Raw genomic sequence first — 115,343 nt, 5'->3', positions numbered from 1 at the left:
TTGCATTTCGTTGAACTTCTAAACGATCAGAGTACAGTTTTATATCGTCCTTTTTATTGAGAGTTTTTGCAATCTCCTTCGCCGATTCTAACATAAAGGCATAAACACAATTATTAAAATGCTCGGATTCTGGAGAATTACTCGACGTCCAAAAATTACCTCGTGGCGTACACCAATCACCTAAGCCTGGGAATTCCAACGTGCCACGTTCACCTATTTTCAAGGCATCTTGGGTATCAAAATTAGAATGTTCATATAACCAATGCATCCATTTTTTTAGCGTTGGATAATGATTTTCCAATAATTGCTTGTCGCCCAACATACGGTAGGTTTCCCAAATGGTTATTGGACTGTTTGCCATCCACATCAAAAACTCAAAATCGTCGCCATTAATTACAGCTCGCATTTTACCATCATCTGCCTGAGCATCTTGCATAAATTGCGCATATTGCATCATGTAGGCGCCACTTTCAAAATTAGGTAAGGCATCACCGTACATGGCGGCCACAGTTACTTCTCCCCAACCTCTGCGTTCGCGATGCGGACAGTCAACCAAAATACCATCTATCGTATTGGCGATGTAGGTATTCAAATTCACTTGGTAAATCTTATTTAACAACTCACTTGAGCTTTCAAACTGACTTATTTGTTTGCGATTATTGGTAATAACATAGCCTTTAATATCTTTTAATTCGGGTTTATAATTAATACCATAAATGGTTACAAAACGTCCTCCTGCCAAATTGAATCGATTGGTAAAATGGCCTTTGCCGGTTTCATCATAAATGTATTTACTGCGCTGTTCCCAAGATGTGGACACCTCTTTATGGTCGGCAATTTCAAAAGTAACGGTATCGCCCTCTTTACCGTTATACAGATTCATTTCGAAATATCCTGTGTAGTTTTCGCCCATATCAATCACATAATGTCCGTGTTCATTTTTAGCGACACCAATAGGTTTCACTTCCTTAAATTTCACTTGTGGTTCTACCATTTGTGCACTTAAGGTCGCTGTAATTTTACTTGTGGGCGGATTAGCATCGGTACTAGGTGCTCTTATGGCTCCTTTTGGACCCAAATTAACATCAGCAACACCAACATCCTGCATTTCTGCTTCATCAAACACAACAGCATTTGCCCAATTACTGTCATCATACTCAGTGGTATTCCAATCATCTTCACGTAAACGTTCGTCAATAATTTCACCACCAAAATCCAGTATATCCCAAGAACTATGATACGAACTGTAGCTTTTTTTACATTTCCATGACGCATCTGAGACTAAAGCGATAGTGTCTTCACCTAAATCAATATTACCCTGAGCTTTAAATACAAAAGGCGGATCGAAATAATCTTTTACGCGCCCCCACCTTGCCCAGCCAGCGGCATGCCAAATACCAATAACGTTATCGCCCTTTTTTAAATACTCTTTAATATCATATGTAAGATAAGGCAAACGTTTTTTCATAAAGGAACTTACGGGATTCATAACCTCATCGCCTACTTTCTTCCCATTAACGTACAATTCATGATACCCAAAAGATGCTATATGAATGAATGCTGATTTGGGTACTTTATCTAAAGAAACCTTCTTTCTGTACCAATTGTGGTCCTTTTTGTTTTGGTCTTTTTTGTAAATCCATGCTCCTTTCCAATCGCTTTCCTCTAACATGCCCATTGAAAAATGAGCAGGTTCACTCCAATTTGACACCCTATCATCTTTATCCCAAACTTTTACTTTCCAGAAGTATTGCTTCCCAGATTCTAGAGTACTTCCTGAAAACATATTATTAACGGATGCATTGGTTAACACCTTACCAGAATCCCATATATTACCAAAATCCTTTTTAAGATTATCAAAACTATTAGAAACTATAACTTGATATGCGGTTTGCTTTTGCCCTTTTGTATTGTTTGCATCTACAAGCTTCCAACTAAATCTTGGTAGTGTGTTGTCAATACCAAAAGGATTAGTTTTATACTCACATTTTAGTTCTGCTACAGAAACCGTAGCAACTTGTTCGCAAGAAATTATAAACAAGCTGAAAGCTGCAAAAACGACGCTGAAGAAATTGAGATACGCAGTGGTGTTACGCAAACGTTTCATGTTAATAAGGGTATTTATATTTAGTTAGTATACAAGCTATAAATGAAATAAAAACCTTGACAGTTGCATTATACAATTACCAAATAAGACTTTTCAATGATTTATCACTTTTTGTAAAATTCCTATAATTTATTCTGATTTACAATTAACAAATTGATATATTAGTTGCACAAAATGATATGAAAAATAGCTATAAAAAATATCTAATCACCACACAAACCGATGATTATTGGGGATTTTACATAAATAACTTAGGACGAAATGTTATTGAAAAAAATTCTGAATACCCATCAAAAGACCATCCAGATCAATATAATTTCACATGGAAAGAAGGCCGTGTTTTAAATGAGTTTCATTTAGTACTTATTACAAAAGGGCAGGGAGTTTTTCAAAGTAAAGCTACAGGGAAAATAAGCGTTAATGATGGGGATGTGTTCTTGTTATTCCCTAGGATATGGCATAGTTACAAGCCTAAAAAAAGTACAGGTTGGACAGAAAGATGGGTTGGCTTTTCTGGAGAAATAGCTTCTAAATTTCTTTTGAATGGTTTTTTTAATAGTGAAAACCCAATTATTTCGAAATGCAATAGACCCTCAGTTTTAAATCATTTTAACACCCTTTTTAAATTATTTGATGAAGAACCTTATGGCTATCAAAGACTAGCATCGGGTATTTGCCTACAACTCATGGCCGAACTTTATAATATTAAAACCGGTGGTAGCAATGCGAAGCACCTTAGTTCAATAGTATCTAGAGCAAAACAAGTTATGTATAAAAACATAAACAAAACTATAGATTTGGTTGCTTTGGCATCCCAATTAGGCATTAGCTACTCTAAATTTAGAATAGACTTTAAAAAGCAAACAGGCACTTCGCCTTTGCAATACTTTCTATTATTGAAAATTGAAAAGGCTAAAGAACTCCTTTTACAGACAGATAAATCTCAAAAAGAAATTGCTTTTGAATTAGGTTTTGAATCGGACTATTATTTTAACCGCTTGTTTAAACGTAAAACAGGGTTAGCACCTGGGAAATTTCGAAATTCATCCAATTTTAACTAACTACAATTGATATTTTTAGTTCCTTTTTATGTTCAAAAAAGATTTCAAAAGGCAAAGCTTCAACGCCAGGTACCATATTAAAGGTTCTTTTACCTTCGAGTGCTTTTATTTTAATAGGGGCATTAGCTTTCACAGTAACTAATCCTTCTGGCTTTTGAATAGTGATTTCGTTTTCGCTAATATTTGTAACTACCTCGCTTGCAGGTGAAACGATAGGCAAGACAAAAGTAGTTTGCGCTTTGATAGCTTGCTTTGTACTTACTGTAATTTCGGTTTTATCTACTGTACAATTATAAGCAATATTAAATGCAGACGCAGTTTCTGTAACTTCTTCTCTATCGACATTTTTTAATTTTACATCAGCTAGTAGTTCTATGGTTCCGTTTTGGTCTTTAGAAACCACTGTTGCTGGTAAATCGTATAAGTTTGTATACCAAACATCATCTTTAAACACCTCAACTCTCGGTGTTAAGCAAACATCTTTACCAGGTTGTATTTGTTGATTGTTTTTCTCAACCATTTCATATTTTGCCATACTTGCGGCGCATAACAAACCTACTTTATTATGGTATAAAACCCCTAAAGCACCACCTGATGCTTGACGATAATCATTTTTATAGTGATACTCTGCATCGTAAGCACTTACAGTACCTCTCCAATCGCCTCTTGCAAACAAATACACATCTAAATCCTTAAAATGTTTTACACCATCTGCCGCAGTTCTAGGTAACGCTGCATTTGCATTTATTTCTGGTAAATGATCCCAATGATCTAATAAGGCTGCTAAAGGTTTTGCATGTGTAAAAGTATGATGCACACAAGGTGGAATTCCTGCCTCAATAAACCCAGGTCCTCCGTGAATTAAGCCATCTGCTGTACATCGTTGCAACAATTCTGTATTTTTTACTGCTGCTGTTCCAAACGCAGGGTTAATATGAGACATCATTCCAAATGCCGGTTGGCTACCATCACAGGTTCTACTCCCCCAGTAGCTCCATTTATACATTCTATTGCCCCAACTGTTATCCCAGGCACCATCTGGTAACATAAATTCTAAATGACTATTCAGAGATTTAGTTAAGATTTGTAAAAGTTCTTCATCCTTTTCCTTAAGCGCATACATGACTAAGCTATTCAAGGTTTCCTCTACATTATATCCTAAATCTACGCCATGCAACCCTTTTTCGCTTAGTTTACTGGAACTCTTTTTGCACTCTCCGAATAGCAAGCCTTCGTTTGGTGTAAAATAAGCTTTTACTTCAGAAGCTAATGTTTTACTCTTGGCTTTAAAATCTTCTCTATTTAAAACATTGCCTATCAAATTAAGCCCGTAAACTGCTGTTCCTGGATAGTTAATATTTGTAAAATCTATAGTAAAGGTATCATAAATGTATTGTCCTGCCCGTTCCAAACGGTTTGTCCAAGCAGCATGTGTTTCATCGTCTAAAACATGACCATGGTAATGTAATGCTTCCGCCAAAGCGATGGCTCCAAACACTGTAATACCTTTCCATGATTTAGGATTTCTTATCACGGTCCAAGCACCACTTTCTTGAGAGACATTATTTTCGGCCCAAGTCATGACCAATTTAGCGCCTTCTACATACTTTTCATCACCAGTTTTATCTGCCATATACAAAAACGGGTACACCGCATCCATACACCGCCCATGAATATGCGAACATGATGGGCAACCTAAAGCTCCATGTTCTTCCAAATTTGACGGATTGTTAATTTGTACTTTTAACATACCATCACTCCAATCCTTTAACAAACCTGTGATTAAGTTTTTAAATTCGATTGAATGTTCTGGGTGATTTTCGCAAGCATTTAACAATCCTGCTATAGGTAATGACAAACCAACACCTGCTAGTGTTGATAGTTGAAGGAAGTTACGTCTTTTCATTTAGTAATTATTTAAACAGGTTGAATTTAAAAAAACAACCTTTATAAACCATCCTGTTTTGTCCTGTATTAAAGATAAAAAGCCAGAAACAAATATGTTCTGGCTTTGCTTTAATAGAGTTAATTTTAATTATTGTTATTTAATCACCAATTTGGTGTGATATACCTTATTATCATCAGTTAACGCTTTGACTAAATACATACCAGAAGGTAAACCATGAGCTTGTTTTACTTGAATAACACCATTACTAGTTGAGCTTTTGTATACAACTTTTCCCAAAAGGTCGTATATGTTCACTTCAGCGTTATTTATATTTTGAAAAGCAATAGTGAACTCATTAGAGGCTGGATTTGGATATACTTTTAAAGAAGATATTTCTAAATCACCTTTATTAATACTTAGTAATGGACCGCCAGTACCCACAACTTGCCATTTGCTTCTTGGATCACCATCAACAAAATCCGTACCCTTAAGAAGGTTATAACAATTTCCATCTGCGTGATGGTATAAAAATCTATTGTTCGTTTTAGCCTCAAAACTAAAGGTATTATCTGATGAATTATGATGTACCGTCCATATTTTATCAGTATGTCCAGTTGTTGCGGGAGGGCCTTTAGTTGTACTTACAACAAGATAAGGTCCTGCACCAAACCCTCCCCCAGTTGCTCGTAAAATACCGCTATCTTGACTATCGATATTATAAAAATCGACTTCTTCAAAATTTACTTTAATAAACTCCCATTTCTTATCTACGCCTTCCCCCGTATCATGCATAACCACAGGTTGAGAACTGGCTGCAGCCCCTAAAAACTTTCCTGTAGCTACATTTACTAGTTTATAAACACCTTCTTCTGTTCCGCCTTGACCATTAGTGATTTTCATTTTATCAAAATTAAACCCACCTATTTCGCCAACAACTCTAATATTTTTCACTCCTTTCTGTAGTGTAATTGTAGATTTTGTTCCCAAAAATCTTGTGAGATTTGGAGTTGTCCTTAGCGTGATAGATTTAAGTAGCGTTGAACCTTGCATAATCTTAAGCTTTTTCGAAGCCCCGGTAGAGGCCGCAAAAACCTCGATATCATAAAGACCATCCTCTGGCACATCGATGATATATTCGGCATAATCATTAGTATTCCATGAATTTAGATAAAAGATTGAGTTACTCCAACGGGTAACATTGACGCCATTCTTTAGCCTATAATGCTCTGCCTCAATTTCCGTTGGAATTTTATGAGTTTTAGGATTTACTGTAATTGTTTTTGAAGCTTGTGCAGATGTAAAGTAATCATTCCCTGTATCTGAAACTGTAACCGTTGCAGTACCTGCTCCTAAAACATGTCTTACTTGGTCACTCCAGACAATAGCGACCTGATTATTAGGACATACAAATCTTAAATTAGCGTCGGGGTTATTACTAGTTGCTATAAGACCAAAGGCTGGATCTCCAGAGGCCACCTCCGAAATATCCTGAAAAGTAATTATCTGCTCCCTTACAGGAACGGTATATTCATGACCTACTATTGGCGCTGCATTGTACGTATCATCACCGGGCTGTAAGGCCTTTATGGTAGTTGTTCCTGCTCGCTTTACTTGTATTTTTCCATCTACAATAATAGCGACGTCTGTATTTGTACTTTCATATTGTACTGGCAAACCGGAACTAGCGCTGGCATTTAACACTTGATCAGGGTTCCCCCATGTATATGTATTTGGAGATAAACTGAATGTAATTGTTTGATTCGACTTAGAGGCATTTGCGTTAACCACTAGAGCTTGTAACACCTCTGGCGCTTCATCATAAACACCATTGCCTTTTTGACTAGCAACAATATCACACGAGCCCACACCCATAATTTGAACTTCGTTTCCATTCACCACACGAGCAATATTGGTATTGGCAGACCTAAAAGTAACAGGTAACCCAGAACTTGCAGTGGCATTTAATAAAAAATCTGAATCTCCTTCCGTTTTTGCTACCAAGGCATCAAAAGTTACGGTCTGTGGTGTATATTCTTCCTTTGTTAACTGAAACACAAAACAATGGATAGGTACTTCAGCACTGTTTTTATGTTCGCTAAATACAACAGCAATAACACCATCTTCCATTATTGTAATACTCTTGTTTGCAGTTAAACCTGTACTTGTTCTAAAATCTTCTCGCCATGTATAGGTTCCTGCCAATGCACTAGTAACTACAAATTCCCCTCCAGATAAGTTAAATTTATACATGCGGTTACCATAAAACACGCCTAAAGAGCCTTTATTTCTCTCTTCTATAAAATCAGTTTCGCCTTGTCTTCTTAAATAATTGTATGCGTTTGTACCTTTTGGTTTTATGTACGCATAAATGTCATTTTTAGGAGAAATAGCCAACTGAGGTCCACCGGCCCAACCCTCATTATCGGGTATACTCCTCGGATCTGCAATAAAAAATGGTGCATGATCTATAACTGGTAAATCATAACTTTTTCCATCTAATGTTGTTGCTTTATCATCCATATGTTCCCCAAGTTCCATAACGTAAACCCCCTCATTTAATCGTGTAGGCGACTCAGCCCATCGGGGAGAGTATACATAGTAAAATTTACCATTTATATATTTTGCGCTTCCATAACAAAAATTGCGCTCTCCTTGGGTTACTTCGGCACCTCGTCCTTGTATAATTTTAACCTCATTAGACCAAGTATCCCCATTGTAATATGTCATAATAATATCACCACCAACCGCAGAACCCAGACGTCTTTCAAAATACATTTCTCCTAGATCGTTAGTAAATAAATCAGGATAGGTTACTCCAGTTACTTTTTTACCCGGAATTAAGTAATCTTGCTGAGGCAGAAAATTATCGGCTATAAAATCACTATCTGGACCGTAAGCTATGTTCTTCTTGGAGCGTATATAATTTAAATCTTCATTATGATGATCAAACATTAAATGCACCGTACCATCTATAGAGCAAATGCCTACATTAGTTGTTAAGTGCGTATCGCCTTTACCTCCTACTAAACTCATTTTGGCAGGAAGCGCTACATGCACCCAGTTACCTTCACCAATTTTTTTTCTAGAAATCATTAAAGTTCGATCTGACCAACCGCCACGATACCATGTATAAAATACATAACCGTTTGATACCTTCATACAATTACCATGAGGGTTTATACTTCTTCCATAATGAAATGGTTTTGGGTCGTCTGCCTTCCAAAAGTAAAGCGCTTTATCTGTTACTTGCGAACTTTCTAAAAACGTAACCTGTGACACGACTTTTAGAGGAAGAATAGTAGAAACCAGAAATAATACTAGCACAATTGCGCGTTTCTTAATCAAGCTTTTAGTTAATAGAAGTACCTTCATAACAATATCTCTTATATTTAGTTTTAGTGTAATTAGAACTATCTAAATATCTCACATATCGTTAAAAAGCGCATCCTGAACTATCCTGATTTTAAGACAAACGGGAGAATAATTCTACAAACCCTTAACTTATAAGCACATATAAACGGAGCCTGCCTTAACTACATAAAAATACTGCAAAACATAGCAAATGAGTTTCATAACAGAATTCGATCTGTTTATGATGCGCCAAACTCCAATTAAATAAAAACTATAGGATATTTTATTTTATCACAAGCTTGGTATGGAATACTTTATTATCTGCGGTAAGAGCTTTTACTAAATAAACACCTGATTTAAAATTAGCACTTTCAACCACCAAATTACTTCCACTTAACAAACTCTGATAAACGCGCTTTCCTAAAATATTATAAATTTCTACACCCTTAATATTGGCTATATTTTTAGATGTAATTGTAAACCTGTCTTTGGCAGGGTTAGGGTATACTTTTATCGCAGACGTGTTTAGTTCTGCTTCAGAAACACTTAAAACTTCTTCTTTCTGATATGTTGTATTAGTCCATCTAATTTGACCTCTACCGCCTTTAACTCGGTACGCACCATATCTAATACCAGATTCTAAACCTATCTCTGGCTCAGGAATATTCCAATCAAAAGGTTGGCCATCAATAACGGCATTACAATAATGGATTTTCTTGGTAGGATCGTTTGGATCTTCTGCAAAACCAACCTCTAACTCAAAGTCAATTTCCTCATCTTTATTTACAGTCAATAAGAATACTACTTCTCTGCCAGAGCCTTCTCCTCCACGACTTAAAATACGCTCTGCATAAATGCTGAACGCCACCTGCTTACCTGCGTTGATTCCAGTTCCCATAATAGGCTTAGCCAAATACAAACAAATTGCTGGATCTGGGGAACCAGCTGGATTCACACTCGTATCATGTTTTCCTTTGGCTTGAGCGATATATGTACCATCACTACTTTCACTATTGGTTTTTCCTGCCTCAAGAATTCTAAATGTTCCTGTAAATCTTGCAAAACTTCCAATACCTGTCCCTTTAGACCGGCTTAAAGAACGTTCCATTCTTGGTTGTAACGTGCCACCGAAATGATTTGAACCATCGGTTATATTATAAACACCCCAAGTTTTGTCATAAACAAAACTTTCACTATAATTTGAGTAGCATGTTCTGTCATCAATAGTTCCAACATTGGCAGGATTAGGTAAATCACAGCATGATCTTGTAGGGTTTCTAAATTCATCCGAGCAACTTAAGTCTGTACTCGTATCTTCATCTGGAGCTACCACTACAGGTGTTTGCACATAAGGAACAAGTTCCCAATTGCTTCTATCATCGGTTGCTTCAATTTCAATATGAGTTACAGTGCCATTCGCATCATGGTACATGTATCTTCCCAAATTAGATTTAAATCTATAAGTATCGTCTGTTTCGTTATGTTCTACGGTCCATATTTTATCGCTAGAACTTGTGGTTGTACCTGTACTTAAAACTACATAAGGACCTTCTGGGCCACCAGAACCTGGCGCTCGCAATATCCCATTAATCTCACTATCTATGTTGTAAAATGCCCCGTTTTCTACAAACGTCCATTGGGTACTTTGATCCTCTTCATTTAAATCTGTCATAGTCACTGGTTTTGCGCTTGCACCTGCATCGGTTAAAAATTGCCCTGTTGCCACATTCTTTAATCTGAAAATGTCATTAGAAGGAAGTACGCCTTGCGCTGTTATACCAATGGAGCTTAAGGTTAAAAATAAAAGTAAGACGGATTTAATTGTAACTTTTTTCATAGCGATAAAATAGGGTGTTCTGTTTTTTTTCAAAATTCTGAAATTTTAAAGACAATTGTATCCTGAACTGTCCTGAAATAAAAACGCCCAATACAAACCACTGAATAACAAGTAATTAAGCAAAATCTGACTAGCCTCTAAGAAAAACACATCAGCTAGTAATCAAGCTAGTAATCAATTTTGAGCCTTATAAACGAGCATCTATAATTTATGAAGATTCACTACCCTTCTTACATGTAAATTAAAACCATACTTAACTTAATCTTATAGATGGTTATTTTATAATTAGCTTGGAATGAAACACCTTATTGTTACCCGAAATAGCTTTCACTAAATAAACACCTGTTCTAAACCCTATATTTTTAACTTCTAAAACATTACTAGGTGATACATTTTGATAGACCCGTTTTCCTAAGATATTATAAATTTCAACACGCTCTATATTTGCAATATTCTGAAATGCGATAGTAAAAGTATCCTCCGCTGGATTTGGAAAAATCCTTAAAGAAGATAACAACTGTATGTTATCATTTACACCAAGAGTTTCACTTGTAGAAATAGCCTCCCACTTGCTTCTATTTAATGCATCTGTATCTGTTTCTATAATTGAAATATTGGTAACATTCCCATTTGGAGCATGATATAGATATCTGTCATTATCTTTAGATTCGAACCTAAAAGTATCATCTGATTCATCATAATGAACCGTCCAGACTTTATCGCCATCTGTAGCAGGTGCGGATTTCCCAGTACTAACAACAAGATGGGCTCCATCTTCAAATGTATCGCCTGTCGCTCTTAAAATACCAAAGGTTTCACTATCAATATTAAAATACGCTCCGCTTTCAACAAAGGTCCAATGGGTGTTTTTAGCATCGCCAGAATCACTCATACTAACAGCTGTTGCACTTGCTCCCGCATCGGTTAAAAATTTTCCTGTGGCTACATTTCTCAACCTATACACATCACCTGTTAAATCTGAATGATCTACTTCTGTTACTTCAATCGTAACTATAGAAGAGGCTATAGATTCTCCTGTCTCTTTATGCGCTATAGCCTGAATAGTATGGCTTCCTACACCTAGAGCTTTCCAATCGAACAAATAAGGTTTTGTTGTGTCCTCATTTACTAATGCACCATCCACCCAAAAAGCCACTTTTTCTAACGCCCCTGTATCGGAAGTCGCCTTAGCGTATAATTGTATAGATTCATCTTCTTCAAAGGAGTCATTATTACTCGGTGTTAACAGCTCGACAGCAAATGGCTGAGGGCCTGTAACAATATTTAAATCTATTATCTGTAAGTACGTCGGTTGTGTATCATCGTTATCAGAAGAATTATTCTCCAGTAGATAATAATACAGCTTACCATCATAAATATAAACTTGACCTTTTCTAAATCGTTTCCCTGAAGTAGCTTCGTATACCCTTGTAAATAAGTTTGTACCACCAGGGGCTTCTTCAATAAATGGCCTTCCAGATGAATTTAAACCTATTAAATATATGTTCTCACCTGCAGCGTATATGGCTTCTGCTCCCGAAAAATCTGTAGAAGTGATAAAATCTGTAGCTCCTGCCGGTTTGTAAGTATGCACATGTTTTGTTTGCCCTGCCGTACCACTTGTAGTGCTATTATCTTTAACTCGCCCTATAAAATGTACATCTTCGTTATCAGTAACTGTCCAGTCAAAACCAGACACCATGTACACCTTATCCTTTTCTGTGGTTTCTACCAAATCACCGGGCTCTGAAATTTTAATCAAATCTGAAACTGCCATTGGCCTTGAAAAACCAGTTCCTTCATGGTCTTTCCATTGTGTTAATCCACTAGGGTCATCGGAATAAGCATAATAAAAGCCATTTTGATATAAGTACTTATCGTTTTTAATATTGGCTCTTTGCTGAAAACCTATTCTTATTTTGCCATTTACGTACTTAATATCGCCATATAACCCCCAATTATAAGGACTTCCATGACTTGATGCTTGCGTTCTATTAAAGTCTATATATCCCTCCCAATCATTTCCATCATACTTCGCAAATAAAAACTTACCGTTTTCAGAAAAACCGAATCTATTTTTCATAAACAAGTCGCCTTGGTCGTTCGTAAAAAATGCAGGATAGGTTAGTAACTTTGTAGTATTTACATCGGTAATGCCCGGAAAGGCTAAATGTTTATAATTATTATTGGGCGATTGAACAAACAAATCAATTGTAAACTGCTCATCAGGTACCGTTGCCGCGTTAGCCGTTGTGTAAGAGTATCGTAAATAATCATTAGCAAATTCGGGCACGCGACCATTTCTATGCATATCGTAAACCATATGAATGGTTTCATCCTTTGGGCAAATACCCACAGCAATAGTATTGTGAGTTTCTCCTATCCACCACTTTCCGTTAAACCCCGTATGCTGGTGTGGGAACTCAATGGTTTTGATTACTTGGGTTTCTGTATTGTATCTGGAAAGCATAACATGCCTATCTCCTTTTCCTCCACGATACCACGTTAAAAACACAAACTTATCATATACCTTTACGCAATCGCCATGTGGTGTTAATGATCTTCCATAAGCATAATCGTAGGCAGTGTTTACATCTTTGTTCGTGCTATTAGAATTTTTAACCCCAGTAAAATACATGGCAAGATCTGTAATATAAACTTCCTTTTCAAGTGTTGGTTGCGCCATCAAAAAAACTGACAAGAGCAAAAAACATAATACGACTAATGATTTTGGGATATTCTTCATAGTAAATCTTATTATTATTGGCAATTTGCATTTTCCTAGTTGAATATGCATCCTGAACAGTCCTGACAACAAGACAAATAGAAGCATAGAACAACGGTTAAATCCTTTTCGCCGACAAAAAAATTAAATAAACTTAATAATTATTTAATAACTAGTTTTGAATAAGAAGCCTTACTATTTTCAGAAACGGTCTTAATAAGATAGACCCCTGTTTTAAAACTAGCATGGCTAATCTCTAAAACATTATTTATTGTTGAAGTTTGATAGACTTGTTTTCCTAAAATATTGTAAATACTAATAGCTTTTACACCAGTTATATTTTGAAAAGAAATTGTAAAGCTATCCACCGCGGGATTTGGATAAACCTTTGTTGAAGGCATAGCTACTTGATGCTTATTAATACTTAGCGGTTCGTTTACAGATCGGGCTCTCCACTTACTTCTGCTATCGGTTTCTGAAGCTAAAGAATGGGTTACACTGCCATCTGGATCATGATACAAGAATCTTCCACTACCGGATTCAAACCTGAATGTATCATCTGAGTCGTTGTAATGAATTATCCATATTTTATCATGTGTACTATCTGGGGAAGGCCATTCTGTACTTAAAATTACATATGCGCCTTTGGGGCCACCAGAACCTGGAGCACGCAGTATTCCTAATACTTCACTATCAATATTAAAAAAAGGTCCTGTTTTTACAAAAGTCCAATGTGTGCTTTGTGCTTCATCTGATTCACTCATAGAAACTTGAGTGGCTTCTACACCGGCATCGGTTAAAAATTTACCAGTAGCAACATTTTCTAAACTATAAACCCCTTCGGTTAAATCTGGATCATCATTTTCGATAGGTTCTGCTTCTACCTCCTGCATCTCGTAAGTTGTATTGGCCCATCTCATTTGAGCTCTCCCCCCTTTAACCCTATAAGCACCGTATCTAATGCCTGATTGTATACCTCTTTCTGGTTCTGGAATATTCCAATTAAAAACTTGCCCACCAATAACGGCATCGGCATAATGTATTTTTTTTGAAGGATTGTTTGGGTCTGCCCTAAAACCAACCTCTAGCTCAATATCGGTGGGTACATCTTTGGGGATATTGGTTAAATATGTATATTCTCTAAACCCTTCTCGGTTAACGATTTGCTCTCTATAAATATCGAAAGACACTTGTACATTACTGTTAGCCCCTGTACCATATATTGGTAACGCTAAATATAGACAAATAGCAGGATCTGGAGAACCACCACCTCCGGTATGCTTACCTTTAGCTTGCATGAAATAACTACCATCTTGACTTAGAACACCTCCTCCAAAAACATCACCCACTTCAAGTATTCTAACAGTTCCTGTAAATCTTGCATAACTTCCCACGCCTGTTGTCTGAGACCTGGTTAATGCGCGCTCCATTCTAGGTTGTAAAGATTCTGGAAAATGGTTTGAACCATCTGTTATGTTGTATACCCCCCAAGTATTATTATAAACATTACTTTCTGAATAATCTGCATAACAGGTTCTGTCATCAATAGTACCAACATTAACAGGATTTGGTAAATCTGATGACGTTCTCGTTTCATTTCTAAACTCATTTGAAGCTGGACAGCTAAGATCTGAATTGGTATCTTCATCAAGTGCCGTTTGTGCTACTAAACTAAGTGAAGAGAGCGTAAAACCTAAAAATAATAAGATCGTTAAAGTATTTTTTTTCATAGCTGTTTTAGGTTTTTTAATTTAATCAATTTTAAGGTACAAAACTAAAATTCTCGAATTTACTCTCACAAACCATCCTGAACAATCCTGATTTTAGAGTAAATAAAAACATAAAACTGCCATACGATCATTTCATCGAGAAAAGAGCTCAGTCACTATTTTTAAACCCTATAAGTTACTTAATAACCAGCTTAGCATGAAATACCTTATTATTTTCAGAAATAGCTTTAATTAGGTAGACACCTGACTTAAGATTTAAGCCATCAATTTCTATAACATTTGTATTATGCAATTTTTTATAAACTTGCTTTCCTAAAATATTAAAGATCTCAATATTCTTTTCACCTGCAATATTTTGAAATGATAATGTAAATTTATTATGAGTAGGATTTGGATATATTTTTAAACCGGTATCACCTAATAATTGGTCGCGAGCAGTTAATGCAATAGCTTCTGCCAACCATTTACTTCTGCTATCTGTTTTAGTAGAATGCGTCATACTATCATCTTCTGCATGATACAAATACCTGCCATGATTACGAGTTTCAAAACTAAAGCTACCATCTTCATTTGCTATAACGGTCCAAATTTTATCGACATTAGTATTTGGAGCTCCGAACGAGGTACTTACCAATTCTGGTGCAGAAGATCCTCCTTTAAACCTTATTGTTCCTTTTACTTCGCTATCTATGTTATAATAATCAAATCCTGGAACTTCTGCCTTAACGAATTGCCATTCTTTATCTGCTCCTGCTCCTATATCACTGGACATAATGCTAGACCCTGAAGACCATAAATATTTTCCTGTTGCTACATTTTTCAGTCTGTATACACTACCAGATAAATCGTTGTCTTGTCTTTCCTTAATGTTAATTGTAACTTCAGTTGAAGAAACCGTTTCATTAGTGCTATTATATGCAATAGCTTGAAGTGTATAAGCGCCCTCTATATTAGAGGACCAATCTACCATATAGGGAGCTGCTGTATCTGTATTATAAACTTCACCATCTACCCAAAATTCCACCTTAATAATTGAATCATTTTCATCTACAGCATCCGCTGAAATATCTATAGTTTCATTCAAATCATAAGTTTCGCCATCGTATGGAGATGTTATAGCCACTCTAAAAGGCTCCTGAACAATATCTAAATCTATAATCTGTAAGTATAATGGTTGTTGATCACCTGAGCCTCTTTCCATCATGTAATAGTATAGCTTGCCATCACTCACATAAGCTCTGCCATGTCTAAACCGTCTCCCTGAGGTGGCTTCATAAACCTTCCTAAAATTGTTAGTGCCTCCTTCAGATTTTTCGATAAAAACTCTACCTGACGAATTTAAACCGATCATGTAGATATTATTTCCAGAGGTGTACAAACGATCTCCTCCAGTAAAATCTGTGGATGTTGTAAACGCTGTTTCTCCAGATTTCATATATGTATGTACATTTTTAGTCACATTATTTTCGTTGTCCTTTACTTTTCCTATGATGTGTACATCGCCTCTGTCAGTTACGGTCCAATCAAAACCGCCAACCATGTATACCTGATCTTTTTTAGTTGTTTCTACCAAATCTCCTGGCTCGTAAACTAAAATCTTATCGGCATCTCTAATTGGTGTTGAAAAACCTTCTGCTTTATAATTCTTCCAATTGGTTTGTCCACTTTGGTCGTCAGAATAAGCATAGTAGAACCCATTTTGATATAGGTATTTATCATTGGTATTTTGAAGTCTTCTTTGGAATCCAATTCTTATCTTGCCCCCAACATATTGCAGCCTTCCATACATACCCCAGTTATAATCTTCCCCATGGCTTTTCGCATTTTTATCGGCAAACTTTATAAAATTAGACCATGTTGAAGTATTGGCATCGTACTTTGCAAAATGGTAACCGCCATTAGGACTAGCCCCTTTTCGCATGGAGAAGAACAAATCACCTTGGTCATTTGTGAAAAATTTAGGATAGGTATACTCTGAAAACACCTCATGATTTACTACACCATTTAAGCTTAAATGCGTGTAGTCCCCTGGATTATCCTCAACGAATTGTTCCAGTGTAAAATCTTCATCCGCTATATCTGCAACATTTTTTTTTGAATACGAATATCTGAAATAATCATTGGCCAAACTGCCATCGGAAGGTCTGCTTTTGGTGTAAGCATGCATATCAAAAAGGAGATGAATTGTTCCGTCCAACGGACTAACCCCTACACCAATAGTGTTATGCGATTCTCCAATATACCAAACATTACGCCAACCTGTATGACGGTGAGGAAATTCAATAGTTTTTATACTTCCAGTTTCGGTATTGTAACGGGTTAACATCATGTTTCTCTCCTGCTTACCGCCTTTATACCATGTCATAAACACATACTCTTTATAGGTTGCAATACAATCCCCGTGGGCAGAAATCTGAGGACCAAAGGCATAATCATAACCTGTAGCTGAGTTTGGCGCATCTTCTGAAGTCACTTTTTTACCATCAAAATGTAAAGCTATATTGGTTATGTTTATTTCTTTCTCAAGTGTTATTTGGGCTTGCAAGAAAAAAGATTGTAAAAGGAATAACAACAGACATATCGTCTTAAAAGTAGTTTTAATCATAATATTTTTTTTAACTGGTACATCATATAATATGTAACAAATTACATAGTTTTTTTTCTAAAAATTGTCATGAAGTGTCCTGATGAAGTGATTAATAAACTCGTAATCATCAAAATAAATAAACCCGATAACGAAAAAGTTAGTTAATTACCTTTAGAAGCACAGGTCCTATTAACCCAGCAATTTCCAACTCAGTTTCATTCTTTTTAGGCGGATTGGTGGTCCAAGTTCTCTTGTCTGCTTTTGGTCGAGAATTATCGAATATAAGCTGATTTCTCCATGTATTGGTTACTTTAACTTCAAAGGTATTATCACCTTTTTCAATAAAGCTACTAATATCAAATGTGTAAGGCGGCGCCCATTTTACACCTACTCTTTTACCATTACACCATAATTCGGCAATATTAGCAACTTCTCCTAAATCTAAAAGAGTATGCTTGCCTATCTCACCTAAATTGATTGTTTTTACATACGTAGTAGTTCCAGAATAATGTTTTACAGCGTCATTCTTAAGTTCTGTTAAGGATCTTAATTCTGAAACCTCTATAGTTCCTGGCGTATCCCAGCCTTCTTTAAAAGATAATTGCCAATCATTTTGAATCAATTTGTCTTTAACAGAAACTTCCTTTTTAGTTTCTTTTCCGTTTTGATGAAACACATACGGACCAGACATTGAGGCTATAAATTCGTCATCTTTCCAGGTTAATTGAGGAACAACTTCTTGCTTTAGAACTTTAAACCAACCTGTTTCTGAATTTAATAGCACTTCATCATTATGAGTTAATTTAGAGGCCACAGGTTTATCATTAGTTTTAGAAAATACGACAATCGTACTTCCATATGGTGCTAGTGACAGCGCGACATTAGTTCGGTTCTCTGTAGATTTCCAAATTTTGGCATCTTGTTGTTCACCTGTAAAAGCATTCCATAATTGAGGTGCAAGGTTATTCACTCTAAAACTCAAGGCTAAATTTACAGGATTTTCTTCCTTTGATGCCACGAAATAAAAATCGGCATCCTTTGTTTCACGATGAATCCAATTAACGTCTAATTCTTTTGGTGTAATAACATCAGGAGCAATACGTTCTTCTTCTAAAACAGCATCTAAAGTTTTACCCCAGTATACTTTTCCTTTACCAGTCTGTTTTACACCACTTTTGGTTGTTCCCCAGAGCTTATCAGAAATTGACTTAAGTACTTTTATGTCTTCATCATTATCCATCAAGCTTGGAGAATCTGTAGGCTTATTACCCAATATTATGGCACCTGCTTTGACTAAAGCTTCTAATTTCTTAAGTGTTGAAAGTAGCATGCTTTCTGAATCTCTAAGCATAATTACTCTGTAATCTCCTGCATTTTCAACATGTATTTTACCATTTTTCATGCTTAATTTATCATGTAAAATTTCTGCATTTAAATAATCAAAACGGTAGCCTTTTGGGAATTCATCTAGATCAAATGGTGGACGCTCATAATGGTCTCCATAATACCAAAGGACATCGGCCACATATTCACCTTGTTGTAATATATATTGATTTCTACTTAGGTAATCTATCCAATCTGGCATATATTGCCACCAGGTTTGTTGTCTCACCAAAGGGAACCCAATATTCCCACCAAAGCTTGAACCCGGATACACCTCTGTTTGTGGGGTGTGCGAAAAGGTGTGAAACACTAAATGATTGACGCCTTTTGCAAAATTATAATCAATTAAATATTTAACTGAGAACGGATGCTCATTCCACTGCACACCAACTTGCGTACAAGCCTCGGCCGCCAAAACAGGTTTATTGTATAAATGCGTCGCCGATGCAGCGTTATAAATTGGCTTAGCGTACTCGTTCTGTGCCGATGGCGCACTGGGATACCAAAACTCTGTCATAGGAATATCACTAACACCGTAATAACGCATGGGATCTATAGGTAAGACTTCTCCTCCTGCCCCTTCGGTATAAACCTCGGTACCCATATCATGAGCCACAGTTGCAAAATGTTTAAAGAAATTATCAATAAACAACTCATCCATAGTGTGTCTCAAATCTCTTAAAAACTTAGTGGTCACCTTAGGACTATCTACTATATATCCCATGGTAGCTGGCAGATAGGTTTTCATGCTATAACCTCTTCGTGTTTGGAATTCGGCAAACAGATCTTCAGAATTCATGGTCCAGGTTGGTACATGACTTTCCCAACTATCAATTAACAGACCATGTAGTTTTCCATCTCCAATGGGCCCACCATCTTTAATCAAATTACCAATCATGCCGTTTCGTAAATGATTTTCTATGGCCACTTTATCAAGCTTACTCGATTCCCAACCTGTGGCTTCGGGAACTGCAGGTTTGTTAGTTAAACGCATATTAATATGCCCAAAACGTACAACCGTCCAATTACCCTCTGGAGCATCCCAAGTTAATTTGCCTTCAGCAGTCATTTTATCTGTAAGGTTGATGATTTTTTCTGAATCTACAATTGTGTTTTTGGCATAATCATACTGTACCTCTTTTTCAAGTCGCCTTAATACTTTGGCTGCTTTGGCCTCATGATTATGCAATTTTGGAATTGAGCTTAACCTAATAAATTCAGGTGCTATGATATGGACGCCTCCAAAAGAAAACACAAATTCAGAAGATGTTGTTTCTGGTATAGTTAAGGTTAAGTGTTTTCGTCTATCATTCCAATTAGCATCTGGGAAGTTTATAGTTGTAATATCTGTTAACTCACCATCGATCTGAGCTTGCACCTTAATACTCACATCCATTACGGGATATTCCGTGCCCATAATAATATGACGGAGTTGTGGAAATTTGATGGTTCTTAAAGTTACTGGGGTTTCAAATGTTGTTTTAACCCAAGTCTCAGCTTCATTAACTTTAGATATGCCACTTGCTCTATATGCTTTTAGAGGTTTATCCAACCGTGTTGTTTTCCTAGTAACAATAATTTTTGAACTAGGATTGAAAATATCACTCCAAGGCACAACAGCATTATTGGTTTCTATTTTTAAAGGATTTAACGGCTCCGAATCATCGCCTTCAGGCGTTGGAAATGCCAAAACCTGGATATCTTTATAATCATAGTCTGGCGTATGGTATAACGCATCTAATTCTAATTTCTCTTCAAATAATTTTCCTCCAGAAACACGATATACCGTTTCGACAACTTCGCGTTGTGCTTCTTCAACTGGCACCCAAGGTCCACCAGTCATTGACCATCCTGGGCAATTTTGCATGGTAAACTTTAGTCCTAGGCGTTTACATTCATCAGCCGCATGACGAATCATGTCTTCCCATTCTGGAGATAAAATTTTTACAGGCTCCACATTTGGATATGGTCGTCCAGCTTTATTAAATAAATGAATACCCTGTAAACCCGCAGCTTTAATGGCTTCTAAATCTAATGTCAAACCTTCTTTTGAGATATTATTCCCGTTCAAGTGAAACCAGGTCTCTGGACGGTATTGCAATAAAGGTGAGTTAAAGTTTTCTGATAATTCGGCCAAACTTGGACTGTTGTCTTGTACAATTTGTTCATTTGACGAAATGCAACCAAAACAAAGTATTTGTAATACAAATACAACTAATAAACTAGATTTTTGAACACTCACTTATATAAATTTTAAAACTAACATTTTGCAAGTTACATAAATTAATAGGCTATTGTCATCCTGCAATGTCATGTCTCTTATGGAATTATTTTTAGATTATCAAATAGATTATTATCATAAGAACTACCCAACATGACATATCCGTTTTTCAATTTGTCACTAACTTTTGTAATTAAAACATCATCTACAAAAGCTTCTATAGTCTCGTCTTTAAATTTCAACTTTAGGTTATGCCAGATCTTTCCATCAAAATTATTAACAACACCTCCTTGCAATACCTTTTTATGAAATAACAATTGCCATGTACCGTTTTTCGTTAACATAAAACGGTAGCCTTTTATATAGCTACTGGTAACACGCCCACCTAATTCTACATTGCCATTTTCAATAAAAACATCCACACTACAGGTGTAATCTTTCCAGTTCACATCGCCGATAAGGGTATTCGGTTTTATGTTAGAGCGCCTGTATACACGCATCCAATCATAGCCTTGTTCTGGATTTAACTGCATTAAACAATTTGTACCATCTTCCTTTTTTGTAATAACAAAACTTCCTGTTTGATCGGAATGGTATTTAGGTAAATCGTTTTCCTTACAACCCTCATAATCTTCTGAGTAAGGAAAGGGAAAAGCGGTTTCTTCTGGTATATTATAACTTCCCTTTTGTTGCCCTGTTGTTGTGGTTAGCGAGTAAATACACTTTGGGTCTAATTTAATAGTAAATGCACCTTTTTTGGGTTTGATTGCTTCCTGTTGTATAAATTGATTGTTGGCATCAGATTTCCAGACCTGTACTATTTCGTTAGATAATCCTTTTTCAATTTTCACTTCAATGGTTTCAGTTTCTTCAGTACATACAATCATACTCCAGTGAGAACCATCTTTTTCTTTCAGTGTTACACAACTTCCTTTGTAAGTGCTTTTATCAAACAGTCCACATGCTCCATCTAAATACTGCCATGTAAGTGGCTCTGCAAATTGTGTAGTATGGGCTGTAGCCCAAATGGTTGGCCATACCTCGTAATAGCCACTCCAAGGACTATTAGCCTTCATGGCGCCTGCTTTATCCCAAGTAACCGATTCATAAATAGAACCAATAGGTGCCCAAATTAATGTTTTGGTAATTTTATCTCGAATGTAAAATTTATTATATAGACGTGCTAAATTTAGTGCCCCTGCACCACCCCAATCTTTACCTGTCCAACTCCAATCTTCACTAGCCCAAAGTGGTGTGCCAGTGGCTTTAGCTTTGGCTGTTGTAGGCCTGCCTCGCCCGTCCACCATATTCTCATTAAACTCACGACCTGTTACGTAGTGATAACCTACTGCTTTTATTATAGTATTAAACTCTGGGTCTTTTTCCAATTCTTCGAATATTTGCCAATCGCCACTATTATCATCTGGCCCCTGAATTTTTACATTTTTATACCCTCTTGCATCTAGTAAAGGGCGAACGTTATTTACCAACCAGTCTCTATCAGTATAATTTTCGTTTTCGGCAGCGGCTACCCAATCCAAATCTAAATCCCAGTCTCTTTTAGCGACATCTAAAAACGACACAAAATATTCGGCAGATTCTTTTGTGTAAATATTTTCTTTTAAATACCCAGGAAAACTCCATGGTAAATATTCTAATATTACATCAGGATTTCTGTTTTTGGCTTCTTTCATAAACCAAAATTCATACCCTCTTGACACTGGATTTTTTAGCTCTTCTCTGGTAATTGCATGCGAAGGTTCAGACCCACATGTTGAGTTTTCACCTCCACCTAATTCTACTTTTAAGTGTTGAAAAGCAGCACCAAACTTTGGTTTGAATAAAATATCTAAAATTTGACTACGATAGGGGTCTTTGTAATCGTAGAGTAAATCTGTAGAAGCACCTGCACTTACACCTCCAATACCCTCAAAAACACGACCTGTATCATTTTTATTGATATTAATTTTTACAATACCACCTTCTCTTTTTAATACTGGTGGTTCAAAAGTTTTTTCAGGATTTTTTATGTCGCCCATAGTAAACCAAGCAGGTTCGCTATGCTTTACTCCTCTATTATTACCCCAAACGGTTACTCGCCAGTACACTTTTTGTCCAGATTTTAAAGGTTCTCCAAGGTATTGATAGGGTCCTGTTTCCGATTTACTTGTTGGCCCTGTATCCCATAAATCTGGATACTTCAATTTTTCAATGGTGGTAGCCATCATAATACGAAAACCACCCTGTTGGGTACTTATACTATCACCAACAAAAGTCCAACTAAAACTTGGTCTAGCTTTTGTTATACCTTCTGGATTGGTTTGGGTTTCGCATTTTAAATCTTTAACATCTAGTGTTTGTGCTGTTAAGTTTAAACAAAAGAAAAAGAAAATTAATACTCTTGTAGTCATGTTATTTTTTGTTATGGATTAAAAAATATTATTTATCAAATCGTGTGGTATTGTTTACTATATTCTAGGTGTATACAAGCACCTATATGATAGTTATTTTGCTTTAAGATACGCTCAAAAGCATTCTGGGCTGATTCAAGCTTATCTAAACCTAAGCATCCTAAGCCTATTAAATAGTAGCAATAGTGTTCGTGGCGTATCTGTAAATCGTCCTCAAAAATTAACAAGTCTGGAAGCGACACCGCAAAATAATCCATTTTAAAAGGCACTTGTAATTGCTTTTCACCAAAACTTACTAACTTTTCAAAACGCTCAGTTGCCTCAGAATGACATCCCAACTTTTTCAGTGACAATCCTTGATAAAAAATCTTGTCGGGTTGTTGATCGTTATAATACATTGCGGCAGCTGGAGTAGACAGACCTTGAGATGCTTTTCCCCAATGTAATCTAGCTTTATCGGTATCTCCTAGACCTTCGTAGGCGCAGCCTAACCAATAATTGAAGTCGTTTTCTTGAGCACCATATATCTTACCTTCACCTAAATGATGCGGGTAATGAAATGTTTCGTTTAAATGTGTAATAGCATTTTTATAATCTCCTCTAAAAAGGGCTTTTTTACCTAAGGCAACGTGGCTATATAAATACTGTGCTGGCACTTTACCTTCGCCTCCTTCCCATGGGTGAAATTTGCGGGCATTGATTAAACGTAAAGCTTTCTCTTCTTTACCCGATAGATTTAATAGCGTAATGTATTCTAAATATAAATCATCTCTAAAATTAACCTGTTCGGGTGCTTTTTCTAGAATATCTAAACGAGTCGATATATCGATATTTAACTTTTTATATAACTGATCTAATTCCATAAGCACACGAGCATCAGATGGATTAAGTGCATATGCCTTTTCTAAAGCGTCTTTTGCCTTCTTGGGGTTGTTCTGCTTATTGTAATAACCTAATGCCAAATTTCTATGTACAGTTGGAAATGTACCGTCTATATCTCTTGATTTTTCCCAAGATACCATAGCCTCTTCATGTTGTCTTGCGCCATACCAAAAATTCCCTAGATAATACCAAGCTTTAGCATCTTTTGGGTTAATAGCAGTTGCTGTTTGAAGCACTGTTAATTCTTCAATACGATGCGGAAAACAATAATCTGGCGCTAATTGTGCTGCGGTTTTAAATAATGAGGCTGCTGTATTTTTATCACCTAATTGTAATGTGTAATAGGCTTTAAAATACTGTGCCATGGGATATACGTTTTCAGCAGTATGTAAATACAAATTTATAAACTCTAGGGCTTCCTGGTAAAAACCAGCAGCAGCATAATCTAAAGAAAACTCTATAAAGTTATGCTCGTAACCTCGCATCAAGGCTTTCAGCTGTTGCAAAATTTTGGTATCTTTTATTAAAAGATACTGTTCGAAAAGTATTCCAAAATTAAAACGGTCTAGTTCTAAAGAATCCTCTGCTAGTTTATTAGCGGCTTCAATAGCATTTGTTTTGCGTAACAAAATCACTTTTAAATGGCGTCCTTTTTGGTTATGCCAGTTTCGACACAAAGAACGGTCTATAATTTCAAGCGCTCTATGGTAGTCTTTACGTATGGCATCTAATTGCGCACAATGAAAAAAACCACTATCCTGCCATGCGCCATTCCATGTCGATTTAAAGAAGTAATCGTACGCTTCTTTTGTTTTATTTTGAAATTGGAGGCATAAACCCAAATTAAATAAAGGTTCTCCATCATAAGGATTAGGGTTTCGCTCTGTTAAGGTTTCTATAGCTTGTCTAAAATAAGGCTCGGCTTTGGTTAATTGTCCGCGTTTCATGTACCATAAACCCATAGCGTTATTATTGCGAACATCAGTGGGCTCTCTTCTTAAAGCTTCTAGGTAATAATCTGTGGGCGAATACGTGGCATGCCTGTATTGCTCTAAATGCAAACCTCTTAGATAAAGTTGTTCTGTAGAGTTGATGCCCTCGGGATCTTTTGCAGGTTTAGCAGCCTCGGGAATGGGTTTTTGTTCTTCCTTTTCACTATCCCAATCAACCAAAATAACACCAGTGTTATCTTCTAACTTAATGTATAAATCTTTTGTATTGATTGCATCCAAAACTTCTTTTTCGAAGCTCATTTCTGGTGAAAAATCTAAAGTCTCTTCTATAATAATTTTACCTTCAGATTCAAGAGTAATTGTTGCGTTTTTATAAACGGCAGTAGTGTAAGCCTTGAGCGTATAATTACCGTTTTCTTCTTCCAGATTTAGCATGGCTTCTTTAGTCGCATTTTTAACGATACCCAAATCACGGTAGGGCATGAAATACTGCTTAAAACTCTTTTCTTCGTAAGGCTGCAACCAGCTAAAATCAGGTTGATTGTCTGTGTAAACCCCACACATGAGTTCTATGTATGGACCATCATTATCTGTTAGATTTCTATCCCAGGCATATCCAAAATCGCCATTACCCCAGGTCCACTGTTTTTTTCCAGGCGATTGGTGATGGTCCGCCACATGTAGCAAACCACCTTTGGTGTCGTTTTCGTAACCACCAACAAAATTGTATTCCGACTTTATGGCCATATACGATGTAGGTACGGGAATGTTTTTATATTTAGAGATGTCTGTACCAGGGGCATAATCCACTTTATAATATTCGCCAGTAGCTACAGGAAAATCGGAAACATCTCGTTTACCGTGATCGAAAACCGCATTTACATCTGGTGGAAAGACTGATTGGTAATGGTCGTTCACAGCAACTGCAGGATTAGCCCACCATAAAAAGGTTTGTGGGTGCGGCGTTCTGTTGTATAATTTTACCTTAATTTCTAGATACGCTTTGTCTGGGTATAATGTAAAACCTGCCATCCCTTTTGTACGAAACATACGTTCTACCTCACTACACCAAACGGTGATACTGCCATCATTATTCTCTTCAATTAAAGCGTCTACAGGGGCGTACGTAGAAGGGCGGTGATGTTGCGGCCAGTTGAATTCTATACCTCCAGAAATCCAAGGTCCTGTTAAACCTACCAAAGCAGGTTTTATAACATGATTGTAATACACAAAGTGACGTCGTTTTACTTTATCGTATGCCATTTGTACACGACCTCCAAGTTCAGGTAGTAGCATGATTTTTATGTAGGCATTCTCAATAAAAATAGCATGCCATACTTTATCAATTTTCTTATCACTTATTTTTTCGATGACAGGATGAGGGTATACAGCACCACTACTCCCCTGGTACACCCGTTTTTCTAAAAAGATGGGGTTCTTTTCGGGCTCACCAATCTCATAAGTTGGTATTACAACATCTTCTTTCCAAGCTTTTACAGGATGTATCATTTTATAAAAAAAATTGCTATTTAATAATTTCTTGTTCTATCTCTTCTAAAGATTTCTCTTTGGTTTCTGGGAGCTTTCTATAGATAAATAGCCATCCAAAGAAACAAATACCCCCATAAAGCCAGAAGGTACCCGAAGCACCTAAAGCGGCATTTAATAATGGGAATGTATAGGTTAATGCAAAGCAAGCACCCCATAACGACAGTGTTGCTATTGCCATGGCCACACCTCTAATTCTGTTGGGGAATATTTCAGAAATGACCACCCAAACTACTGGAGCCAAAGACATGGCATAGGTTGCTATTGCCAATAGCACAAGGACTAATAAAATAGTGCCAGAAATATTAAAATAATATGCTGCGCCAATACAAACGTAGATTAAACAAAGACTTAAAGAGCCCAGTAAAAGTAGTTTTCTTCGCCCTAATTTATCTACTGTATAAATGGCTATAAAAGTAAACACAAGGTTTATTATTCCTGTTATGACGATATTGAATAAAATATCCGACACGCCAAATCCGGCGGCTTTAAAAATATCTTCGGCATAGTTAAAAATAACATTAATACCGCACCATTGTTGAAAAATTGCCAGCACAATACCTAATACTAAAATAGGTTTTAGTTTTGGCGATTTTAGCTGCGAAAGCGGTACACTTTTATCGCTATTGTTAATAGAGTTTATAATAGTTTCGTATTCGGAAAATGCATAACCGCTACCACCTATTTTATTGAGAATAGCTTCTACTTTTGTTTTACTGCTATTCTTTGCAAGCCAACGCGGACTTTCCGGTATAAAAAAGATTAGTATTAAAAATAACCCAGCAGGTATAATTTCTGCCCAAAACATATAACGCCAACCATTTTGTCCATTCCAAGACGATAAAATATCCTCTGTACTAAATCCTGTAGGTACAGCTTCAGCAATTTGCCAGTTTGCCAATTGTGCAAGTAAGATGCCTATAACAATGGTAAGTTGATTTAGTGAGACGAATCTGCCTCTTAAGTGAGATGGCGCAATTTCGGCTATATACATTGGAGATAAATTAGAAGCTAAGCCAATGCCAATACCACCAATAATTCTATAAATAATAAACAAGGTATAATGCGAGGTAGCCCCTGTACCAGCCGCGGACAGTGTAAATAAAAATGCTGAAAACATGAGCAATCGTTTTCTGCCATATTTGTCACTTAAAAGTCCGGATAATGCTGCTCCCATTAAACAACCAATAAGTGCACTGCTCATTGCCCAACCCTGTAAACTAGGGTTATCTGCGATTTGAAAAAAAGCTTCGTAAAAAGGTTTAGCACCACCAATGACCACCCAGTCGTAGCCAAACAAAAGACCTCCAAGAGCTGATACCATGGATATCATCAATATGTATTTTATATTTATTTGGGTGTGTTTTGTCATTTATTATGCTGCGTTCAAATTTAGAACATAAGGTTTTGCAATATAACAGGTTACTGGTCACTAAAAAATAGATTATTTTTTTAAAAGATGGATTATTTTATTAATTTTAAAATTTAACAGAATTAATAAAATACATCATTTGGAATTAAAGCGTAGTGTTTCCATTCCGGAACAGGAAATACAAAAAACCATGGTGCATGGCACTAGCACCATGCTTTACATAACCAATATTGGTTACTATGCAGAAGCTCAAAGTCACTATAGAAAAAGAAAAAATGGTGCATCTCAGCATATTCTTATTTATTGCACAGAAGGCAGTGGCTGGATATCAGTAAATGGTAAAAAATTTGGCGTAACTAAAAACCAATATTTTATTATCCCCAAGGGCACACCTCATAGCTATGGGAGCAATAAGCAGAATCCATGGAGTATATACTGGATTCACTTTTTAGGGACTCTATCTGAAGATTATGCCTTTCTAACCCAAAATCCGCTAACCATATTTCCATCTTATATAGATCGCATAGACAATAGAATTGAATTGTTTGAAGAAATGTTTCAAAATTTAGAAATGGGGTTCTCGATAGAAAATATACAATATGCAAATATATGCTTAATCCATTTTTTGGCTTCTTTTAAGTTTTTAGATCAGTACCGCCAAATACGAAAACAAGATGAATCGGATAGTATTTTGAAATCCATTCTTTACATGAAAAGTAACATCACTGAATCTATTAGTTTACAAGAGCTGGCAAAAGGCGCAAATTTATCTGCCTCACAATTTTCTTTGTTATTTAAACGAAAAACTGGCAAATCACCATTAGATTACATGATCCAGTTACGCATTCAAAAAGCATGTGAATTGTTGGATAACACCAATTTAAAAATCAAAGATATTTCTGCTAAAGTAGGGTATCACGACCCTTACTACTTTTCAAGAATTTTCACTAAAATCACAGGTAGTTGTGCTAGAGATTATAGAAAACATCCCAAAGGATAAACGCTACGTAAATCTATCTAAAACTCTAAAAAAGCAACTTTTTATTTCCTGTAATAAGGATTTACCTTAAAAACCGAGAAGACATCTATTCATATAAGTTAAACTTAATTTACCCTTCTCAACTTAATACCGCAAAGGCGAGTTTGTCCTTTACTCGCATTAAATCCGACTGTTACACCTTTATCCTCTTCAACAGTAACCAAAAAGCGTTTGGCAACACCACGGTCGTTTCCGTAGTCCTGCTTTAGGTTTAGGTTATACCAAATTGGTGTTCCATTCACAGAAATATCCATAAGGTTTTCACCTTTTGATTTGAGCTCAGCTAACAACAAGGACAACTCATACGTTCCATTAGGCACATCAAATTTATAGGCTTCAATACCGATACGCTGGGTTTGATAAATCGGATCGTTTTCGGTACCTTTCACGCTAACATCAACGCCAATATTGTTTCTTCGCTTACTTTTAAATCTTAAAAAATCACCCCCTACATAACCAAAACCTCCTTTTTCATAAGGTTTATCGGGCATCCATAAATAATCTACATTATCGGTTTCAATAAAATAACAGTATGATCCCACATTAATGGCTATTTCTTGAAATGGATTGGTTTCACTACTTAAGTTTTTAGGTTGAAGTGTAAAATCTATCATAGCAAAGTCCTTTAAGACTTGCCCATCCTTTTCTGAAATCACCTCAATTAGATTTTGCCCTTGTTTAAATGGCACTTGGAAGGTTGTTGTTGCAAAATCGAACACTTGATTTCCTAGTGATTTACCATTAATAAACAACTCTACCTCAGCACCATTTCCAACAACCGTTATGGGTTGAGTGGCTACATTAGCCCCTTCATTATCCTCGACACCTGATCTTTTGTTCCAAGATTTAGAAGCAATGGCTAAAAAGGGTGTTTTCTTTAATAATGCTTGATACAAATAATAGGCATCCTTCTTTTCTCTTGAGGCGGTTACGATACCTTTATTATTAATATGGGGTACCGCGTCTTTCCTATGTTCTACCTGAAAATCGGCGTAATTCCAAACATTGGCCCCTACAATTTCGGGAATATCTAAAATAGCCTTCATATAGGCCTTATGCAACAAGAATTGATACTCTACACTAAAATCAAATCGGGTGGGATTGTAGGTTCTTAACCTTGGGTCCGCACCTCCACCGTATTCACTTAAAATTAAGGGTTTATCAGGGTTAAAGGCAAGTGTTCGTTTCACTAAATCCCGCAAATTTTCATCTATTTGCTCCAGTTCATCCCGATACCAACCATAGTATTTATTATAACCCACCAACTCCGTGACGCGAATACCTAGTTTATCCTGATACGCCGGTTCCCTGAAGAACACCGTGTATGAATAGCGTGTTTCATCTTCCTCTTTAATTGTTTTAGCTAAAGCTTTATGCGTCTCTATAAAATGTTTTGTGTAATCTTCCCCTAAACTTTCAGGTGCTTTCATGGTGGTTTCGTTTCCTAAATTCCAAGCCACAATGGCCGGGTGATTATAATTAAATCGAATGGCCTCCCTTAGCATTTTAATACTGTTCTGTTTTCCAGCTTCATTGGCCGCCGCCTTATCCACAAAAGGGATTTCTAGTGTTGCGACAAAACCCATTTTATTACACATTTCTAAAATAGCGGGGTCTTGCGGATAATGTGCAATACGTAAAAAGTTGGAGCCCATGTCCTTTAGGAGTTTCATATCGTTACGATGAATTTCATCACTTACCGCATTGGCTTTACCTAAAAAATCTTGATGACGACACGTACCTATTAATTTGGTTTGCTTACCGTTAATAAAAAAGCCTTCGTTTGCATCGAAACTAAACCATCTAAAGCCCACTGGATTTTCGATTCTATCGTAAACCTCACCTTTTTTATCCACAAGTTCTGAAACCAGTTTGTACAGAAATGGGTTTTCGGGCGACCATAAATTTGGATTTGCAATTAAAAATTCACTGAATACATCTTTTCCGAATGAAGATTTGCTTGTTACCTGATTTACTAGATTATTACTAGCATCATACAAAGACTGCTTCACATAATAGGTTCCTTTTTTAGGCCGAACCAACTTAGATTGTACTGATACCTCTGCCGATGCTTCTGATACTTGAGGTGTTCTAATAAAAATGGGGTTCGCTCCTAAATTGGCTACTTCAAAATGTACCGGTTTTGTAATGATTAAATGGACATCCCGATATATACCTCCATAAAATGAAAAATCAGCCGATTGTGGTATAATTTCGTCGTTATGGGCATTATCAACCTTAACGGCAATCTCATTTTTTCCATTTTGCAAAGCAGAAGTAATATCTCTTGCAAAAGTAGTATAACCTCCTATATGGTCTTCACCCACGGCTTTTCCGTTTAGGTAAAGTGATGTGACTTGATTTGCTGCTTCAAAAAGCAAAAAGACCTGCTGATTCTCGTAAATCTCTGGAATATTTAGAGTCTTTTTATACCAAACCTCACCTCGGTAATAGCCATCCTCGTCATCCAAAATATCTTCGGTATTCCATGAATGAGGAATCGTTACATTTTCCCAAACAATAGTCTCGTCAGTATTAAATGGTTGCTCTAAACTTCCTTTATAAAAAAGCCAAGCTTCATTGATAGTTTCTATATGCCTTACTTGTTGCGCATAATTCAACAGAGTAGATAGCAATAATAGTAGTAATCGTAGTTTTTTCATTTAGTTTAGTCTATTTCTTAAAAATTATGTTTGGCTGAGTTCGAAGTAAAATCGTCGCAATTATCTAAAGTCCAATAAAATATATGATTACCACCTTTAGCGCAGTCGAAAGATTAGCAAACTGATTTCTTTTGTTGGATTCGACTGCGCTCAATCTGACATTTGAACTGATTTACTGAATATCAGATTACGATGTTTTTTATTATCTCCAACTCACCTTATATTAGTTAAATTCAACCACTTCGCTGGGAGCAAAACCTATACGATGCGCTTGAACCATTAATTTAAATCCTTCGGGCAGTTGAACTGGTCCTTGATAAACCTCCCACGATTGTGGTGTGTTGCCGTCCTGACCTATAATTTTATAGCCAATGGAAGCGCCTTCGGTTTCACAAGTTACTTGCACTAAGCCGTCTTTAGCAGTAATAACGGGTTGCTTTGTTGCAGGCTTGGTGTCTTTACCAGACCACAATTTTTCAACTAATTTAGCCTCGTCAAGATTTGGTTCGTCCCCAATTTCACGCAACCATCGATCCATTTCAGCACTAAGTTCGTTCAACTTGTCTTGATATTCTGGTTTTTCTGCTAAATTGTTCAGTTCGTAGGGATCAACTGCACAATCAAATAATTCTTCTTTTGGCTTAAAATCTCTAAACCATTGCATCTGAATATCGTTTAATTTACCTTCTGCCTTCAATCTTAACAATTCCTTCATGCTTGGTATCTTTTCTCTATACGCTACAGGTAAGTAGTAACCTTGTTCTGGTCTATAATTACGGATGTATTTAAATCTACTATCACGAACTGCTCTTATGGCATCGGTAAAGCCATCAAATCTATCGGCAGCAGCATGAATGTATTGACGTTCTTCTGCCTCATACCCACCCAAAAAGGCCTGCCCTTGCATGTAGGGTTTTGGCGCTTCACCAGTTATAGATAATAACGTTGGCGCAAAATCTACAAAACTAATAAGTTGGTCATCTTTAGTTCCTGCTTTTTGCTTATTTGGAAACCGAATAATCATAGGCGTATTTAAACCAGAATCATATATTAATCGCTTTTCGCGAGGTAAAGGCCCACCATGATCACCATAGAAGCAAATAATGGTGTTTTCTAATAAACCATCATCTTCTAACTGTTTTAAAATTACCCCTACCTGCTTATCCATTTCACCTACATTATTATAAAGTTTCCACATATCGCGTTGTGTTACTTCATTATCTACTAGATAAGGTGGGATAGTAAATTTAGTGTCTTTTGGTAAATGAACAGGAGTATCTGCTTCATCCATTCTATTTTTGGCATGAGAACTCCCATAGTTTTTCCATTTATAATCTCTATCCCCGGGCTTGTAATATCTGGTTTCTATTTCTCTAAACCCGTAGGGCTCAAATAAACCGGACTCGTGTGTTTCGGTAAAGTTAAATACTGCAAAAAATGGCTGATTGCCCGCTCTATTCCTCCAATGCGCATAGGGACTACTTTCATCCCATGCCGTAACCGGAGCCTTAAACTGGTAATCGGTTTTATAATTATTAGTACAATAATAACCTGCTTGCCTTAGCCATTCACTTATCATTCTTACTTCTGGAGGTGGTACAGCTTCATATTTGGGCAAACCTGTTACTTCTGTATAAGAATTTGTGCGCATGTGGTTGGCTCCAATACTTGATGGGTACATGCCCGTTGCAATAGCGGCCCTACTTGGCGCACAAACTCCTGATGTGGAGTATAGGTTTGGATATATTACGCCCTCGTTTGCTAGTTTACTTAAATTAGGAGTAGCTACGGTAGAATCGCCAAAAGGAGGAATATAGGCTCCCATATCCTCTGTTACTAACCACAAAATGTTTGGCTGTTTAGGTAGTTTTAATTTTGCAGCTACTTTTTGTGTTTCGCTTGGTCTTTCTTTTTTTGTTTGACAGCTTGCAAAACATAAACAAAGCACAACTAGCATCTTGAATAATCTCATTGATAATAATTATTTAAATGAATAAAATTAGTGTTGTAAAGCCAAAATAGTGTCGTGTATTGTCCTAAATTAACTAGACTTATCTAACTAAAAAACTCATTTCTTCAACCTTAGCCGAAAAAATGAGTTTATAATAGAACAGTTTGAGAACACTGCTATTCTAATTTTAGAATTTCACTACCTGCCATTAAAAAAGCCCCTGTCCCGAAGTTCTGCCATGAATCAGCCGAAGCTGGTTCTGGGAAAGCTCCAATATTTTGCACCCAACCTACACGACCGTCTTCATGCTGGCATTTTGCAATAGCATTCCACGCTTTTTTGACCGCTGGTGCATGTTTTTTATCAACCAATCCATTATTAATACCCCATGCCAAAGCGAAGGTATGAAATCCACTTCCGCTTACCTCACCGTGGTTATATGCTTCAGGGCATAATAAGCTAGTTCGCCATAAACCATCTTCTGGTTGAATCTCTAACATTTTCTCAGCTATTTCTTTATATAGTTTCTCGTAAAAAGGACGGTGTTCGTAATCTTCTGGCATATCATCCAAAATCAAAGCCAAACCTGCAATAACCCATCCATTCCCTCTAGACCAAAATACTTTTTTTCCGTTAGGTTCTTTAGTAGGGTTATCATTACCTTCCCAAACAAAACGCATATCTCTAGCAAACAATTGCTCCTCTTCATCATACAATTTATTATACGTTTGCATATAAAATTTATGCATCTCGTCTAGATATTTAGGCTGCTCTGTGTGTTTAGCATATAAATTAAGTACTGGCGGCGCCATAAATAAGGCATCACACCACCACCATAAAATATCTTTACCTTCTTTACCTGCGTTTTTACCCGATTTCCAGTTGTCATCTTCATATAAATGGGCATCTAAGAACTTTTTTGTAGGCCCTAAGTCTACAAAGTTTTTCCTTTTCTCGTTCCTATCAATATATATATAACTATATGAGATAGCAACATCATCTGCATGATGTAAACGCTTATAGGTCTCCCAGTTATTCCAATAGGCTTGATTTTTAAGCGCTGCCATGTACATCATATTTTTAGTTGCTTTATGCGCTCTGGCAACGCCCACATAATAGGCTCCTGCCGTCCAATCGGTTGGAGCAAGTGCAAAGATGGGGTGTGCTTCTTGCCATTCTAAAGCTTTTATCATGGATGCTTTTACCTGAGCTTTATCGATATCTTTAATCTCAGTTGCCTTTTGAGCCGTTGAGCAATTGAATAGTACTACAACTGCTAAAAGCGTTAAAATTGTTTTATTCATTACGTCTTATTTTTTTAGTTTGAATTTGGTTTCTAAATACTCTTTTGAAGATGTTCCTACCATTACTGTGTAATCTCCTGCTTCTAAAACTTTTTCCATAGTGATACCTGTAAATTCTAACATTTTAGGTGTTATTTTAAAACTAACTGTTTTGCTTTCACCAGCATCAAATTCTATCTTTTGGAATCCTTTAAGTTCCTTATCAGGACGAGTAACCGAACCTATTTCATCCTTAATATATAGTTGAACTACTTCTTTGGCTTTTACATCACTGTTGTTCGTTACTGTTACGCTTACTTCCAATTCTGTATCTGGAGTCATCTCAGGGTTTGAAATTTTAATATCAGAATATTCGAAATTAGCATAACTTAAACCATGACCAAATGGATATAATGGGCCTTGACCAATAAATAAATATTCTTTCTTATAGTTGATTTCTTTCATACTATAGTGAAACGGAATTTGACCAATCGACCTTGGAATGGTTACAGGCGATTTACCTGATGGCGATACTTCACCAAAAACGATTCTGGCCGTAGATTCATCACCAAATTCACTTAAATCCCAAACATCTAAAATAGCATCTGCTTGTTCTGCTATAACATTAATGGATAAGGTTCTTCTGTGCTTTAAAACGACAATTACTGGTTTACCAAGCGCTTTAATTTTTTCTACGAGTTCGTCTTGAGGGCCAACAGGGTCAATAGTTGCTCTATCACCTAAGGTACTATTGCTAAAATAAGCTTCTTTTGAAGTATACTCATCACCTCCTAAAAACAGGATTGAAACATCTGCAGATTTTGCTTTATTAACCAGACTTGCTATGGCTTTTGGATCTCTGTCTAAAAGTTCTGGAGCTCCGCCTTTTTGGTTTGTTAATTGAAATCCTTTTTCTGCCACAAATTTCACATTTGAACCTGCAACAGACTCAAACATCTCTTTAGTATTTTCCTTTAATAGCGGACCTAACAAGGCTACTTTTAAAGATTTATCTTTTGAAAGCGGTAAGGCTTTCTCTTCATTTTTCAACAAAATAATAGATTCCAAATCTGATTCTTTTGCTAATTCTAAAGAAGAGGCTGCTCTATTACCTTTCTCCACATCTTCAATGTTGATGTAAGGATTATCAAAAAGTCCTAAAATGAATTTTGTTCTTAAAACACGTCTTACCGATCTGTCAATTAATTTTTCAAGTTCTGGGTTTTTCTTTACCATTTCTGGTAAATAAGCATAAGAATCTTCTGCATATAAATCAATATCAATTCCTGCTTCTAAACCCATTTGCGCAGCATCTTCAGGCGTTTCGGCAACATTCATAAAATAATGTAAGCGTGCAATATCATTAGAATCTGAAACCACATAGCCTTCAAAACCCCATTGATCGCGAAGCACACCAGTTAGCAACTCTGGATTACCATGACTTGCCACACCATTTAAATCGCCGTGAGATGCCATTATACCTAAGGTCTTAGCTTCTTTTACAGCCGCTTCAAACGGTGGGTAAATTTCATCAATTAATGTTCTTTCAGAAATTTCAATGGCTGCAAAGTTAGATCCTCCTAATACTTGCCCGTATCCCGCAAAGTGTTTAGCCACAGCACCAATATGTGTACCATTTCCTAAACCTTCATAATCCCCTTGCACGCCTTTTACAGCACTTGTTACCATCTGCGTTGTTAAATAGGTATCTTCTCCAAAAGCCTCACTCATACGTCCAAAACGGGGGTCGCGCACCACATCTGCTTCTGGTGAATGACACATGTGCATCCCTCGTAATCGGGCTTCTCTACCTACAACATCCCATTGGCGTTGCACCAATTCTGGGTTAAAAGATGCAGCTGATGTCATTGGGCGCCCAAACCGCGTACAACCCTCTGCATCCACACCATTGTATGATTCTGTAACGAACAAGGCAGGAATCCCCCAACGGTTGTTTTCAATAATATATTTTTGAAGCTCGTTATTCATTTTTGCTGCTGCTACGGCATCAATATGCTCCCCTGGATTTTTGATTCCGGCAATACCTAACTTTAATTTCTCAATAACTTTATCCGAAAGTTTTAAGTTGCCATTTGCATCGGGTTTAGTTCCAATATTGGCATGAAAAATTCGCATTTGCGCTACTTTCTCTTCAAGTGATAATTTTGGTAATAAGGCTTCTACACGTTCATCGATGGATAAAGAGGCGTCTTTATAATCTTTTGAGACTGTCTCCTCACAAGACGTAACAGCGATACTGATTAATAAGCATAACGAAAATAATTTCTTCATTTTAGAGTTTTTAGTAGTTGTTTAATTTTTAAATTGAAATCTATTTAGTGTGAACGATTTGTCTTTTATTCCTTTATACACAAAACAAATGGTTTGTGTGTCTTCTGTATTTTCAATATCAAACTGTCTCTTTTGAAGCGTATAGATATCATTTTTAGGCACATTACATGTAAATAATAATTTACCATTAGGGTGATTTGCTCTAACTTCTATTTTTACATCTTCACGAGCTATGACTTGTAACTCTAGACTGTTTTTATCCTTTAAACCATTTACATTTGGATATATGGTATAACTATTATCCTGTTGCGGCTGTATTGAAAAACCTCCGATAGTATTTTCTATTTTAATAGTCCCTTCAGATTTAAAATAATCTTCAGCTTCAATACTATTATTAGCGTTATAATTTCCAACGCCAACACCATCTACTCTTATGGTTGCCATTTCTCCGTTGTTTTTATAATGCACATAACTAATAAAAGCATCTCTAAAATAACGATTTCCGGTTTGACTGATATCACAATATACAAAATACCATTGGTTATGCCATTCAAAAAAACTACCATGACGCCCTTGTAAAAAACCATTTGGCCATGTGGGAGACTCGTAACCTTCAGCAAAACTTTCCTCTTTTATAACAGAATCTATATAATCGTAAGGTCCATATAAATTATTAGACATGGCATAAAAACAACCCCAAGATAAATAATATTTTCCATCGTATTTATGAAGAAATGGCTTATCGTCTGTTGGCATTTTTTTGTTCGATCCATCCGTATTATATGGACCTCTAACATTTGAAATCTCAATTCTTTTTGGCGTTTCAGCTAAACTCACCATATCATCATTAAGCTTTGCTATATAATAGTCCCAAACACCAAAAATAATATAATGTGCTCCATTTTCTTCGAAAATAGCCATATCGTATTCGTGTGTTGGTGTTAAATCTGAAGTCAATAATGGTTTTCCAAGTGGTTCTGTCCAGGGACCGATTGGAGAATCGCCAACAACAACACCAGTTTGCTCATTGCCTTCGGAAAAATACCAATAATATTTACCATTCTTATACGCTGCATCAGTTGCCCAACATCTTGAAAAATCTTTTCCGATATAGGTGTCCTTCGGGTTGAGTACAAATCGTTTCGTCCAATTTACAAGATCTGGTGAAGACCAAATCCACCAATCTTCCATAATAAACTTATCGTTTTTAATGGACTTATCGTGGGACGCGTAGACGTAAGCCGTATCATTAAAAATATGAATATGAGGATCGTTTAAACCTTGGTTTGGTACTATTGGGTTTTGAGCATAAATACAACCCACAGCCAGTATCCACAAAATTGCTCCCTTAATTATTCTATTCATATTTTATTCTTTACAAAACTTTCTTACGCAGCTAGACATAAGATATTAGGCATTGCAAACTTGTTATGTTTTGACCAAAATATATGATTTGATAAAGATAAAATAACACGTCCTCGGATCTGTCCTGTACTGTGCGGCAAAAAGTGTTTTTTTTAATTGAAGTTTAATTACCAACTTGGAAATACCCCTCGAACTTATAAAATTCCGCAAATAAAATAATAGTAACTAAAAGTATAAGCTTTAATTTAAACAATCTCTATATTCGACTATGAAAAAGCCTTGATTTTTTTAATAAAGGGCATCCCTTTTTAAGGATTATTAGGATAGTATTTGATCCTCGCAATTTTATTATATTGCAAATAAAACCAACCAAATTGTTTAGAAAAGCCATTATTTTCGTCCTTTTCCTTTTTATTCAAAGTTGGGTCATTTGTCAAAATCAGCTAGATTCATTGCTCGTGCAGCTAGATAAAAGCATGAGCAGAAGAGATTTTTATGATGATTCTAAGATATTAAGAATCAAAAATTTAGAAGATCTTCTCAACGAAGAGACTCTTAGTCTAGAAAACAAATATTTCTTAACCAATAAAATTATTGGTGAGTACGAAAAATATAGTTTTGACCGCGCTCTTGATTATATAGAAAAGAATATTAGCGTTGCACAAAACATTGGAGATATTAATTTTGAAAAAGAATCAAGATTAAAATTAGCCAAACTTCTAGTTACTTCAGGAAGATACAAAGAAGCTATTGATGTTTTAAACACAATACGCAGACCCGAACTACCAGAGAAACTATTAAATCTATATTATTTTATCTTCAAAGAGGGGTATTCTGGACTAAGTTTTTATACGTCTGTAAAAAGAATAAAAACAAACTACTCCCAATTATATACTATTTATCAAGACTCATTATTACAACGCTTAGACCCTAACTCAGATGAATCGTTGGCTTTAGTTGAAAAAGGTTTTAGAGATCAAAGAGATATTGAAAGAGCTCTTAAAGTAAACTCTCAACGTCTTAACAAAGTAAAACCTAGCACACCAAAATACTCATTGATTACCTTTGAAAGGTCACTGCTTTTTGAGCTGATTGGCGATATTGAAAAGCAAAAGAAATTCTTAATTCTTTCTGCAATATCCGACATAAAAGCCTCTGTTAAAGACAACGCATCACTCACTGTTTTAGCCATGATCTATTTTAGAGAGGGCGACATAGAACGCGCTCACAAATACATAGACTTCTCTGTTGAAGATGCCGAACTATTCAATTCAAAATTACGGTTTGTTAATATTTCCAATACACTATCGGTGATATCCAAAGCATACGAAGAAAAAAGCCTTGAACAGCAAAAAGAGCTCAAAAAAATGCTCATTTTCATAAGTGTTTTGGCCTTGTTTTTAGTGATTACCATTGTATACATTTACAGACAAATAAAACGCCTGTCTTCTGCTAGGAAAAGTCTTAAAGACGCAAACAACCAATTACAAAATCTAAATAAAAAGCTACAGCTTACAAATGCCGATTTAAACAGACTATACAATGAGCTGTCAGATTCAGACAGAATAAAAGAACAGTATATAGGCACCTTTTTGAACCTTTATTCTGATTACATAAATAAATTGGACACCTACAGAAAAATGGTAAGGAAATATATTGTATCTAACAAGACTAAATCCTTATTAGAGTTGACCAAATCTAAACAGCTAATAGATAATGAACTGAATATTTTTTATGAAAACTTTGACAAATCATTTTTACACATATATCCAAATTTTGTTGAACAGTTTAATAACTTGTTAAAAGAAGACAAAAGAATAACAATTAAAGACAGCAACTGCTTAAATACCGAACTGAGAATATTTGCTTTAATTAGACTAGGCATATCGAGTAGCTCTAAAATATCTAAAATTCTCAGATACTCCGTAAATACCATTTATAATTATAGAGTAAAAGTTAAAAACAACGCTTTAAACAGAAATGATTTCGAAGATATGGTAAAAAAAATATCTTAATAATTCATTTAATGTAGTTTTAAACACCTCCTATTGAAATAATCGTAAGAACATAGATATAACCACCACTTACAAACCACTCTTTTTATACTTTTATTTTTTAAAAACAATCATTCATACAACTGATATTCAATTGTTTAGACAAAAAATACCAGCGTTAAAATCTACTTTTTAAATACTCCTTGTTGTTTTTTGTTTACTATGAAAGTTAATTTGTTTCAGCAATCATATAAACTATATCTGTTTCTATTTTCAAGAAATAGAAATAAAACTAAAAATAATGAATAAAACTTTAAAGATTAGGAAAACTATTTCCTTACTACTTTTACTCATGTCCTTATTTTCTTTTTCACAAAAGATCACCTTAAAAGGCAAAGTAATCGATAATTCTGGACAGCCTATACCAGGCGTCTCTGTAATACTCAAAGGAACGGCAAACGGTGCATCGTCAGATTTTGATGGATTCTATCAATTTGATGCTGAGACGAACGACCAATCAGTTCTTGTTTATAGCTACATTGGTATGACTACTGTTGAAGAAAATGTTAATGGAAGAACCACCATTAATGTCACGATGCAAGAAAGCACAGAAACTCTAGATGAGATAATTGTGGTTGGTTATGGAGCTCAACAAAAGAAGGATGTGACTGGAGCTGTCGCCCTAGTTGGTTCTGAATCTTTCGAACAAAGAACAAATGCGCAACTGGGATCACTCATACAAGGTCAGGCAGCTGGCGTAGAAGTCCTTGCTAATTCAGGCAAGCCATCTGAAGGTATGCGCATTCGAATTCGAGGAACTAATTCAATTACTTCTGGAAGTGAACCACTTTATGTTGTAGACGGGGTTCCTACCACCGATACACGATCTATAAACCCTTCAGATATTGATGCTATCTCCGTATTAAAAGATGCTTCATCAGCAGCCATATATGGAGCACAAGGAGCTAATGGCGTTGTTTTGATAACGACCAAACGAGGCACCACAGAGAAAACAAAAATATCCTTCGACACTTACGTTGGTGTAGCACAAGTATGGAATACTCTCCCTGTATTAAATGGTGAACAGTATAGAGACTTAATGACAGAAATGGGGCAGAACACAAATTGGGATTCATATCAAGAAAATACAGATTGGCAACAAGAAGTTTTTCAAAATGGTTATACCCAAAACTATCAATTGGCCATGTCTGGAAAAAGTAACGGCACGAATTACTATGTTTCTGCAGGATATTTAAACCAAGAAGGTGCTGTAAGGAGCTCTGAGCTAGAAAGGTATAATTTTAAGATTAATATCGACCAGAAAGTCAATGATTGGCTAAAAATTGGTTCGAGAATAGCTTATACCCAATACAGAGACGTTGATGTAAAAGACAATGCAAATGTTAATTCAGGAGGTGTTTTGTTGGGAGCCCTAACCACCCCATCTGTAATAGGCATATACAATGAAGACGGTACATTTACTAGCAACCCCTTTCAAAATTGGGAAAACCCAATTGCGGCCACAGACGGCCTAGAAAGAGAATTTAATAGTCAACGTTTACTAGGAAACCTGTACTTCGAATTTAAATTCTTAAGAGATTTCACTTTTAAAACCAACCTTGGTATTGACAATGCACACGGCGTTTATGATTCTTTCTTGGATCCGTTTAGAACAGGATTTGGTAGGTCGTTGTCAGGACAATCCATTAATAATACAAATAAAAGTTCATACTACATTTTTGAAAACACATTAAGCTACAACAAAACCATAAAAGATCACAAAATTGACGCCTTAGCAGGATATGTACAGCAAAAGAACAAATGGGAAAATAGTAGTATTGAAACGAGAAACTTTGCAAGTGCTTCCATTCCCACACCCAATGGAGGCTCAGAAATCTTCTCTGCGTCGGCCGATAAATCAGAAAAAGCTAACAGTTCATTTATAAGTAGACTTAATTACAGTTATGCCGATAAATACTTAATTACAGCGAATTTTAGAGCAGACGGTTCAAGTGTTTTTGGACCAGAGCAAAGGTGGGGTTATTTCCCCTCATTTTCGGGAGGTTGGAGAATTTCTCAGGAACCGTTTTTAAATGATGTTAAGGCTATTAGCGATATTAAAATTAGAGCTGGATGGGGTATTGTAGGAAATGATCAAATCGCAAATTATTCCTTCCTCGGACGTGTAGGAAGCGGCGCTAACTATCCAATTGGCGGTGTTGCGCAACCTGGTACATTTCCATCATCTATTGAAAACTTAAAACTAAAATGGGAAGAATCTAATCAAACCAATATTGGTTTAGATATATCGCTACTAAGTAGCAGAATAAACCTTACAGTAGATGCTTATGTAAAACGCACAAAGGACCTACTTTACAATGCTCCCCTACCTACTGCAACAGGTTTTGAGAGCGCCATTCAAAACATTGGTGAGGTAGAAAACAAGGGTGTCGAGTTTACACTTAATACCATCAATATAGATTCAAAAGATTTTCGTTGGACGACCAATTTAAATCTGGCGTTAAATAGAAATAAAATCACCAAATTGGTAGACTCCGATGTATTTCAAGGATCAATTGCAGGAGGACGAGGCGAAGCTAGTTTAATCAGGGAGGGAGAGCCTCTAGGAATTCTATTTGGTTATAGATACGGCGGTGTAGACCCACAAACAGGAAACGCTTTTTATTTAGATAATAATGGGAATTCAACATTTACGCCTAGTGCCGATGACCGCACTATAATTGGAGATGCTAATCCAGATTTCACCTATGGTTTTACAAATATTTTAGATTACAAAAACTTTAGCTTATTAATCTTTTTACAAGGTTCTCAAGGTAATGATATGCTAAATGCAACCCGCATTGAAACCGAGGGAATGACCGATCCAAAAAACCAGTCGCTCACGGTTTTAAATAGATGGCGTGACCCTGGAGACATTACAGATATTCCAAGGTCTAGCTTTGGAAGTGCCGATAATTCACGCATTTCCACACGATTTATTGAAGATGCTTCTTATTTAAGAGTTAAAGCTGTTACACTTAGTTATTCATTTTCTCAAGACGTCCTAAAGCGCTTAAAATTAGATGGTTTAAAACTATACGCCACGGGTGAAAATTTACTAACCTTTACAGATTATAGCGGATTTGATCCCGAAGTAAATGCCTTTGGTGCAATCAATACCATAAGAGGAATCGATTTCGGAACTTATCCACAAACGAGAACAGCCATTTTTGGTTTAAACATCTCCTTCTAAAAAACTACAACTATGAAAGCAAATAAAACCATTATACTATTATTAAGCATATTTATGCTTGTCTCGTGTGAAGACTCTTTAGATCTTACTCCAATTTCTGAGGAAACTAGCGTAAATGCATACAATACAACGAGTCAAATTGAAGCGGCTCTAACTGGGGCTTATGAGTCTTTTCAATCGTCCGAGTATTATGTTTGGGATAATATACTGTTTCAAGATGTAAGGTCGGATAACGCTTATGCTGGTGGTGATAACCCAGAAATATTTACCATTGATTTTTTAAATATTACTCCAACACATTCCAGACTATTTAAACATTGGTCTAATATCTACAATGCTATTTCTAAGGCCAACCTTGTTATTGAACGTACACCAGAAGTTTCAGATCCAACATTAACCGAAGAAAGAAGAAATCAAATAATTGGAGAGGCTTTATTTTTGCGATCCTTCCATTACTTTACGCTTGTAAAAATGTGGGGGAGTGTTCCATTAATTACCAAAAGTATTCAATCCACAGATCCTGAAAGTGTTCAAATACCAAGATCCCCTGCCACAGAAATTTACAATCAAATTACGAGTGATCTTGAATTGGCCGCAAGTCTGTTGCCTGAAACCTATGGTAATGATGCCAGTATAAATAAGGCGCGTGCCACTTCGGGAGCAGCCCACGCTTTAGCGGCAAAAGCATTTGCACAACAGTCAACGCCAGACTACAATAAAGTGTTAGAGCATATAGCAAAGGTGGAGTCTAGTACGGCAAACTACCAACTCATTCCCTTCGGTGAATTGTTTGATAGTAATCATTATAATAATGCTGAGTCTATTATTGAGGTGCAGTATCTAGGAGGTAATGAGGGTAACTTTGGTCCGCAATTGTTATTACCTCCATCTATTTCAGGCGACTCGTGGCGAAAATTTGTTACACCATCTCAAGATTTATTAAGTGCCTTTGATGCCGAAGGCGATGTGATTCGAAAAAATGCATCAATACTATTCGAAGAAGTACAATGGGTTGATGAATATTGGGGCAATACTTCCGGAAGCTCTATTCCATTTAGCTATAAATGGAAAAATGCGGATGGTTGGGCCAGTTCAAATAGGCAATACCTTTTAAGACTTGGGGATATTGTTCTTTTAAAAGCAGAAGCTCTTAATGAAATGGGACAACTAGATGCAGCTGTTATTGAAATAGATAAAATAAGAAATAGAGCGGGACTTTTAGGTCTTGAATCAGACAGAAAAAGTTCCAAAGACGCACTAAGACAAGCCATTCTGGATGAACGCAGACTAGAACTTTTTCAAGAAGGTCAAAGATGGGACGACTTAGTTAGGTTCAACCAAGTAGTTTCAACCATGAATAATCTCGTTGAAATTGACTTAAGAACGGGTAATCCGGTAAATTATAATATGACGGAGGAAAAAATATTTCTACCCCTCCCCCAGCAAGAATTGGATAGAAACCCCGCATTGTAAATCTGCATCATTATAAAAATCCAAAAAAATGAAAAAACTATTAAAATATATTGCTTTAGTATGTATTGTTGCTACAGCACTCATATCATGCTCCACAGAAAACAATCTACAACCAGAAGGATTGTGGGAGTTAAGTAAGCCTTCAAATATAACTCCCAATGATGGTACATTAATAAACTTAAACGAAAGTACACCTAATGAAGACATCATATTTAATTGGGATGCGGCAGAATCTTCTGCTGGATACATTGTAACCTATCAGGTTGTTATTGATACAGCAGGAACCGAAGCGTTTGATACGCCCTTGTTAGTTTTAGTTTCAGGAAACGGAGGCAGAGCTTTATCTGCCTCTGTAACCCATGAAGTGATGGACGAAGCTCTATCTCTAGGGGGGTATCCTGCAAACGAAAACGCTGAATTGTCATGGGCGGTAGTTGCTAGTAGTATTAACAAAAAGACGAATACTATTAACTCTATTACCATGAATAGATTTGAAAACGAAATAATTCCAGAAAAACTGTTTATATCTGGAACGGCAACAGAAAACAACGGCAATCTATCTGAAGCAATTGCTTTAAGAAGGCTTAATAATGCCGAGGGTAATGCTTCCAATATTCATGAAATATATACCAGCTTAACGGCAGGAAACTCATTCAAACTGTATAGCGAACAATCTCTACCCGCTCTCATTTATGGAGGAAACTCGGAAGAAGGCGAACTTGTAAAATCCGGAGCACCAATTACCGTACCAGAAGACGGGCAATATAGAATTAAGGTAGATTTAGATAACAACACCTATTCCCTGCTGAAAATAGAACGCTGGAATGTAAAAGGTAGCCCTATTATTGGTGGATGGGGTAGCGACGAGCCATTAGAATATGTTGGAGGTGGCATATGGCAAGCCACTATGGATTTTGTTGAAACTGGAGGATTTTTGTTTAGAGCGGATGTTAATAATGGTGGTTATTGGGATTATTTATTAAAGCGTGTTGTTGGAACCCCTAATACTGTAATTATGGAGTCTGATGCCGCAAACCAAGGTGTGAGTTTTGAAGATATTCCTTCAGAAGAAACAGGAAAGATGATTGTTACTTTGAATCTCTCGGCCGACGCCTATACCTATACTATAGAAAAAGATCAAAGTGGACCAGATCCAATTGAAACGCCAGACACCCTTTTCCTTTTTGTTAATGACAATATGGTAGAGGAAATGACAAAAGATGGTGACGTATTTAACAATAGTAACTATTTAGCGTTGCAAAATGGAGATAACATTTCCTTGAATACGGCATCTGACGGTAATGGAAAAAGCTATACCATTTTAACCAATATTGGTGCAACAGATACCCCCGATGTATCTAGAGTCATGGTTAATTCAAATATGAGCGAAGGCACAGGTAACATAACTGTTGAAAGAGATCAAGCCTATGGTTTTAGTATCGATTTTGCCAATGCAAAATTGCAATGGGATTATTATAATATATTCTTATTTCATTGGGACGAAATCAATCAAAAGTGGGACGATAGAAATGAATATCTCTTAACCTATGAACATCCTTATCAATTCTCTGGAACAGTGGCCTTATCGGCGAATTTCGATATGAAATTCTTCTCTCCATGGGATAACGATTTTGGAGCAGATGATCCTGCAGCGCTCTCCGGAGGTATGACCAACAAAGGTGGTACCAACTTTAGAAACATAACTAATGATGGAGATTATCTGGTACGTATAGAGGTCACCAACGACTACAGTACTGGAACTTATCAATTTGTTCAACAATAATTACCAATATGGTCATGAAAGCTATGAAGCCATAATGAGCCAAGATACAAGCATATGAAGACTACAAATCTAAAGTTCATAAAAAAAAGCATATTTACATTGGCCTTGATAGGTTCAATCTTTGGTTGTCAAAGTTGTCAAAAATCTGATGACGACGTAAACCCCATTCCTCCTCCAATAGTGCCTGAACCTGCCAATGTGAGTTTTTATCTCACTAAGGCAGATCAATCTCAATTATTTAAGACACAGGAAACAGGAGTGTTTAAATACATCGAAAATTCTAATTTTTCTATTACTATCGATGCCAACCAAACCTATCAAGAAATGGATGGGTTCGGATATACACTCACGGGAGGAAGTGCCTTGCATTTAAACAATATGTCTTCTTCAAATAGAGCACAAATTCTTAATACCCTTTTTAGATGGGATGGTAATAATATAGGTGTTAGCTATTTAAGAATTAGCGTAGGAGCTTCAGATTTAGATACAGCACCATTTTCCTATAATGATTTACCATCTGGTGAAACAGATGTTAATCTCACTAAGTTTTCTATAGCCAAGGATAAGGAAAACCTTATACCCATTCTTAAGGAAATTTTAGCTATAAACCCCAATATTAAAATCATGGGATCGCCATGGTCTCCTCCTGCCTGGATGAAAACAAATCAAAATACAAAAGGAGGTAGCCTTAAACTTGAATATTACGAAACCTATGCAAAGTATTTTGTAAAATATATTGAGGCTATGGAGGATGAAGGTATTACTATAGATGCAATAACTGTACAGAATGAACCTTTACATCCAGGAAATAATCCTAGCTTGTTAATGGAAGCCCCTGATCAAGCTAACTTTGTAAAAAATCATTTAGGACCTGCTTTTTCGTCAAATGGAATAAACACCAAAATAGTTATTTATGACCATAATGCTGATAGGACTGACTATCCCATTTCCATTTTAAATGATCCTGATGCCAACCAATACATTGATGGTTCAGCGTTTCATTTATACGCCGGAAGCATTGACAAACTCAGTTTAGTCCATAATGCACATCCTGACAAAAACCTTTACTTCACAGAACAATGGGTAGGTGCAAATGAACAATTTCAAGATAATCTAAAATGGCATGTAAGAGAGCTTATTGTTGGCGCTTCACGAAACTGGTGTAAAACGGTACTAGAATGGAATTTAGCTGCAAATTCCAGCCTACAACCCCACACCGATGGTGGTTGTACAGAATGCTTAGGAGCTTTAACTATAGATGGTAATACTGTTAAAAAAAATGTAGCCTACTATATTATAGCGCATGCCGCAAAGTACGTCAGGCCAGGTTCAATGCGAATAGCATCTAATTATTCGTCAGACCTTCCCAACGTAGCCTTTAAAACACCCCAAGGAAAAACAGTTGTTATTGTACTGAATAATTCAGAAACTAAAAAATCTTTTAACATAGACGTCTCAAAAGAGCCAATTTCTACTTCGCTTGAAGCCGGCTCAGTTGGTACGTTTGTCTGGTAATAAATTATAAATTTTTAAAGTATGTTTAAATACAGGGTAATACTTATTGTTACTGTACTGGTAGCTTCATGTTCAAAAACAAAGCAAACGCAGCAAATTAACGATAACAAAGCGGTAAAAGAGTCTATTGAGGTAGGTTACCTAAACAAATCAATACAGGTTTATACTACCGCAGAAGATACAGATTTAAGACTAACACCAACCGGTACACTGAAATTTAATCCCACAGAACAGCCTCTAGAAACAGAAGTCGCCATATTCGTAAATACTAAGAAAACATTTCAAAAATTCTTAGGAATTGGAGGAGCCATAACGGATGCATCTGCCGAAGTTTTCGCAAAATTAAGTCCTGACAAACAAGAGGAATTGTTACAGGCCTATTACAGTAATAATGGAATAAACTATAACATTATTAGAACCAGCATACATAGCTGTGATTTTAGCTCTAAAAGCCACACCTATATTAATGAAGGTGACTCTGAACTTAAAACGTTTTCCATTGAAAAAGACAAGGAGTTCAGAATACCGATGATAAAACGAGCGACAAGTCTAATTAAGGATAATTTGGTGTTTTACGCAAGTCCTTGGAGTCCACCAGCATTCATGAAAACTAATAAAAATATGCTTCAAGGAGGAAAATTGCTACCACAGTATTATCAATCTTGGGCAAACTATTATGTCAAATTTATTAAAGCTTATGAAAAGGAAGGTATTCCCGTTTGGGGAGTCACTATACAAAATGAGCCTATGGCAAAGCAGCGCTGGGAATCGTGCATTTATACGGCTGAAGAAGAGCGGGATTTTTTAAAAAACAATCTAGGTCCAGCATTTGAAAAATCAGGCCTAGGTGATAAGAACATCGTAGTTTGGGATCACAATAGAGACTTAATCTCTCATCGTGCAAATACTATTTTTGAAGACCCTGAAGCAGCAAAATACGCCTGGGGTATTGGTTTCCATTGGTATGAAACTTGGACTGGTGGCGACCCGAAATATGACAATTTAAAAAATATTAAAGCGTCTTTCCCTACCAAAAACTTACTATTTACCGAAGGCTGCCAAGAGAAATTTAGCGCAGAACATTACTTCAGGTGGTCTAACGCGGAGCGGTATGGAAACTCTATGATAAATGATTTTAATAGTGGTACCGTGGGATGGACCGACTGGAATATTCTTTTAGATGAAACCGGGGGGCCTAACCACGTCCAAAACTTATGTTTTGCACCAATACATGCAGATACAAGAACCAACGAATTAATTTATACGCCCTCTTACTACTACATTGGCCATTTTTCAAAATTTATAAAACCAAATGCAACTAGAGTAAGCACTACAACAAGTAGAAGCACTCTTGAAAGCACATCATTTATTAATGAAAACAAACAAATGGTTACGGTAGTTATGAATAAAACAAATACCCCAATTACCTATAAACTTTTAGTTGATGCTAGCGAAGCATCATTAACCATACCTGCTCATGCTATGCAATCTTTATTATACTAATCTTAAATATTAAACATTATGAAAACAAATTACATTCTAAGTTTTTTAGCTCTTATGCTGCTTGTCTCTTTTCAAACCACAGCTCAAGTAGATGTCACCCTTAAAGTAGATATGTCTGGACAAACTATTAGCCCAGATGGTATTCATGTAGTAGGTACTATAAATGACTGGAATACAACCAGTACCATGCTTACTCAGGAAGGTTCTACAAGTGTTTATTCTGTAACTATTCCATTAAATTCAGGATGGCATGAATATAAATTTTTGAATGGCAACGCTTGGGGTGCTGAAGAGCAAGCAGGATATCCTTGCGCTCCGTCGAACGGCAACAGGTTTTTATATGTAAATGATTCCGGAGTGCCAGTAGTTTTGGCAGCTGTTCCTTTTGGAGGTTGTAATGCGTCTGGTACAAGTTTTGAAGTAACGTTAAACGTAGACATTTCTGACGAAAGTTCAGTTTCTGGAAATGGCATTCACATAGCAGGGCCTTTTAACGGATGGAACCCTGGTAATTTGGCTTTACCTAACGTAAACGGAGACATCCATAGCGGAACTTTTAGATTGCCAACACCATTAAATTATCCTATAGTTTTTGAATATAAATATCTTAATGGAAATACTTGGGGTACAGAAGAAACTCCTGGGCCAGAAGAAACTTGTGAAACAGTTACTGGAACCAATAGGCTAGTAACAGTTAACAATTCTGGAGAAAGTCTTTTAGATGTATTCAATGGCTGTAATTATACTCTAGGTGTAAATTCCTCTAAATTGTCTGATGCGATATCAATTTTCTACAAAAAAAATGAAGGCTTAATTTTAAATATAAAAGAATCAAACTTTCAAAACCTAAAAGTACATATCTATGACCTATCTGGGCGTAACATAACTTTTAAGGAAATTTCAGGTAGTGCAATTATTCCCCTAAATCAAATGAGTAAGGGTGTTTATTTTGCACGTATTAATGACACAAACAATAACAGTATGGTCAAGAAATTTATTGTGTTCTAATTTCGTCTATTTAGTTTTTTAAAAGCCTATACTATTTAACAGTATGGGCTTTTCTATTTCAAAGAAATAAGTAAAACCCAATCCCTATTCTTTTCTGATGGTGGCATACCGAGTTCAACATTCCCAGAGGCACTAACGGATTGTATGGAACCTAATTGTAGGACACCCCCAAGCCTAGGATTATACCATTTTACTATAAACTCATTTCCAGTATTCCCTAAATTCAGTCTTATTTTTTCCACGTCCCCTTCGGAATAAATGGCGTATATCTCCCCCTCTTTAGCTAAACAATAAGAGACCCCTTCGGAGGTAATTAAATCATCTCGTGGCTCCATATCCCAAAATGGAATATAGTTATTGAAAAAATCAAGCGCATATCTGTTTTGATCCCAAAACAAATCACGACTTCTAAAATCTTGACAGGTTAAATCTGAATTGGGACTGGCATAGCCAAAATACCATTCTACCCCAAAGCCTCCAGCCATTAAAGTGCCCCACATAGCTCTTCCTCTGGCATAATTATGTTCAGGGTCTTCATCGTCTGGCAATAGTGCAATATTTGCTTTACCCGGTTCGTCAACGGCTAAGGCCCACTTTTTCCCAGTGGCGCTTGATATATTTCTCCATTTTAAAACCCTTTCATGAACGTCGTTAAAATCTGGATGTCTCAATTGCAAGGATGCCCCTGTTAACGGTGATTTATCTCCAATAAAATCGTAGTACCTATCGTCTTTATTTGGGAAGGTATGTAAAACTAAATGACTCCTATAGGCATCCAATTTTGAAACATAGTCCGCTACCTTTAATACTTCCTCTGTGGGTTGATTATTTTCTTCACCCAAATTCCAATTCATAGATAAGTGGTGCCCAAAACGGGCAATTAGTTCACGGTAATACAATTTACCTTCGGTACCAAACACCCCTTTATCCATTAAATGGTCTGTTTCGGTTTCATGGGTTTTAAAGTGTAGGAACATGCCTTTGGTTTCCGCATATTCAAAAATACGTTCCCATTGGTCTAATTTAGACACATCAAACCGTGTCTTGTGAAACATGGTCTCCCAAGCCTCTTTATTTTTCTTTACACTTGCGTATGTTTCATATTCCTTAATTGGAACCTTCAAAAGGTACGGAAATACGTTTCTATCGTCACCATCTACATTAAAGGTTAAAAACGAAAACACATTTAATTCTTCACTAGCTAAATAATCAATAGCTCCTAATAGGTTTTTACCTTGTCTTTCTTGCCATAAATACGGTGCTGCATTTTCTTCAAAATCTCGAGCATGCGGCTCCCAGTTTTTTTGAAATCCAAGTGCATTGGTTGAGACATCAAAATCTGTATAGGCCAATAAATTTTCTGGTGCATCAACGCCTAATTTTATAAAATACTTTTGGCTATCGGCAAATTTTAAATAAGACTCTCCGACGTATTCCAACTTACCCCTGGCTCTATTATCAATACCTGTTTTATCAGACTCATCAATGGTAAAACTACCCGTTTGACCATCCATAAAACCAGCACTTGAAGCACCTGTAACATCTTCTGAAATCGCAACATTTTCGCCTTCTTTAAAGGACACCGTATACGTCCATTCCCCAATAGTATTTGGCGTAAAACGAACTTGCCAAACATTACCTGAATCACCGCTGGTTTCGGCCGCTTGTCCGTCAGCAGCATAAAAACCTGGAATTACAAAAATTTGCTCACCATTTTTAAACGTAACATCCAACCTGTAATTTAAAAACGGATTATTAACATCCATTTCACTAGTTTCAGGCCCTACGAAATTTAAGACAATTCGGTGCCACTTTTTTAACTCACCTTCTAACTCAACTTCTTTTTGCTGCTTACAGGAACTCAGAATTATAACAAACAAAAAAAGAAAAGTAAGGAGTTTATTCATTTTACAGTTATGCTAATTAATGACTATTTTTTTTACCAGCTTATTATTTTCATTAGACAATTCTAAAAAATAAAGCCCTTGTGTGTGGTTTAAAAAATCAACTTTATTTTGAGAAACCATGCCACTTTGTATAACTTGCCCTTGAATGTTCACTAAACGATATTCAAGATTTTGAAAATTGGATTTGATATAAAAAACACCATTACTAGGATTAGGGTAAACTAATGTATTTTGAGTATTAAAGTCATTAATATCTAAACCTGATTTCAAGTATAACTCTATTTTATCTGGCTCACTGGATAGAGATCGTTCCTGCTTGAGTCTGATAACATTTTCGCCTTGATTCAATGCAATATCAGCAATTATATTCTCGCCATAAATATTCCAATCACCTGTTTTCTTAACTAAAAAATCATCAAACAATTGTCCGTTTATTTCCACATCCATAATAGAATCATCTCTGTTTCTGACTGCGACATATAGCACGATATCATAAATTCCAGTGGTAGTGATTTGAAATCTATACTCTAAGAATTGATCTATACCGTTTGGATTTCTAGCAAAAGAATCTATGTATTCTACCCCAGAAGCTGAAGCACTCGTGCCAATCTGGATATCACTTGAAGCGGTTGTAAAATCTTCTGCTTCAATCAGCAAATCTGGTTCGACAACAATAGGTGCATCTTTTTCTGAAAGAGTAAACTCTTGAAAAAATAATGGGCGTTTATCTCCAACTCCTGGTGTATTGTTTCCAATATCTTCCATGAGATAAACATATAATTTATTACCATCAACAAAAGCATCAAAATGATCGAAGTTTATAGATTCTGTACCTTCATAGACTATTTTCCAGTTATTTTGTCCCTCTAAAGTGGTTTTTATATTTACTTTTCCACTCAATAACTCTACCATAAACACATGGTTTTTATAGCTATAAAGTTCACCACGAGTATCTGGATTTGGGATAAGCCCATCTACATTACTGGAAAAATTAGAATCAGTAACCAACTTATAATAGTGTACGTTTCTGCTATCAACACGTTGCACAAAATGAATCGCACCATTTTCAGTGACGGTCCAGGCAGGGTCGGAAGACGATCGGGGTAATGTAGCTGTCCCATAATCATCTCCTGGTTGTGCAATTTGTACAGGATCGAGATTAGGGTTAATATTATTTCTTATTGGAAGAGATATAGGCGCATCATTAACATCGTACCATGGTGTGGACGCGTTTTTTGGAATGCCATTGGTATACGCATAATATAGCCCACTATTTAACATATAACCATTACTTGTAGTCGTAGAATTATTAGTTGAGTATCTTATGGAAAAACCAGAATAAAACTTACCGTTTAAAAAGCGCTCACCGCCATACATATTATTTCTATTTGGTAATGCAAGTGTCCCCTCATGAAACAACCAATTATCACTCCACACACTACCATCATAATGCGCTAAAAGTATATCACCATTTCCTGAGCCACCTTGCCTATATCTGGCAATCAAACTCCCATCATCAGCTCTATGAATCATGGGGTAGGTCAAACGCTCATAATCCTCACCTGATTTTAAATAATTTCGCTTCGGATTAAAAATATCAATGGTAAATTCATTATCTGGTACAAATGCCTTATTCTTTAACGACACCGAATAATTGAAAAAATGATTAGGTAACGAAGATGCCCGGTAGGCATGCATGTCATAAATTATGTGAATGGTATTATCAATAGTACTCACACCTACGGCAGCCGTGTTATGAGAATCTCCACGTATACCTGTACCTTTCAGTAATTCTCCTCCCTGCCCCACATGTTGATGTGGAAACTGAATAGTAACCCAAGGCGCGTTTTCTACATTTAAATTTTTTCTTGAAAGCATTAAGTTGCGCTTATCCATACCGCCTTTGTACCAAGTTACAAATGCATATCCATTGACAACATCCACACAATCACCATGTGGTGTTATTCTTTGGCCAAATCTATAGTTCACATCCTTGGTTCCAGCAAAAAAAAGTCCGCCTTCTCCATCACCAGACACTCTGGTTGAACTATCTAAAGTAACAACAAGTTCTTTTTGAGCTTCAACAAAAGAGCAAAACACTAATAACAAAAATAAACTAAAGTAACTCTTTCTCATTTTTCCATTTTTATTAAAATTTGTCTTTATTTTTTTTTAAAACTTACAAAAAAAGTCAGTAACAACATACGCTTACTGACTTTTTATATTAATTACTCATTTTCTTTTAAAATGAATTTATTTTTAGTTGAATAGTGTGCTTACCTGGGGATAACCTGATATAATCGAAAGCAGATGGCACCTTTTCTCCGTTATGAATTAAATCTTTTCCGTTTAAATCATTTAAAGTAAATTCGGCTACCATATTACCCGGAATTTCAATCTCGTAGGTTTGTAAACGTTTACCCTCATAAGTGTATTTTCCTTTTATGGTACCTCTTACTGTTGGCACCTCTATCTCGCTATTCCTTAACTTACTCATTTGCGGTTTTATGGTTGCAATACCGAATCCAGCCGTTTTTGGTTTTATACCCCACAACCCTCTTGGTATCACATTGGCTGGTGCTGCACCCCATGCATGGTTCCAATCTAAGTTCACTTTATATTCATAATCCCAAGCTTCTAAGCTAATTGTTGAGCCTATACGAATCATGTTATACCAACTTCTTTTGGCTTTGCTAGCTAACAACTCCAAAGCATAATCTGCTTCACCTGCATTGTATAAACCATCCATTAAAAATTGTGCACCATAAACACTACAAGCCATTCCTCTAGATTTCACATAATCCACAACAGAACTAAAGTGTTCTTCTGGTACCAGTCCAAATGCTAAAGGCATCATATTTGCGTGTAATGAGGCGTGATCTGTACCAATACCATCTACATAGATTCCACGCTCTTTATCGAACATTTGTTCATTCACTGCTTTTTTTGCTTTTGCAGCTCTATATTCAAAATCTAAAGCTTCTTGCGTTTTTCCTAACAACGTAGCGAACTCAGCCATAATTTTCATATTCTCATAAAAGAACGCATTAATAACTGTACTGTAAGGTTTAAATACAAAACCATCGCGCTCTCCTTTTGTTTTACTTCCCGCAAAATTCTTTGATGGCCAATCTACAATATCCGTTAAAGGTTTTTTATAACCTTTTTCGAATCCTAGTTTATACATAAGCTCTTCCGTAACTTTTGTAGATGTTATTAAGCCATCTTCATTAGATAACTCAAACAACGTTTTATGTTTCAATGGCTCGTAGTAACGCTCTATGAGTTCCGTATTTCCGGTATACATATAATCTGCATAAATTAATAGAGCCACATGCTGTTGCCATTCTGTCGGCCACGTTGGGTTTTTCATGAAATACTCTATGGTACGTCTTGCAATAGCATACTCCCTATCAGTCGTGTAATGACTTAACTGATTTAAGTAGGCATCTGCTTCATAAGGTATACGCTCTCTATCACCGTCCACATATAAACCAGCAAAAGTGGTTGCTTTAATAGAGTATTTACAAAAATCCCAAACTTGGTTTAAAATATCATCATTACTTGTGAAACTACTTGCATTATCATCCCAATAGCTGGTGTATCGTAATTGTTCAAAATCTTCTGCTTTTAAATCTGTTTGAGCACCTTCAACTTCTGCATATCTAAATGGCTGTAAAACAGGCCATCCTTCTTGTAGAGGAATAGCTTTACTTGGACCTTTCATACGCTTGTCTGGCACTGGATTAATTTCTATTTGGTATTTTGTTTTTCCAGGGGTTACGTTAACCTTAATTTCTTGGTAACGAATATTACTTTTTGCTGGAGGCGTTCTGTTAACATTGCCTTTATCATCAAGCATTTCACCAATTCTAACTGTTAAGGTATGTGGTTCTTTTGCTGTGTAGTTAAAGTCCATAGTTGCAAAGGCAGCTTTACCAAAATCTATAAAGTAAAAGTCCCCTCTGTTTTCAAATCCAACAGGATTTACCTTGTCTATGAGATATTTATTTTCTGTTGAAATAATGTAGTTGTCTGGCTTTCCTGTTGTAAATTTTTGAGCTTCAGAATAATCAACCAATCTATTTTCTTGCTCCCAAATTCTAACTTTCCAGTAGTATGTTTTTCCTATTTCTAAAGGATCGCCTCCATACTCAACATCTGTAGATTTTGTAGAAGCAATACGGCCACTATCCCAAACGTCTCCGTTATTTTGATCAATATCCTTTTTATTTGATGCTACTAAAATTTGGTACGCCCCTTGAAATTTAGAACCTAGAGGTACTGTCCAACCAAATTCTGGTTTTAAATCAAATATTTCAACATCGGTTGAAGGCTCTCTTATTAATTCTACCGTTAAATCTGTTGGTGCCGCCCTATATTCGTCACTATTTTTCTTAATGAGTTCATCCAGCTTAGCTCTTAATTTATTTGCGGTTTCTCTATACTTTTTCTTACCTATTAGATTCTTAGTTTCTAACGGATCTTTTTCCAAATCGTATAACTCCTCGATGGATTGATCATTAACATACCTAAAATACTTCCATTTTTTTGTTCGCACACCTTCACTTGGTGGAATTTCACTAAAGTTCCAAATGTGCTCTATTAGAATAGTATCTCTTGCTATGGTATTGGTTTCTTTTTTAACAATAGGCATTAAACTTTTACCTTGCCAGGTATCTGGCGCTTCTACACCTGCTAAATCGGCAATGGTTTGCGGCACATCAATATTAAGTACCATATCATCAATATCTTGATGTTGGTTTTCTCTTGGATCAAAAACGATTAATGGTACACGGATAGAGTTCTCATACATTAACCACTTTCCTGCAAATTGACGTTCCCCTAAAAAATACCCGTTATCACCCATTAGAATGATAACTGTATTCTTATCTACACCTTTTTCCTTAAGTTTCTCACGAATTTTCTTGATTTCTAAATCGATACCCGAAATCATTCTATAATACCCTTTTAAACTATGCTGATATTTTTCAGGTGTGTCGTAACGCCAAGTCCAACGTAATCTATTAAACCCATCTCTCACCATTTTTGGTTGCGCCAAAAAGTACTTTTCATCGCCTAATTTTGGATCTGGAATTGTAGTGTCTTCTAACATCTCATCAAGCTCAGACTGCCAAAAATATTGTTCTGGAGCGCCATCATGAGCATGAGGCGCACTAAAACTTAACGACAAACAGAATGGCTTTTCATTGGAAGCATTTTTGTCAATAAAATCAATGGCTTGTTGTCCTGTATAACGCGTTAAATGTACGGTATCATTATCTATTGTTTTATAGTAATAGCCTCTACGATCTTTGTAACGGTTATTTCTGTCGTAAGATTCATATTCATCAAATTGCTTATCTAAATCATTATAACGCACACCATATTTTCCAAAAAAGCCCGTATAATACCCATTGTTTTTAAGTAATGTTGGGTAAGAATTTGCCATATACTCCTCTCGTACATTTCCTGTTTGGAAATTGTAGTTGTGAGACCTTTCATGTAAACCTGTCCATAAAGATGCTCTACTAGCCGCACAAATAGGTGTCGTTACAATAGCAGTATTAAAATAAGTTCCAGATTTAGCCAAATTATCCATTTCAGGGGTGTCAACAAACTTGTTCCCAGCATAGCCAATGGCATCAAAACGTTGATCGTCGGTTAAAATGAAAATTATATTTGGCTTTTCTTGATTAGATTGTTCCTGAGCGCTAAGAATATTTAAATTACTAAGCAGTATTAACAGTACTACTAAAAAACGATGATGATTCATGTATAAAAATCTTAATAAATTAATTAATGGTAATTCATTTTCAACAGAAAATGATGAGTGCTAAAATTAAGTTTTTGAACGACTATTTCTATCCTGCACTATCCTGAAAAACAGTTCCATTGCTTAAGGTAGTCATTTTGTCAAAATCAAAAAAATAAATGATTTAAACTGTTCAAGAAAAAACCCTTCATTAACAAGTTAATGAAGGGTTTTACAACTAACTCAAATAAACTAAATCTTTACTAAATATTTTGTTAAACTTAAAAGATTTCTGTTAAGTGCCTATCCTGTATTGTCCTGTAACGTCCTGAGTTTTGGATGCAAAATAGCAATATTATGACCTTTCGATAAGTGTTTTATATTATAGAAATTTCCCTTTTTCCAGCTTCCAACGAGCCGAAACTATATGTGGCGTCTAAAAACATTATTTATAATAAGTAAAATAAAAAACCTAAAAAAAGGAATAAAAAAATGGCGCGGGAAACCCCACACCATTTTATTAATTATGATATTAAATATACCTTTAACTCCGAAAATATAATTTTACTCCTAGAGCCATATAAAACTTATGGAGTTGGTGTTGTTAAATTCACATTAAATTCTTCAAAAACAACATCTCTGTCTCTCACTACTAAAGTATCATTCACCGTATGAGTCAACTCTAGTGTTGTTCTAGATAGTAATATAATACCTAATAAGTATTCCTCTTCAACAGCAACGTCTTGGTACTCATATTCTAAATACATAACGTCTCGACTTTTTCCACCCCATGCATCACCATCTTCTACAAATCTTCCTGATCCTGTAATCACAATATCACTTTCCTCATCAGCATTGCTAATTGTTATTTCTTCATTATCATTGAATGTCAAATCTAATAATATATCACCGCCACTAGGAATATCGGCTCTTCTAATAATGTTACTAGTAATAGCTTTATTTCTTCCTGCGGTTGATACTGGAGCTAATTCATCCTGTACTACATATTCTTGTTTATAAATAGTAGAGGTATCAATAACAGTTGTTTCCGTCTCACCAGTTGCCACCGTGAATTTCTCGGAAGTTCCCACAATCTTATCCTCCCCACGGCGTAAATAAATACCCTGGTATTTATTCATAAACTTAATACCAAAAAGTGTATAATCTTTAGGTAATGTAGCCCAATCCGTATCTCGTACTCTCTTTGGATCTGTAATACCAACATTTGGAACTCCGGTTAAAAGTGAATCCAATCCTTCATAACCAGTAATTCTAACAGGAAGCACATAGTTAACCGAATCTTTTTCCACAACAAATGACAATGGATCATCAAAGAATGCATCGTTAAGTTGCACGGGGATACGCCCTTTAGTAGATCCAGCAGGAATCGTTACTGGGCTCTCTTGTTCAATAGTATAATAAGCTTCGGGCAATACCTTCACGTTTATTCCAGAAGCGCCTAAATCGGCAAGGTCTATAAGACTAGGGTCCACTTCAAAGAAAACTCTTCTGTCTGTACCATTTTCATAAACCCCTGACATGACAACACCCATTTCGAATCGCCCATTATTATCATTATCATTAAATCCTAGATCATACTTACCTTGAATTAGTGTTCTTACAGGAGTTTGAAAAGGGAAATACACTGAAGTTGAACCAAAATCGTCAAATTCATTTTCCTGATTTTCACACGCCAATATACTAAAGGCAATGGCGCATATCATTATTAATTTTATTTTCATATCTAATATTTTTAAGTCTTTTAAAAATTTGCAATTAACCTACCAACCAAAATTTTGCTCAAGTTCAGAAAACTTAATGGTTTCCGCATTTGGAATTGGCATGTAAGTAGCAAATGGTTGATAATTTCTAATTTCAACAGACGGTAATTCTACATAATTATCGCCATCAAAAAAGTAACCTTTAGCGGTTTCATTTAAAAATAGTCCCCATCGTCTCATATCCCAAAACCTGCGCCCTTCAAAACTCAGTTCAATACGACGTTCGTTTCTAATTAAATCTCTCATAGCTTCTCTGCTCGTTATAGATGCTAAGTACGTATCGGGTTGAGCGATTCCAGCTCTATTACGGATTGCTCCAATAATATCTCGCGCCGACATGCCATTAACCACATTGTCTGGTCCTCCCAACTCATTGGCTGATTCGGCCAATATTAAAAATAATTCGGTATATCTAAACAAGACATTGTAATGTCTTTTTCCTTGCGCTGTTCCGTTATTATTGATTCTAACGTCTGGACGCAACAATTTCTTGAGGTAATACCCTGTAGTTGTAGATTGTTGAGCAATAGAATCTACCCTATCTAATCCGCCTCCAACGCCAGTATTAATAGTACCTCCACCAAATTCATCTCCATTAGTAACTACATATTTTTTTAATCTTGGATCTCTATTTTCATAAGGGTTTTGAGGATCATATCCATTTTCTTGGGTAGCAGGAAATCCACTTTCCATTGGAAAAGCATCCACAAAATTTTGAGTTGGATTAATCTCCCCATTACCATTCACAGATGGCGGAAACATTCTTTCCTCAAGAGCTGAACTATTACCCGCTAAAGAACCTCGCCAAAGCATTTCATTGCTATTTATGTCCTCATCCGACGTATAATACTCAACACCGTCGGGATCTAAACCAGAAACACCTCCAATATCATTCAATAAATCACTTGAAATATCAGCAGCCATCGTATAGTAGCCTTGATTGTCTAGAAATGAAGGACTCGCTGCAAATAGTGCTAAACGTGCTTTAAGTGCTTTTACAATTCTTCCTGAAATACGCAAGTCAAAATAATTATCGTTAACCACCTGGTATTTAACATAATCAAAACCTTCTAAATCTGCGTACCATGGATCTACCTCTCCCTCACTTAATCCATAATCGGTTGGTAATAATGTAAGAGCCTTGTCAAAATCTGCCATTATAGCCTGAACAGAAGCTTCGAATGATAAGCGCGGAACATTAAAATTACCATCAGGGTCAATAAATTCTGTGAAATACGGAATCCCCAATAATTCTCCAGATGCCCCTACACCTGCATGCCCTTCTAGGGCATAAAAATGATGCAAACCTCTTAATGCTAAAGCTTCACCCTCTAAACGAAGATAGAACATATCATTAGTTAGTGTATCTCTGCTCCATACTGTTTCTCTGGCATCAATAATCTTTAAAAACTTGTTAACCCAAAATACACGTTCATAGCTACCCCAACGCGACGCTGGGTTAAACTGCGAATTTAATTGGCCATTAGCCATTCTTTTGTATCCATTATTCAACTGATTATTTACAGCATCGTCGGTACCTCCTTCAGAAAATGTGTTTTGATTTATCAAGCCTGAATAGGCATTTAACAATATACCTTCTGCTCTATCCGGATTCGCGCTAACGTCATCAAACTCTAACCTGTTTTCCTCAATAGGATCGAGGGTGTCACAAGCAATCATGCCAGTAAACACAAACACAATTAATATATATTTTATTAAATTTTTCATTTTATTTATCTTAATTTTCTAATTATATTAAAATGACATTCTCAAACCAAGCGTATACGCTCTAGTGAGAGGTGCAGATCCTATTCTTAATTGGCGGATATCCTTGTTTTCAGCAATTTGAAAGAGGTTAGTGCCTTGAAGGTTTAAACTTAAATCTTCGATACCAATTTTATTACATATATAATCACTAAACTCATACGTTAACTGTGCCCGGTTAATATTAAAGAAACTGTCGTTGTACAACCAAAACGTAGACGTTCTAAAATTGTTTTGATTGTCTCGTGATGATAACCTTGGAAAAGTTGCCGTACTAGCTGTTTCTGGAGTCCAACGTCCTAAAACGACTTCAGAATATTTATCATTACCGTTTACCCCATAATAATTATTAAAACCGCTATTTAACTTATTCCCATCATCTCCTGTTTGTCCTTGCCCTAATATAAATAAATTGAATGCCTTATATTTTAAGTTTAGGTTAATACCATAAGACCAAGGGCTACTAGACTGTCCTATAGCCACTCTATCATTATCATCAATAAGATTATCGCCGTTTTGATCTACATATTTTATATCTCCTGGCTGTACCACACCAAATTGAGGCTCTGGTAACCCATCAACTAAGTCACCATTTGTATCAAAATCAGCTTCAGAATAAAACCCTTGATCCACTAAGCCAAAAATTGTAGAAAGCTCTTTTCCAACCGTGTTTTGATAATCAAACTCATTTATTTCAGATCGTTGTGATGCTTCCGTTTGGCTGTACAACACGTTAGCTCCTACGGCTACGGAAAAATCATTAAAAGTTTTATTAAAATTCAATCCTAATTCAAAACCAGTATATAAATTCTTATTAAAATTATCGTAGGGTCTAAAATTGTTGTAATAAGACGGGTATAGCGCATTCAAGAATGCTAACTGCTTATCCAACTCAGTTCTAAAATAATTAAATTCTAACCACAGTGAATTCATTAAATAACTTTCAAAACCTAAATTTAAATCTATGCGTTCTTCAAAAGTCATATCAGGGTTGGCTCCTTGAGAGATGTCTTGCCTATTGTTACGAATGCCATCTGCCCAAGTGAAATTACCCCCGTTTGAATAGTTTTCATTGTATAAAAAGTAATCGCTAACACCGTCCTCACCCGATCTTATTCCTTGATCTGAGTTAATAATACCACCGGTCGCTTTTACTTTTAAATAATTTATGAAATTACTATTTTTTAAGAATGGCTCTTCACTTAAAATATAAGCTAAACCGAGTGTCGGTGAAAACGCTCCCCTATTACCATTTGGTAATTTGATAGAGTTTACATAGGCTCCACTAAAATCTACGTAGATTTTTTTCTGAAAATCGTAAGTCATTTGTAAGCCTAAGTGGGCATCCTTATCGGTTTGAATTGCACCGTTGTTATTGTCTGTAGCATTATAAAACGCCAAGAACGTTGTATTTATAGAGGACTTTGCAGTAATGTTATTTTGGTAATTAACCAATCCGTAAACACCAAATCTCGATAAAGAACCGTTCGTATCAAGACCTTCAGCTTGATCTTTAACGTTCTCTCCAAATTCAGTAAGACCAATTATTCTATCTCCTTCCCAAGTTGGTTCATATGTTTTAAATTGATTCTCTATTGTTTGATTATAAGAATCATAGTAATCAAAACTTAAGTAAGTTTTTGCAGATAAACCTTTTGTTATGCCGCTTAAGTCAAAATTGATTGAATTATTAAACTGTGTTGTACGGAACACCGTATTACGATACCCTCCAGCAATGGCCAAAGCCACAGGTGCATTAGCACCAAACTGTTGCGATGATCCCAAAAGATTTCCATTAAATATATTTGCAGATTGCAATTGACCGACAACATCAGGGTTGCTGGTGTCTATTAAATCTAATGGCAAAAATGGTGCATAATCATTAGGTTTAAAGGTAGTATTCGCGCTGAACAGATTAGCTCTAGTCGCTCTATTGGTATTTATAATCGCAATACCATCTAAGCTACTCGTAATCCAATCATTTATTCTAAAATCTATATTCCCTCTTACATTAAAACGGTTAGATCCTTCATTTATGTCATCGTTAATATCAACCCAGGCCTTGTTACTATTCCACCCCACATTAACATAATACTGATTTTTATCATTCCCGCCAGAAAACTCCGTTATAATATTGGTGAAATTCACAAAGGGTTGCATGTACTCCCTTGAATATAGGTCTACGTCAGGGTATTTAATCTTATTAGAACTTGTTCTAAACTCTTGTATAAGCGCTGGATCAAAAACATTATCTAGTCCATCATTATTTCTAGCTTCATTAAAAAGTGTCATATAGTCCGCTGAACCAAAATATTTTGGTGTCGCCAAAGGTGTTTGTATCCCAGAACGCACATTAACATTAATTTCTTTTTTATATGCTTGTCCACGTTTGGTATTAATAACAATTACACCGTTTCTACCTTGACTACCGTATAAGGCCACCGCATTAGCATCTTTAAGCACGGTTATCTGCTCAACCTCTTCCATATTCAAAATATTAGGATCACGACCAATTACACCATCAATCACAAAAACTGCGTTTCCTATACCTCTAATATTATCTGTGCCTCTTACCCCTACTGTTAGACCATTAATATAATCTCTTACAAACTGGGTATTATCGTAAGTTAAACGATCCTTTGTATTTACCGATGAAACGGCTCCAACCATGTCACGACGGTCTTTGGTACTAACGCCCATCATAATTTCATCATCTTCCGAAGCCATAAAAAGCGATTTCTCTAAAGTAATAGTCCCAGTGAAATCAGATATATTCATCAGTTCTGATTCATAACCCTTTTTTTCAATGACAACAGCTTCATCATCATCAGCTAACTGTATTTGAAATTGTCCATTAGCATCAGTAGACGCTTTAGTTCCCTTTGGCCCAAAAACATCAACCCCGCTTATCGGATTTCCCTGCTCATCAACCACGGTTGCTTTAACTTCTATACCACTTGTCTGTGCCGTTGCCATATTAAAAAAGCAAAACAACATGAGGCAAGCTAGACTAAACAACCTATATATTTTATTTATCTTCATTTTTTTCTTTGTATTAATTAAAACGAATTTGTACTAGACTACCACCCTGGGTTTTGAGGGAAGCCCTCGTAAATTTGTGTTTGCGCTGCCGGAAATGGCAACCAATAGTGTTGCGGGTAGTCACAAACTCTATCCACAAGAAGTCTTTCTGTGAAACTACTTCTGTTTTCAGGAAAATCTAAAGCTAATTTTCTTGTGTATTTATCTAGGTGTGCTATTCCCCATCGTCTAATATCTACCCATCTATGCGATTCATAACTTAATTCCACCGCTCTTTCTCTTCTAAGCTCGTCCATAAACTTATTGTTATCTGCTACGATATCAGGATGTACATTAGGAATACCTGCGCGATTACGGAATAAATTAATTGCGCCCTCTGCAGTTAAACCATAAGAGGCTGGTGCTATGGTTGCCCCTTTAGAAGCATGTAAGGCTTCTGCATACATTAAGTACACGTCTGTAAGTCTCATATGCATACGCATACCACTATATTGCCCTATAATATTATTCCATATGCTATGATACTCCCCGTCAACTTTGGGATAAAATTTTGTCCACATATAGCCTGTTGTCGATTTTTTATTATCAAAGACCGTTCTACGGTGTATCCCTGCACTACCTGCATTTTCATACCAAAGTTGCGCAAATCTTTGATTTGCACTTGATCCCGATGCTTTTGGAGCAACCTCGTCGCCATCAATAATATGCCATCTATAAAAACGTGGATCTCGATTATCAAAAGGTTTAAGAGGATCGTAGTCTTGAGCGCCGTATGCTCCACTAAGGTCATCCTCTATTGAAAGACCATTGGCCATTCCAAAATTGTTGTGAATAAAATTATGCGTAGGAGAAATATTCTCCGATATTCTACCATGTATATCTCTATTCACTCCTGAGGTCATAAATCTTTCAACCTGACCTTGGTTACCGCCTCCAGCAGAAAATATATATTCTGTTCCTCCTGGCCATGCATTATTTGTTGGTGTTTTCCAAAATACCTCGTCATAATTGTCCCAAGTAGCTAAGGCATAGCGCCCTTGATCTGCGAGTTTAAGAATACCTGCGAAAGCATCAACAGCCATATCACATAATTCTGTGTCGTATTGGTAGGTGTTTATATTACTACCATTATTTGCAAACATTAAAGGACTTGCCGCCAATAGTAGGTTTTTTCCTTGAAATGCATAGGCTGTTCCTTTTGTAACCCTACCTTTATTCTCACCCAATGTTCTTTTTCCATAAGCCTCGTTATCCCAATCTACAGGTAGTAATTCAATAGCTCTTTTATAATCTTCATTAGCTAGTAGAGCAACTTCTTTATAGGTTTCTGGACGTGGTATTTGGAAATCGTCAATTAACACTTTATCGATGTAAGGATATCGACCCCAAAATTTCATGATTTCATTATGGAAAAAGGCTCTAAAAAAATAGGCCTGCCCAAGAATAACATCTTTTTCCGCCTGTGTGGCGTTTACCATTAAATCAATACTCTCAATTACAAGATTAGCCTTACGAATACCTTTTACGCTACCATCGTATAACCCTGGTCTTTGTCTATTAAAATTATTCTCATTTTCAACATTGGCAGAATTAGTGCCTGTTGAACCATAATCGGACCGATAGTGGTTATTAAAATAAGCAAAATTATCTGACAGCACAGCATTGAAGTTTCCGGCATCTATATCACCACTTATTTTTACTTCTCTGTTCACATGTCCGTCATCACCCAAAAGAAAATCTTGAAAGGTATGTGTTTGCATCTCATAAGAAACCACTAAGGCATACATTTCTTCCACAAAACCTTGTGCATTATTAAAGGTTGAAAAAACTTCTTCTTGGCTTAAGGTTGATTCCGGTGCCTGATCTAAATAATCTTCACATGACACCATGAATAGAAGCCCTAAGATTATTACAATATTTATTTTATAGCTTTTCATCATTTCTTTTTTTTAAAAATTCATATTAAAACCAAAGTTGAACCTTCTTAAAGTAGGATAATCTCCTCTTGACTGTGCAGCATCGTCCGAATTAAACTCTCTATCATCGGGCATGTTAGACCATAAAAACAAGTTATTACCATTAGCAAAGATTTGAAGTTTCTTTAAACCAATCTTTTCACATGTCTCTTTAGGAATGTCGTAAGATAAATTAACAGCTTTAAGCCTCGTTAAAGAACCATCCAACCAATTATCTCTGGGGTTGGTCGCTCCATTAGCTTGCCATCTTGGTTGTGTATCGGTATTATTAGGCGTCTCTTTGGTCCAATAATCTAAATCCTGTGTAAAAATTAACGGTGTTGTTTGCGTGAAGGTGTTATTACTAAACCTTCTCGAAGCATTTTGAGTGCCGTAAAATTGAACCGAGAAGCTAACACCCTTGTAACGCGCCCCTACCGTAGTACTCCAGGTTCTTTGAGGCTGTTCTGGATAACCAAAAGGTGCGTTATCAAAATTACTATTGTACACTCCGTCTCCATCAAAATCTACAAGGTCATAATACCCCACACGTGTAAAACTTTGATTCTCATTTTTTGGTGTAGACATATAAATATCGTCCCAGTTGGTTAATATTCCGGCAGGAATGGCTGTTCTTTGTTGCCCAATTGGAAAACCAGCTTGCTTTTGATAATCAGGTCTAAAAACTGGGTCGTCTCTTTTTATAATTTTATCTATGGCTTGGGTCCAGTTAAAGTCTCCAAATATATTTAAACCATTATTGAAGGTATAATTACTACCAAGAACAACTTCATAACCCCTTACCTCAACGACACCTGTGTTAAGATCTGGAGGTGTTGCTCCAAAGAAATCTGGAACCGTCTGAAGGTCTGTTCCAATAACTACAATATTATCACGATCTTCTGCAAACCAATCTAATTGACCTGTTAATAAGCCATTAAAAATTGAGAAGTCCACACCTACGTTATACTTAGTAGCCGTCTCCCACTGCAGGTTTGGATTCCCTACAACCGATTGTCTGTAAAACGTATAAGGCGATCTGCCGCCTGAATTGCCTGCAAAGGTACTTGGTACTAAAAATGCTGAACCGTTAGTTCCTCCACTTTCCCATTGGTTTTGATATCTAAACCTTCCATTAAAATTATCATCACCCACAAGTCCATAGGACCCTCTAAATTTCAAGTTATCCAACCAATCTGCATTTTCCATAAAAGCCTCGTTAGACATAGTCCAACCCCCAGCTACAGAAGGGAATAAATCGAAACGGAATCCAGGCCCAAATTTTTCAGACCCATTGTATGCGCCGTTAATATCTAAAAAATATCTTGAATCGTAGTTATAGGTTACCCTTCCTACCCAGTCCTCACGGTATCTTGGAAAAGCACTAAGCGAGTTGGAACCATTTGCAGCCTCCTGTCTTCTAAATAAAAACAACCCTGTAAAATTGTGTTTTTCACCAAACGTTCTGTTATAGTTAAGTGAAAAGTCATAAACCATTCTACGACTTCGTTGGTTATTCTCTACTTCCGTCTCCTCTAAAGTCCAAGGTGGTTGCTGATAATCAAATCGCGTATCACTATTTGGAATATTAAACATCTCCATTTCACCATCGTAGAATCTATACACAACACCTCCATCATTTAAATCTTGCCTACTCCTCATACTATTATCTAATGAAAATCGCCCTTGAAACGACAAGCCTTCAGTTATAAAGTCTAACTTTTGCTTTAGTATAAAATCTGAAGTTACTTGGAATTGTGTAAACGTATCATACCCTGAGGCCGATAAACTTACGATAGGGTTTGAGAAAATAAACGCTGAATTAAGAGATTGCCCATATAAACCATCGGGATACACCGGGGTATAAAGACTAGGCGCTATTTGATAGATTCCGTTAAGAACGGTATTTAAACCACTTGGGTTTTCTCTAATACCTAAGAAACCTGAAAGATTAACAGATAACTCGGTAGTACTTGTAATGTTAAAATCAATATTACTTCTAAAATTAAACCTTTGGTAGTTGTATTCCCCCAAATACCCTCTTCCGTTAGGATATTTCCCTCCGTCAAAAATATCATTTACTGTTTGGTAAGCTAAACTACCAAAATATTTAGCCGTTTTATTACCACCACGTACAGATAAATTCACCCTCCAATCTTGCGCAAAATCTTTTAACAACTCGTCTTCCCAATTCACGTTAGGATAAATATAACTTTCTTCCTGAGTTGCAGGGTTACGGTATTTATCAAGAATACCCAGTGGCGTATAATCTCCCCATGACAACGGCGCAACAGCTATTTCTCTAAGTATAGCACTATTTGCCTGTAATATGGCATCATAAGAATTTAACTTTTCTGGCAATTGAGACACCTGTTTGATGGTTGTATTCACACTTAAGGACAACTGTGCCTTTCCTACTTGACCGCGCTTCGTGGTAATTAAGATTACACCATTAGCCCCTTCTACACCAAAAACAGCCGTTGCAGAAGCATCTTTAAGCACAGCTAGTTTTTCAATGTCATTCATATCTATATCCGTCATCGATCTCTTAACACCATCTACAAGCACAAGAGGATCCCCGTTACCATTCCATGAACTTCGTCCACGAATAAAAATCCTCATATTATCCTCTCCAGGAGCACCACTACCTTGAATTGCGGTAACACCAGGTAAATTCCCTTGTAATGCCTCTTCCACATTGGTTATACCAGCCGCTCTTTCCATAAGTTCTTCACCTTTTACTTGCGAAATAGCTGCCACTACACTCTCTTTCTTTTGAGTACCATAACCAACAATAACTACCTCATCTAAACTAGCTATGTCCTCTTCTAGAGTTACATTGATAGTTGCATCTCCACTTACTGGCATCTCCTTAGTTTTGAAACCTATATAAGAAAACACGAGCGTTTTTTCACCAGAGGTTAACTCAAGAGCATAGTTTCCATCAAAATCTGTTGATGCGCCACGGGTTGTTCCTTTTTGTATCACACTAACACCTGGCAGAGGCATACCACCAGCATCTTTCACAACACCGGAAACCCTTTCCTGAGCACCCAAATCATTACTTGCCATGACACTGAGCACAAAAGCAAGTAAAAAAAAGAATCCAGAAATTGGATTTTGTTTTTTGAATTTTTGTTTCATTTTTAGTTTTAGTTTTAACATATAAAATTAGTTTTACTAGTCCATATTACCGCGAAATGAACGGAACAGCCCAAATCTTAATAATATGTTAACAATTTTACGAATAGCTACTTGTTTCTGTATCCTGTACTATACTGTATAGAACGTTAAAACTAAGTAATAAAAAAAAACAACAACTTTGTGTTCCTTTCTATCTCTCGTGTCAAGCTAGTTTCCCAAATATATTTTGGACTAAATTTAATAAATTAAAACAAAAAAAATAGTGTAAGCTGTTTAAGATGTTAAAACCATCTTAAATTCATTGTGAGAATTTATTGAAGAACACAAGCTATTCTTTAAATAACTAGCATAGACTTACACCTATTAAAAGCCCCGTGAACTTTCAATTTATATATATTATGGAGATTAAAGAACGTTCCATTAGAAATACAATTATCTTACCTATTGTTGAATAGTAAGATAGGTACCTTTAAAACTTTGGTTAAGCACCATAACTTGAATGGCATGCCCCATTGCATCTGGTCTTAGCTCTATAGAGGCCTGACCATTGGCCATTTCAATGATTTCACTTCCTGTAGGTGTACCATGGCTTGATATAGCTTCCCCTCCATTTAAGCATTGGAAATATACACGTTCTTCATAATCTAAACATCTCAGTCCTTTATTATCAATGGCTGTTGCTGTGACCAAATAATTGCCGTTGCTTAATTTGGAATAATGCAATTTAAGTGCACGAGCCTTCTCGTTTTTTGTAAAGCGATAATTAACTACTAAGTCATCAGTGACTTGACTATCGTTTTTAGAAACGCCAATTGCTTCTAAGTTATTTTTTCCATTAACAAAATGTACTTCCCAATTTAAACCTGCTGCAGGAAATAGTTTAGTATTTCTTTGTTTTTTACCCAAACTCTTACCATTATGAAATAGCTCTACCTCCTTACAATTACTATACACACTTACGGTTCTTTCTTTACCTTCAGGCCCTTGACGTTCTTTCCACGTATGAGATTCTATGTAAGTAAATGGTACATCGCTCCAATAACTTTTAAACACGTAAAATGCGTCTTTCGGGTTTCCAGATCTATCAACCAGTCCTTTTTGATTCATATAAGGAATAGCGTTTTCTGGTCTTAAAGGGGTTCCAAAATCTTTAAACGCCCACTGTATATTACCAACCAAAGTTGAATCGCTTTCAGAAATTCTTAAATGCCAATCAAAAAGATCGACAATATAGTTTTCGCTCCAGTCACCTATCTGAGCAATATTAGCGACATCGGTTTGTACAATGGCCTCTTCCCAGCCGTCCGATTCAATTTTTCCTTCTCCGGTAATAGGGTTTTCTGTGTGCCTCCCCACATGACTAGACCCCCCATATTCTGCATGCAAAAAATGGGGATACGCTTGTTTGTACTGATCAATTGCCTTTTGATAACTTTTATAACTGCCTGAGTACCATCCAGACCATATAGATGGCGAAAATACATCTACAATATCGGCGCCTTCATAATATTTTCTTATGGCCGTTTTACGAGAGGGATCCAAGTGGTGTGCCAAATCATTTAATTCTTCTAAATAACTATTTATCTCGGTTCTATCATCGCCTCCTTCAAAATCTGGTAACCAATAAATCTCATTGCCTAGTGACCATAAAATGATACTAGGATGGTTGAAATTTTGTTGAATGATCTCTTGCAACATCCCTTTAGTATTTTCCTTCCATTTGTCATTACCTACACCACCTCGACACCATGGCAATTCATCCCATACCAATAGGCCTAACTCGTCACAGGCTTTATAAACTTCAGGATCTTGAGGATAATGTGCCAGCCTAACAAAATTGGCACCCATATCTTTAATCAATTCCATATCGGCACGATGTTGCTTGTTCGACATAGCAGCACCAACGCCTGCGTGCTCTTCATGCCTATGTGTTCCTCTTAAAAGTAAGCGTTCTCCGTTTAAATAAAAAGCGCCATAATCCTTGAACTCAAACCAGCGAAAGCCAAATTTTTCTGCTGTCTTATCTTTGGACACATTATCTTCCAGTAATTCTACTTGAAGTGTATAAAGATTAGGTGTATTAGTATGCCACAATAAAGGATCTTTAATATCACTAAATACGATTTGAGAAACGCCATCCTTTACCCTAAACAAAGATGAAACGACCTGCTTACCATCCGCATCGATTAACGAGGCTTTAACCTCTAGGTTTTCATTACTTTCTAAACTATTTATTGTTACAACCGCATTTAATTGAGCAGATGCTTTAGAAACTTTTGGAGTTGTAATCTTAACATTTTCTAAATATGTTTCTGGCACTGTTTCTAGCCAAACATCTCTTGTAATGCCTCCATAAATAAAAAAGTCACTTTTTTGAGACGGGATAATTTCGGGATTATAACCATTATCAGCTCTAACCAACAATTCATTATTCCCCTGATGTATGGTCTCGGTTACGTCAATTTTATAACCAATATAACCACCAACATGGCCACCAACCTCTTTACCATTTAAGTATACTTTGCTCTCTATATTAACCCCTTCAAAATAGAACATATAACGTTGTCCCAGAACCTTATTTTCTATATTTAAATCTTTTTTATACCAACTGGCACTTCGTCTGTAACCAGGTGTTATATCAGTCGCATCTAAGGCATTCCAAGAATGAGGTAAACTAATGCTGTCCCAAGTATCCTGATTTAAAACCTCATTTAGGTCATCTAAGTTGTTCTCTAAATAAAGCCAACCTGAATTTATGTTTTGTTTGGTTCTTTTAACGACCTTGTCTGCCCCTTTCGAACAGGAAACCGAAACCATGACCAACATTATTAGCATAAACCTTAATGCACTTAACCACTCTTTTTTAACTCCCATATTCAATTGCTTAAAACCCGTAACCTCTTTTGGTACTATTTTGACTATCTAATTTTGCACTAAAACTGTTATTCAAATTTCCCGACTAATTCAAATTATTCAATCTTAGTAGTGTTTCTAAAAAATAATAATCCCCGTAAACTATGGGTTCATTCATTTCTAATTTTTGCGACCAATCCCCAAAACAATGGTCTAATATAAAAGGAATATCCAGCTCTGGTTTTAAAATATACGCATTAGATTTTAAGCTAGTCACCACTTTTTTACTATAGTTTAAGTAATCTTCATTTTTTGTATAGCCGTATAACTCTACCAGACCTGAAGCGACGATGGCTGCCGCAGAAGCATCCCTAGAAACATTTGGAATATCTGGATCATCAAAGTCCCAAAACGGAATACCATCTTTTGGTAGATTCTTATGATTTATAAAAAAGTTTGCAGTAGCTTCCGCACGATTCAAGAATCTTTTATCTTTTGTATATCTGTAAACCATAGTATAACCATTTATGGCCCAGCCTTGACCTCTAGCCCAAGCTGAATTATCATGAATACCTTGATGCGTTACCTTAGCTCTTACTTGCCCAGTAATGGTGTCATAATCTAATACATGCCATGTACTACCATCTGGTCTAAAATGATTATTCATCGTGGTATTGGCATGCTTAACCGCAATTTTATGGTATGTACTATCTCCAGATATTTTAGTCGCTTCAAATAAAAGTTCTAAATTCATCATATTATCAATAATCACAGGGAATTGCCAAATATCGGCATTAAAATCCCAGGATCTAATACTTCCTACTGTTTCATCAAATCGACTAGACAAAGTTTTAGCGCTTTTTACAATTACATCTTGGTAATGCTTGCTGTTAATATATTTGAGCCCATTTCCGAAACTACAAAAGACTTTAAACCCCATATCGTGGGTTTTATCATTAAACTTTTCCTTTTCTATAAAAGTTGTCCAAGCTTGTGCCCTTTCTTTATAGCTCTCATCATTAGTTAATCCATAAATTTGCCATAAGTTCCCAGCAAAAAAACCGCTAGTCCAGTCGCTTGAAGGCACTTTTTTTATTGCTCCTTCTTTATGTGAATAACTACGTGGAAAAGCTAGAGAGTCAAGCTTATAACTCAACAGATTAGCATATCGAGACTTTAATAAGGTGTCTCCACTGTCTTCAATAACAGAAGTTTTGCTTTCATTCCTGGACTTACACGATACTATGAGTGTAAATCCAAGAACAAAAACAAACAAACTAACTCTAATCATAATTAAATTTTAGTAACCCGGATTATTCGGTTCCAAATTAGGATTACGTTGTAACTCATCATTAGGCAAAGGATACAAATAATCTCTATTCGCACTAAAATTGGGTCTTTGTTCAATACCATTGGCTCCAAATACCTGATCTCCCAATCGACGTCTTTTAATGTCGTACCATCTTTTGAACTCAAAAGCTAACTCCCACTTTCTTTCCTCTAAAACCATGGTTCTAAAATCATCTTGAGATAATCCTGGAGTAACATCTGCAGGGAAATTTGTTATAGTACCTGCTTGATTTCTTGCACGCCCACGCACCCTATTAACATATCCATCAGCTTCTGTTGTACCAGGCGTAATTTCATTTAAGGCCTCTGCTGCAATTAATAGCACCTCCGCATAACGTAATTGTGCATAATTATGCTCTGACCCACGCCCATTACCATTGGAGGTTTGCCCGGTAAACCTAGCGTACTTAGCTATATATGCACTTTGGATATTTCTTGAATCGTAATTTGGAAAATTTACAAAATCATCAACAACGCCATCAAAAACACCAGTGGTATCTAAGCTAACAGATTTTCTGTAGTCACGTCCATCCCAACGGTTATAGACTTCAACGTTAGGCACAGCCACAGACCATCCGCCACCAATATCTCCAAACTCGTTAGCTCTTATACCTGTAAGAGCAGGCATATAGTCTTGTCCATAATTACCACTTCTAAATCCATTAAAATCTATAGTGAATAAGGCCTCATTTAACCCGCCTTGCTTAGTTGCATCAAATAAATCTTGAAAATCGGCAACCAAACCTAAACCAAATCTTGATTCGTTATCAATTACAAACTTTGCTTCGGTGTAAGCATTAGAGAAATCATTAGTTGTTAAATATACGAGTGCTAAATATCCCGCAGCTGTAGCTTTTGAAGGATAGGCACTTGAAGGCTGCGTATCTGGAAGCCATTGTTTTGCGTACTCTAAATCTGCAATAATCTTCGCATACACTTCTGCCTCTGATGTTTTAGAAATTGATTTTGCCGCTTCAATATCTGTAACAGGCTCATCTAAATAAGGAATATCACCAAATAAGCGAACCAAGTGAAAATAAGTATAAGCTCTAACAAAATAAGCCTGAGCCACTACCGGATTTATTTGAGATTCCTCGGCTCCTAACTGAGCTGCTCCTGCAATAGCTTCATTTGCCCCACCAATAATTTGATAAACTCTAGGCCAAAAAGAGGTAATCATTCCATTATCAGCCGAAACCGTAAAGTTATCATGATCAATACGTCTTTCTGCCGTACCTTGATCGCCAATACCAACCATATCGCTTCTTAGCATAAGTGGCAGTGAAAATTTTCTTCCCCAAAAACGTTCTTCACCCATATTACCATAAGTACCATTAATAGTCGTTTGAACATCTTGAACAGATTGGAAAAAACCATCCGGAGATAAAACTCCCTTTGGATCTTCATCAAGATCTGAACACCCAAATATTGACAAACCCGTCAATAAGAATAATAAGATTTTTATATTTTTCATTTTTTAATATTTTAAATTTTTAAAGTATCTCGCTAAACGCTTTTCAATGTATTCTTAAAACTTTAAGTTTAAACTAAAAGTTATAGACTCCAAATTTGGATAATTTCCATAATCAAAACCTTGGCTCACATTGCTGCTATTTGCGTTCGAATTATTTTGCGCTTCATAACTAACTTCTGGGTCTGTTCCAGGGTAATCTGTTATGGTCCATAAATTCTGTCCACTTAATGATACTCTTATATTATCCATTCCTATTTTGTTTACGACATCTTTAGGAAGATTATACCCTAAGGCAATGTTTCTCATTCTTACATAGCTACCATCGTAAACAAATCTAGATGTAATTCTTTTTCCACGTACTGCCGCAGAAGGCACATTTGTATTGGTGTTGGTCGGAGTCCAAACATTTAATGCTTCTTTTGTAGCATTAGAACCTCCTGACGCTAATTCAAGGAATGTGTAACTAAAAATATCACCTCCTACTGCTCCTTGGAAAAACACTCCCAAATCAAAATCTTTGTATCTAAAGGTATTGTTAAAACCAAAAGACCAATCTGGATTAGGATCACCAATTATCTTGCGATCGTCTGTATTTATAACACCATCTCTGTTACCGTCTTCATCTGGTATATCTGTAAACAACTCATCTCCAGCAACGGCTCCATCGAAAACAGCCGTACCCTCCGGAAGAGCTCCACCTTGATAAACCCCACGGTACTCATATCCGAAAAACTGACCTAATGCTTCTCCCTCTCTTAAAATATGTGTTTCGTTTTGAAGAAAATGTCCTGGTGCCGAATCTAAGAAGATGTCATTTCCATCTGGAAGTTTTGTCACCTTATTTCTATTTCTTGACCAATTAAAATCTGTATTCCAAGTGAAATTATCGGTTTGAATATTCCTAGTAGACAAAGTAATTTCATAACCTTGATTATTCATTTCTCCAATATTCTTTAAAGAGTTTAAAGTAAAATAACCCACATACTCTGGAGCCGAACTATCCCCTAAAATTAAGTCTTTCGTATCGATATTATAGTAATCGAACGTAAAGTTTACTCTATTATTCCATAACCCAAAATCTAATCCTAGGTTGGTTTGGTATGAAGATTCCCACTTTAAATCGGGATTAGCCAATTGATCTGGAACAATAGCATTTACTGTTTCGTCTCCGGCTACGGCATAGATAGCTCTATATCGCGCAAGCGATTGATAAGGATCTATGGATGGGTTACCAGTAACACCATAGCTTAAACGAAGTTTTAAATTAGATACCGTTTCATTTTCCTTTAAGAAATTCTCGTTAGACATTTTCCAACCAAAAGCACCTGAGGGAAAAAACGCATACTTATTATTCTTTGCAAAATTTGAAGCCCCATCTCTACGACCTGTAAAGGTTAATAAGAACCTGTCATCGTAGTCATAATTAATTCTACCAAATAAGGATTGTATTTCATATTCAGAATACGAAGAGGTTGGAATTAGAGGTGTTTTTCCTCCTTGTAAATTGTAATACCCTAAACTATTACTCACAAAACCTTCGGCTCCTGCCTCAAATCGTTCTGTTTTATCTTTTTGATAAGAATAACCAGCAAGTAAAGTTAAATTTCCTTTACCTATTTCTCTTTTATAAGTTAAGTAATTTTCGCTCAAGATATTAGAGTTCTTTACACTTTCAGACCTTGCTCTTCCTCCAATATTTCCACCTGCCGTAGTAATGAGTGTCGAGGGCTGAAAACGACCTCTTGTTTGGTTTCTAGTACTCCAACCAAAAGTTGTTTTAAACGTAAGACCTTCTATAATCTCATACTGTGCATAAAAATTAGCTCGGTATCTATCTATAAGCGTTTGATCTTGAGTTTCAGTTGCTATAGCATATGGGTTATCTACTTCATCCCCTACCGTATTTATGGTGTTGTTACCATCGGCATCCTTTACTCCTAAATCAGGAACAAAACGGTAAGCTAAGGAAATAACGTCACCACTGCCTCGACCACCAGATTGGGCCTGCGTGGTAACACCGTCTTTTGTGCTTCTGCTACCAAATGAATTAAACCCAACTTTAAATTTATCAGTAATATCGGCATCGACGTTACCTAAGAAAGAAAAACGCTCAAAACCAGAGTTAACAACAACACCTTTTTGATCAAAATAGTTACCAGACACGTAGTAATTAATCTTTTCTGAGCCTCCGGAAAATGACAATTGATAATTTCCCGTATTTCCTGTTTGATAAATTAAATCTTGCCAATCTGTATTATCAGGTCCTTGCTGATAAGATGGATTGATAGCTTGTTGATAATTAGCAAACTCATTGGCGTTCAATAAATCTAAAGTGTTAGACACATTTTGAATAGAATAGTCGGTATTCAACTCTACTGTCATTTTTCCTTTCTTTCCCTTCTTAGTTGTTACCATAATAACTCCATTAGCACCTCTAGAACCATAAATAGCAGTTGCCGATGCATCTTTTAATACCTCTACAGATTCAATGTCGGCTGCTTGCGGATATGCAGCTCCAACAAAACCATCAACCACAACTAGGGCTGCACTACTTGCTCCAATAGAAGTATTACCTCTGATTCTAACTGCAATTGGTGATCCTGGTTCACCTCCATTGTTAGATTGCACAACAACACCAGCCGCACGTCCTTGAAGGGCTTGTTGAGCATCTAGAACGGGAAAAGCTGTTAACTCTTCCGAATCTACGGAAGACACAGACCCCGTTAAATCGCTTCTTTTGGTAGAGCCGTAACCTACAACAACGACTTCATCTAAAGCACTTACGTCCTCAGATAAACTAACGTTGATGTTCACCCCACTTGAAACAAGAATTTCCTTTGAAATGTAACCAATATAACTGAACACTAAGGTTGCTCCCTCGGTCACGTCAATAGAATAATTTCCATCGAAATCTGTAGAAGTTCCTGAAGTACTTCCCTTAATAATAACATTTACACCAGGAAGCGGCATACCATCTGCCTCTCCCGTTACTGTTCCCGTAATTGTTTTCTCTTGCGCGGTTGCTGTAAACGCAAAACAAAAACCTAACAACACAAAGAACACATTTCTTAATAGTTTGTTTTTTTTCATTAGTTTAAAATTTAGTTAATCTTAGCTCAAATAAATAATTACTAAACTGAACACTACTATAATGACAATTAAAATCAACTCGATATAGCGCTTGTTCGGTTTCGTGTTTTTCATGTTTTAAAACTAAGACAAACAAGAGAAGTAGAAGTACATAATAGGGGGTAAAAAAATTCAATAGCCTTAAAAACAACACTTTAACAGTTAATCTTCGTTGAATTTCTTCGCATATTGCGTGGGTGTTTTCCCAAATTTCTTTTGAAAAGATTTACTAAAGTACTTTGGATTCTTAAAGCCAACCATGTAGCTTACCTCTGAAACATTTATTTTTTGTTGCTCCAAAAGTTGAGCTGCTCTGTTCATTCTAAAGTGCAGCACAAATTCATTTGGAGTAAAATTAGACCACGCCTTAATCTTTGTAAAAAGCATAGTTCTGCTTACTCCCAGTTCAGATGCAAAGAAGGGTACATCAAAATCATTGTTTCCAATATGCTGCTCAACAATTCGAACAGCCTTTTTATAGAGCACTTCATCCACCGAAGTAACGGTAACCTGACTTGGGTTTAATCCTCCTTCTTCTGTAAATCGCTCTTTAAGCCTGGTCGTGGCTTTTAATAAATTTTTTACTCTCAATTTAAATTCTTTAATATCAAAAGGTTTACTTATGTAGTCATCTGCTCCTCTTTCTAACCCCTCTAACTTATAGACTAAAGATGTCCTTGAGGTTAACAATATTAAAGGTATGTGGCTTGTTCTTACATCGTCTTTAATTTTTGCGCAAAGTTCTGTACCAGTCATAACTGGCATCACTACGTCACTAACAATTAAATCTGGAAATTCCTTTTTAGCAATTTTAAACCCTGCATGGCCGTTTTCAGCCTCCAGAATATTATAACTACCATCCAAGACTCCTTTCATGAACTTTCTTAGAGGTTTGTTGTCTTCTACTATTAAAATTGTTTGCTTTTCGCTATTTGCAATGTCCGGCACATCAAATCCAAGCGGATTTACTTGTGGTTTTAGTTGTTCTATATATTGAGAAACATCATCGCTAAACTTGAAATCCTTTATAATTTCTTCGTCCGATAAATGCCCACAACCAAGTAATAATTTTACTTTAAATATAGAACCCAGCCCGTCATTATTATTACTCACAGAAATTTCGCCTTTATGTAAATCGACAATATTCTTGGCAATAGAAAGTCCAATCCCTGTACCTTTATTATAATCATTATCCGGTTTATTATTGATTGCTACTTCATAAAACCTCTCAAATATCTTATCTCTATATTCATCGGCTATGCCAACCCCAGTATCTTCAACACTAACAAAGACCTCCTCTTCAATTTGTCCAATTCTTATAATAATAGTTCCACCCTTTGGGGTATACCTGAAAGCATTAGAAATTAAATTATAAAAAACGCGTTCCAATTTGGCCCGGTCATAATAAACTAAAATTTCATCTGATGTATTTAGAAATTGATAGGTGTAATTCCCATCCTCGGCAAACTCGGAAAACGATAAATAAATCTCTTTTAAAAATTTAACAATATTTCCCTCGGCGGTTTCCAATTTGTATAAATTCTTCTCTAACTTCCTGAAGTCCATAAGTCTATTTATAAGCTGCAGTAAGTGGTTTGCACTATTTTCAATTACCAAGAGTTTTTTATACACCTTATTACTACCCGAATAATCTTCAATAACTTGTTGTAAAGGCCCTAGAATTAAGGCAAGAGGTGTTCTAAATTCATGAGAAATATTTGTAAAAAATTCTAGTTTAACTTTATTTAATTCTTTGGTTCGTTCTGTTTCTAAATGTTCTAGCTGCAAATCGTGTTTTAGCTTTGTTCTTGATTTTAAGATATGGAGTAAAAAATAAAGCGCTCCCAAAATGAGCAAGCCATAAATTACAAATGCCCACCAAGTTCGCCATGGGGCGGGATCAACACGTATTTTTAATTCTGTGGGTTTCCCGTTCCAAATATTATCATTGTTTGCTCCTTTTACCTGAAAAATGTAGTCTCCAGGGTTTTGAATTGTGTATGATGCCGAATTACCAGTTGTTAAATTCCATTTTTCCTCAAGACCTTTAAGCCTATACTTGTATTTATTATTACTAGAATTAATAAAATTCGGAATTGAGAAAGACACACTAAAGTTACCCTGCGTATGAGATAATTTTACTGATTTAGTGAATGGTAATGTTTTTTTTGAAACTGGTTTTGAACTGTCGTTATCGTCCTTATTTTCTCTTATATTAAACTGAGTTAATATAACTTGGGGTACGCACTTATTTGTTTTTATTTTTCCTGAATCAAAATAGGTTACACCCTCAGGTCCGCCAAAATAGAACTGTGTTTTGTTTATTTTTAAACTGGCGTTATCGTTAAATTCATTACTAACAATTCCATCTGTTTGATTATAGAGATGCGCTTCATTGTTCGTTGGATTAAAGCGTATTAATCCTAAATTTGTACTTAGCCAAATTTGCCCCTCATTTTCCTCTAAAACACTATGTACGGCAGAAATTTTGGACCCATTTAATGAAAGGTTAACTGGCTTTAAAGTCTCGCCATTAAATTTATATAGACCTTTAGACTTTGTTCCAACCCATAAATTCTTTAAAGTATCTTCATAAACACATAAAATATCGTCTCCATACTGCACTTTGGCATCATAAAAAAACGTTTCAACAACCTCGTTTTCAACAATTTTGTTTAAACCTTTCTCTGTGCCAACCCAAATGTTATTATTGGAACTAATACAAATAGTCCTGACTAGATTACTTGATAAGCCAATATTATACGCTTGCGAACTCTGAATTCTTTTAAAACTCTTGTTATCAACGCTATACTTAAAAATTCCTTGTCCAAAAGAGCCAATCCAAATATTATTAAGCTTATCTTTCTCTATAGCATATACACCCGTGGAACTCAATATATCATAGAGGTTTTTGGGTATTTTACTGTTTTCGAACCGTTTGGTCTTTAAATTATAAATCTCGATCCCATTCTTAAACGTACCTACATACAAAAAATCTTCAATAACTTTAAGAGCCTTTATATTAGTGCCTGACAATTCTGAATTATGCTCATCAATAAACCAAAACTTATTGCTTGTCTTATTCCATACACTAATACCTCCTCCTTCGGTACCAAAAAGAATTAGATCCTTGTAACTTTCAATCGAGCTAACTACAGAATAATTCAAGCCACCCCCTCCAAATTTCTGAATTATACTACGAAAATTAACGTTAGTTTCATCCCAAATATTTATGCCTCCGTAATACGTACCAACCCAAATAGAACCTTTCTTATCCTTAAATAGGGCCTTAATGGAGTTCTTACTCAACCCATTCTTATTGGCAATATTAGCTTTAAGGGTAGTGGTAGATTTGTCTTTATTAATAATTATTAAACCATTGTAAGTCCCAACCCAAAGTGCGCCGTGGTCATCAAATAACAATTGCCTAACATTTTTGCTACCTGGATCTATAAAGTGGTCGCTTAAATAGGGTTTGAATGTTTGTTTAGTGAATTGGTACCTAAATAACCCGTTATTCCTGGTTGCTATAAAAATATGAGAATCACCTTGTTCGAGGTCCTGCACAAAAAATCCTTCGCTTCCTTTTAAAATAGAAAACTCAGGGGAAGTGCCTTTTAAATTTATCTTATAGATACCTGCACCTGTCCCAATATAAACATCCTTATTAGACGACTCAAATATAGATGTAACCTCACCTTGTACAGGTCGATCAAATTCGTATAAATAATTATTGAAGTTGTCTTCTAATTTGTTATAAATGGACAATCCTTTCGAGGTACCAAACCAAACCTCACCACTAGAAAGAACCTCAATTGTCCAAATCGTGTTGTTCGCTAAAGAATTTTTTTCTTCGTTATGAAAATACCTCTTAAACTCATTGGTTTCAGGATTATACTTGTTTAAGCCATTATAGGTACCAATCCATATAAACCCATCATTGTCTTCATGAATGGACAAAATATCGTTATTACTAATGGACCTCGGATTATCCTCATCTGTCCTATATACTTCAAACTTAGTACCATCATATTTATTCAAACCATCGCGTGTACCTATCCAAATTCTTCCTAATTGGTCCTGATGCATGGCAATAACAGCACTTTGGGAAAGACCGTCAGCCGAAGTTAAATGATTGAATTGATAAGCCTCTGTTTGGCAATTACCAAGCAACACAGAAAACATTAAAAAGAAAAAAGCAAATAGTTTATACATAAAACAAAACTATCAAATCGTCCAATGATATTTTAAATGTGAAAAATATGAAAAGAAAATAAATTTTAGATATGGTTAAAAATAAAACGATAAAATAATATTCCAAACATGGTAAACATGAAATCGCCAAAACCTAACAAAAATAAGCTCTTGGAAATAAAAAAAGCCGCAATCAAAAAAATTAATTGCAGCTTTTATTTATGATAGTCTTCGGTCTATTCTTTAATCAACTCTAAATTCTCATCCATTGGAGTCATTTTAGGCATGATTAAATGAACCAAACCTAAAATAATAAGGTAACACGACCCTGCAATTAAAAACGCCCAAAAATAGCCTGTATTTCCTGCTTGATCAAGTACCGAACCCAAAGCGAAATCGGCTACAATTCCTGCAACAGCACCCACCATACCACCAATACCAACAACCGATGCCGTGGCTTTTTTAGGGAACACATCTGATGCTAGGGTAAAAATATTGGCTGACCAAGCTTGGTGCCCAGCAGCCCCTAATCCTATTAAACAAATAGCCAACCATTTACTATCCGTTATGGCTACATAAGCTACTGGTAAAATGATTAAACCACATATAAATAAGGTTGTTTTTCTGGCTCTATTAACCGACCAACCTTTTCTAATAAATACACCAGACAAGTAGCCTCCTAAGATGCTTCCTCCATCAGCCAAAATATAAATTACAAAGAAAGGAAGTGCAATATTTTTTATATTAACACCAAACGTTTCTGCCAAAAATTTTGCTCCCCAAAAAAGATAAAACCACCAAACCGCATCTGTTACTTTAGCTAATGCAAATGCCCATGTTTGACGCTTTCCTAAAACACTTTTCCAAGGTAATTTTTCTTCATTTTCTACTTCCGAATCGGCCTGAATATAAGCTAATTCCTCTTTTGAAACCTTTGGATGAACCTCTGGCTTCTTATATGTTCTTAACCATAAAAACACCCAGATAGCACTTAAAAGTCCTGTAATTAAAAAAGGGATTTGCCAGTTCTTACCATTTTCATGTACAATCCAACCAATAACAAAAGGCGCCGCTATAGCACCAATACTCGTCGCAGCGTTAAACAGACCGGTTGCAAATGCACGATCCTTTTTTGGAAACCATTCGGCTGTTGTCTTAATAGCTGCTGGAAAGTTTCCAGACTCACCAAAACCTAAACCAAATCGAGCTGCCGCAAACCCTATGACACTAAAACCTGGACGAACCGCGGCATGCAACATGCCAAAAACACTCCAAAGACCAATGGATAACACGTACCCTTTTTTGGTTCCTAAACGATCGATTAAACCTCCCATTGAGAGCATTCCCAGCGCGTAAGCCACCTTAAAAGATATCATAATATTTGCATAATCAGTATTGGTCCACCCAAACATTTTTTCTAAGGTGGGTGCCATAACCCCAATGATACTTCTATCGAAATAGTTGATCGTTGTTGCAAACATTAACAACGCCAAAATTCGATAGCGATAGTTACCAATCTTTTTTGTATTACTCATAATTATTTTGGTTTATTTGTTATTATCATCATTTATTGTAAATCCATTTAACACTTTACTAAGTTACAGCCTAATGTAAGTCGTTTTTACGTTTACTTAAAATTAAAATAAGCCTTAGCATTGTAGTAGCAAATATCTTGAACTATTTTCCCTAAAAACTCAATATCGTTGGGAATGAGACCCTGCTTAACATCCTCACCAATAATATTACATAAAATACGTCTAAAGTATTCATGCCTAGGAAAAGATAAAAAACTTCTACTATCTGTAAGCATACCAACAAACTTGCTTAAAAGTCCCATATTAGACAAGCAATTTATTTGCTTTTCCATACCATCTTTCTGGTCTAAAAACCACCACCCTGAGCCCCATTGCATTTTACCTGGGCAATCGGCGCTTTGGAAATTGCCCATCATTGTAGCAAACACTTCGTTTTGTGCCGGGTTAAGATTATAGGTTATGGTTTTGGCTAATTTGTCCTTTAAATTAAGTGCATCAAAAAGTTTAGACATTGCTTGTACAGCGGGAAATTCTCCAATTGAATCTACACCTGCATCCAAACCAACTTGTTCTAAAAGCCTGCTGTTATTATTTCGAATAGCTCCAATATGAAACTGTTGTACCCAACCTTTTTCATGATACATTTCACATAGCCTCATCAAAATACAAGATCCAAAGATCTCGGCCTCATCATCAGATATTTGCTGTCCGTCTAGGCGCTTTTTAAAAATAGTGTCGACCTCTTCTTCTGTAAAATGCGAAGCAAATAAAGTCCCTAAGCCATAATCGGAAAGCCTACAACCTAAAGAATTAAAAAAGTCAATTCGGATCTGTATCGCTTTAATTAATTCGTCTAAATTACTTATTGAAAATTCAACACAAGCCGATAATTTTTCAATATAAGCATTAAAAGAAGTACTTTGAATGGATAGCAAATTATCTGGCCTAAATGTAGGATAAACTTTCGTATACATTCCCTTTTCAGCTATCTCTTGATGATATTTCAGATCATCTACAGGGTCATCTGTTGTGCAAATAACCTCTACTTTCATATCCTCTAAAAGCTGAGCAGGTGTTTTGTTTTCTAAAATAAGATTAGCCTTTTCGTAAATCTCTTCAGCTGTGTCAGGATGAAGCAAATCATCAATACCAAAGTAACGCTTTAACTCTAAATGTGTCCAATGAAATAAAGGATTTCTTAAGGTGTAAGGTACTGTTTCTGCCCATTTCAAGAACTTCTCTTTATGTGAAGTTGCAGAACTGGTAATATAAATCTCATCAATACCATTGGCCCTCATAGCCCGCCATTTATAATGATCGCCTTGCAGCCAAGCTTCTGTTATATTTTTCACAGGCGCATCCTCTGCAATTAATTGCGGAGATAAATGATTATGATAATCGATTATAGGTAAATCTTTAGCGTAATCATGATATAAGGTCTTAGCAATCTCGGATTGCAAAACAAAATTATCATTAATAAAACTAGTTGTTGTCATATGTTAGTTTAGTTCAAAATAACCTTTAATGGGTTGTTTATTTTTGTTGAAAAATCTTCAAGATAGGCATTCCAGTCTTCTTTGCTTGTAAAGTCATTTGCCTTTTCCCAACCAAAACCAGCATAGTAAACACCTTTACCATCAACAACTTTTATCTCTGCGAATAAATTACTTCTATCTTTTACTGGTGTATCGTAAAGTTCTGAGGATACCATATTGTTATTAGGAACAACAATACCTTTTCCTAATTCGGAATCGTCATGTGGTTGCCAATAAGACACCCATCCAGAGGCCAGATTATGTGTGTCTTCCCCAGCTTTTTCATGTAGTGTTAATCCTGCATGAAATGTTTTTGTACCCGTAATTTCAATCTCAAATTTTGATAAATTACTACCATAATCTAAGGAAATATGCTTGATTTCAGATATCATATCTCCATTGGCATCCCAATCTTCATAATGTAGAATAAAACTTGTCCTTAAGGGGCCAGTAGTAATGGTTTGCCATTTTGTAAAGTTTTTTGAAATATAAAATATCGTATCACGCTTAACGGCAATACCGCCAACTCCTCTACTTACTCCCACATGAAAATTATCAAGACCTTCTCCATGATCATCATGATAAGATCCTTTTCCTTCCAAATCGTTTTTATACCACTTGTTAATTATTGGGTACTCTACGCGCTTTAACCAGCCATCTATACCACTAGATAGTGTTGCCTTTTTAAGATTGTTTTCAAATCGGTATTGTGCATCTGGTCCAAAAGTTCTGAATGCTACTTTATTATTCTCCCAAGCATAATCGTCTGTACGTTCAGGAACAAATCTTGAATAACAATAGTCAATAGTTTCCTCTTTGCTTGGATCATCCCCAACTACCAATTCGTACTTTTTTGTAGCATTCGCACCAATTTCGGGCTGAAATAAAAGCATATCTATCTCACCGTCTAAATTAGAGTCAACGAATTGAGATAATAAAACTTTATTTGCTTCTAAATCTTTAACTAAAAGATTTTCAAACACCTCACCTTGATTTAATTTTAAAGCCGATTTATTAATCTCAACGGTTTCAAAAGATCGGTCTAGGTTTAATGTATTCTCGATTGTAATAATATGCTTGTTCGTTTCTTGGCAACCAGCAGGAACAAAAAAACCACTTAAAATCAAAAATAAAGCTATCTTTCGCATGATTATTCTTCGTTTGCTGGTTTACCTATTGTAGCTAAAATACCTCCATCTACGTAAACCACATGACCATTTACAAAATCGCTAGCCTTGGACGACAAAAATATTGCCGCACCAGCTAAATCATTAGGATCTCCCCATTTAGCTGCAGGCGTTCTGTTTATAATAAAATCATTAAACGGATGTCCGTCCACACGAATAGGTGCTGTTTGAGAGGTCGCAAAATAACCTGGCCCAATACCATTAACCTGAATATTATGTCTGGCCCATTCTGTTGCCATATTTTGGGTTAACATTTTCAAGCCACCCTTAGCGGCCGCATAAGCACCAACACTATTTCTACCAAGCTCACTCATCATAGAACAAATGTTAATTACTTTACCAGCCTTACGTTTTATCATTCCTTGCACCACATGCTTAGAAACTATAAACGGACTTACCAAATCAATGTCTATAACCTGCTTAAAATCGGCTACCTCCATTTCAATTAATGGTGTACGTTTTATAATTCCAGCATTGTTAATAAGGATATCTATTTGTCCTACCTCTGCCTCGATTTTAGCTACCGCCGCAACGACCTCTTCTTCATTAGCTACGTTAAACTTATATCCAAAAGCATTAATCCCTTCACTTTTATACTCATTAACTGCTTTATCAATTTTTTCCTGAGAAGAGTTTCCGTTCACAATAATTGTGGCTCCAGCAAGCCCCAATCCTCTGGCCATAGCCATACCCAAACCATGAGTACTTCCAGTTACCAAAGCATTCTTTCCTTTAATATCAAATAATGACATGCTCATAGTTTATCTTAATTCAGTTATTTTTGCAACATCCATATCACCATAATCTAAATTCTCACCAGCCATTCCCCAAATAAAAGTATAATTCGCAGTTCCAGAACCTGAATGAATAGACCATGGTGGCGAAATCACAGCCTGATGGTTCTGCATCCAAATATGACGTGTTTCTTGCGGTTGCCCCATAAAATGACAAACAGCCTGATCTTGAGGAATATCTAAATAATAATAGATTTCCATTCTTCTATCATGCACGTGGGCAGGCATCGTATTCCAAACACTACCTGTTTTTAATTCTGTCATTCCCATTTGCAGTTGACATGTATCAACAATACCTCCAATAATTTGCTGATTTACAGTTCTATGGTTTGCTGTTTCTAAAGACCCAAGTTCAATTTTATTTGCCTCAGCTTTACTCACTTTTTTTGTTGGATAATTTCTATGAGCAGGTGCCGAATTTAAATAAAACTTAGCTGGGTTGTTTTTATCTACACTTTTAAAAACCACTTGTTCGTTTCCACTTCCAATATAAAGTGCATCCTTTAAAGTAAGTTCATAAACATCGCCATTAACCTCCACGATACCGTCACCTCCCACATTGATAATTCCAATCTCTCGGCGTTCTAAAAAATAAGAGGATTTTAAGGGATCAATTGTTTCAAGGGTAATTGGTCCAGCAACCGGCACAGCCGATCCTGCCATATATCTATCATAATGCGTATAAACCAAAACCAATTGGTCCTCTTGCATTAAATTATCAATTAAAAATTCGTCTCTTAACTCTTGTGTATCATAAGCTTTAACCGCTTTAGGACTCGAGGCATAACGTGTTTCGTACTGTGTTTTCATTATTTTAATGCATTTGAATTTATTATACTGTTTGTTTTAGGCCATACTCTAGACCTCTTAATTCTGCCAAACCACGAAGTCTTCCAATACCAGAATATCCAGGATTGGTTTTCTTGCGTAAATCATCAAGCATTTGATGACCATGATCTGGTCTTACAGGAATAGCATGATCTACTCTTCCTTCTGAACGTCTGCGTTTTTCTTCACGGAGAATTTCTTTCATGACGTTATACATATCAACATCGCCATCAAGATGATTGGCCTCATAAAAATTCCCATCTGCATCGCGCTTTGTACTTCTCAAGTGAAGAAAGTGAGCACGATCTGCAAAACGCTTAAATATTTGCACCAAATTATTATCTTCTCTAACTCCTAAGGATCCAGTACAAAATGTAATACCATTTGCTCTATCTGGAACATTGTTAAATAAATAGGCATAATCTTCTTCGGTACTAACTACCCTTGGCAAGCCTAAAATAGGGTAAGGAGGATCATCTGGATGTATACACATTAATACCTTGTTTTGAGAGGCAACAGGTATGATCTCTTTTAAAAAATCCACCAAATTTTCTCGCAGTTTTTGGGCATCAATATCCTTGTAGGTATCTAAAATTTCTTGAAATTGCTCGAGTGTATATCCTTCCTCTGCACCTGGCAAACCAGCAATAATATTATTTACTAGCCTAGTTTTTGCATCTTCAGAGAGACCATCTACGTAAGCCTTTGCTTCTTCTTGCTGCTCTTTGGAATAAACTTCTGCTGCGCCTGGTCGTTTTAACAAAAACAATTCGAATGCCGCAAAAGCTATCACATCGAAACGCAACGCTTTGGAACCATCTTCTACTTCAAAATCTAAATCTGTTCTTGTCCAATCCAATACTGGCATAAAATTATAACATACAATGTTTACGCCACATTGTGCTAAATTTTCAATACTTTCTTTATAACGCTCGATATACGTTTGGTAAGCTCCAGAACGGGTTTTTATATTTTCATGAACCGGAATACTTTCAACAACACTCCACGTTAAGCCTTCGTTTTCAATTATAGTCTTCCGTTTTTGAATTTCTTCTACAGTCCATACTTCTCCATTAGGAATATGATGTAATGCAGAAACAACGCCTGTTGCGCCCGCTTGTTTAATATCTGATAAGGATACAGGATCATTTGGCCCGTACCATCTCCATGTTTGTTCCATTACTTTTAGTTTACTTTATTTTGTAAATTCTTCCATTAATTTAGTTACTAATTGACCATCTTCAAACGGACAGGGATTACTTCGTTTTCCGAGAAAATAGTTAACCGTTTGCTGTATCATCGGCTGTTGAATATTTTCTGGGTTTTTAAAATTAAAAGTCCTGTTTATTTTGCTCGAGTTTAGTATCAATCTATCATTATAAAACGATATTTCAATTGTTCCATGTTCACCATAAATTGTGCATCGATCTTCTTCCAGATATTCTGGAATCGCAAAAGACCACATACCTCTAAATTGCGTACCGTTACTAAAATCAATAATGCCATTAACAGTATCATCTACTTTATTAATTTTTGATTGATTTATAGACAATCCAACCGCTCTTTTATACTCACCAAAGAAATAATACATTAAATCTATTTGATGTGGTGCAATATCGTGAAAATAACCACCGCCAGATACTTCTTCGTCTAATCTCCATGTAGCCTTGTCATTAAAATTATATGGCTGAAGAAACCTTAGATCAACAAACTTAGTATTTCCAATAGCATCCGATTCAATAAGTTCCTTAACTTTTAAATACATAGGAAGGAACCTACGATAATGAGCAACTACCAATCTTTGATTGCTATTGCTTAATGCTTTTTCCAACTCTTTTGCTTCAGTAATATTAAGCACCATTGGCTTTTCAATATACACATTTTTCCCTGCTTTTAAGGCTTTTATGGCATATTCTAAATGAGTTGAAGGTGGGGTTGCTATATAAACAGCATTTATACCGTCATGATTAAGAAGATCGTTAGCACTACTATACCAATGTGGCACATTATGCCTTTTAGCAAAGTCTTCAGCCAAACTGGCATTACGGCGCATTACAGCAACTAACTCAGAACTCTGGCTGTTTTGAAATGCTGGTCCACTTTTAACTTCAGCCACATCTCCACATCCAATAATTCCCCACTTAACTATTTCTTCTGCCACTTTCTTTTTGACCATTTAAAAATTAAACACCACTGTAAGCACTAAATCCACCATCTATTGGCACAACAACTCCCGTTACAAACGAAGCTCCCTCTCCACATAACCAAAGAGTAGTTCCAACTAAGTCCTCGGGCTCACCAAATTTCCCCATAGGTGTTTGATCTATTATTTGATTTCCTCTAGGCGTTAAACTACCATCACTATTTGTTAATAAGGTTCTATTCTGTTCGGTTAAAAAGAAACCTGGCGCCAGCGCATTCACTCTTATACCTACTTTTGAAAAATGCACCGCTAACCATTGTGTGAAATTTGAAACGGCTGCCTTTGCTCCACTATAAGCTGGTATTTTTGTTAAAGGTGTAAAAGCATTCATTGATGAAATATTTAATATACTACAACCTTCTCTACCAACCATATCTTCGGCAAAAATCTGCGTAGGTAGTAAGGTTCCTATGAAATTTAAATTAAATACAAACTGAATACCTTTAGGATCAAGATCAAAAAAGGTTTTAAACCCTTCATTTTTATTGATTAAATCTTGCGCTTCTAAAAATGGATTAGACGTTGTTCCTAAAGGATGGTTTCCTCCAGCTCCATTTATAAGAATATCGCACTTACCAAAAGCTTTCTCTACTTCATCCTTTGCGTTAACCAATGATTCCTTTTCTAGAACATTAGCCTCAACACCAACGGCATCTCCTCCATCCTTATTAATTTCGTCTGCCATTTGAATAGCTGCATCTTTATTTAAATCCAAAAGCGCTATTTTATTCCCTTGTTTTGCCAAGGCTTTTGCTAATGCACCGCATAAAACACCTCCTGCTCCGGTAATTACAATTGTTTTACTCATTATTAGTTTATTTGTCTGTTTTTATTAATTAAATTAAATGACGCTTTTAGCTTTTCATTAAGCCTTCAAGCAGAATATCAAAATAATACCATTCTAACCATTATTAAAAGCGATACCAATAAAATTGTACGCTATCACTCCTTAATTGTACAATTATAGCATTGGTATAACAATCTTTCAAAACGAATCGCTCAACCTGCTTACAGCTTATTTAGTTAGAAAACGAAAGCCTGCTGTTTTACTTTTTCTTGTAAAACAAATATATCCAACACCCTACAGGATGCCGTCCTGCTCTGTCCTGTATTCGCAAGCAAAAAACAAAACTTTTAAAAGATGGTTTAAAGTGAATCTCGAAGGATTAGATGTGTATCTAAATACGTTTGTAAGGGTTGATTAGAAGAAGTAACAAAACTAGCTACTTTTGCACCAAACTCTTTGAAATCGATAGATATAACAGAAATTCCCTTATATGTAAATCTTTTTAGTGGTGTATCGTTATAAGACAATATCCCAACGTCTGTACCCAAATCATATTCCTTTTCAGTAGTTTGTTCTAGAAGTTCATACAGGATACGATCATTAACACAGATATAAGCGGTACCCTGTGTTACTTTTAAATCTTTAGAGTTATTACAAACAGAATATTTAAAATTGTAATTAGCACAAAACTTCTTGAAATACTCCACACTTTCAATTGGATGATTTGTAAATTCTGGATACACAAAACTTAAGGCTTTGTATTTGTGTAATTGTTTTGATGCTTTTTGGAGCGCAGAATAAAAGGCCTCACCAAAATCTTGAAACACAAAATTACCCGAACAACCTAAATTAGCTTTCCAATCGATTAACAAAAGCTTTTCTGAATCTATTTGTGAAAGACTTTTAGTAACCTCCGGATGATCAAAACCCATAACAACGTATTTGTAATACTTGCCGTTATCTGGATTTAACATAGATTTAAAATTCTTAATATTATAATGATGAAATTGCAAATCAACAATAACATTATCAGACATATAACTCATAAAAGAATGATAAAAAACCTCTTTATATGCTTTAAAGGTACTGATAAGTAATAATACCCGCTTTTGACTTTCACTTATGTAGTAACCCTTGTTGGGAGTTGCCTTAATATAACCTTGCTTTTTGAGAAGCGTATAAGCTTTAAAAACAGTATCACGCGAGATACTGTAATCTTTGCTAAATTCGTTAATTGACGGTATACTATCTCCTGCCTTAAAAACATTAGCTTCTATAGATTCTTTGAAGGCGTTAACCACCTTTATATATTTGGGAACATTATTTTTATTAATATCCCTAAGAATAACTTTTTGGTCAATCATTTTTCTGGAACTCGCACTAGTTTGGTTTACAAATGGTTAATAAAACCGAAGCTTTATTCTTTCAAAGAAATTATATTAAAACGACATATCTATCCTGTACTTTCGGAATCAAAAATAATTTTTTGATATAATTGCTTAACTTCGTGAGAATCAAGAATAAATATTTTTAAAAAATATACAAATCTAGCAGTTTAATTTCTTTGAAATTAGCCACTAATCATTAATAATTTATAAAACCTACTTATTCTTTTTTTTTAAATCTCAAATAACTTGCTGCCCATATTAATTAAGTAAGCTATATTACTCTTTACTCTTTGCTTTGCTCTTAAATTTAAACCCTTCATCATAAAAAAAAACCTTAGACCAACTTTTCTTTGTAGGCGCCTTTTTATTTTCTACATTTGATATAATTGTAATTCACTTATGAAATATACTATACTTTGCGCCGTGGCATGCTTGTTTTATAGTTGTAAAAATGACCAAGCCCAAGAAACAAGACCTCCCCAAGAAATTCCCGTGATTGAGGCAAAAAAAGAAGATGTCCCTGTTTACAATGAACTAGTTGGACAAATTTATGGCTTAAAAGATATTCCTATAAGGGCACGCGTTGATGGCTATCTTGAAAAAATATCTTTTGAAGAAGGCACACAAGTAAAAAAGGGACAGCTGCTATACAGTATTGATCAAGACCCTTATTTGGCAGAAGTTGCCGAGAAACGAAGTGGCTTAGCACAAGCTGAAACCATGCTAGTAAATGCCAAAAATGAACTTGAAAGATACGAGCCACTTGCCAAAATAAATGCTGTAAGTAAAAGTGATCTTGATGCTGCCAAGGCTACCTATGAGGCATCAATTTCGTCTGTTGATGCCGCTAATGCCAATTTAAAGCAGTCTAGGATTAAATTAGGCTATACTCAAATCACCTCTCCTATTGATGGGTTAATAGGAAAAACAGAAGCTAGAGAAGGCGAATATGTTGGAAAAAGTCCTAATCCAGTTATCCTAAATACCGTATCAAGGATTGACACAGTAAGAGTTCAATTTTCAATTTCAGAATCTAAATACCTTGAGTTGGCCAGAGAATATCATGCTAACAAGACGGCAGAGGAGGTTTCAAAAGACGTTCACGAAGGCAATATAAAACCTAATGTAGAACTTCTTTTGGCCGATGGCACCTTGTTTGAACATAAAGGAACTATCGATTTCGTTAACAGTCAAATAAATACCACAACTGGATCTTTACTTATTCAGGCAAGTTTTCCTAATCCTTCAAAAATTTTACGTCCAGGACTTTATGCGAAAGTTAGACTCCAACTAACGGTTGCTAAAGATGCAATAATAATACCTCAACGTTGTCTTATCGAATTACAAGGACAATATAGCGTAATGATTGTTGACAATGACAACAAAGTAGTATCGAATCCAGTAAAAATTGGAACAAAAATGGGAGACCTTGTCATTATAGAAGAAGGTTTAAAGCACGGTAATAAAGTCATTATAGATGCCTTGCAAAAAGTTAAAACGGGCATGACCGTGATTCCTGTTGAAAGCGAATTTAAAAGTAAAACAGCTGAATAAATATGGCGGAAAATAAAGGTAATTTTTTTGTTCACCGCCCTATTGTAGCTATGGTAATTGCCATAGTTATAGTAATTGTAGGCGGTGTTTCTGTTATTGGACTTGCCATTGAGCAGTACCCCAACCTTACACCTCCCATAGTGGAAGTGAGAGCATCTTACACTGGAGCGAATGCCTTAAATGTGGAAGAATCTGTTGCCACCCCTATTGAACAGGAAATGAATGGTGTAGACAACATGATTTATATGAAATCTACAAATGCCAACGATGGAAGCATGGTTGTACAAGTTTCTTTTGATGTAGGTACAGATCCTGACATGAATACGGTACTGGCTCAAAACCGTGTATCAGCGTCTACAGCTAAACTACCGGCCTCTGTAACCCAGTATGGGGTTACCACCAAAAAGTCGCTGCCAAATATTTTAATGTTAGTTACCCTTACAACTAGTAATCCAGCTCATAATACAGCGGAATTTTTGGGTAACTACGGATTAATTAACATAAAAGACAGACTAGCAAGAGTACCAGGTATTGGCCGTGTTGACGTTATGGGGGCTTCCAATTACTCCATGAGAATATGGATTAAACCAGATTTACTAGCTATTCGTGGTATTACAGTTCCCGAAATAGTTAATGCCATAAACGAGCAAAATGTTATTGTACCTGGGGGTAAGTTTGGCGCTGAACCAGCACCTCCCGGAACAGAGTTTACATATACTGTTAGGTTACCAGAACGATTTAATTCAGCAGAAGCTTTTGAAGATATTGTTATTAGAACATTACCAGACGGATCTCAAGTTAAAATTGGAGATGTTGCTCGCGTGGCCCTTGGTACTGAAACCTATAGCATGATTCCCAGGCTTGGAGTTAACCTAGAAGGAAAAGATAAAACCTCCAAACCTTCGGCTATTGTAGCATTATATCAGGCACCAGGTTCCAATGCCGTAGAACTTGCAGAAAACATTAAAATGGAAATTGATGAACTTAGTAAAAGTTTTCCAGATGGCATGACCTATGATGTTTCTTTAGATTCCACGCTCCCTATTACCGCTGGTATAAAAGATATTATAGTCACACTCATTGTTGCCCTCATACTAGTAATCTTGGTCGTTTTTGTTTTTATACAAGATTGGCGAGCTACTTTAATTCCTACACTGGCCATACCAGTATCATTAATTGGTGCATTTATATTTTTTCCAATGCTAGGTTTCACCATTAATGTATTATCGCTTTTAGGTTTGGTTTTAGCCATTGGTATTGTTGTAGATGATGCCATTGTAGTGGTAGAGGCTGTTCAAGTAAATATAGAACAAGGTATGACTGCCAAAGAAGCTACGCTTGAAGCTATGAGAAAAGTAACGGCACCGATTATAGCTACAACATTAGTACTAGTTGCCGTATTTATACCTGTGGCGGCCATGGCAGGAATAACTGGTATTTTGTACCAGCAATTTGCTATCACTATTGTGGTATCTGTATTAGTCTCTTCCGTTAACGCCCTAACATTAAGCCCTGCATTATGTTCTATATTATTAAAAAAACCATCTCCATATGGTGGTTTACTTGGCAGGTTCTTTACAAGCTTTAATAAGTTTATTGGAAAAACAACAGACAGTTACACCTCGTATACCAGCATTCTAACTGGTAAAATAAAACGTGGAGTTGTTTTTATTATCATTCTAACCATTGGTGCTGGTTTCTTCGGAAAATTAGTTCCTGGAGGCTTTATACCCGAGGAAGACATGGGCTACTTTTATGTTAATGTACAATTACCAAATGCTGCATCGCTTCAAAGAACCGATGAAATTGGTAGTCGGGTAGAACAAATTCTTATGAATATTCCCGAGGTTGAATACGTTACAAATGCCACAGGATATAGTTTACTTTCTGGTTCTATGGCTACAAACAATGCTTTTATGTTTGTAACGCTAACCGAATGGGGAAATAGAGATGCCTCTGCAAAAGAAATTATTGATCGCGTTAACATAGCGTTGGCCACTCAAATAAATGGCGCACAAGCTTTTGCGTTTGGCCCCCCAGCCATTCCAGGGTTGGGTAATGGCTCTGGTTTTAGTATTATGCTTCAAGACAAGGGAGGAAATACGCCTAGTTACTTATCGGAGAATGTAGGCAAATTTATTGCCGCTGCCAACGCCCGTCCAGAAATAGGAAAGGCTTTCACTACTTTTCAAAGTGCAGTTCCACAGCGATTTATGGATATTAATAAAGAAAAGGCATTAAAATTAGGTGTCCCCCTTAACGATTTGTATACGACTGTTGGAGCTTTTATGGGAGGTTCTTATGTTAACGATTTTACAAAATTTGGAAGGCTTTATAAAACCTATATTCAAGCCGAAAGTGAGTATAGAGTTGACGAATCTCAAATAGAAAATTTCTTTATTAAAAATTCTGAAGATGAAATGGTTCCGCTCTCTACCTTGGCGACTATTAAGCCTGCTTCTGGTCCAGACTATACTACTCGCTTTAATTTATTTAGGTCTGTAGAAGTTACTGGAGGACCTGCTCCAGGTTATTCATCATCGCAGGCCATGGCTGCTCTTAAAGAAGTGGCATCCGAGGTTCTTCCTGATGATATGACAACCTCTTGGAATGCCATGTCTTTTCAAGAGAATAAGGCTTCCGGCTCTTTAGGCATTATATTGACCTTTTCACTAATCTTTGTATTTTTAATCTTGGCTGCACAATATGAAAGCTGGAGCTTACCATTTGCTATCTTATTAGGAACACCCTTTGCTATTTTTGGAGCCCTCTTTTTCTTATGGGTTGCTCGACTATTCAGCGTAAGCTTTGAGAATAACATATTTGCACAGGTATCTTTTGTTATGCTTATAGGTATGGCTGCCAAAAATGCTATACTTATTGTAGAATTTGCTCATGACGAATTTAAAAATGGCTTATCTCTTTTTGATGCTGCAGTTAAAGCAGCCAAAGCAAGGTTTAGACCTATTTTAATGACTGCATTTTCGTTCATTTTAGGTGTTTTCCCATTGGTTATTGCTTCCGGAACAGGAGCTGAAGCCAGAAAAGTAATGGGTATGGCACTCCTTGGAGGTATGACTATAGCCACCTTGCTTGGTGTATTCTTCTACCCTATGCTGTACTTGCTAATTGGGAAAATCGGGAATTATGAAAAGAAAAGAGATTTGGAAAATGCTAACGCCATAAAAGAATCATAATGAAAAAAGTACTCTATTTAATATTGGTTCTCACCGCTATTATGGCATGTAAAGCTGGGAAAAACTACAAAGGCGTAGACTTAAACCAACCAAAGTCCTTTAAACAAATGGACACCTTAAAAACCGTTAGTTTTGATTCTATAAATACTCAAGAGATTGCTATAGACACCTCGGATATAAGATGGTGGAAACTATTTAAAGATCCTGTTTTAGATACACTCATAAAAGAAGCTTTCGCTAATAACCGAGATGCCTTAATTGCAGCCGAAAACGTGCTCCAGTCTAGGTATGTTCTTAAAATACAAAATGCCGATTTTCTTCCTAAATTTTCTGCAAACGGACAGATAAACAGGGGAAACTTTCTATTAAATAATATTGGCCCTACATCTAACGCTATCATTGGAAGTGCCGGTGTATATTGGGAAATAGACCTCTGGGGGAAAATTCGTAGACTTTCTGAATCGGCTAAAGCCGATTTAATGGCCACTGAATATGGTTACAGAGGTGTTATGATTTCGTTAGTAAGTGAGGTAGCTACAACCTATTTTGATTTATTACGTGCTAAATCACAATATGAAATTTCTAAAAGAAATGCCAAGTCAAGAGATAGCATGACTCAAATCATTCAAGCTCGTTATGACAAAGGCATTGTACCAATGATTGATGTTGACCAAGCTAAGATACAATATACCATTGCTGCTGGTGCAGTTCCGCAATATGAACGACAAATTGTTCAATTAGAGAATAATTTAAGTTTTCTCTTAGGAAGAAATATTGGCAGTATTGAAACGGGCTTGCCGCTAGCTCAGCAAGATTATAATATTAATTTTCCAATAGCACCTCCAGTACACCTATTAAGTAGGCGCCCAGATATCCTGCAAGCGGAGTTTGATGTTATTTCTCAGAATGCTTTAACTGGTGCTGCTAAAGCCAATCGCTTGCCCTCTTTAAGCTTAAATGGTCTTTTAGGTGTTGCCGGCCCTACGTTTAATTCACTAAGTCTTGGAAACCCATTATGGAACATTGGTGGAGAACTTGTAGCTCCTCTTTTTAATTGGGGGCAGCTAAGAAGACAAGTAGATATTGAAGATAGCCGTACCTATCAAGCTTTATACCGCTATCAAAACTCTGTATTTGGTGCTATCGCCGAAGTAGAAAATTTATTAGCTACTATCCGCACTGTAAAAGAAGAAATTGAAATTGCTAATGAAAGGAGAAGAGCTGCTCTAGAGGCCCAATTCTTATCGCGTGAACGCTATGACAAAGGAGTAACTAGTTACTTGGAATTTTTGGAGCAGCAGCGTCAAGCCTTTGATGCAGAACTTTTGCTGGAAAACTTAAGATCGGAACTATTGAGCAATTATGTTCGTTTATACAAAGCTCTTGGAGGTGGTTGGCTTACCGAAGCAGAGGAGCAAGCAGCAACCAATCAAGCAGATTCGAATTAGTTCCTCTATCTTAGGAGTCGAAAAAGTTGAATTACTAAATTAAAACAATAAGTACTCAGCTTCTTTGAGCAAGCAGCTTTTCTAAAATATATTCCACACCTTGGTTAACATTACTTTTGGTTTCGTAATTCGCTACTTGCTTTACATTGGCATGCGCATTTTCCATGGCATAGCTAAAATTAGCCAATTTTAGCATGTTTAAATCATTATTGTAATCTCCAAAAACCATAGTCTCTTCAGTCTTGATTTTAAGCTTTTGCTGCAGAAGTTGTAAGCCGTAACTTTTATCGACCTCTGAAAGTGCAATATCTAACCAATTTTGAGCAGAGACTAATACTTTTAACTGGTGATCGATATTTTTTAAGAAGGGCTTCACATATAATTCAGAAGAATCGAAATGATAAACAGCTATTTTTATAAACTCATCATCTTTAACCCGAGTTAAATCCCTAACAATTTCATAATCAGAATAGTACATTTTAAATTTTGAGATAAATGCATCATCCCTCGATTCTATATATGCCGTCTTTTTTCCGCACAGTACTATATGCGCTCCTTCAATCGCTCTTATAGCTTTAACGGTGGAGTTAATCTGATATGAAGACAATTTAAATAATACCTCTTTTTTGTTTTCAAAATCTAGGATGCCTCCATTTTCAGCTATTATCGAAATATCATCTTTTATTGAATACAGCTTACCAACAATACTCTGATATTGTCTTCCACTTGCCGCAACAAAATGAATATTATGATTCCTTAATTCTTCAAATTGATTTAAAAACTTTGTGCTTACCTCATTATGTTCATTAAGCAGTGTTCCGTCCATATCGGTTACCACTAGTTTTACCTTAGAAAAATCCATACCAAAATTTAAAAACGCTAAATTAAACTTAAGTATCTGATTTAAAAGAATTATAATAAAGAATCTATATAAAAGAAACCTTTTTAAAAAAGCTCAAAACGCTAAGTATTCCTTGAAATTAAATGAATATGTCTAATTTCGTTAAAAATTTGATTTAGTATGAATGAGCACTTAGAAGCTATAATATTAGAAAAAACTAATGCCTCTAAAATTATTGATTATACCATTATGCAATCCCTTTGGAGTGGATATGGAGAAATTATTAGGTGTCAATTGCTCGAATCCTCATTGAATAGTATTGTTGTTAAACATATCAACTTACCAGAGCAACGTAAGCATCCTAGAGGTTGGAATTCGAATCATTCTCACCAACGCAAACTAAAGTCATACCAAGTTGAAATGGCTTTTTATAAATATTATAGTCAGTTATGTAGTCATGAATGTTACGTACCTAAACATATTTATTCTGAAAGTAATAATGATGAATCTATTATTATTCTTGAAGATTTGAATAATTCTGGCTTCCCAGAAGTTAAGAGAGTCGTAAACCTATCTGAAATAAAACGATGCCTTAAATGGTTGGCTAATTTTCATGCTACCTTTATGGGGTATGAGGCTAAAGGTTTATGGAAAACTGGTACCTACTGGCATTTAGAAACCAGACCTGATGAACTAGATGCGCTTCAAGATTTACCCCTTAAAAATGCTGCTGCTTCAATAGACAAGGTTTTAAATCAAACTAAATTTCAAACGCTTGTACATGGCGATGCCAAATTAGCTAATTTTTGCTTTAACATGGAGGGTACTAATGTTTCTGCCGTCGACTTTCAATATGTTGGTGGCGGATGTGGTATAAAAGACGTAGCATATTTTATAGGAAGTTGTTTAGAAGAATCTGATTGTGAAACCCTGGAAAACGAATTACTTTACTCTTATTTTAAGGATTTAGAAAATGCTTTGATTACAAAAGGTAGGCAATTTAACTTCGAGGCCATTAAAAAGGAATGGTATGGTATGTACCCCTATGCATGGGCCGATTTTCATAGATTCTTAAAAGGCTGGAGTCCTGGACACTGGAAAATTAATAGCTACAGTGAAAAATTATCACAGCATGTAATTAACACCCTTCAAAATACATGATACTAAGTTCCAACAACCTAGAGACGCTATGCCACTTGGCAATTAAAGCAGCTAAAAATGCTGGTGAATTCATTGCTAGTTATGATAAGTCTCAACTCCATATAAAAACAAAACAAACTGGACACAGTAGAGCGTCTCAAGTAGTAACAGAAGTGGATTTAAAAAGCCAAGAACTTATTTTAAATGTGCTAGAACCAAGTTTAGAAACCTTCGATTTAGGCCTGCTTATGGAAGAAAGTCCAGATAACAAGAGTCGTTTTAACAAAGATTATTTTTGGTGTATCGATCCGCTTGATGGCACCTTATCATTTACAGAATCTGAGTCTGGATATGCTGTATCTATTGCCCTAATAACAAAAAATGGCATCCCCGTAATAGGGGTTGTTTATGACCCCGTGAATCATAATTTATATCATGCAATAGCGGGTAAAGGTGCTTTTAAAAACAACCATACATGGGTTACAAAAAGTAACACAGCTATTTCTAATTTAGAATGCTTTTATAACCAAAGTTTAAAAAAACACGCCTTGTTCCCGCATATTCTTGAGATCCTAACAGAAGTGGCCAAAAGTAATTCACTTGACTCTATTAATCTGAACAGACCCAATGGAGCTGTTATGAATGCTTGTTTAGCAATTAACCAAGATCCTTCTTATTATTTTGCGCTACCAAAGAAAGAGCATGGTGGAGGAAGCATATGGGACTATGCAGCAACAGCATGTATTTATAAAGAACTAGGGTTACACATAAGTGATATGCTAGGAAATCCCTTAAGCCTGAACAATCCTAACACGACGTTCATGAATGCTAAGGGTGTTTTGTTTTCAACCAACCTTAACATCGCCTCACAATTTTTAGCGAAGTTTAAAACCCTTATCTAGAAATAAAATGCTCTAAACTATTTTCATAGTAAAGAGCATTTTTTTTACTTACTCCTCTTATATCAAAAGAGAGGTAATATTTCTATATAATAAGAACTAGATACCTAAACCTTGTCCGCCACCAACTTGGATAGTCTCTGCGGTTAAAAAAGAAGCATCATCACTTACCAAAAATGAAATTACAGAAGCGACTTCTTCTGGCTGCCCTAATCTTCCAAGAAGAATATTATTTTTCCACGATGCAAACACCTCTGGCTTCGTAGATTTTATTTGAGAATGAAACGGCGTATCTATCGTTCCTGGTGATACAGCATTTACCCGTATTCCGTATTCTGCAAGATCTTTAGCCAGGGCTCTGGTTATCGCATGAACCCCCGCTTTAGATGTTCCGTAGATTCCTGCACCCGGTCCACCAGCATTCCAGCCTGCAATAGATGTATAGTTAATTATTGATGGGTTCTCTCCTTTTTTAAGAAATGGAATCGCCGCTCTTGAAGCAAAAAATGTAGAATCAAGATTCAAGGCCATGACAAACCTGTAAAATTCAGTCGTCATATCTTCAAATCGAGATCTGCCACCAAGCCCCCCTGCATTATTTACTAATACGTCAATTTTACCGTACTTTTCACCTATGGCTTTAATATTTGAATTAACGGCATCTTCGTTAGTAACATCAAAACCATAATACTCTGAAGTAATTCCTTCTTCGGCAAGTTCTTTAACACGCTGTGCTCCTGCCCCATCATCAATGCCATTTAACACTACTGTATATCCGTCTTGTCCAAGTCTTTTTGCTACTTGAAATCCTATGCCTCCTGTAGCTCCAGTTATTACTGCTATTTTACTCATAACTTTAAATTTATTTTTATTTTATATTATTTTAATTATTTCGTGCACTTAACGGTTGAATTTTTCCACATAAAACCCAAACACTAAGCAGAGCAATTATTGCCAGTGCAGCACCAATTATAAAGGCTGGCGTATAATTACCGCCCTTTGTTAAAATAGGCACTAAATAGGTTAACCCTACTGCTGCCAATTTTGCTGCCATCCCAGAGAACCCAGCTAAACTCCCCACAGATTTACCACTGTAAAAATCGCTTGGCAATGTTTGAACATTGCCTATGGCTGTTTGAAAACCGAATAAAATAAGAGCCATAATCAACACTGCATTTACTGGTGCTCCAGGGTTTGACATGGCTATTAATGCGGGAAGCATAATTAAACACCCAAGAGTAATGACTACCTTTCTTGTTTTATCTACCGTCCACCCCGCCTTTAAACGGTTTTGGGCTAAAAGACCTCCAAACCAAGCTCCTAGCATGGCTCCTACGTAAGGAACCCATCCATAAATACCAATGCCTTTAACATCCATTCCATAAACTTCTGAAAGATAAATAGGAATCCAAAAGACAAACAACCACCAGATTGGATCTATTGCCGCAGAAGCAATAATAACCCCCCAGCTTTGTTTTCTTGACAGCAACTCTTTTGTATCAGGAGCGTATAATTCTTCCTTAGTATTACTTTCGGTTTTATTGGTGTTGCTTATCCGTTGACCATTCAAAATATATAAACGTTCTTCTTCCGTAATCCAAGGATGTTTTTTAGGAGGTGCTTTCACTAAAACCATCCATGGAATTAGCCATAAAAGTCCTGTTACCCCAACTATGATAAATATAGCCTGCCAACTAAAAAAAACGGTTAAGGCTGCGATTACTGGAATAGCTATAATACCACCAATAGCAGCACCTGAATTAAAGAGTCCTTGGGCAAACGCTCGCTCTTTTATAGGAAACCATTCGGCATTTCCTTTTGCTGCTCCTGGCCAGTTTCCAGCCTCGGCAACTCCTAAAATGGCTCTAAAAATACCGAAGCTTAACAAACCTTTAGATAACGCGTGTAAAGCGGTGGCAATAGACCATACTCCAATAGACAGCGCAAAGCCCAGGCGTGTACCTATCCAATCAAATATTTTCCCAAAAATAGCCTGACCAAATGCATATGAAAACACAAAAATAATGGAAATCCATGAATATATTTCTTTACGCTCATCACCATTCTTATCAGGGTACAGCTCCTCAGCAATTTCAGGCCACAATACTGTTAAAGACTGCCGGTCAATATAATTGATTACTGTAGCTAAAGCTATTAAGGCAATAACCCACCATCTTAATCCTTTAATTTTCATATTTATCTTATTAATTGTTCAAATACATACTAGCCCCACAACATAACGGTGCTGCGGATAAATGCTTAATAAGAATGTCTTGACTATAGCTTTATAACTAAAATAGCGAAGTACACTCCCCTCCTAAAGTATTTTCTACATTAGTAAATAGAAGCGTGCAATTCTATTTACTAATAGTACTTTGTTATTTTACATTGTAGCAATATTGATATAATACACTAAAATGATCTTTCATTTTTTGTTTGGCCATTTTAGAGTCTTGATTTTTAATAGCCTCAAAAATATCTGTATGCTCTTTAATTCCGAGTACGGCTTGATTTTTATCACAGACGTGGTATTTTTCAAAATTCATTATAATCTGCGGTGTAATTGTCAACATAAATGTGTTCATCGTACTATTTCCACTAGCTTTAGCTATGGCTAAATGAAAAAGTAAATCTTCTTGAACAGCATCCTGACCAGATAATACCTTTTGCTTATAATCGTTTAAAGCCGTTTCTATATTTTTCAAGTCTTCATCAGTTCTTCTTAGGGCAGCTAATCGAACGGTTTTTAACTCTAATAGAATTCTTGTCTCTACCAAAGACTTAAAATCGGGGGTCTCCAATCTTAAAATATCGTCTATCATACCATTCATAGCTATCACACCAATGTTGGCTACAAAAGTTCCACTTTGAGGAATCGATTTTAATAAACCATAAAACTCTAATTTCTGGATGGCATCCCTAACATTGCTTCTTGTAACTCCAAATTTTTCAGATAGCATACGTTCAGATGGTAGTTTATCACCAGGCTCCAAATTTTTATAATTTATCAATTCTTTGATCTTTCCTATAATACCATTTTGTATGTCCTGATTATCGCTTACTATTAGTGTTTCAAGTTTCATAATATCCTTCTATAACTGGTTTTCAAATAACATAACTGTTAAATTAACAAAAAATGCTTAAAACTTAGGCTTTTACCTTGAATTTTAATGGTCAAATATATCACCAATAAAACTCAACTCAAAGCAACTCAAATTAAACCGTTCATAAAAAACTCCGACGGTATTAGTGAGTTACCTCTAGTTCATAGTATTTTACTCGTGCAAAAGCACCTTCATCTTTGGTTGACAGATAATTACCAGCCTTAAAGTAGTTTTCAAAAACACCCCACTTTTGCATATGAATATCATTATAAACTACAGATTCTTTATTATTTAAAATCACTTCCATTCTCCCTTTCCCAACCTTAACCTCTAATCTAAATCTCTCAAAACCAACATATTCAGAGAAGGTATACCCAGGATCGTCACCCCATGAATCTGTTTTTAGAATATCGATATCTGAGGTATTGAGATCCTTTAATACTTTTGTCTTTACTCGTACTCTACCTGCCGTCCAATAAATTTTTAAAACTGGAGGGGCATTATTATCCTTTTGTCCTATTAAATCACGCTGAGCATTAGTCAATCTACCATGTATTTGCATAATAATAGTTCTATGATAATTACCATTGACAGCCCTAGATATAGTATCCATTTGCAAAACACCTTTCATATTACCACCTTGAGCAAAAGTCCAATTAGTACTATTACTACCAGAAACCATTTGCTCTCTCAACTCTGTTCGTGAATACGACGAGTTGGCAGTTGATGCCCCAGGATATGTGTAAAATACCAAAGCTCCATTAATAGAATCGTTATAAAAAAATGGCTTTAACGTTTCATTAGTTGCATAATTCAAAATTTCAGGAGGTGAAACCTCTGTTGGTCTTCCAATAGGTAAAGTTACTTTCCAATTATCTAGTTTTATATTTGGCAATTTAAACGTACCAGATAGTGTTTCTTCTTCTTTTTGTTCCGTTTGCTCATCTCTTTCTAAAAAAGGTTTTTCTACTAATTCTTCTTGAGGAAGTTCATCCTCTGACTTTGCATCACAAGAATTAAGTATACTTGTCATGCTAAGTACAGTAAAAGCAAAACCCATATTTATGTGTCTTAAACTCAATTTCATTAACCCGATTTTAGTGACTTACTTCTAATTCGTAATATCTCACTTTTGAAAAAGATCCTGGATCTCTTGACTGGAAATAGTTTCCTGCCTTAAAATAATTTTCAAATACACCCCATTTCTTCATATGAATACCTTCATAAACTTTATATTCACTACCGTTTAAAATTATTACCATTTTTCCATCTGATACCTGAACCTCAAGCGTAAATTTCCTAAACCCTACCTCTTGTTCGAAATTAAAACCGTCATCATCATCCCAAGCATCTTCATGCAATAGCTCTTCATAACTAGCGTTTATGTTTTTCAGCACTTTTGTTTTAACCCTCACTTTGCCTTTATCCCAATAAATCTTTAAAATAGGTGGTGCATTATTGTCATCTTCTCCAATCAAATCTCTTTGCTCATTAGTTAAACGGCCATGAATCTGCATAATTATCGTTCTATGATACTTTCCTTCAGAATCTCTAGAAGTTTGTTCCATGGCCAGTTTACCCTTCAAGTTTCCGCCCTGTTTAAAAGTCCAGTTTACATTGTTATCTCCTGGCACCATTTGTTCTCTTAACTCAGAGCGTGTATATTTAGTGTTTCTTGTTTTAGAATCTGTTGGCATAGCATGAAATACAATAGCCCCTTTAGTTGAATCAATATACATATACGGTCTTGCAATAGGGTTACTTGCAAAATCAAATATTTCCGGCGGACTTATCTCATAAGGTTTCCCTTTATCATTGGTAACTGGCAGTGTTACCTTCCAATGACTCAAATCAATATCTGGTAATTTCACTTTGCCTTTTTTCTTCTTCTTTTTTTTCTTCTTTTCAATTTTCACATCCGTATCTGAAACGGTACTGTTCTCGTTTTGACAAGTACCGCTTACAGATATAAAACTAACTAAAATTGACGCTATTAATATTTTTATTCGGATGTGAACCATGATATCTACAACAATTTTTTTCTTTTTAATCCTCTATTAATTGATAAATGCAAGTTTATTCTACCGGTGTGATAGTAACATAATCTGCTCTTATCTCTTCGTCACCACTATTATAACCTAAATCACTACCACCACCACCTGTAGCAGGCCCACCAATACCTCTTACAAAGAGAGCAACACTATCGTTATTTCCAGTATTAAAGGTATAAGTATAAGTCAAATAACCATCATCATTAGGATTTTCTTGTACCTTCACCATCAGGTTATTGGCTTCATCTTCCACCTGAGCAACCGAATTATAACCCCAATATCCTGTATCACTATTACCTTGTGGCATAAGTGACGCATCTGTGTAATATGTTGGTGTATAACCATCATCATAACCAGACCCAGCCAAGACTCTTAACTCAAGTTTACTTGGATACACACCTCCCGATGTTAGAGGTTTAAACTGAGTTACAATCTCTATAGAATAATCGGCATTTGGTGTAATAGCAAACTCCTGATATATTGCATCTGGTTCATTATTATCAAACTTCACCACATTATCAGACCCGCCATTACCAGAAGACGACTCCCCTTGATCTCCAATCTTTTTGTTAATCCATCCAGAACATGCGCAATCTGATCCTGAAGATTTAGGTATTTTGTTAAAATCAGCATTTACCAAAGCAGGTACAATGGCTGGTGGCTCATCTGGTTCAACAACTTCAATTGTTTGGGTAAATTCACTGACTACGTTCAACTTATCTGAAGCACGCAAGGTAACTGTATATGTACCCTCGCTAGGAAAGGTATTCATACCTTCCCGTTCTGTGGAGGTGTTACCATCACCAAAGTCCCATGCGTAATCTGTAGCACTAATAGATGTATTACTAAATGCGTACGTTAAGTAATCTGAAGTTACGCTAGCCGAAAAAGATGCTTGGGGTGGAGTAGCATCAGGTATTGAATTAGCTTCCGGCAAATCATATTTCAATGCCTCAATAGAAGGATCACAAGATGTTATACAAAATGCGGCTCCAGCTATTACAGCGAAAAGTACTTTTTGTAAGTTGTTTATATTTTTCATGTTTTCTATTTTAAAAATTAAAACTGTTTTTAGTAGCCAGGATTCTGACTCATTAGTCCTTGACTCAAATTAATTTCTCTCTGGGGTATTGGTAGAATTAAATCTGTAGAGGCGAAATTATAGCCATTTGCTGCTGAAAAAGCGGATAGTACTTCCTGAGCTTTACCTAATCTAATAAGGTCAAACAATCTTTGGTTTTCAAAAGCAAGTTCAACACGTCTTTCTAAAAGTAACTCATCAATAGTTAGCGTTCCATCTTCATCGTCTTCTAAGCCAGCTCGTTCTCTTACCTTGTTGTATGATTCTATAGCATTGCTACTCGTAGTTTCTAAAGCACCAGCCATAATAGCCTCTGCATGCATTAATAATACATCGGCGTAGCGTAAAACAATCCAATCATTACCTGCTAATCTGGCATCACCTTCAAAAGTTCGGCCGTCATCACCTCCGTCTTGACCATCTGGTAAATATTTTGTCACTTGATTCTGTGATATTTGAGCAGGGTCAATTCTATAAGAAAACGCCGTTCTATCGCCTCCAGATTCTTCCAAAGCATTAACTGCATCGGTAGTAACATAATTTACACCAACTGTTCTTCCAACACCGTTTAACCACTCTGCAGAAAAGTTTTGACTATCTGCAGTTAGTCCAGACTCGAAACCAATGGCGAAAATTATTTCTTTGTTTCTCTCAGTGTAGAATACATCATTAAAATTATCCAACAATTCAAATCCACTACCCATAACGTCTTCACATAGTGATTGGGCTCTTGAGTAGTTCTTGTCATCTGTTAGATAGACCTTAGCTAGTAAAGCCTGTGCTGCTGCTTTGGATGCCCTTGTAGTATAAGAATTATCCAACCCTACCACTGCTGTTTCTAAGTCATTTTCAATAAGATCATAAATTGTCGATGTAGAAACTCTAGTGTACTGTATTTCTTTTTCAAGAGGTCCAATAACACGGTCTATTAATGGCAAGTCTCCAAAAAGTCTAACCAAATTAAAATAAGCATAAGCTCTTAAAAATTTAGCTTCAGCTTCAAAAGCCTTTTTAGTATCTGGATCTGTTACTACATCTAAATTGGCTAATACTGTATTAGCTCTCATTATAACATTAAAAAAGCTACCATAATAGTTTGATACAATACCGTTTGTAGCTTCTACACTATAAGATTCAAATTGCGCAGCCTCACCTTCTTGACTTTTTGTACGTGTATTATCACTGCGCATTTCTGTTAAATAATACTCATATTGCACAGCATGCAAATCTTGTGTTCTTGTACTATTGATTCCTTGAATACCGTCATAAATGGCAATAATTGCTGTTTGAACTTCGGAAGCATCCTTATAATAAGTCGCCGATGTGATACCTGAACTAGGTTCTGGCGATAAAAAATCACTATCACAGGAAGAGATCACAATTCCAATTAATAGTACGATTATAATTTTTAATTCTTTCATAATATATATTGTTAAATGCGTCTTTTAAAAATCTAAATTCAATCCTAATGATATCGTTCTAGCGATAGGTGAACCAGCTCTTTGATACCCATAATTGGTTGGGCTTGTTCTATCAATCGATTCTGGATTAAAACCTGTATAATCATCTGCTTTTACGTACATTAAATTCTGTCCTGTTGCATAAATTCTTAAATTAGATAGTTTTAGTTTTGATAAAACGTCTGAAGAAAAGTTATATCCTATATTTAAGTTACGTAATGCAATGTATGATGCATCTTGAATAATATCATTAGTAAATATTTTTTGCTTAATAAATTGCTGATCCGGAGTAGTTGAAGTATTAAAATCCTGTGCACTATTAAAATGATTAAACAAATATTGATCTCCCATGTTTCTTATTTCTGCTCCATGAGATCCTTGAAACATAAAGCTAAAATCTATAGCACCGATTTCAAAACTATTTGTAAAACTCCATATTAATTCTGGATAAGGATCGCCTAAAGCCGCTTTATCGTCGTCATCAATCAGACCGTCACCATTCAAATCCTTTACGTATACATCTTGGGCTTGAGCTCCAACCGGATGGTAGGCATTATTAAGGTTTTCTAATGGAATGTCTTTATCAACAACCCATCCATAATAGGTTGAAATTGGTTGCCCTTCAAGGTTAATCCATTCTGCAGCGCGCTTTTCATCGACATTTGAAATTTGCCCGTTGGAATCTCCAAAATCAACAAGGGTATTCTTATTAGTTGTCACGATAATTGCTGAATTCCATTTAAATTTCTCTGAAGCTATGTTTTTAGTCCTCAATTCCAATTCAAATCCTTCATTTTTAACTTCTCCCAAATTAACCAAAGCGCTATTAAAACCAGTTGTATAAGATATTGGGTTGTTAAGCAGTAACTGATCACTTGTTCTTTGATACCAATCTAAAGATCCAGTAATCCTATTTCTAAAAAATCCAAAATCAATACCAGGGTTGATTTCTATTAAACGCTCCCATTTTAAGCCATTATTAGCTATATTAAGTGGTGAAAAACCTGGGGTTATAGCACCTTCTGTACTAGCCGTAACAGCACTTAATAAGGCTAAATAAGGATAGAAATCTACAAGAATATTCCCCGTGCTTAAACTACTTGAGCTTGTGTTTACGTTGGGATCTACACTCCCTGTATTTAGTCTATCGTTACCCGTTACACCATAGCTAGCTCTAAGTTTTAAATTACTTAACACATCACTATCTTGTAAAAAACTTTCGTTAGAAATGTTCCAACCTACTGAGGCAGCTGGGAAATTACCATATTTATAATCTGATCCAAAAATAGAACTACCATCTCGTCTAAAACTAAACGATGCTAAATATCTATTATCATAAGCATAATTAACTCTCGCAACATAAGAGATTCCTCTTTTTTGCCATTCAAAAGCATCTGCATTAGAAATTAAAGCGGCATTGGTTATTTGCTTTACTGCATCCGTTGTATATCCAGTTCCTGTTATCGTGGAATTAAAGCTATCTCTAGATTCAACAACAGATCCTAAAGTGGCCCCTATTTCATGATTCCCAATGGTTTTATTATAACTTAAAAAGTTATCCCATATAAGGTATATTTGACGTTGCGTAATTTCATCCATTCTTGCAGCTGCCGCTCCGTTTCTACTTGCCTTTACACCTTGCCACCTTGTTCTTCTGGTATCTTGATAAGAACCAGAAAGCATAGTTCTAAAATTTAACCCTTCAATGATACTGTAGTCTAAATATAAACTACCAAAGGTCTTAAACTTTTTATCGAAACGCTCTCTCTCTATAACCTTTGCTGCCGGGTTTGTGTTTGAAGTATTACTAATATCCACTAAAGCACTACCATTGCCATACAAATCATAATTATCGAAATGACGCTGTGTTGCGTAATCCCCAATTTCAACGTCTGGGTAGAGATTTCTGTCAACATACCTTATCGTATTGGCATCATGATAAACAGGCAACCAATTGGTTTGTCTTAAGATATCATGTGTGGAACCATCAAAACGTCTTGTATTAGTGTAAGATGGACTTAAGCTAGCCCCAAACTTAAATTTATCACTCAGTTTAGTGTCAACCTTAAGGCGCATGCCATACTTCTTAAAATTATCTGTTAAGAGTACGCCTTCGTCCTCAGCATAATTAGCACTTGCCGTAAACTTGGTTGTACTATTACCGCCTCTTATAGAAAGTGAGTGACTTGTGATAGTTCCTCCATCAAAAATCACATCTTGCCAAGATCTATCAATACCTATAAGCTGTTTGTATTTTGTTCTATCTGAAAGCACCCCATTTGCCGCCAACTCTGCTTTGGCAGTTTCTTCAATAGAAAATGTGTAAGGATCACTATGAATAGCTTCTTTAAAACCTGTAAATGTACTATAGTTAATTCGGGTCTTTCCTTCCACACCATCTTTCATACTAATCATAATAATACCATTAGAACCTTTAGAACCATAAATTGATGACGAAGCGGCGTCCTTTAGTATTTCAAAAGATTTCACATCATTCATGTTAAGTGCACTCAAGAAATCGGAATCCACAATAACCCCATCAACAACAATTAACGGCGTTGAGTCGCCTGCCATGGAACCCACACCTCTTATGGTAATAGTTGGCGCAGCACCAGCACCACCATCGGTGGCTTGAATGTTAACACCCGAAACCTGCCCAATTAAAGCATCATCTACTCTAGCTACAGCAATTTGTTCTAAGTTTTCGTTTACTACTTTAGAAACTGATCCTGTTAAATGCGACTTTTTCTGGGTACCATAACCAATTACCACAACCTCATCTAGTTGAGATACATCTTCTTCTAAGGATACATTAATAGTAGATTGATTTCCAATAATCTTTGTTTGCGCAGTAAAGCCAACATATGAAAACTGCAATACTTCTCCTTCATTGGCTCTGATTTCATAGTTACCATCAAAATCTGTTGTAGCCCCTCTAGTAGTGTTTAAGACGATGACATTTACACCAGGAATGGGAATGTTATCAGTGGACGATACGACCGTACCCCTAATTGTCCCATCTTGTGCAATAACTGTAATACTGCATAATAATATTACAATAAGCGTTAGTTTGTTTTTTAAATTCATAATTAGTTTTTTAATGTTTGAATAGTAAAGTTTAATTAGAAAAGAAACTATTAGAAGTTTAATCTCTTATAATCATTATTATTAACCAGATAAAAACATAATCATGTTTCAAAATTTTGTAATTTTGAAATTCACATGTTTTATCAAGTATGGCGTGTGTTTCTTTACTTCCCTCCTAAAAGAAGTAAACAACTTTAAAAGGATAGGCGTGCACCTGTCCTTTTTTTTATTTTCTCATGTTAAGTTTGTTTTTGAAGAGTTATACATTTAGTTTATTTTTTTGGTTTTCCAAATTGGTTAACCAGATTGGTTTCCCAAATATATACTAAATTTTTGTTAAAACCAACTAATTGTCAATTTTAACAATTTTGGTATACCGAGTCATCTACCAAATGGACTGATAGCCCTACCATATTACTGTTTATCACCAAAATAAGATACTCCATCACCAGTTAAAAAGTCTTCTCTTACGGGACTAAATGTGTCAATTAGCATGCCTTCTTCCAAACAAATGGCACTATGCAATAGATTAGGTTCAATATAAACCCCATCCCCTGCTTCTACAATTTTCTTTTCACCATCAATCTCAAATTCAAATTTACCCGAAACACAATAGGTAGCTTGCGTATGAAAATGTTTATGAGGAGACCCCAATGCTCCTTTCTTAAATTTAACCTTTACCATCATGATTTGGTTGTCATAACCTAAGAACTTTCTTGATACTCCTCCGCCAAGCTCTTCCCATTCCATTTCTTTGGTTATAATATACTTTTCACTAAATCTTTTCATAATATTTAATTTATTAGTTTTCTATTAATTGATAAGCACCTTTCCAGATATACTCCTTATTTTTTATTGTTAATTTATGCTCTAAATCTTTATCATTCTTTTGATTTGAAATTATAAAGACTTTTGATTTATCGTTTTTTGTATCAATCTTGATTGCCGTATATTCTTTTGAGTCATAAACAACTGATACTTTTTTTATATTGCTATAAGCATTCACTGCTAATTCAGAAACAGGAGAATATCTTCCATGAGATTCTATTGTTGAAACATATAAAGCATCTTTCACATTCTTTTTTCTCAGAATTAAGGTCTGTTCATTCCGTAAATTAAAGTCTGGATCGTTAGCTCCAATTCTGCCAAAAATAACTTCATCCGCATTGGAAGTAATTGCTGTATAGGTATAAAATTTATTGTTTCGCAACCAGTTTAATGTAATATTTCCTTCTTTTACAGATGCTGAAGCCTCTTTATATAAATGCTGATACCCATCAGATTTCCCCAAAATTTCTGGCACAGGCATTTTAGAATATTCAAAATTGGCTTGCATGACATGTCCTAAGAAATAAAATGGCAAATCATACTGGTTGGAGCTATCTGACACCACCCTCATTATATCTAATATATAAGGTGTTTCATACGCCTCGTCTTTAATAGCCACCATCGTTCTGTGAAGCCTTGTTCCAGGGTACGCCTTATCATCTTTTGCACTAGCTACTTGAAGGTTTTCGTCTGTTACACTGAAAACATATTTAGTTGGATGATACTTACTTCCTATATCATACTTGCCTTTAAAATGAGAAGTTTCGTTTTGCACTAAAGTATTATGGGCAATACTTTGTCGGGCCCAAGTTTTATTCTCCTTTAAATAATTACCGCCTCCTTTTTGTTCTATATTAACAAAACGCCCCA

At 36.0% G+C, this 115,343-nt stretch carries 63 protein-coding genes (2 of these 63 running past the window's edge); 14 read left to right on the top strand and 49 right to left on the bottom strand.

Annotated features, from left to right (window positions below; translation table 11 throughout):
* On the bottom strand, nucleotides 1-2,107 hold the 5' portion of the coding sequence (locus E5D58_RS05085) for a family 78 glycoside hydrolase catalytic domain (RefSeq protein ID WP_136480760.1). 1,163 nt of this gene lie to the left of the window's left edge; only the first 2,107 of its 3,270 coding nucleotides appear in the window; its start codon is at nucleotides 2,105-2,107; its stop codon lies beyond the left edge, outside the window.
* A 179-nt stretch (nucleotides 2,108-2,286) separates the two neighbouring features.
* On the opposite strand from E5D58_RS05085, the gene E5D58_RS05080 reads away from it, so the two are divergent.
* Nucleotides 2,287-3,168: an AraC family transcriptional regulator gene (locus E5D58_RS05080; protein ID WP_136480759.1), complete on the top strand. Its 882-nt coding sequence runs from the start codon at nucleotides 2,287-2,289 to the stop codon at nucleotides 3,166-3,168.
* Here the strand turns inward: E5D58_RS05080 and E5D58_RS05075 are convergent.
* The 10 genes from E5D58_RS05075 to E5D58_RS05030 form a co-directional block, all read right to left on the bottom strand.
* Entirely contained in the window at nucleotides 3,161-5,074 is a 1,914-nt protein-coding gene (locus E5D58_RS05075) for a hypothetical protein (RefSeq protein ID WP_136480758.1), read from the bottom strand. The genes E5D58_RS05080 and E5D58_RS05075 overlap by 8 nt on opposite strands.
* 135 nt (nucleotides 5,075-5,209) lie before the next feature.
* On the bottom strand, nucleotides 5,210-8,428 hold the full coding sequence (locus tag E5D58_RS05070) for a BNR-4 repeat-containing protein (RefSeq protein WP_136480757.1): 3,219 nt from the start codon (nucleotides 8,426-8,428) through the stop codon (nucleotides 5,210-5,212).
* Between the two features lie 262 nt (nucleotides 8,429-8,690).
* The gene (locus E5D58_RS05065) at nucleotides 8,691-10,277 is read right to left on the bottom strand and encodes a T9SS type A sorting domain-containing protein (protein ID WP_136480756.1); all 1,587 of its coding nucleotides are present in this window, start codon (nucleotides 10,275-10,277) and stop codon (nucleotides 8,691-8,693) included.
* 241 nt (nucleotides 10,278-10,518) lie between these two features.
* Entirely contained in the window at nucleotides 10,519-12,930 is a 2,412-nt protein-coding gene (locus E5D58_RS05060) for a BNR-4 repeat-containing protein (RefSeq protein WP_168796634.1), read from the bottom strand.
* A gap of 200 nt (nucleotides 12,931-13,130) precedes the next feature.
* Nucleotides 13,131-14,699 (bottom strand): T9SS type A sorting domain-containing protein, encoded by a 1,569-nt coding sequence (locus tag E5D58_RS05055; protein ID WP_136480754.1) that lies wholly within the window; start codon nucleotides 14,697-14,699, stop codon nucleotides 13,131-13,133.
* A gap of 175 nt (nucleotides 14,700-14,874) precedes the next feature.
* Complete coding sequence (locus tag E5D58_RS14925; protein WP_168796633.1) at nucleotides 14,875-17,304, bottom strand: T9SS type A sorting domain-containing protein; 2,430 nt, start codon at nucleotides 17,302-17,304, stop codon at nucleotides 14,875-14,877.
* Between the two features lie 139 nt (nucleotides 17,305-17,443).
* A complete protein-coding gene (locus E5D58_RS05045; RefSeq protein ID WP_136480753.1) occupies nucleotides 17,444-20,911 on the bottom strand; it encodes a glycosyl hydrolase in 3,468 nt (1,155 codons plus the stop codon).
* A gap of 77 nt (nucleotides 20,912-20,988) precedes the next feature.
* Nucleotides 20,989-23,301, bottom strand: a complete 2,313-nt coding sequence (locus E5D58_RS05040; RefSeq protein ID WP_136480752.1) for a glycoside hydrolase family 78 protein — start codon at nucleotides 23,299-23,301, stop codon at nucleotides 20,989-20,991.
* A 35-nt stretch (nucleotides 23,302-23,336) separates the two neighbouring features.
* Complete coding sequence (locus E5D58_RS05035; RefSeq protein WP_136480751.1) at nucleotides 23,337-26,645, bottom strand: DUF5107 domain-containing protein; 3,309 nt, start codon at nucleotides 26,643-26,645, stop codon at nucleotides 23,337-23,339.
* A gap of 16 nt (nucleotides 26,646-26,661) precedes the next feature.
* On the bottom strand, nucleotides 26,662-28,056 hold the full coding sequence (locus E5D58_RS05030) for a sugar porter family MFS transporter (protein ID WP_136480750.1): 1,395 nt from the start codon (nucleotides 28,054-28,056) through the stop codon (nucleotides 26,662-26,664).
* A 139-nt stretch (nucleotides 28,057-28,195) separates the two neighbouring features.
* On the opposite strand from E5D58_RS05030, the gene E5D58_RS05025 reads away from it, so the two are divergent.
* A complete protein-coding gene (locus tag E5D58_RS05025) occupies nucleotides 28,196-29,056 on the top strand; it encodes an AraC family transcriptional regulator (RefSeq protein WP_136480749.1) in 861 nt (286 codons plus the stop codon).
* Nucleotides 29,057-29,160: 104 nt separating this feature from the next.
* Here the strand turns inward: E5D58_RS05025 and E5D58_RS05020 are convergent, their stop codons facing one another.
* From E5D58_RS05020 to E5D58_RS05000, 5 genes are all read right to left on the bottom strand, one after another.
* Entirely contained in the window at nucleotides 29,161-31,758 is a 2,598-nt protein-coding gene (locus tag E5D58_RS05020; RefSeq protein WP_136480748.1) for a glycoside hydrolase family 2 TIM barrel-domain containing protein, read from the bottom strand.
* Between the two features lie 223 nt (nucleotides 31,759-31,981).
* The gene (locus tag E5D58_RS05015; protein WP_136480747.1) at nucleotides 31,982-33,730 is read right to left on the bottom strand and encodes a sulfatase family protein; all 1,749 of its coding nucleotides are present in this window, start codon (nucleotides 33,728-33,730) and stop codon (nucleotides 31,982-31,984) included.
* Between the two features lie 155 nt (nucleotides 33,731-33,885).
* A complete protein-coding gene (locus tag E5D58_RS05010; protein ID WP_136480746.1) occupies nucleotides 33,886-35,013 on the bottom strand; it encodes a glycoside hydrolase family 88/105 protein in 1,128 nt (375 codons plus the stop codon).
* Nucleotides 35,014-35,019: 6 nt separating this feature from the next.
* Nucleotides 35,020-37,284, bottom strand: a complete 2,265-nt coding sequence (locus E5D58_RS05005; RefSeq protein ID WP_136480745.1) for a glycoside hydrolase family 3 N-terminal domain-containing protein — start codon at nucleotides 37,282-37,284, stop codon at nucleotides 35,020-35,022.
* A gap of 21 nt (nucleotides 37,285-37,305) precedes the next feature.
* Nucleotides 37,306-38,649 carry a family 43 glycosylhydrolase gene (locus E5D58_RS05000; RefSeq protein WP_136480744.1) on the bottom strand — a complete coding sequence of 448 codons (1,344 nt, stop codon included), beginning with the start codon at nucleotides 38,647-38,649 and terminating at the stop codon, nucleotides 37,306-37,308.
* A 476-nt stretch (nucleotides 38,650-39,125) separates the two neighbouring features.
* Between E5D58_RS05000 and E5D58_RS04995 the strand changes: the two genes are divergently transcribed.
* The 7 genes from E5D58_RS04995 to E5D58_RS04965 all read left to right on the top strand — a co-directional run bounded on the left by E5D58_RS04995 (nucleotide 39,126) and on the right by E5D58_RS04965 (nucleotide 51,178).
* Nucleotides 39,126-40,664 (top strand): DUF6377 domain-containing protein, encoded by a 1,539-nt coding sequence (locus E5D58_RS04995; RefSeq protein ID WP_136480743.1) that lies wholly within the window; start codon nucleotides 39,126-39,128, stop codon nucleotides 40,662-40,664.
* 280 nt (nucleotides 40,665-40,944) lie between these two features.
* On the top strand, nucleotides 40,945-43,896 hold the full coding sequence (locus E5D58_RS04990) for a SusC/RagA family TonB-linked outer membrane protein (protein WP_136480742.1): 2,952 nt from the start codon (nucleotides 40,945-40,947) through the stop codon (nucleotides 43,894-43,896).
* 12 nt (nucleotides 43,897-43,908) lie between these two features.
* Nucleotides 43,909-45,369, top strand: a complete 1,461-nt coding sequence (locus tag E5D58_RS04985; protein WP_136480741.1) for a RagB/SusD family nutrient uptake outer membrane protein — start codon at nucleotides 43,909-43,911, stop codon at nucleotides 45,367-45,369.
* Between the two features lie 28 nt (nucleotides 45,370-45,397).
* Nucleotides 45,398-47,152: a SusE domain-containing protein gene (locus tag E5D58_RS04980; protein ID WP_136480740.1), complete on the top strand. Its 1,755-nt coding sequence runs from the start codon at nucleotides 45,398-45,400 to the stop codon at nucleotides 47,150-47,152.
* Nucleotides 47,153-47,206: 54 nt separating this feature from the next.
* A complete protein-coding gene (locus tag E5D58_RS04975) occupies nucleotides 47,207-48,667 on the top strand; it encodes a glycoside hydrolase family 30 protein (protein WP_136480739.1) in 1,461 nt (486 codons plus the stop codon).
* A 21-nt stretch (nucleotides 48,668-48,688) separates the two neighbouring features.
* On the top strand, nucleotides 48,689-50,170 hold the full coding sequence (locus E5D58_RS04970) for a glycoside hydrolase family 30 protein (RefSeq protein WP_136480738.1): 1,482 nt from the start codon (nucleotides 48,689-48,691) through the stop codon (nucleotides 50,168-50,170).
* Nucleotides 50,171-50,188: 18 nt separating this feature from the next.
* A complete protein-coding gene (locus E5D58_RS04965) occupies nucleotides 50,189-51,178 on the top strand; it encodes a T9SS type A sorting domain-containing protein (RefSeq protein ID WP_136480737.1) in 990 nt (329 codons plus the stop codon).
* A gap of 53 nt (nucleotides 51,179-51,231) precedes the next feature.
* Here E5D58_RS04965 and E5D58_RS04960 read toward each other — a convergent pair whose 3' ends face one another.
* The 22 genes from E5D58_RS04960 to E5D58_RS04855 all read right to left on the bottom strand — a co-directional run bounded on the left by E5D58_RS04960 (nucleotide 51,232) and on the right by E5D58_RS04855 (nucleotide 93,759).
* Complete coding sequence (locus E5D58_RS04960) at nucleotides 51,232-53,085, bottom strand: DUF5060 domain-containing protein (RefSeq protein ID WP_136480736.1); 1,854 nt, start codon at nucleotides 53,083-53,085, stop codon at nucleotides 51,232-51,234.
* A 12-nt stretch (nucleotides 53,086-53,097) separates the two neighbouring features.
* The gene (locus E5D58_RS04955; RefSeq protein WP_136480735.1) at nucleotides 53,098-55,221 is read right to left on the bottom strand and encodes a BNR-4 repeat-containing protein; all 2,124 of its coding nucleotides are present in this window, start codon (nucleotides 55,219-55,221) and stop codon (nucleotides 53,098-53,100) included.
* 106 nt (nucleotides 55,222-55,327) lie between these two features.
* Entirely contained in the window at nucleotides 55,328-58,861 is a 3,534-nt protein-coding gene (locus E5D58_RS04950; protein ID WP_136480734.1) for an alpha-L-rhamnosidase-related protein, read from the bottom strand.
* Nucleotides 58,862-59,427: 566 nt separating this feature from the next.
* Complete coding sequence (locus E5D58_RS04945) at nucleotides 59,428-60,564, bottom strand: DUF5627 domain-containing protein (protein ID WP_168796632.1); 1,137 nt, start codon at nucleotides 60,562-60,564, stop codon at nucleotides 59,428-59,430.
* A 57-nt stretch (nucleotides 60,565-60,621) separates the two neighbouring features.
* Nucleotides 60,622-62,349, bottom strand: a complete 1,728-nt coding sequence (locus E5D58_RS04940; protein ID WP_136480732.1) for a RagB/SusD family nutrient uptake outer membrane protein — start codon at nucleotides 62,347-62,349, stop codon at nucleotides 60,622-60,624.
* A gap of 27 nt (nucleotides 62,350-62,376) precedes the next feature.
* Nucleotides 62,377-65,361, bottom strand: coding sequence for a SusC/RagA family TonB-linked outer membrane protein (locus E5D58_RS04935; protein ID WP_168796631.1), 2,985 nt, complete (start codon nucleotides 65,359-65,361; stop codon nucleotides 62,377-62,379).
* 104 nt (nucleotides 65,362-65,465) lie between these two features.
* Complete coding sequence (locus E5D58_RS04930; RefSeq protein WP_136480730.1) at nucleotides 65,466-67,367, bottom strand: RagB/SusD family nutrient uptake outer membrane protein; 1,902 nt, start codon at nucleotides 67,365-67,367, stop codon at nucleotides 65,466-65,468.
* Nucleotides 67,368-67,376: 9 nt separating this feature from the next.
* A complete protein-coding gene (locus E5D58_RS04925; protein ID WP_168796630.1) occupies nucleotides 67,377-70,526 on the bottom strand; it encodes a SusC/RagA family TonB-linked outer membrane protein in 3,150 nt (1,049 codons plus the stop codon).
* A gap of 441 nt (nucleotides 70,527-70,967) precedes the next feature.
* On the bottom strand, nucleotides 70,968-73,400 hold the full coding sequence (locus E5D58_RS04920; RefSeq protein ID WP_235835843.1) for a glycoside hydrolase family 2 protein: 2,433 nt from the start codon (nucleotides 73,398-73,400) through the stop codon (nucleotides 70,968-70,970).
* An 85-nt stretch (nucleotides 73,401-73,485) separates the two neighbouring features.
* On the bottom strand, nucleotides 73,486-74,670 hold the full coding sequence (locus E5D58_RS04915) for a glycoside hydrolase family 88 protein (RefSeq protein WP_136480728.1): 1,185 nt from the start codon (nucleotides 74,668-74,670) through the stop codon (nucleotides 73,486-73,488).
* Nucleotides 74,671-74,679: 9 nt separating this feature from the next.
* Nucleotides 74,680-76,203, bottom strand: coding sequence for a RagB/SusD family nutrient uptake outer membrane protein (locus E5D58_RS04910; RefSeq protein WP_136480727.1), 1,524 nt, complete (start codon nucleotides 76,201-76,203; stop codon nucleotides 74,680-74,682).
* A 54-nt stretch (nucleotides 76,204-76,257) separates the two neighbouring features.
* Nucleotides 76,258-79,293, bottom strand: coding sequence for a SusC/RagA family TonB-linked outer membrane protein (locus E5D58_RS04905; protein ID WP_136480726.1), 3,036 nt, complete (start codon nucleotides 79,291-79,293; stop codon nucleotides 76,258-76,260).
* A 201-nt stretch (nucleotides 79,294-79,494) separates the two neighbouring features.
* Nucleotides 79,495-83,547: a two-component regulator propeller domain-containing protein gene (locus tag E5D58_RS04900; protein ID WP_136480725.1), complete on the bottom strand. Its 4,053-nt coding sequence runs from the start codon at nucleotides 83,545-83,547 to the stop codon at nucleotides 79,495-79,497.
* Nucleotides 83,548-83,762: 215 nt separating this feature from the next.
* Nucleotides 83,763-85,061 (bottom strand): MFS transporter, encoded by a 1,299-nt coding sequence (locus E5D58_RS04895; protein WP_136480724.1) that lies wholly within the window; start codon nucleotides 85,059-85,061, stop codon nucleotides 83,763-83,765.
* A gap of 92 nt (nucleotides 85,062-85,153) precedes the next feature.
* Nucleotides 85,154-86,557 (bottom strand): glucuronate isomerase, encoded by a 1,404-nt coding sequence (gene uxaC / locus E5D58_RS04890; protein ID WP_136480723.1) that lies wholly within the window; start codon nucleotides 86,555-86,557, stop codon nucleotides 85,154-85,156.
* An 8-nt stretch (nucleotides 86,558-86,565) separates the two neighbouring features.
* The gene (locus tag E5D58_RS04885) at nucleotides 86,566-87,744 is read right to left on the bottom strand and encodes a DUF4861 family protein (RefSeq protein WP_136480722.1); all 1,179 of its coding nucleotides are present in this window, start codon (nucleotides 87,742-87,744) and stop codon (nucleotides 86,566-86,568) included.
* A gap of 2 nt (nucleotides 87,745-87,746) precedes the next feature.
* On the bottom strand, nucleotides 87,747-88,541 hold the full coding sequence (locus E5D58_RS04880) for a gluconate 5-dehydrogenase (protein WP_168796629.1): 795 nt from the start codon (nucleotides 88,539-88,541) through the stop codon (nucleotides 87,747-87,749).
* A gap of 3 nt (nucleotides 88,542-88,544) precedes the next feature.
* Nucleotides 88,545-89,387 (bottom strand): 5-dehydro-4-deoxy-D-glucuronate isomerase, encoded by an 843-nt coding sequence (gene kduI / locus E5D58_RS04875; RefSeq protein WP_136480720.1) that lies wholly within the window; start codon nucleotides 89,385-89,387, stop codon nucleotides 88,545-88,547.
* 22 nt (nucleotides 89,388-89,409) lie between these two features.
* Nucleotides 89,410-90,585, bottom strand: a complete 1,176-nt coding sequence (gene uxuA / locus E5D58_RS04870) for a mannonate dehydratase (RefSeq protein ID WP_136480719.1) — start codon at nucleotides 90,583-90,585, stop codon at nucleotides 89,410-89,412.
* A 15-nt stretch (nucleotides 90,586-90,600) separates the two neighbouring features.
* Nucleotides 90,601-91,581, bottom strand: coding sequence for a Gfo/Idh/MocA family protein (locus tag E5D58_RS04865; RefSeq protein ID WP_136480718.1), 981 nt, complete (start codon nucleotides 91,579-91,581; stop codon nucleotides 90,601-90,603).
* A gap of 7 nt (nucleotides 91,582-91,588) precedes the next feature.
* Entirely contained in the window at nucleotides 91,589-92,416 is an 828-nt protein-coding gene (locus E5D58_RS04860; RefSeq protein ID WP_136480717.1) for an SDR family oxidoreductase, read from the bottom strand.
* 338 nt (nucleotides 92,417-92,754) lie between these two features.
* Nucleotides 92,755-93,759, bottom strand: coding sequence for a GntR family transcriptional regulator (locus E5D58_RS04855; RefSeq protein WP_136480716.1), 1,005 nt, complete (start codon nucleotides 93,757-93,759; stop codon nucleotides 92,755-92,757).
* Nucleotides 93,760-94,182: 423 nt separating this feature from the next.
* Between E5D58_RS04855 and E5D58_RS04850 the strand changes: the two genes are divergently transcribed.
* From E5D58_RS04850 to E5D58_RS04840, 3 genes are read left to right on the top strand one after another with little or no spacing between them, the layout of a single operon-like run.
* Nucleotides 94,183-95,337 carry an efflux RND transporter periplasmic adaptor subunit gene (locus tag E5D58_RS04850; RefSeq protein WP_136480715.1) on the top strand — a complete coding sequence of 385 codons (1,155 nt, stop codon included), beginning with the start codon at nucleotides 94,183-94,185 and terminating at the stop codon, nucleotides 95,335-95,337.
* Between the two features lie 2 nt (nucleotides 95,338-95,339).
* Nucleotides 95,340-98,534: an efflux RND transporter permease subunit gene (locus tag E5D58_RS04845; RefSeq protein ID WP_136480714.1), complete on the top strand. Its 3,195-nt coding sequence runs from the start codon at nucleotides 95,340-95,342 to the stop codon at nucleotides 98,532-98,534.
* Nucleotides 98,534-99,982, top strand: coding sequence for an efflux transporter outer membrane subunit (locus tag E5D58_RS04840; RefSeq protein WP_136480713.1), 1,449 nt, complete (start codon nucleotides 98,534-98,536; stop codon nucleotides 99,980-99,982). The genes E5D58_RS04845 and E5D58_RS04840 overlap by 1 nt, the downstream gene beginning before the upstream one ends.
* Before the next feature lie 55 nt (nucleotides 99,983-100,037).
* On the opposite strand, the gene E5D58_RS04835 is transcribed toward E5D58_RS04840, so the two are convergent.
* Nucleotides 100,038-100,844 carry an HAD family hydrolase gene (locus tag E5D58_RS04835; protein WP_136480712.1) on the bottom strand — a complete coding sequence of 269 codons (807 nt, stop codon included), beginning with the start codon at nucleotides 100,842-100,844 and terminating at the stop codon, nucleotides 100,038-100,040.
* 159 nt (nucleotides 100,845-101,003) lie between these two features.
* On the opposite strand from E5D58_RS04835, the gene E5D58_RS04830 reads away from it, so the two are divergent.
* Both E5D58_RS04830 and E5D58_RS04825 read left to right on the top strand, forming a co-directional pair.
* Nucleotides 101,004-101,984 carry an oxidoreductase family protein gene (locus tag E5D58_RS04830; protein WP_136480711.1) on the top strand — a complete coding sequence of 327 codons (981 nt, stop codon included), beginning with the start codon at nucleotides 101,004-101,006 and terminating at the stop codon, nucleotides 101,982-101,984.
* Nucleotides 101,981-102,865: an inositol monophosphatase family protein gene (locus tag E5D58_RS04825; RefSeq protein WP_136480710.1), complete on the top strand. Its 885-nt coding sequence runs from the start codon at nucleotides 101,981-101,983 to the stop codon at nucleotides 102,863-102,865. Before E5D58_RS04830 ends, E5D58_RS04825 begins: the two co-directional genes overlap by 4 nt.
* Before the next feature lie 96 nt (nucleotides 102,866-102,961).
* Here E5D58_RS04825 and E5D58_RS04820 read toward each other — a convergent pair whose 3' ends face one another.
* The 10 genes from E5D58_RS04820 to E5D58_RS04775 all read right to left on the bottom strand — a co-directional run.
* Nucleotides 102,962-103,714, bottom strand: a complete 753-nt coding sequence (locus E5D58_RS04820; RefSeq protein ID WP_136480709.1) for an SDR family NAD(P)-dependent oxidoreductase — start codon at nucleotides 103,712-103,714, stop codon at nucleotides 102,962-102,964.
* Nucleotides 103,715-103,745: 31 nt separating this feature from the next.
* Nucleotides 103,746-105,056, bottom strand: a complete 1,311-nt coding sequence (locus tag E5D58_RS04815) for an MFS transporter (RefSeq protein ID WP_136480708.1) — start codon at nucleotides 105,054-105,056, stop codon at nucleotides 103,746-103,748.
* Nucleotides 105,057-105,240: 184 nt separating this feature from the next.
* Nucleotides 105,241-105,945 (bottom strand): FadR/GntR family transcriptional regulator, encoded by a 705-nt coding sequence (locus tag E5D58_RS04810; RefSeq protein ID WP_136480707.1) that lies wholly within the window; start codon nucleotides 105,943-105,945, stop codon nucleotides 105,241-105,243.
* A 163-nt stretch (nucleotides 105,946-106,108) separates the two neighbouring features.
* Nucleotides 106,109-107,053, bottom strand: coding sequence for a polysaccharide lyase family 7 protein (locus tag E5D58_RS04805; RefSeq protein ID WP_235835842.1), 945 nt, complete (start codon nucleotides 107,051-107,053; stop codon nucleotides 106,109-106,111).
* 10 nt (nucleotides 107,054-107,063) lie between these two features.
* Nucleotides 107,064-107,987, bottom strand: coding sequence for a polysaccharide lyase family 7 protein (locus E5D58_RS04800; RefSeq protein ID WP_136480706.1), 924 nt, complete (start codon nucleotides 107,985-107,987; stop codon nucleotides 107,064-107,066).
* 55 nt (nucleotides 107,988-108,042) lie between these two features.
* The gene (locus tag E5D58_RS04795; protein WP_136480705.1) at nucleotides 108,043-109,059 is read right to left on the bottom strand and encodes a PKD domain-containing protein; all 1,017 of its coding nucleotides are present in this window, start codon (nucleotides 109,057-109,059) and stop codon (nucleotides 108,043-108,045) included.
* Nucleotides 109,060-109,088: 29 nt separating this feature from the next.
* Entirely contained in the window at nucleotides 109,089-110,519 is a 1,431-nt protein-coding gene (locus E5D58_RS04790) for a RagB/SusD family nutrient uptake outer membrane protein (protein WP_136480704.1), read from the bottom strand.
* Nucleotides 110,520-110,543: 24 nt separating this feature from the next.
* The gene (locus tag E5D58_RS04785; RefSeq protein WP_136480703.1) at nucleotides 110,544-113,645 is read right to left on the bottom strand and encodes a SusC/RagA family TonB-linked outer membrane protein; all 3,102 of its coding nucleotides are present in this window, start codon (nucleotides 113,643-113,645) and stop codon (nucleotides 110,544-110,546) included.
* A gap of 414 nt (nucleotides 113,646-114,059) precedes the next feature.
* Complete coding sequence (locus E5D58_RS04780) at nucleotides 114,060-114,434, bottom strand: cupin domain-containing protein (RefSeq protein WP_136480702.1); 375 nt, start codon at nucleotides 114,432-114,434, stop codon at nucleotides 114,060-114,062.
* 13 nt (nucleotides 114,435-114,447) lie between these two features.
* On the bottom strand, nucleotides 114,448-115,343 hold the 3' portion of the coding sequence (locus tag E5D58_RS04775; RefSeq protein ID WP_317129270.1) for an alginate lyase family protein. It continues 1,306 nt past the right edge of the window; 896 of the gene's 2,202 nt are visible here — the last part of the coding sequence; its start codon lies beyond the right edge, outside the window; the stop codon is at nucleotides 114,448-114,450.

The sequence above is a fragment of the Cognatitamlana onchidii genome, assembly GCF_004804355.1.
Lineage (GTDB): Bacteria > Bacteroidota > Bacteroidia > Flavobacteriales > Flavobacteriaceae > Cognatitamlana > Cognatitamlana onchidii.
This window is presented reverse-complemented; position numbering and strand designations above follow the sequence as displayed.

Excerpts from the sequence above, each read along its gene's own strand:
- E5D58_RS05080 (WP_136480759.1), top strand. The coding sequence starts at position 2,287 with ATGAAAAATAGCTATAAAAAATATCTAATCACCACACAAACCGATGAT.
- E5D58_RS05075 (WP_136480758.1), bottom strand. The coding sequence starts at position 5,074 with ATGAAAAGACGTAACTTCCTTCAACTATCAACACTAGCAGGTGTTGGT.
- E5D58_RS05070 (WP_136480757.1), bottom strand. The coding sequence starts at position 8,428 with ATGAAGGTACTTCTATTAACTAAAAGCTTGATTAAGAAACGCGCAATT.
- E5D58_RS05060 (WP_168796634.1), bottom strand. The coding sequence starts at position 12,930 with ATGGCGCAACCAACACTTGAAAAGGAAGTTTATATTACAGATCTTGCC.
- E5D58_RS05055 (WP_136480754.1), bottom strand. The coding sequence starts at position 14,699 with ATGAAAAAAAATACTTTAACGATCTTATTATTTTTAGGTTTTACGCTC.
- E5D58_RS14925 (WP_168796633.1), bottom strand. The coding sequence starts at position 17,304 with ATGATTAAAACTACTTTTAAGACGATATGTCTGTTGTTATTCCTTTTA.
- E5D58_RS05040 (WP_136480752.1), bottom strand. The coding sequence starts at position 23,301 with ATGACTACAAGAGTATTAATTTTCTTTTTCTTTTGTTTAAACTTAACA.
- E5D58_RS05035 (WP_136480751.1), bottom strand. The coding sequence starts at position 26,645 with ATGATACATCCTGTAAAAGCTTGGAAAGAAGATGTTGTAATACCAACT.
- E5D58_RS05030 (WP_136480750.1), bottom strand. The coding sequence starts at position 28,056 with ATGACAAAACACACCCAAATAAATATAAAATACATATTGATGATATCC.
- E5D58_RS05020 (WP_136480748.1), bottom strand. The coding sequence starts at position 31,758 with ATGAAAAAACTACGATTACTACTATTATTGCTATCTACTCTGTTGAAT.
- E5D58_RS05015 (WP_136480747.1), bottom strand. The coding sequence starts at position 33,730 with ATGAGATTATTCAAGATGCTAGTTGTGCTTTGTTTATGTTTTGCAAGC.
- E5D58_RS05010 (WP_136480746.1), bottom strand. The coding sequence starts at position 35,013 with ATGAATAAAACAATTTTAACGCTTTTAGCAGTTGTAGTACTATTCAAT.
- E5D58_RS05005 (WP_136480745.1), bottom strand. The coding sequence starts at position 37,284 with ATGAAGAAATTATTTTCGTTATGCTTATTAATCAGTATCGCTGTTACG.
- E5D58_RS05000 (WP_136480744.1), bottom strand. The coding sequence starts at position 38,649 with ATGAATAGAATAATTAAGGGAGCAATTTTGTGGATACTGGCTGTGGGT.
- E5D58_RS04995 (WP_136480743.1), top strand. The coding sequence starts at position 39,126 with ATGAGCAGAAGAGATTTTTATGATGATTCTAAGATATTAAGAATCAAA.
- E5D58_RS04990 (WP_136480742.1), top strand. The coding sequence starts at position 40,945 with ATGAATAAAACTTTAAAGATTAGGAAAACTATTTCCTTACTACTTTTA.
- E5D58_RS04985 (WP_136480741.1), top strand. The coding sequence starts at position 43,909 with ATGAAAGCAAATAAAACCATTATACTATTATTAAGCATATTTATGCTT.
- E5D58_RS04980 (WP_136480740.1), top strand. The coding sequence starts at position 45,398 with ATGAAAAAACTATTAAAATATATTGCTTTAGTATGTATTGTTGCTACA.
- E5D58_RS04975 (WP_136480739.1), top strand. The coding sequence starts at position 47,207 with ATGAAGACTACAAATCTAAAGTTCATAAAAAAAAGCATATTTACATTG.
- E5D58_RS04970 (WP_136480738.1), top strand. The coding sequence starts at position 48,689 with ATGTTTAAATACAGGGTAATACTTATTGTTACTGTACTGGTAGCTTCA.
- E5D58_RS04965 (WP_136480737.1), top strand. The coding sequence starts at position 50,189 with ATGAAAACAAATTACATTCTAAGTTTTTTAGCTCTTATGCTGCTTGTC.
- E5D58_RS04960 (WP_136480736.1), bottom strand. The coding sequence starts at position 53,085 with ATGAATAAACTCCTTACTTTTCTTTTTTTGTTTGTTATAATTCTGAGT.
- E5D58_RS04955 (WP_136480735.1), bottom strand. The coding sequence starts at position 55,221 with ATGAGAAAGAGTTACTTTAGTTTATTTTTGTTATTAGTGTTTTGCTCT.
- E5D58_RS04950 (WP_136480734.1), bottom strand. The coding sequence starts at position 58,861 with ATGAATCATCATCGTTTTTTAGTAGTACTGTTAATACTGCTTAGTAAT.
- E5D58_RS04945 (WP_168796632.1), bottom strand. The coding sequence starts at position 60,564 with ATGATATGCGCCATTGCCTTTAGTATATTGGCGTGTGAAAATCAGGAA.
- E5D58_RS04940 (WP_136480732.1), bottom strand. The coding sequence starts at position 62,349 with ATGAAAAATTTAATAAAATATATATTAATTGTGTTTGTGTTTACTGGC.
- E5D58_RS04935 (WP_168796631.1), bottom strand. The coding sequence starts at position 65,361 with ATGGCAACGGCACAGACAAGTGGTATAGAAGTTAAAGCAACCGTGGTT.
- E5D58_RS04930 (WP_136480730.1), bottom strand. The coding sequence starts at position 67,367 with ATGATGAAAAGCTATAAAATAAATATTGTAATAATCTTAGGGCTTCTA.
- E5D58_RS04925 (WP_168796630.1), bottom strand. The coding sequence starts at position 70,526 with ATGAAACAAAAATTCAAAAAACAAAATCCAATTTCTGGATTCTTTTTT.
- E5D58_RS04920 (WP_235835843.1), bottom strand. The coding sequence starts at position 73,400 with ATGGGAGTTAAAAAAGAGTGGTTAAGTGCATTAAGGTTTATGCTAATA.
- E5D58_RS04915 (WP_136480728.1), bottom strand. The coding sequence starts at position 74,670 with ATGATTAGAGTTAGTTTGTTTGTTTTTGTTCTTGGATTTACACTCATA.
- E5D58_RS04910 (WP_136480727.1), bottom strand. The coding sequence starts at position 76,203 with ATGAAAAATATAAAAATCTTATTATTCTTATTGACGGGTTTGTCAATA.
- E5D58_RS04905 (WP_136480726.1), bottom strand. The coding sequence starts at position 79,293 with ATGAAAAAAAACAAACTATTAAGAAATGTGTTCTTTGTGTTGTTAGGT.
- E5D58_RS04900 (WP_136480725.1), bottom strand. The coding sequence starts at position 83,547 with ATGTATAAACTATTTGCTTTTTTCTTTTTAATGTTTTCTGTGTTGCTT.
- E5D58_RS04895 (WP_136480724.1), bottom strand. The coding sequence starts at position 85,061 with ATGAGTAATACAAAAAAGATTGGTAACTATCGCTATCGAATTTTGGCG.
- uxaC (WP_136480723.1), bottom strand. The coding sequence starts at position 86,557 with ATGACAACAACTAGTTTTATTAATGATAATTTTGTTTTGCAATCCGAG.
- E5D58_RS04885 (WP_136480722.1), bottom strand. The coding sequence starts at position 87,744 with ATGCGAAAGATAGCTTTATTTTTGATTTTAAGTGGTTTTTTTGTTCCT.
- E5D58_RS04880 (WP_168796629.1), bottom strand. The coding sequence starts at position 88,541 with ATGAGCATGTCATTATTTGATATTAAAGGAAAGAATGCTTTGGTAACT.
- kduI (WP_136480720.1), bottom strand. The coding sequence starts at position 89,387 with ATGAAAACACAGTACGAAACACGTTATGCCTCGAGTCCTAAAGCGGTT.
- uxuA (WP_136480719.1), bottom strand. The coding sequence starts at position 90,585 with ATGGAACAAACATGGAGATGGTACGGGCCAAATGATCCTGTATCCTTA.
- E5D58_RS04865 (WP_136480718.1), bottom strand. The coding sequence starts at position 91,581 with ATGGTCAAAAAGAAAGTGGCAGAAGAAATAGTTAAGTGGGGAATTATT.
- E5D58_RS04860 (WP_136480717.1), bottom strand. The coding sequence starts at position 92,416 with ATGAGTAAAACAATTGTAATTACCGGAGCAGGAGGTGTTTTATGCGGT.
- E5D58_RS04855 (WP_136480716.1), bottom strand. The coding sequence starts at position 93,759 with ATGATTGACCAAAAAGTTATTCTTAGGGATATTAATAAAAATAATGTT.
- E5D58_RS04850 (WP_136480715.1), top strand. The coding sequence starts at position 94,183 with ATGAAATATACTATACTTTGCGCCGTGGCATGCTTGTTTTATAGTTGT.
- E5D58_RS04845 (WP_136480714.1), top strand. The coding sequence starts at position 95,340 with ATGGCGGAAAATAAAGGTAATTTTTTTGTTCACCGCCCTATTGTAGCT.
- E5D58_RS04840 (WP_136480713.1), top strand. The coding sequence starts at position 98,534 with ATGAAAAAAGTACTCTATTTAATATTGGTTCTCACCGCTATTATGGCA.
- E5D58_RS04835 (WP_136480712.1), bottom strand. The coding sequence starts at position 100,844 with ATGGATTTTTCTAAGGTAAAACTAGTGGTAACCGATATGGACGGAACA.
- E5D58_RS04830 (WP_136480711.1), top strand. The coding sequence starts at position 101,004 with ATGAATGAGCACTTAGAAGCTATAATATTAGAAAAAACTAATGCCTCT.
- E5D58_RS04825 (WP_136480710.1), top strand. The coding sequence starts at position 101,981 with ATGATACTAAGTTCCAACAACCTAGAGACGCTATGCCACTTGGCAATT.
- E5D58_RS04820 (WP_136480709.1), bottom strand. The coding sequence starts at position 103,714 with ATGAGTAAAATAGCAGTAATAACTGGAGCTACAGGAGGCATAGGATTT.
- E5D58_RS04815 (WP_136480708.1), bottom strand. The coding sequence starts at position 105,056 with ATGAAAATTAAAGGATTAAGATGGTGGGTTATTGCCTTAATAGCTTTA.
- E5D58_RS04810 (WP_136480707.1), bottom strand. The coding sequence starts at position 105,945 with ATGAAACTTGAAACACTAATAGTAAGCGATAATCAGGACATACAAAAT.
- E5D58_RS04805 (WP_235835842.1), bottom strand. The coding sequence starts at position 107,053 with ATGAAATTGAGTTTAAGACACATAAATATGGGTTTTGCTTTTACTGTA.
- E5D58_RS04800 (WP_136480706.1), bottom strand. The coding sequence starts at position 107,987 with ATGGTTCACATCCGAATAAAAATATTAATAGCGTCAATTTTAGTTAGT.
- E5D58_RS04795 (WP_136480705.1), bottom strand. The coding sequence starts at position 109,059 with ATGAAAAATATAAACAACTTACAAAAAGTACTTTTCGCTGTAATAGCT.
- E5D58_RS04790 (WP_136480704.1), bottom strand. The coding sequence starts at position 110,519 with ATGAAAGAATTAAAAATTATAATCGTACTATTAATTGGAATTGTGATC.
- E5D58_RS04785 (WP_136480703.1), bottom strand. The coding sequence starts at position 113,645 with ATGAATTTAAAAAACAAACTAACGCTTATTGTAATATTATTATGCAGT.
- E5D58_RS04780 (WP_136480702.1), bottom strand. The coding sequence starts at position 114,434 with ATGAAAAGATTTAGTGAAAAGTATATTATAACCAAAGAAATGGAATGG.